This is a genomic window from Streptomyces sp. NPDC006335 (assembly GCF_040612795.1).
In the GTDB taxonomy this organism is placed as follows: domain Bacteria; phylum Actinomycetota; class Actinomycetes; order Streptomycetales; family Streptomycetaceae; genus Streptomyces.
Map to the genome: position 1 here is coordinate 1 of NZ_JBEXQX010000020.1, position 112,119 is coordinate 112,119.

98 protein-coding genes and 4 pseudogenes (1 of these 102 only partly in view) are annotated in these 112,119 nt (G+C 71.7%); 48 read left to right on the plus strand and 54 right to left on the minus strand.

Features of this window, described 5'->3' with window-relative positions:
• The first annotated feature begins 174 nt into the window (after window positions 1-174).
• Entirely contained in the window at window positions 175-1,908 is a 1,734-nt protein-coding gene (locus ABZ098_RS37240) for a trehalase family glycosidase (protein ID WP_356598180.1), read from the plus strand.
• Window positions 1,909-1,914: 6 nt separating this feature from the next.
• On the opposite strand, the gene ABZ098_RS37245 is transcribed toward ABZ098_RS37240, so the two are convergent.
• Together ABZ098_RS37245 and ABZ098_RS37250 are read right to left on the minus strand one after the other, a co-directional pair.
• Complete coding sequence (locus ABZ098_RS37245; protein ID WP_356598181.1) at window positions 1,915-3,192, minus strand: cytochrome P450; 1,278 nt, start codon at window positions 3,190-3,192, stop codon at window positions 1,915-1,917.
• An 11-nt stretch (window positions 3,193-3,203) separates the two neighbouring features.
• A complete protein-coding gene (locus ABZ098_RS37250) occupies window positions 3,204-4,559 on the minus strand; it encodes a glutamine synthetase family protein (protein WP_356598182.1) in 1,356 nt (451 codons plus the stop codon).
• Between the two features lie 272 nt (window positions 4,560-4,831).
• On the opposite strand from ABZ098_RS37250, the gene ABZ098_RS37255 reads away from it, so the two are divergent.
• From ABZ098_RS37255 to ABZ098_RS37280, 6 genes are read left to right on the plus strand one after another with little or no spacing between them, the layout of a single operon-like run.
• Window positions 4,832-5,020 (plus strand): ferredoxin, encoded by a 189-nt coding sequence (locus ABZ098_RS37255; protein ID WP_266524449.1) that lies wholly within the window; start codon window positions 4,832-4,834, stop codon window positions 5,018-5,020.
• 1 nt (window position 5,021) lies between these two features.
• Window positions 5,022-6,212 (plus strand): FAD-dependent oxidoreductase, encoded by a 1,191-nt coding sequence (locus ABZ098_RS37260; protein ID WP_356598183.1) that lies wholly within the window; start codon window positions 5,022-5,024, stop codon window positions 6,210-6,212.
• Between the two features lie 11 nt (window positions 6,213-6,223).
• Window positions 6,224-7,030 (plus strand): acetoacetate decarboxylase family protein, encoded by an 807-nt coding sequence (locus ABZ098_RS37265; protein WP_356598184.1) that lies wholly within the window; start codon window positions 6,224-6,226, stop codon window positions 7,028-7,030.
• 34 nt (window positions 7,031-7,064) lie between these two features.
• Complete coding sequence (locus ABZ098_RS37270; protein WP_356598185.1) at window positions 7,065-8,528, plus strand: aldehyde dehydrogenase; 1,464 nt, start codon at window positions 7,065-7,067, stop codon at window positions 8,526-8,528.
• A complete protein-coding gene (locus tag ABZ098_RS37275; protein ID WP_356598186.1) occupies window positions 8,521-9,450 on the plus strand; it encodes a 3,4-dihydroxyphenylacetate 2,3-dioxygenase in 930 nt (309 codons plus the stop codon). Before ABZ098_RS37270 ends, ABZ098_RS37275 begins: the two co-directional genes overlap by 8 nt.
• A 48-nt stretch (window positions 9,451-9,498) precedes the next feature.
• Complete coding sequence (locus ABZ098_RS37280; protein ID WP_356598187.1) at window positions 9,499-10,344, plus strand: fumarylacetoacetate hydrolase family protein; 846 nt, start codon at window positions 9,499-9,501, stop codon at window positions 10,342-10,344.
• Between the two features lie 4 nt (window positions 10,345-10,348).
• Here the strand turns inward: ABZ098_RS37280 and ABZ098_RS37285 are convergent.
• Window positions 10,349-10,642 (minus strand): annotated as a pseudogene (locus tag ABZ098_RS37285) (RidA family protein); the annotation flags it as partial.
• A gap of 119 nt (window positions 10,643-10,761) precedes the next feature.
• Between ABZ098_RS37285 and ABZ098_RS37290 the strand changes: the two are divergent.
• Together ABZ098_RS37290 and ABZ098_RS37295 are read left to right on the plus strand one after the other, a co-directional pair.
• Complete coding sequence (locus tag ABZ098_RS37290; RefSeq protein WP_356598188.1) at window positions 10,762-11,382, plus strand: TetR family transcriptional regulator; 621 nt, start codon at window positions 10,762-10,764, stop codon at window positions 11,380-11,382.
• Between the two features lie 208 nt (window positions 11,383-11,590).
• Entirely contained in the window at window positions 11,591-13,048 is a 1,458-nt protein-coding gene (locus ABZ098_RS37295) for an APC family permease (RefSeq protein WP_356598189.1), read from the plus strand.
• A 63-nt stretch (window positions 13,049-13,111) separates the two neighbouring features.
• Here ABZ098_RS37295 and ABZ098_RS37300 read toward each other — a convergent pair whose 3' ends face one another.
• The gene (locus tag ABZ098_RS37300) at window positions 13,112-13,261 is read right to left on the minus strand and encodes a hypothetical protein (protein WP_356598190.1); all 150 of its coding nucleotides are present in this window, start codon (window positions 13,259-13,261) and stop codon (window positions 13,112-13,114) included.
• Between the two features lie 21 nt (window positions 13,262-13,282).
• A complete protein-coding gene (locus tag ABZ098_RS37305; RefSeq protein WP_356598191.1) occupies window positions 13,283-13,993 on the minus strand; it encodes a type 1 glutamine amidotransferase in 711 nt (236 codons plus the stop codon).
• A gap of 92 nt (window positions 13,994-14,085) precedes the next feature.
• On the opposite strand from ABZ098_RS37305, the gene ABZ098_RS37310 reads away from it, so the two are divergent.
• The 6 genes from ABZ098_RS37310 to ABZ098_RS37335 all read left to right on the plus strand — a co-directional run bounded on the left by ABZ098_RS37310 (window position 14,086) and on the right by ABZ098_RS37335 (window position 23,345).
• Window positions 14,086-15,576 carry an aldehyde dehydrogenase gene (locus ABZ098_RS37310; protein ID WP_356598192.1) on the plus strand — a complete coding sequence of 497 codons (1,491 nt, stop codon included), beginning with the start codon at window positions 14,086-14,088 and terminating at the stop codon, window positions 15,574-15,576.
• Window positions 15,573-16,274 (plus strand): gamma-glutamyl-gamma-aminobutyrate hydrolase family protein, encoded by a 702-nt coding sequence (locus ABZ098_RS37315; protein WP_356598193.1) that lies wholly within the window; start codon window positions 15,573-15,575, stop codon window positions 16,272-16,274. The genes ABZ098_RS37310 and ABZ098_RS37315 overlap by 4 nt, the downstream gene beginning before the upstream one ends.
• 118 nt (window positions 16,275-16,392) lie before the next feature.
• Window positions 16,393-17,385 carry a hypothetical protein gene (locus tag ABZ098_RS37320; RefSeq protein WP_356598194.1) on the plus strand — a complete coding sequence of 331 codons (993 nt, stop codon included), beginning with the start codon at window positions 16,393-16,395 and terminating at the stop codon, window positions 17,383-17,385.
• Between the two features lie 191 nt (window positions 17,386-17,576).
• Complete coding sequence (locus ABZ098_RS37325; RefSeq protein WP_356598195.1) at window positions 17,577-19,445, plus strand: HSP90 family protein; 1,869 nt, start codon at window positions 17,577-17,579, stop codon at window positions 19,443-19,445.
• A 2-nt stretch (window positions 19,446-19,447) separates the two neighbouring features.
• Window positions 19,448-22,381: a hypothetical protein gene (locus ABZ098_RS37330; RefSeq protein WP_356598196.1), complete on the plus strand. Its 2,934-nt coding sequence runs from the start codon at window positions 19,448-19,450 to the stop codon at window positions 22,379-22,381.
• A gap of 106 nt (window positions 22,382-22,487) precedes the next feature.
• Window positions 22,488-23,345: an endonuclease/exonuclease/phosphatase family protein gene (locus ABZ098_RS37335; RefSeq protein WP_356598197.1), complete on the plus strand. Its 858-nt coding sequence runs from the start codon at window positions 22,488-22,490 to the stop codon at window positions 23,343-23,345.
• A 44-nt stretch (window positions 23,346-23,389) separates the two neighbouring features.
• On the opposite strand, the gene ABZ098_RS37340 is transcribed toward ABZ098_RS37335, so the two are convergent.
• The 3 genes from ABZ098_RS37340 to ABZ098_RS37350 form a co-directional block, all read right to left on the minus strand.
• On the minus strand, window positions 23,390-23,764 hold the full coding sequence (locus ABZ098_RS37340; protein ID WP_356598198.1) for an SH3 domain-containing protein: 375 nt from the start codon (window positions 23,762-23,764) through the stop codon (window positions 23,390-23,392).
• Between the two features lie 190 nt (window positions 23,765-23,954).
• Window positions 23,955-25,295: a hypothetical protein gene (locus ABZ098_RS37345; protein WP_356598199.1), complete on the minus strand. Its 1,341-nt coding sequence runs from the start codon at window positions 25,293-25,295 to the stop codon at window positions 23,955-23,957.
• Between the two features lie 468 nt (window positions 25,296-25,763).
• Window positions 25,764-27,236 carry a non-reducing end alpha-L-arabinofuranosidase family hydrolase gene (locus ABZ098_RS37350; RefSeq protein WP_356598200.1) on the minus strand — a complete coding sequence of 491 codons (1,473 nt, stop codon included), beginning with the start codon at window positions 27,234-27,236 and terminating at the stop codon, window positions 25,764-25,766.
• Window positions 27,237-27,677: 441 nt separating this feature from the next.
• Here ABZ098_RS37350 and ABZ098_RS37355 point away from each other — a divergent pair, with 441 nt between their 5' ends.
• The 3 genes from ABZ098_RS37355 to ABZ098_RS37365 all read left to right on the plus strand — a co-directional run bounded on the left by ABZ098_RS37355 (window position 27,678) and on the right by ABZ098_RS37365 (window position 31,890).
• On the plus strand, window positions 27,678-29,108 hold the full coding sequence (locus ABZ098_RS37355; protein ID WP_356598201.1) for an endo-1,4-beta-xylanase: 1,431 nt from the start codon (window positions 27,678-27,680) through the stop codon (window positions 29,106-29,108).
• Window positions 29,109-29,208: 100 nt separating this feature from the next.
• Window positions 29,209-30,516, plus strand: coding sequence for an RICIN domain-containing protein (locus ABZ098_RS37360; protein WP_356598349.1), 1,308 nt, complete (start codon window positions 29,209-29,211; stop codon window positions 30,514-30,516).
• Window positions 30,517-30,942: 426 nt separating this feature from the next.
• Entirely contained in the window at window positions 30,943-31,890 is a 948-nt protein-coding gene (locus tag ABZ098_RS37365) for a hypothetical protein (protein ID WP_356598202.1), read from the plus strand.
• A gap of 463 nt (window positions 31,891-32,353) precedes the next feature.
• Here the strand turns inward: ABZ098_RS37365 and adh are convergent, their stop codons facing one another.
• The 5 genes from adh to xylB all read right to left on the minus strand — a co-directional run bounded on the left by adh (window position 32,354) and on the right by xylB (window position 38,918).
• Window positions 32,354-33,877: an aldehyde dehydrogenase gene (gene adh / locus ABZ098_RS37370; RefSeq protein ID WP_356598203.1), complete on the minus strand. Its 1,524-nt coding sequence runs from the start codon at window positions 33,875-33,877 to the stop codon at window positions 32,354-32,356.
• Window positions 33,878-33,933: 56 nt separating this feature from the next.
• Entirely contained in the window at window positions 33,934-35,214 is a 1,281-nt protein-coding gene (locus ABZ098_RS37375; protein ID WP_356598204.1) for a GAF domain-containing protein, read from the minus strand.
• A 99-nt stretch (window positions 35,215-35,313) separates the two neighbouring features.
• The gene (locus tag ABZ098_RS37380; RefSeq protein WP_356598205.1) at window positions 35,314-35,913 is read right to left on the minus strand and encodes a peptidoglycan recognition family protein; all 600 of its coding nucleotides are present in this window, start codon (window positions 35,911-35,913) and stop codon (window positions 35,314-35,316) included.
• 343 nt (window positions 35,914-36,256) lie between these two features.
• A complete protein-coding gene (locus ABZ098_RS37385) occupies window positions 36,257-37,465 on the minus strand; it encodes an ROK family transcriptional regulator (RefSeq protein WP_356598206.1) in 1,209 nt (402 codons plus the stop codon).
• 7 nt (window positions 37,466-37,472) lie between these two features.
• Complete coding sequence (xylB, locus tag ABZ098_RS37390) at window positions 37,473-38,918, minus strand: xylulokinase (protein ID WP_356598207.1); 1,446 nt, start codon at window positions 38,916-38,918, stop codon at window positions 37,473-37,475.
• A gap of 159 nt (window positions 38,919-39,077) precedes the next feature.
• Here xylB and xylA point away from each other — a divergent pair, with 159 nt between their 5' ends.
• The gene (gene xylA / locus ABZ098_RS37395; RefSeq protein ID WP_037707810.1) at window positions 39,078-40,244 is read left to right on the plus strand and encodes a xylose isomerase; all 1,167 of its coding nucleotides are present in this window, start codon (window positions 39,078-39,080) and stop codon (window positions 40,242-40,244) included.
• A gap of 180 nt (window positions 40,245-40,424) precedes the next feature.
• On the plus strand, window positions 40,425-40,880 hold the full coding sequence (locus ABZ098_RS37400; protein WP_356598208.1) for a hypothetical protein: 456 nt from the start codon (window positions 40,425-40,427) through the stop codon (window positions 40,878-40,880).
• A gap of 35 nt (window positions 40,881-40,915) precedes the next feature.
• On the opposite strand, the pseudogene ABZ098_RS37405 reads toward ABZ098_RS37400, so the two are convergent.
• A pseudogene (locus ABZ098_RS37405) lies at window positions 40,916-41,182 on the minus strand (esterase-like activity of phytase family protein); the annotation flags it as partial.
• A 91-nt stretch (window positions 41,183-41,273) separates the two neighbouring features.
• On the opposite strand from ABZ098_RS37405, the pseudogene ABZ098_RS37410 reads away from it, so the two are divergent.
• Window positions 41,274-41,499: pseudogene (locus ABZ098_RS37410) on the plus strand (cytochrome P450); the annotation flags it as partial.
• Here ABZ098_RS37410 and ABZ098_RS37415 read toward each other — a convergent pair.
• Together ABZ098_RS37415 and ABZ098_RS37420 are read right to left on the minus strand one after the other, a co-directional pair.
• A complete protein-coding gene (locus ABZ098_RS37415) occupies window positions 41,479-42,747 on the minus strand; it encodes an SWF or SNF family helicase (RefSeq protein ID WP_356598209.1) in 1,269 nt (422 codons plus the stop codon). The pseudogene ABZ098_RS37410 and the gene ABZ098_RS37415 sit on opposite strands and share 21 nt — an antisense overlap.
• On the minus strand, window positions 42,744-45,671 hold the full coding sequence (locus ABZ098_RS37420; RefSeq protein ID WP_356598351.1) for a DEAD/DEAH box helicase: 2,928 nt from the start codon (window positions 45,669-45,671) through the stop codon (window positions 42,744-42,746). Before ABZ098_RS37420 ends, ABZ098_RS37415 begins: the two co-directional genes overlap by 4 nt.
• 231 nt (window positions 45,672-45,902) lie before the next feature.
• On the opposite strand from ABZ098_RS37420, the gene ABZ098_RS37425 reads away from it, so the two are divergent.
• Both ABZ098_RS37425 and ABZ098_RS37430 read left to right on the plus strand, forming a co-directional pair.
• A complete protein-coding gene (locus ABZ098_RS37425; RefSeq protein ID WP_356598210.1) occupies window positions 45,903-46,961 on the plus strand; it encodes an acyl-CoA desaturase in 1,059 nt (352 codons plus the stop codon).
• 144 nt (window positions 46,962-47,105) lie between these two features.
• Window positions 47,106-47,288, plus strand: coding sequence for a hypothetical protein (locus ABZ098_RS37430; protein WP_037707795.1), 183 nt, complete (start codon window positions 47,106-47,108; stop codon window positions 47,286-47,288).
• A 51-nt stretch (window positions 47,289-47,339) separates the two neighbouring features.
• On the opposite strand, the gene ABZ098_RS37435 is transcribed toward ABZ098_RS37430, so the two are convergent.
• Together ABZ098_RS37435 and ABZ098_RS37440 are read right to left on the minus strand one after the other, a co-directional pair.
• Window positions 47,340-48,407, minus strand: coding sequence for a hypothetical protein (locus tag ABZ098_RS37435; protein WP_356598211.1), 1,068 nt, complete (start codon window positions 48,405-48,407; stop codon window positions 47,340-47,342).
• Between the two features lie 133 nt (window positions 48,408-48,540).
• Window positions 48,541-48,837, minus strand: coding sequence for a hypothetical protein (locus tag ABZ098_RS37440; RefSeq protein WP_356598212.1), 297 nt, complete (start codon window positions 48,835-48,837; stop codon window positions 48,541-48,543).
• A 321-nt stretch (window positions 48,838-49,158) separates the two neighbouring features.
• On the opposite strand from ABZ098_RS37440, the gene ABZ098_RS37445 reads away from it, so the two are divergent.
• Window positions 49,159-50,520 (plus strand): FAD-dependent monooxygenase, encoded by a 1,362-nt coding sequence (locus tag ABZ098_RS37445; RefSeq protein WP_356598353.1) that lies wholly within the window; start codon window positions 49,159-49,161, stop codon window positions 50,518-50,520.
• A gap of 125 nt (window positions 50,521-50,645) precedes the next feature.
• Here the strand turns inward: ABZ098_RS37445 and ABZ098_RS37450 are convergent, their stop codons facing one another.
• On the minus strand, window positions 50,646-51,170 hold the full coding sequence (locus ABZ098_RS37450; protein ID WP_356598213.1) for a PadR family transcriptional regulator: 525 nt from the start codon (window positions 51,168-51,170) through the stop codon (window positions 50,646-50,648).
• 115 nt (window positions 51,171-51,285) lie between these two features.
• On the opposite strand from ABZ098_RS37450, the gene ABZ098_RS37455 reads away from it, so the two are divergent.
• On the plus strand, window positions 51,286-52,041 hold the full coding sequence (locus ABZ098_RS37455) for an alpha/beta hydrolase (protein WP_356598214.1): 756 nt from the start codon (window positions 51,286-51,288) through the stop codon (window positions 52,039-52,041).
• Between the two features lie 7 nt (window positions 52,042-52,048).
• Here ABZ098_RS37455 and ABZ098_RS37460 read toward each other — a convergent pair whose 3' ends face one another.
• Window positions 52,049-52,648: a methyltransferase domain-containing protein gene (locus ABZ098_RS37460; RefSeq protein ID WP_356598215.1), complete on the minus strand. Its 600-nt coding sequence runs from the start codon at window positions 52,646-52,648 to the stop codon at window positions 52,049-52,051.
• A 152-nt stretch (window positions 52,649-52,800) separates the two neighbouring features.
• On the opposite strand from ABZ098_RS37460, the gene ABZ098_RS37465 reads away from it, so the two are divergent.
• From ABZ098_RS37465 to ABZ098_RS37485, 5 genes are all read left to right on the plus strand, one after another.
• Window positions 52,801-53,574, plus strand: coding sequence for an MHYT domain-containing protein (locus tag ABZ098_RS37465; protein WP_356598216.1), 774 nt, complete (start codon window positions 52,801-52,803; stop codon window positions 53,572-53,574).
• A gap of 64 nt (window positions 53,575-53,638) precedes the next feature.
• A complete protein-coding gene (locus tag ABZ098_RS37470) occupies window positions 53,639-56,164 on the plus strand; it encodes a nitrate- and nitrite sensing domain-containing protein (RefSeq protein ID WP_356598217.1) in 2,526 nt (841 codons plus the stop codon).
• Window positions 56,165-56,190: 26 nt separating this feature from the next.
• The gene (locus tag ABZ098_RS37475) at window positions 56,191-56,634 is read left to right on the plus strand and encodes a roadblock/LC7 domain-containing protein (protein ID WP_356598355.1); all 444 of its coding nucleotides are present in this window, start codon (window positions 56,191-56,193) and stop codon (window positions 56,632-56,634) included.
• Window positions 56,635-56,656: 22 nt separating this feature from the next.
• Window positions 56,657-57,070: a DUF742 domain-containing protein gene (locus tag ABZ098_RS37480; RefSeq protein ID WP_356598218.1), complete on the plus strand. Its 414-nt coding sequence runs from the start codon at window positions 56,657-56,659 to the stop codon at window positions 57,068-57,070.
• A 129-nt stretch (window positions 57,071-57,199) separates the two neighbouring features.
• Complete coding sequence (locus ABZ098_RS37485; protein ID WP_326670907.1) at window positions 57,200-57,805, plus strand: ATP/GTP-binding protein; 606 nt, start codon at window positions 57,200-57,202, stop codon at window positions 57,803-57,805.
• 44 nt (window positions 57,806-57,849) lie between these two features.
• Here the strand turns inward: ABZ098_RS37485 and ABZ098_RS37490 are convergent, their stop codons facing one another.
• Window positions 57,850-58,278 carry a PPOX class F420-dependent oxidoreductase gene (locus tag ABZ098_RS37490; protein WP_356598219.1) on the minus strand — a complete coding sequence of 143 codons (429 nt, stop codon included), beginning with the start codon at window positions 58,276-58,278 and terminating at the stop codon, window positions 57,850-57,852.
• Between the two features lie 93 nt (window positions 58,279-58,371).
• Between ABZ098_RS37490 and ABZ098_RS37495 the strand changes: the two genes are divergently transcribed.
• Together ABZ098_RS37495 and ABZ098_RS37500 are read left to right on the plus strand one after the other, a co-directional pair.
• Window positions 58,372-58,785 (plus strand): roadblock/LC7 domain-containing protein, encoded by a 414-nt coding sequence (locus ABZ098_RS37495; RefSeq protein ID WP_356598220.1) that lies wholly within the window; start codon window positions 58,372-58,374, stop codon window positions 58,783-58,785.
• A 124-nt stretch (window positions 58,786-58,909) separates the two neighbouring features.
• The gene (locus ABZ098_RS37500) at window positions 58,910-59,791 is read left to right on the plus strand and encodes a DUF6397 family protein (protein ID WP_356598221.1); all 882 of its coding nucleotides are present in this window, start codon (window positions 58,910-58,912) and stop codon (window positions 59,789-59,791) included.
• A 1-nt stretch (window position 59,792) separates the two neighbouring features.
• On the opposite strand, the gene ABZ098_RS37505 is transcribed toward ABZ098_RS37500, so the two are convergent.
• A complete protein-coding gene (locus ABZ098_RS37505) occupies window positions 59,793-60,659 on the minus strand; it encodes an acyl-CoA thioesterase II (protein ID WP_356598222.1) in 867 nt (288 codons plus the stop codon).
• A gap of 73 nt (window positions 60,660-60,732) precedes the next feature.
• Window positions 60,733-63,246: a DUF3516 domain-containing protein gene (locus tag ABZ098_RS37510; RefSeq protein WP_356598223.1), complete on the minus strand. Its 2,514-nt coding sequence runs from the start codon at window positions 63,244-63,246 to the stop codon at window positions 60,733-60,735.
• A gap of 145 nt (window positions 63,247-63,391) precedes the next feature.
• Between ABZ098_RS37510 and ABZ098_RS37515 the strand changes: the two genes are divergently transcribed.
• A complete protein-coding gene (locus tag ABZ098_RS37515; protein WP_356598224.1) occupies window positions 63,392-64,186 on the plus strand; it encodes a metal-dependent hydrolase in 795 nt (264 codons plus the stop codon).
• Between the two features lie 47 nt (window positions 64,187-64,233).
• On the opposite strand, the gene ABZ098_RS37520 is transcribed toward ABZ098_RS37515, so the two are convergent.
• From ABZ098_RS37520 to ABZ098_RS37535, 4 genes are all read right to left on the minus strand, one after another.
• The gene (locus tag ABZ098_RS37520) at window positions 64,234-64,491 is read right to left on the minus strand and encodes a type B 50S ribosomal protein L31 (protein ID WP_356598225.1); all 258 of its coding nucleotides are present in this window, start codon (window positions 64,489-64,491) and stop codon (window positions 64,234-64,236) included.
• Between the two features lie 117 nt (window positions 64,492-64,608).
• On the minus strand, window positions 64,609-65,079 hold the full coding sequence (locus tag ABZ098_RS37525; RefSeq protein WP_356598226.1) for a DUF5709 domain-containing protein: 471 nt from the start codon (window positions 65,077-65,079) through the stop codon (window positions 64,609-64,611).
• Between the two features lie 922 nt (window positions 65,080-66,001).
• Window positions 66,002-67,783, minus strand: a complete 1,782-nt coding sequence (locus ABZ098_RS37530) for an ABC transporter ATP-binding protein (protein WP_356598227.1) — start codon at window positions 67,781-67,783, stop codon at window positions 66,002-66,004.
• Window positions 67,780-69,594 carry an ABC transporter ATP-binding protein gene (locus ABZ098_RS37535; protein WP_356598228.1) on the minus strand — a complete coding sequence of 605 codons (1,815 nt, stop codon included), beginning with the start codon at window positions 69,592-69,594 and terminating at the stop codon, window positions 67,780-67,782. The genes ABZ098_RS37530 and ABZ098_RS37535 overlap by 4 nt, the downstream gene beginning before the upstream one ends.
• A gap of 323 nt (window positions 69,595-69,917) precedes the next feature.
• Between ABZ098_RS37535 and ABZ098_RS37540 the strand changes: the two genes are divergently transcribed.
• From ABZ098_RS37540 to ABZ098_RS37550, 3 genes are all read left to right on the plus strand, one after another.
• Window positions 69,918-70,295: a hypothetical protein gene (locus tag ABZ098_RS37540; protein ID WP_356598229.1), complete on the plus strand. Its 378-nt coding sequence runs from the start codon at window positions 69,918-69,920 to the stop codon at window positions 70,293-70,295.
• 85 nt (window positions 70,296-70,380) lie between these two features.
• Window positions 70,381-72,018, plus strand: a complete 1,638-nt coding sequence (locus ABZ098_RS37545) for a peptide-N4-asparagine amidase (RefSeq protein WP_356598230.1) — start codon at window positions 70,381-70,383, stop codon at window positions 72,016-72,018.
• Window positions 72,019-72,186: 168 nt separating this feature from the next.
• Window positions 72,187-73,545, plus strand: coding sequence for a cation:dicarboxylase symporter family transporter (locus ABZ098_RS37550; protein ID WP_356598231.1), 1,359 nt, complete (start codon window positions 72,187-72,189; stop codon window positions 73,543-73,545).
• 63 nt (window positions 73,546-73,608) lie between these two features.
• On the opposite strand, the gene ABZ098_RS37555 is transcribed toward ABZ098_RS37550, so the two are convergent.
• The gene (locus ABZ098_RS37555; protein ID WP_356598232.1) at window positions 73,609-74,046 is read right to left on the minus strand and encodes a MarR family transcriptional regulator; all 438 of its coding nucleotides are present in this window, start codon (window positions 74,044-74,046) and stop codon (window positions 73,609-73,611) included.
• Window positions 74,047-74,140: 94 nt separating this feature from the next.
• Between ABZ098_RS37555 and ABZ098_RS37560 the strand changes: the two genes are divergently transcribed.
• Both ABZ098_RS37560 and mltG read left to right on the plus strand, forming a co-directional pair.
• On the plus strand, window positions 74,141-76,006 hold the full coding sequence (locus ABZ098_RS37560; protein ID WP_356598233.1) for an ABC transporter ATP-binding protein: 1,866 nt from the start codon (window positions 74,141-74,143) through the stop codon (window positions 76,004-76,006).
• 62 nt (window positions 76,007-76,068) lie between these two features.
• Window positions 76,069-76,917: an endolytic transglycosylase MltG gene (mltG, locus tag ABZ098_RS37565; RefSeq protein WP_356598234.1), complete on the plus strand. Its 849-nt coding sequence runs from the start codon at window positions 76,069-76,071 to the stop codon at window positions 76,915-76,917.
• 12 nt (window positions 76,918-76,929) lie between these two features.
• Here the strand turns inward: mltG and ABZ098_RS37570 are convergent, their stop codons facing one another.
• The 5 genes from ABZ098_RS37570 to ABZ098_RS37590 all read right to left on the minus strand — a co-directional run bounded on the left by ABZ098_RS37570 (window position 76,930) and on the right by ABZ098_RS37590 (window position 81,021).
• The gene (locus tag ABZ098_RS37570; RefSeq protein ID WP_356598235.1) at window positions 76,930-78,006 is read right to left on the minus strand and encodes an NAD(P)-binding domain-containing protein; all 1,077 of its coding nucleotides are present in this window, start codon (window positions 78,004-78,006) and stop codon (window positions 76,930-76,932) included.
• 39 nt (window positions 78,007-78,045) lie between these two features.
• Window positions 78,046-79,068: an ABC transporter substrate-binding protein gene (locus ABZ098_RS37575; RefSeq protein ID WP_356598236.1), complete on the minus strand. Its 1,023-nt coding sequence runs from the start codon at window positions 79,066-79,068 to the stop codon at window positions 78,046-78,048.
• 42 nt (window positions 79,069-79,110) lie between these two features.
• Complete coding sequence (locus ABZ098_RS37580; RefSeq protein WP_356598237.1) at window positions 79,111-79,956, minus strand: ABC transporter ATP-binding protein; 846 nt, start codon at window positions 79,954-79,956, stop codon at window positions 79,111-79,113.
• Window positions 79,929-80,813 carry an ABC transporter permease gene (locus ABZ098_RS37585; protein ID WP_356598238.1) on the minus strand — a complete coding sequence of 295 codons (885 nt, stop codon included), beginning with the start codon at window positions 80,811-80,813 and terminating at the stop codon, window positions 79,929-79,931. Before ABZ098_RS37585 ends, ABZ098_RS37580 begins: the two co-directional genes overlap by 28 nt.
• Window positions 80,814-80,937: 124 nt before the next feature.
• Window positions 80,938-81,021, minus strand: coding sequence for a putative leader peptide (locus ABZ098_RS37590; protein WP_349817350.1), 84 nt, complete (start codon window positions 81,019-81,021; stop codon window positions 80,938-80,940).
• Window positions 81,022-81,143: 122 nt separating this feature from the next.
• On the opposite strand from ABZ098_RS37590, the gene ABZ098_RS37595 reads away from it, so the two are divergent.
• Window positions 81,144-81,572, plus strand: a complete 429-nt coding sequence (locus ABZ098_RS37595; protein ID WP_356598239.1) for a secondary thiamine-phosphate synthase enzyme YjbQ — start codon at window positions 81,144-81,146, stop codon at window positions 81,570-81,572.
• Between the two features lie 12 nt (window positions 81,573-81,584).
• Here the strand turns inward: ABZ098_RS37595 and ABZ098_RS37600 are convergent, their stop codons facing one another.
• Entirely contained in the window at window positions 81,585-83,069 is a 1,485-nt protein-coding gene (locus ABZ098_RS37600) for a PHB depolymerase family esterase (RefSeq protein WP_356598240.1), read from the minus strand.
• Between the two features lie 291 nt (window positions 83,070-83,360).
• Here ABZ098_RS37600 and ABZ098_RS37605 point away from each other — a divergent pair, with 291 nt between their 5' ends.
• Window positions 83,361-84,782: a tannase/feruloyl esterase family alpha/beta hydrolase gene (locus tag ABZ098_RS37605; RefSeq protein ID WP_356598241.1), complete on the plus strand. Its 1,422-nt coding sequence runs from the start codon at window positions 83,361-83,363 to the stop codon at window positions 84,780-84,782.
• Between the two features lie 51 nt (window positions 84,783-84,833).
• Here ABZ098_RS37605 and ABZ098_RS37610 read toward each other — a convergent pair whose 3' ends face one another.
• Window positions 84,834-85,733, minus strand: coding sequence for a S1 family peptidase (locus ABZ098_RS37610; RefSeq protein WP_356598242.1), 900 nt, complete (start codon window positions 85,731-85,733; stop codon window positions 84,834-84,836).
• 301 nt (window positions 85,734-86,034) lie between these two features.
• Here ABZ098_RS37610 and ABZ098_RS37615 point away from each other — a divergent pair, with 301 nt between their 5' ends.
• Window positions 86,035-87,306 (plus strand): MFS transporter, encoded by a 1,272-nt coding sequence (locus tag ABZ098_RS37615; protein WP_356598243.1) that lies wholly within the window; start codon window positions 86,035-86,037, stop codon window positions 87,304-87,306.
• Between the two features lie 70 nt (window positions 87,307-87,376).
• Here ABZ098_RS37615 and ABZ098_RS37620 read toward each other — a convergent pair whose 3' ends face one another.
• Genes ABZ098_RS37620 through ABZ098_RS37630 form a run of 3 tightly spaced genes read right to left on the minus strand, consistent with a single transcriptional unit; the run spans window position 87,377 to window position 89,000 of the window.
• The gene (locus ABZ098_RS37620) at window positions 87,377-87,796 is read right to left on the minus strand and encodes an arsenate reductase ArsC (protein WP_356598244.1); all 420 of its coding nucleotides are present in this window, start codon (window positions 87,794-87,796) and stop codon (window positions 87,377-87,379) included.
• Window positions 87,793-88,626, minus strand: coding sequence for an aquaporin (locus ABZ098_RS37625; RefSeq protein ID WP_356598245.1), 834 nt, complete (start codon window positions 88,624-88,626; stop codon window positions 87,793-87,795). The genes ABZ098_RS37620 and ABZ098_RS37625 overlap by 4 nt, the downstream gene beginning before the upstream one ends.
• Window positions 88,623-89,000: a metalloregulator ArsR/SmtB family transcription factor gene (locus tag ABZ098_RS37630; RefSeq protein WP_356598246.1), complete on the minus strand. Its 378-nt coding sequence runs from the start codon at window positions 88,998-89,000 to the stop codon at window positions 88,623-88,625. The genes ABZ098_RS37625 and ABZ098_RS37630 overlap by 4 nt, the downstream gene beginning before the upstream one ends.
• A gap of 89 nt (window positions 89,001-89,089) precedes the next feature.
• Here ABZ098_RS37630 and ABZ098_RS37635 point away from each other — a divergent pair, with 89 nt between their 5' ends.
• On the plus strand, window positions 89,090-89,596 hold the full coding sequence (locus ABZ098_RS37635; protein ID WP_356598247.1) for an ArsI/CadI family heavy metal resistance metalloenzyme: 507 nt from the start codon (window positions 89,090-89,092) through the stop codon (window positions 89,594-89,596).
• Between the two features lie 73 nt (window positions 89,597-89,669).
• On the opposite strand, the gene ABZ098_RS37640 is transcribed toward ABZ098_RS37635, so the two are convergent.
• Together ABZ098_RS37640 and ABZ098_RS37645 are read right to left on the minus strand one after the other, a co-directional pair.
• A complete protein-coding gene (locus tag ABZ098_RS37640) occupies window positions 89,670-93,068 on the minus strand; it encodes a S8 family serine peptidase (RefSeq protein ID WP_356598248.1) in 3,399 nt (1,132 codons plus the stop codon).
• 31 nt (window positions 93,069-93,099) lie between these two features.
• Window positions 93,100-93,867 (minus strand): DUF3152 domain-containing protein, encoded by a 768-nt coding sequence (locus ABZ098_RS37645; protein ID WP_356598357.1) that lies wholly within the window; start codon window positions 93,865-93,867, stop codon window positions 93,100-93,102.
• Window positions 93,868-94,040: 173 nt separating this feature from the next.
• On the opposite strand from ABZ098_RS37645, the gene ABZ098_RS37650 reads away from it, so the two are divergent.
• The 3 genes from ABZ098_RS37650 to ABZ098_RS37660 are packed head-to-tail and all read left to right on the plus strand — an operon-like array spanning window position 94,041 to window position 96,732.
• The gene (locus ABZ098_RS37650) at window positions 94,041-94,736 is read left to right on the plus strand and encodes a response regulator transcription factor (protein ID WP_356598249.1); all 696 of its coding nucleotides are present in this window, start codon (window positions 94,041-94,043) and stop codon (window positions 94,734-94,736) included.
• Window positions 94,733-96,193, plus strand: a complete 1,461-nt coding sequence (locus ABZ098_RS37655; protein ID WP_356598250.1) for a HAMP domain-containing sensor histidine kinase — start codon at window positions 94,733-94,735, stop codon at window positions 96,191-96,193. The genes ABZ098_RS37650 and ABZ098_RS37655 overlap by 4 nt, the downstream gene beginning before the upstream one ends.
• On the plus strand, window positions 96,190-96,732 hold the full coding sequence (locus ABZ098_RS37660) for a hypothetical protein (RefSeq protein ID WP_356598251.1): 543 nt from the start codon (window positions 96,190-96,192) through the stop codon (window positions 96,730-96,732). Before ABZ098_RS37655 ends, ABZ098_RS37660 begins: the two co-directional genes overlap by 4 nt.
• Here ABZ098_RS37660 and ABZ098_RS37665 read toward each other — a convergent pair.
• The 5 genes from ABZ098_RS37665 to ABZ098_RS37685 all read right to left on the minus strand — a co-directional run bounded on the left by ABZ098_RS37665 (window position 96,698) and on the right by ABZ098_RS37685 (window position 101,112).
• The gene (locus tag ABZ098_RS37665; RefSeq protein ID WP_356598252.1) at window positions 96,698-97,117 is read right to left on the minus strand and encodes a metalloregulator ArsR/SmtB family transcription factor; all 420 of its coding nucleotides are present in this window, start codon (window positions 97,115-97,117) and stop codon (window positions 96,698-96,700) included. The genes ABZ098_RS37660 and ABZ098_RS37665 overlap by 35 nt on opposite strands.
• Before the next feature lie 149 nt (window positions 97,118-97,266).
• Entirely contained in the window at window positions 97,267-97,641 is a 375-nt protein-coding gene (locus ABZ098_RS37670) for a hypothetical protein (RefSeq protein WP_356598253.1), read from the minus strand.
• Window positions 97,642-98,158: 517 nt separating this feature from the next.
• Window positions 98,159-99,916: a SpoIIE family protein phosphatase gene (locus tag ABZ098_RS37675; protein WP_356598254.1), complete on the minus strand. Its 1,758-nt coding sequence runs from the start codon at window positions 99,914-99,916 to the stop codon at window positions 98,159-98,161.
• Between the two features lie 90 nt (window positions 99,917-100,006).
• The gene (locus ABZ098_RS37680; RefSeq protein ID WP_356598255.1) at window positions 100,007-100,288 is read right to left on the minus strand and encodes a hypothetical protein; all 282 of its coding nucleotides are present in this window, start codon (window positions 100,286-100,288) and stop codon (window positions 100,007-100,009) included.
• A gap of 2 nt (window positions 100,289-100,290) precedes the next feature.
• Window positions 100,291-101,112, minus strand: a complete 822-nt coding sequence (locus ABZ098_RS37685) for a phytanoyl-CoA dioxygenase family protein (RefSeq protein WP_356598256.1) — start codon at window positions 101,110-101,112, stop codon at window positions 100,291-100,293.
• Window positions 101,113-101,182: 70 nt separating this feature from the next.
• Here ABZ098_RS37685 and ABZ098_RS37690 point away from each other — a divergent pair.
• Window positions 101,183-101,956 (plus strand): annotated as a pseudogene (locus ABZ098_RS37690) (AraC family transcriptional regulator); the annotation flags it as partial.
• 33 nt (window positions 101,957-101,989) lie between these two features.
• Here ABZ098_RS37690 and ABZ098_RS37695 read toward each other — a convergent pair.
• The 4 genes from ABZ098_RS37695 to ABZ098_RS37710 all read right to left on the minus strand — a co-directional run bounded on the left by ABZ098_RS37695 (window position 101,990) and on the right by ABZ098_RS37710 (window position 105,250).
• Window positions 101,990-102,859, minus strand: coding sequence for a metal ABC transporter permease (locus ABZ098_RS37695; protein ID WP_356598257.1), 870 nt, complete (start codon window positions 102,857-102,859; stop codon window positions 101,990-101,992).
• Window positions 102,856-103,656 carry an ATP-binding cassette domain-containing protein gene (locus tag ABZ098_RS37700; protein ID WP_356598258.1) on the minus strand — a complete coding sequence of 267 codons (801 nt, stop codon included), beginning with the start codon at window positions 103,654-103,656 and terminating at the stop codon, window positions 102,856-102,858. The genes ABZ098_RS37695 and ABZ098_RS37700 overlap by 4 nt, the downstream gene beginning before the upstream one ends.
• On the minus strand, window positions 103,653-104,591 hold the full coding sequence (locus tag ABZ098_RS37705) for a zinc ABC transporter substrate-binding protein (protein WP_356598259.1): 939 nt from the start codon (window positions 104,589-104,591) through the stop codon (window positions 103,653-103,655). Before ABZ098_RS37705 ends, ABZ098_RS37700 begins: the two co-directional genes overlap by 4 nt.
• A gap of 131 nt (window positions 104,592-104,722) precedes the next feature.
• A complete protein-coding gene (locus ABZ098_RS37710; protein ID WP_356598260.1) occupies window positions 104,723-105,250 on the minus strand; it encodes a CGNR zinc finger domain-containing protein in 528 nt (175 codons plus the stop codon).
• Between the two features lie 26 nt (window positions 105,251-105,276).
• Between ABZ098_RS37710 and ABZ098_RS37715 the strand changes: the two genes are divergently transcribed.
• The gene (locus tag ABZ098_RS37715; RefSeq protein WP_356598262.1) at window positions 105,277-105,711 is read left to right on the plus strand and encodes a GNAT family N-acetyltransferase; all 435 of its coding nucleotides are present in this window, start codon (window positions 105,277-105,279) and stop codon (window positions 105,709-105,711) included.
• Here the strand turns inward: ABZ098_RS37715 and ABZ098_RS37720 are convergent.
• From ABZ098_RS37720 to ABZ098_RS37735, 4 genes are all read right to left on the minus strand, one after another.
• Complete coding sequence (locus tag ABZ098_RS37720) at window positions 105,695-106,594, minus strand: amidohydrolase (protein ID WP_356598264.1); 900 nt, start codon at window positions 106,592-106,594, stop codon at window positions 105,695-105,697. The genes ABZ098_RS37715 and ABZ098_RS37720 overlap by 17 nt on opposite strands.
• Window positions 106,595-106,722: 128 nt before the next feature.
• Window positions 106,723-107,985, minus strand: coding sequence for a VWA-like domain-containing protein (locus ABZ098_RS37725; protein ID WP_356598266.1), 1,263 nt, complete (start codon window positions 107,983-107,985; stop codon window positions 106,723-106,725).
• The gene (locus tag ABZ098_RS37730) at window positions 107,982-109,202 is read right to left on the minus strand and encodes an AAA family ATPase (protein WP_356598268.1); all 1,221 of its coding nucleotides are present in this window, start codon (window positions 109,200-109,202) and stop codon (window positions 107,982-107,984) included. Before ABZ098_RS37730 ends, ABZ098_RS37725 begins: the two co-directional genes overlap by 4 nt.
• Window positions 109,203-109,264: 62 nt before the next feature.
• Window positions 109,265-110,626 carry a hypothetical protein gene (locus ABZ098_RS37735; RefSeq protein ID WP_356598270.1) on the minus strand — a complete coding sequence of 454 codons (1,362 nt, stop codon included), beginning with the start codon at window positions 110,624-110,626 and terminating at the stop codon, window positions 109,265-109,267.
• Between the two features lie 122 nt (window positions 110,627-110,748).
• Between ABZ098_RS37735 and ABZ098_RS37740 the strand changes: the two genes are divergently transcribed.
• Complete coding sequence (locus tag ABZ098_RS37740; RefSeq protein ID WP_356598272.1) at window positions 110,749-111,906, plus strand: cytochrome P450; 1,158 nt, start codon at window positions 110,749-110,751, stop codon at window positions 111,904-111,906.
• A 27-nt stretch (window positions 111,907-111,933) separates the two neighbouring features.
• Here the strand turns inward: ABZ098_RS37740 and ABZ098_RS37745 are convergent, their stop codons facing one another.
• Window positions 111,934-112,119 carry the final stretch of a hypothetical protein gene (locus tag ABZ098_RS37745; protein ID WP_356598274.1) on the minus strand. It continues 588 nt past the right edge of the window, so only the last 186 of its 774 coding nucleotides appear in the window; the start codon falls outside the window, past its right edge; the stop codon is at window positions 111,934-111,936.

Below are 112,119 nucleotides of genomic sequence, written 5' to 3' on the forward strand. Positions count from 1 at the left end.
CCGCCGTCGTCGCCTCCCTGCCCGCCACGGTCATCCTCGTCCTCGCCCAGCGCTACGTCGCCGCAGGCGTCACCGCCGGCGCCGTCAAGGACTGAGGCCCGCAGCGCGCCCCTCCCCACGATCCCCTGCCCGACGATCACCGACGATCCCTGCTCGAGAAACGAGTGCCTCTCCATGACCGCCGACCGCTCCGGCCCGGCCTTCTCCGTCCAAGACATCCCGTTCAGCACGCACGGGTCCTGGTTCGGCATCTCCCCCGTGCTCGCGGAGAAGACGCGCTCCGAGGACCTCCACCTCGTCTCGCACCAGAACGGCATGCACGCCGTCCTGCGCCTGGTCCCCCTCGACCCCGCGACGGGCGAGCGGGCCGGGACCCGCGTCGAGGCGACACCGGGCCTGCTCACCTGGACCGGCGCGGACGGCCGCGTCGACCTCGCCTACGAGACGCCGGACACCGTACGACTGCGCGGTGCGGGTCTGCCGCTGCGGATCTCGGCGGCGGCGCGGACGCTGACCCCGTTCAGCGGCACCTACTTCTACCGCGAACCGGCCGCCGAGGCCTACGTGTTCACCTCGTACGAGACGGGCCGCCGCTACCGTGTCACGCTGCTCTCGGGCACGGCCGACGTGTTCGGCAGCCAGGCCCTGGGCAGTGCCGACCGCGGTGTCACCGTCGCCGCGGACGCGGACGGCGGATGGGAGATCGCGGTCGAGGAACTCGACACCGCCCGCCCTCCCTACGCCTCGACGGCTGCCTTCGGCAAGGTTGTCGAAGCCGAGCGGAACTCCTTCGCGGACTTCGTCGACACCGTGGCCCCCTGGCGTTCGGACGACACTCCGGCCGCCGAACTCGCCGCCTACGTCCTGTGGTCGGCGACCGTGCGCCCGGCCGGCCTGGTCACCCGGCCCGGCGTCCTGATGTCCAAGCACTGGATGGACAAGGTCTGGAGCTGGGACCACTGCTTCAACGCCCTCGCCCTGGCCCCCGGTTGCCCCGAACTGGCCTGGGACCAGTTCCACCTGCCCTTCGACCACCAGGACGACAGCGGGGCGCTGCCCGACTCCGTCACCCACTCCGAGGTGCTCCGCAACTTCGTCAAACCGCCCATCCACGGCTGGGCGTTCGGCCATCTGCACCGCCGGCTGCCCACCGCCCCGGACGGGGCGGAACTGACCGCGACGTACGACAGGCTGGAACGCTGGACGCAGTTCTGGCTCACCGCACGGCGCACGCCCGGCGCCGCCCTGCCGCACTACCAGCACGGCAACGACAGCGGCTGGGACAACGCCACCACCTTCGACCCCGAACGTGTGGTCGTCACCGCGGACCTGGCCGCCTTCCTCACCCTCCAACTGCGTGAACTCGCCGACCTGGCGACGCGGTTGGAGAGACCGGAGGACGCCCTGCGGTGGACGCGGGCCGCCGAGGAGACCCAGCGGGCGATGCTCGACCAGCTGTGGACGGGCGACCGGTTCGTCGCCCAGGGCGTCGACAGCGGCGACACCTGGGGCACGTCCAGCCTGCTGGACCTGATGCCGATCGTGCTGGGCGAGTATCTGCCGGACGACATCAGCGAGGTGCTGGCCGGCCGGATCGAGGCCCATCTGACCGCGTACGGCCTGGCCACCGAACTGCCGACCTCGCCGCACTACCTCTCCGACGGCTACTGGCGCGGCCCGATCTGGGCCCCGGCCACCGTCCTCGTCGAGGACGGCCTGCGCCGCGGCGGCCACCACCGGCTGGCGGACGAGGTCAGTGCCCGTTTCCGTGCCCTGTGCGAGCACCACGGCTTCGCGGAGAACTTCGACGCCCTGGCCGGAACGGGCCTGCGGGACCGCGCCTACACCTGGACGGCCGCCGCCTACCTCCTGCTCGCCGAGGCACACGCGCAGCGGGACGGCCGGTGACACCGCTCAGGCCAGGGTGACCTGGACCGGCAGCTTCTTGATGCCGTTGACGAAGTTCGAGCGCACCCGGGGGACGTCACCGACCAGGCGGATGTCGGCCAGGCGGGGGATCAGCTCCTCGAACATGATCCGGATCTCGGTGCGGGCGAGGAGGTTGCCCAGGCACAGGTGCGGGCTGCCCTTGCCGAAGGTGACGTGGTCGTTGTGCTGCCGGGCCACGTCGAAGTCGTAGGGGTTCCCGAAGACGTCTTCGTCGCGGTTGCCGGAGGCGTACCACATGACGACCTTGTCGCCCTCCCTGACCTGCTTTCCGCCGAGTTCGACGTCCCGGGTCGCGGTGCGCCGGAAGTGGTAGACGGGGGAGGCCCAGCGCAGGAACTCCTCGACCGCCGTGGGGATCAGCGAGGGGTCGTCCCTGAGGCGCGCGAGCTGCTCGGGGTGCTGGAGGAGGGCCAGCATGGAGTGGGTGATGGTGTGGCGGGTGGTCTCGTTGCCGGCCACCACCAGGAGCAGGAAGTAGTTGTCGAAGTCCTGCGGGGAGAGCGGGACGCCGTCGCGCGGGGTGGTGTTGACCAGCTTGGACACCAGGTCGGTGCCCTCGCCGCCGCGCCGCTGCCGGGCCAACTCCCTTCCGTACTCGAAGACTTCGAGGGAGGCGGGGGAGCGGAAGGGCAGGTCGCGGTACTGCTCGCTCTCCGCGCTGTGCAGCAGGACGTCCGCGTAGTCGGGGTCGGTGTTGCCGATGATGCGGTTGCCCCAGTCGATGAGCCGCTGGTTGTCCTCCGGGGGTACGTCGAGGAGGCGGGCCAGGACGTTGATGGGGAAGTCCGCCGAGACCTCCTTGACGAAGTCGAAGGTCCCCTTGGCCAGGGCCGCGTCCAGGGTCTTCGCGGTCAGACCGCGCAGGAAGTCGGTGTAGCTGTTGATGACCCCGGCGCCGAACTGGCGCTGGATCACGCTGCGCAGGGCGCGGTGGCGGACGCCGTCCAGCTCCAGGATCGAGGCGCGCTTCTTTATCTGGTCCTCGTCGACCTCCTCCAGGTTCACGAACCGCGTGGAGGTGAAGGTCTCCGCGTCCCGGTCCACGCGCGCGATGTCGGCGTGCCGGGTCACCGCCCAGAAACCGGAGTTGGGCGCCTCCTCGGGCTGCCAGTGCACCGGGTCCTCGTGGCGCAGCGTGTGGAACATCCGCCAGGGGGTGATCCCGTCGGTGAAGTGGTCGAGGTTCGCGAGGTCGACGTCCGCGAGGCGCATCGGCTCGACGGTGGTGGCTGCTGTCGTCATCCGGGAGTCCTTCACAGGTGGTAGGCGTACTCGGTGAACTCCCAGTCGGTGACGTGCCGTTGGAAGCGTTCGACCTCGTTGCGCTTGTAGGTGAGGTAGGAGGTGGTGAAGTCCTTGCCGAGCAGTTCGGTCAGCGCGGTGTCGGCCTCCAGGGCGTCCAGCGCGGCGGACAGGTCTTTGGGCAGGACGGCGGAGCGGGCGGTGTCGTAGCCGTAGCCCTCCAGTGGCGCCGGCGGCTCCTCGCCGGCCTGGACGCCCAGCAGGGCGGCGGCCACGGTGCCGGCGACGATCAGGTACGGGTTGGCGCTCGCGTCCCCGAGCCGAAGCTCCAGGCGGGCCCCGGACCCGCGCTCGGGCGGGACGCGCACCATGGCGCTGCGGTTGTCCAGCCCCCAGTCGATCAGCCAGGGGGCGAGCGTGTCGGGCCCGAAGCGCTTGTACGAGTTGACCGTCGGGTTGGTGAGCGCGGCGAGCGCGGGAGCGTGCGCCAGGATCCCGGCGACGGCGTGCCGGGCGGTCGCCGACAGGCCGTAGGGCCCCGCGGGGTCGTCGAAGGCGTTGGCCCCCTCCGCGTCCTGACAGGACAGGTGGAGGTGGAAGCCGGAGCCGCCCGCGTCACCGAAGGGCTTGGCCATGAAGGTGGCCAAGTTGCCCTCCCTGCGGGCCAGTTCCTTCACGGCGGCCTTGAAGCGGAAGGCCCGGTCGGCGGCGTCCAGGGCCTCGGAGTGGGTCAGGTTGATCTCGTACTGGCCGCCGTCGAACTCGTGGTTCCCGGTGACCACGCCCAGGCCGAGGTCGCGCAGGTGCCGCAGGGTGCGCAGCAGGTGGTTGCCGGGATCGGCGCGCAGCCCGGCGGTGTAGACGGCACCGGACACCTCCGGGGAGCGGCGCCAGCCGGTGGGGGTCCCGGGAGCGGGCTCCAGCAGGAAGTACTCCAGCTCGGGGCCCACGACGGGCCGCAGTCCCTGGACCGCGCACCGGGCCAGGACGGTACGCAGCAGGTCGCGCGGCGACTCGGCGGCCGGGCTCGACGTCGCCGGGTCGGTGACCTCGCCCAGACAGGTGGCCACGCCCGGTTCCCAGGGCAGCACGGACAGGGTCGACAGGTCGGGCCGTACGCACACGTCCGGCAGCCCCGCGTCCAGACCGCCCGCGACCGGGACCACGTCGCCCTGCGGGGTGGTGTGGTAGACGGCCCTGCAGAAGGCCAGGCCGTGCTCGCAGGCCGAGGGCAGGTGATCCACCAGGACGTCCCGGGCGCGGTCCGTGCCGATGAGGTCGGGATAGATCACCCGCACCACGTCGATGCCGTCGGCGGTGAGCCGCTCGACGTGACGGCGGATGTCTGGGGTGTCGTGAGCGCTCACCGATGCCTCCTTGGGCGGCTGGAGCAGCCTCGGGTATTCGTTTGAACCCGAACGTTATGGAGGAGGTCGTCCGCCCGCAAGGGGTGGACGCGAATAATTTATCCACCTGGATAGGTATTGACCAGGGGGTGCCGTCTGCCTACCTTGTTTGAAGCCAAACGAGTTGGGGGTGTGGACCTCAGTGGTTGTCCGCACCCCTTTGGCCGGGGCCCGGCCCAGCCGGCCGGGCCCCACTTCACCCCTTCGCTCCCGCTCCCTCAGGAGGACCGGCCATGAAGGTCGTCGTCGACATGAACAAGTGCCAGGACCACGGCCAGTGCGTCTTCGCGGCCCCCGACGTCTTCTCGATGGACGAGGACGGCCGTCTCCTGTACGTCCCCGACCCGGACGACGCGCTGCGCGACGAGGTCGAGGAAGCCGCGGACGTGTGCCCGCTCCAGGCGATCCGGATCGAGGACTGACGTGGCCGCCGGCATCGTCGTGGCGGGCGCCTCCCTGGGCGGCCTGCGCGCCGCCGAACAACTGCGCGCCGCCGGCTGGAGCGGCCGGATCACCGTCGTCGGCGACGAGCCGCACATGCCGTACAACCGGCCCCCGCTGTCCAAGGAGGTCCTCGCCGGCAAGGCACCCTTCGCCTCGCTCGCCTTCACCCCGAAGGCCGCCGCGGCCGACGTGCAGTGGCGGCTGGGCACGAGGATCGTCGCGTCCCGGCTCGCCGAACGGACCGTCTCGCTCGACGACGGCTCGGTCCTCCCGTACGACGGTCTCGTCGTCGCCACCGGCATGCGGCCCCGCCGGCTGCGCTGCCCGGGCCCGCTCACCGGCCGGCACACGGTCCGCACGATCGACGACGCCCAACGCCTGCGGGACGAGCTGACCCGGCCGGGCGCACGCGTGGTCGTCGTCGGCGCCGGGTTCATCGGCTGCGAGGTCGCCGCGACCGCCGTGGCCCTCGGAGTGGCCGAGGTGACGGTCGTCGATCCGCTGCCCCTGCCCATGGTCGGCCCCCTCGGTGAACTGCTGGGACGGGCGCTGCTCAAGAGGCACGAGGAACGCGGAGTGCGCTTCGTCCTGGGCACCGGCGTGTCCGGTTTCGTGGGCGAGAGCCGTGTCACCGGGGTCGTCCTGTCCGACGGGACGGTCCTGGAGGCGGACGTCGTCGTCGAGTCCGTCGGATCGGTCGCCAACACGGAGTGGCTGGACGGCAACGGGCTCGACCTCTCCGACGGTGTCCTCACCGACGACCGGCTGAGGGTCGGAGGCCGGCCGGAGGTCGTCGCGGTCGGTGACGTCGCCCGCTTCCCCAACGCCCGCTACGACGGCGTGGCCCGCCGTGTCGAGCACTGGTCCATCCCGGCCGACACCGCCAAGCACGCCGCCAGGACCCTCGTCGGCGCCGAGCCGGCGCCCTTCGCACCGCTGCCCACCTTCTGGAGCGACCAGCACGAGTTCCGGTTGCAGTCGTTCGGCGCGCCCGCGCTCGGCAAGGGCGACGTACGGATCCTGGACGGCGACCCGGAGGGTGACGTCCTGGTCGGCTACCACACCGGCGGCCGGCTCGTCGGTGTCGTGGCGCTCGGCGGGCACGCCGTCGCGACCGGTGCCGCCCGCCTCCGCGCCGAACTGCTGAAGCAGCCCGCCCTCACCGCGTAAGGAACCCCGTCATGTCTGCTGTCCGCGGCTTTTTCCACCCCAAGACGGCGAGCGGTGCCTCGTCGTTGATTCCCGCGCCCCCGTGGCGCTACTCCGGCGACCTGCTCACGATCGAGTACCGCACGGATCCCGCGCGGGTACGCGAACTGCTCCCCGCGCCCCTGGAGTTGGCCGACGAGGACCCGGGCGCCGTTGCCCTGATCTGGGCCGACTGGCAGTCCTGCTCGGCCTCGGCGGACGAACTGCTCGACCCCGTGCGGGCCCAGTACAAGGAGGCCTTCGCGGTCGTACGGTGCACGTACCGGGGTGAGACCTATTCGCGGTGCGTCCACATCTGGGTCGACAAGGACTTCGCGATCGCGCGGGGGCTGCACCAGGGCTATCCGAAGAAGCTCGGGTCGATCCACCAGACCCGCCCGCACCCGTACGGGCCCGCCCCGCGGATCGAGGCGGGAGCGCGGTTCGGGGCGACGCTCGCCGCCGCGGACCGGCGGCTCGCCCAGGCCGTGGTGACCCTGCGGGAACCCTCCGAGGGCAACGGGTTCGTCAACGCGCACCCCATGGCCCATCACCGGTGGCTGCCCTCGATCGAGAACGGCAAGGGGCTGGCGCTGGACGAGCTGATCGAGACCGGGGCGGCCTCCTTCGAGGGAGGCCAACCCTGGGTCGGCGACGCCGAGTTGGAGCTGTTCGAGGCGCCCACCGAGGAGCTGGCCCGACTGGAAATCCGCGAACCGATCGCCGCGTACTACCGCCAGGTCGGCGTCGTCTGGGACGGCGGCCGACTCCTGGAGTCCGGAACCTCCGGAGCCGAGTAACTCCCTCATACCGCGCAGCACTTGGAGACCGGACATGACCGAACACACCCTCACGGTGGCCGGGGTCGCCGTGGACACCCGGCACTGGATCGGCGGCGCCCGCGTCGCCTCCGCCGACACCTTCACCGACGTCTCACCCATCGACGGAGGCGTCCTCGGCGAGATCGCCCGCGGCGGTCCCGCGGAGGCGGCCGCCGCCGTCGCCGCCGCCAAGGCCGCCTTCCCCGCCTGGGCCGCCACCCCGCGCGCCGAGCGCGCCCGCATCCTGCACGCCGTCGCCGACGGAGTCGAGAAGCGGATCGAAGAGCTCGCCATCGTCGAGACCACCGACAACGGGGCGCTCCTGCGCTCGCACCGCCGGGGCGTGATGCCGCGCGTGGCGCACAACTTCCGTTTCTTCGCGGACTGGCTGCTGAAGCTGGAGCACGAGGACTTCACCACCCGCGGCCACACCAACCACGTCTCCTGGGACCCCGCGGGACCGTGCGTGCTGATCACCCCGTGGAACGCCCCGCTGATGCTGGCCACCTGGAAGGTCGCCCCGGCGCTCGCCGCCGGCAACACGGTGGTCCTCAAGCCCGCCGAGTGGTCGCCGCTCACCGCCTCCCTCCTCGCCGACATCACCGCCGAGGCCGGGCTGCCCGCCGGAGTCCTGAACGTCGTCCAGGGCTACGGCGCCGAGATCGGCGACACGCTGACCTCGCACCCTGACGTGCGCCGCATCAGCTTCACCGGGTCCGTGCCCACAGCCAAGCGGATCAGCGCGTCGGCCGCCGCCAACCTCACCCCCCTCAGTCTCGAACTCGGCGGCAAATCACCCCTGTTGGTGTTCGCCGACGCCGACCTGGACCTCGCGGTCGACCTCGCGGTGGAGCAGTACGACAACGCCGGGCAGGTGTGTCTGGCCGCGACGCGCATCCTCGTCGAGGAGCCGGTCGCCGAGGAGTTCACCCGACGATTTGTCGACAAGGCAACCCGTCTCCGCCAGGGCGACCCCCGCGACGAGGACACCGACATCGGCCCCACCATCCACCCGCGCCAACTGGAGAAGATCGACGGCTTCGTCCAGCGGGCCCTGGCGGCCGGAGCCCGGGCCGTCATCGGCGGACACCCCGGGGACGGCCAGTACTACGCGCCGACCCTCCTCGCCGACGTGGCCCAGGACTCCGAGATCGTCCAGGAGGAGGTCTTCGGGCCGGTCCTGACCCTCCAGACCTTCACCGACGAGGACGAGGCGGTCCGGCTCGCGAACGACACCCGCTTCGGGCTCGCCGCCACCGTGGCCACCGGCGACCCCGAGCGCGCCCGACGCGTCAGCGCCCGGCTCGTCGCCGGCACCGTCTGGATCAACTGCTTCTTCGTCCGCGACCTCCAGGCCCCCTTCGGCGGCTCCCGCCACTCCGGGGTCGGCCGCGAGGGCGGCACCTGGAGCTTCGACTTCTACTGCGACCTGAAGAACACCGTCACCGCACCGAACGGATGGCAGAACCATGGGTGAGATCGTCGGGGCGGGCCTCCTCGCCCACGTCCCCACCATCGTGCTCCCGCAGGAGGAGCGGCTGGAACTGAACGGCGGCAGGGAGATCACCCTCGTCACCGGCCTCCAGGAGCTGCGCCGGGAGGTGTTCGAGCGCGACGACTACGACACCGTCGTCGTCCTCGACTCGCACTGGGCGACCACCGTCGAGTTCGTGGTCACCGCCCAGCGGCGCCGGGCCGGCCTGTTCACCTCGGAGGAGCTGCCGCGCGGCATGTGCAGGATGCCGTACGACTTCCCCGGCGACCCCGAACTGGCCCTCAACATCGAGAGCTTCGCGGACAAGCACGGCACCTGGATCACCGCGATCGACGACGAGTACCTGCCGATCTACTACGCCACCATCAACCTCTGGAAGTACCTGGGGGAGGGGCTCCCGGACAAGCGGTGGGTGACGATCGGTGTCTGCCAGACCGGTGACATGGAGGACCACCTGCGCCTGGGACGGGCCCTGGCGGACGGTATCGCCGCCACCCCCGGCCGCCGTGTCCTGCTGATCGCGTCCGGCGCCCTCTCGCACACCTTCTGGCCGCTGCGCGAACTGCGCGACCACGAGGCCAGCGACCCCGTGCACATCCGCACCCCCGAGGCCCGCGCGGCGGACCACGAGCGCATCGCATGGTTCAAGGAGGGCCGCCACGACAAGGTCCTCGACACCATGGACGCGTTCTGGAAGGTCAAGCCCGAGGCGAAGTTCTTCCACTACCTGATGATGGCCGGCGCCCTCGGCGAGCAGGCCTGCACGGCCAGGGCCCGCCAGTACGGCGAGTACGAGAACTCCGTCGGCACAGGCCAGGTCCATCTGTGGTTCGACCGGCCTGCCGAGGGCTGGACCGGCACCGGCCTGGCGAACAGCCCAGGCACCCTGCACAGCCGTAACTAACCGTAACTAGCCGTGTCCAGCCGTACCCAGTTGCAGCCAGGAGCCCTCATGCCCGAGTACCGCCGCATCCTCCTTGACGGCGCCGCCGTCCAGGTCACCGTCGACGGCGACGAACTGGTCGCCGGGGACGGCCGCCGCGTCAAGTCCGGCGAGGCCCGGCACCTGCCGCCGGTGGTGCCGTCCAAGGTGATCGCCGTCCACCTCAACCACCGCAGCCGCGTGGACGAGTTCCGCATCGACCTGCCGGACACCCCCACCTACTTCCACAAGCCGACCTCCTCCCTCAACTCCCACCAGGGCGCGATCGTCCGCCCCGAGGGCTGCAAGTGGCTCAACTACGAGGGCGAAGTGGCCATCGTCATCGGACGGACCGCCCGGAACATCTCCGTTGCCGAGGCGGGGGAGTTCATCGCCGGCTACACGATCGCCAACGACTACGGGCTGCACGACTTCCGTGACACCGACGCGGGCTCCATGCTCCGTGTGAAGGGCTCCGACACCCTGTGCCCGCTGGGCCCCGGCCTGGTCACCGACTGGGACTTCCACGGCAAGAGCCTGCGCACGTACGTCAACGACGAGGTCGTACAGGACGGTTCCACCGACGAGATGCAGTGGGACATGCACTACCTCGTCGCCGACATCGCCCGCACGATCACCCTGTACCCCGGGGACGTACTGCTGTCGGGGACGCCCGCCAACTCCCGTCCCGTGCGGCCCGGTGACGTCGTCGAGGTGGAGGTGGAGGGTCTCGGCCGCCTCACCAACCACATCGTCACCGGCCCCACCGCCGTCCGCACCGACGTCGGCGCCCAGCCCACCGAGTCCGAGGAGGTGCTGTCCACCGCGCTCGGCGGCGACTGGGAGTTCCGCGGGATCCGTCCGCCCCGGCGCTGACTCGGTCGAGGACCGCGACGGCCTCGATCTCGACCAGGTGATCGGGGACGTCCAGCGCCGCGACGCCCAGCAGCGTGGCCGGCGGGACCGGGGTGACGCCCAGTCTCGCGGCCGCCCGGGAGATCCCCTCCAGGAGCCGGGGCATCTTGCCGGGTGTCCAGTCGACGACGTGGACGGTCAGTTTCGCCACGTCGTCGAAGGAACCGCCGGCCTCGGCCAGGGCTGTGCCGATGTTGAGGTAGCACTGCTCGACCTGCGCGGCGAGGTCCCCCGCGCCGACCGTGCGCCCCTCGGCGTCCGGTCCCGGGATCGGTGGCTCGGCGGCCCCGAACTCGGTTGTCCTGACCGGCCTGTTCGCTCCTCGCGGCGGTCTGCCGCAAAGCCTTCCCGTAGACGTGGCCGGGTAGGGTCGCCGACATGAGCGAATCCGCGGACGCCCCCAAGAGCCGACGGCCGCGCAAGCGAGTGCACTACGGGGAGGGACGCGAGGCCCTGCTGAACGCCGCGGTGCGGGTGGTGGCCCGGGGCGGGCTGCGCAGGCTCACCTACCGAGCGGTCGCGGAGGAGGCGGGGGTCACCCACGGCCTGGTGGTCCACCACTTCGGCTCGCGCGACACCCTGATCGAGGAGACGCTCGCCCACACCATCCGCACCTCGCTGAACACCAGCGCGCTCGAACCCGGCACGGGCAAGGTCGACGACTTCTCCTCGGGCGTGTCCGAGATGGTCACGGCGGACCCGGACAAGCAGGCGTTCCAGTACGAGCTGCTGCTCGAATCGCGCCGCAGGCCGGAGCTGCTGCCGCAGATCCGCGCCCTGTACGACGAGTACTTCGACGCGACCCGGCGCGAGCTGAACCGCATGCTCCCCGCGGGCGCCGACCGGGCGCTGGCCCGGCTGGTCTTCGCGGCCCTGGACGGCCTCGTCCTGCACCAGCTCGTCCTCGGCGAGCCCGACGTCACCGACGCCGCGATCGAGGAACTGCGCGGCCTGCTGCGGCTGCTCGACGCCGACGGCACGCAGGACCCCGGCGCATGACTCGCTGACCTGTGCGGACAGGGCCCCGGACACCAGGTCCGGGGCCCTGTCTCGTCGTGCCGCGGTCACAGCCCCGCAGGAAATCGCCCACCTGACCGGAAACACCCGCCGACCCCCTTGCCAAACGGATAGTTCCGACCCACCATGAGGCAACTCGTTTGGCTCGAAACAATTCCTCGCCCCTTCCCGCTCCCGGCAGGTGATTCGAGTGGACAGTCAGACAGCGGTCAGTACGCGGACCGCTTCCGATCCATCCACGGCAGGCAGGCTCAAGCCCAACTCGCTCGGCGTCCTGGGCATCCTGTTCTTCGTCCTTTCCGCCCAGGCCCCGTTGACCGGCATCGCCGGCGCCGTCCCCATCGCGGTCGGCATCGGCAACGGACCCGGCACCCCCGCCGCGTACCTCGTGGCGGGCGCCGTGGTCCTGCTGTTCTCCGTCGGATTCGTCGCCATGGGCCGCCACGTGGTGGACGCGGGCGCCTTCTACACGTACATCGGCAAGGGGCTCGGCCGCCCGGCCGGCTCCGGCAGCGCCGGTGTGGCCCTCTTCGCCTACTGCGCCATCCAGGCCGCCATGTACGGGCTGTACGGCGCCACGGTGAGCGGCCTGGTCGAGCACTACACCGGCACCCACGTGGCGTGGTGGGTCTGGACCCTGGTCACGATGGTGATCGTCCAGGTGCTCGGCGCCTCGGGCATCGAGATGGGCGCCAGGATCCTCGCCGTGTTCGTGCTGGCGGAGTTCAGCATCCTGATCGTCTTCGCCCTCGTCACCTTCTTCAAGGGCGGCGGTCCCGAGGGGCTCGGCTTCACCGACAGCTTCTCCCCGTCGGCCGCGCTCCAGGGCGCCCCGGGCGTGGCGCTGATGTTCGCCGTCGCGTCGATGTTCGGCTTCGAGGCCACCGCGATCTACGGCGAGGAGGCCCGCGAGCCCCGCAGGACGGTCCCCAGGGCCACCTATCTGTCCGTCGCGGTGGTCACCGGCTTCTTCGCCTTCACCTCGTGGATGCTGGTCTCGGCGCACGGCGCGTCCCACGTCACGGCCGAGGCGGGCAAGGCGCTGGAGAGCGGTGACGCCACCGGCTTCGTCTTCGCGCCGATCGCCGCACAGTTCGGCGGCTGGGTCGACGACGTCCTGCCGATCCTGCTGGCCACCTCCCTGTTCGCCGGCATCCTGGCCTTCCACAACTCGGCCAACCGCTACCTGTTCTCCCTGGGCCGCGAACGGCTCCTGCCGCACGCGCTGACCGCCCTCAACCGTCGGCACTCACCCCGGACGGCGGGCGTCGTGCAGACCGTGATCTCGGTACTGCTGGTGATGCCCTTCGCACTCCTGGGCAAGGACCCGGTGCTCACCCTCTTCTCCTGGTTCAGCGGCGTGGCGGTGCTGGCGATGATGCTGCTGTACTTCCTGACCTCGGTCTCCGTGGTCGTCTTCTTCCGTCGCTCACGCGCGGACACCCGCCCCTGGAACACGGTGATCGCCCCGGTCCTGGGCGCGCTCGGTATCGCCGGTGCCATCTGGCTCATCGTCGAGAACTTCACCACGCTCATCGGCGGCGACCTCACCACCGCGATCTGGCTCCAGCTCACCGTCCCCGCGGTCCTGGTCCTCGGTCTCGTGGCCGCCCGGGTGAGCAAGGGCGGGGCGACCGCCGACGGCTGACGCCCGCGACGAGGTGCGGCCCGGACCTCCCCACCGGGCCGCACCCACCACTCCCGTGAGTCGTCACACCGAGGTGTTCGCCACCCGGTCGAGGAAGGCGTCGGTCAGCTGTGTGGCGTTGTCCCGTGCCGGGGTTTCCATGGCGCGGCTGCGAGCGAGCAGGTGTTTCGGATCCAGACCGTGCCGTACCCACTGCTCCCCACCGGGCCGCACCCGCCGCTCCCCTGTGAGTCGTCACACCGAGGTGTTCGCCACCCGGTCGAGGAAGGCGTCGGTCAGCTGTGTGGCGTTGTCCCGTGCCGGGGTTTCCATGGCGCGGCTGCGAGCGAGCAGGTCCTCCGGATCCAGACCGTGCCGTACGCACTGCTCTCTGCCGCCGAGGTCGAGATACCGGTGCACGACCGTCGTGGTGATCTCCGGGTGGAACTGCACCCCCAGGCTGCGACCGGCCAGGAAGGCCTGCGCGCACACCTCGTTGCGGGCGACCTCCACCGCCCCCGGTGGCGGGACGCAGCGGTCGTAGTGCCACTGGAACCACGGACCGTCCGGTATCAGCGAGGGGTCGTCGCTGTCGACCCGGGTCCAGCCGATCTCGGGGTGCGGCGCCGGCCCGACCGAGCCGCCGAGCGCGGTGGCCAGGGCCTGGGCGCCGAAGCAGATGCCCAGCACCGGGACGCCGAGGTGGTGGGCCTTGCGGAGCAGGGCGAGTTCGCCGCCGATCCAGCTCCCGACCGCCGTCTCGTCGTACACCGACCAGGGCGCGCCGAGCGACACGATCAGGTCCCAGTCGTCGGGTGCGGGGAACGTGAAGGAGACGTCCGGCGAGTGGTGGCGCTCCGCGGGCACGACGGTCACGCTCGTGAGGTCGTACCCGCGCTCCTGGAGCCGCTCGCCGATGAGCCCGGGCTCGGTCGCGTGGTCGTGCATGAGGGCGAGTGCGCGCACGGCGGGCGCTCCTTTCCGTTGCCGAGGCCCTTGTGCCGGGCCGCTCACCGATCATATCGTTTGAATCCAAATAATATCCCTGGAGGTCTCCCATGCCGGATGTCACTCACGAGGAGTGGCTGCGCCGCGCCAAGTCCCTCGACCCGTCCGGCGCCCACCACGTCGACGGGGCCGACGAGCCCGGCGGGGGAGCGGCCTTCACTCTCGTCTCACCCCGCGACGGCCAGGCGCTGGCCCGGGTCGCGGACGCCGGGCAGGCCGAGGTCGACCTCGCCGTGACCGCCGCCCGCCGGGCCTTCGACACGGGCCCGTGGCCACGCCTGGCCCCCGCCGAGCGCGGCCGCATGCTGCTGCGCATCGCCGACCTGCTCGAAGAGCGGCGCGAGGAACTCGCGTTGACGGTCAGCCTGGAGATGGGCAAGCCCGTCACGGACGCGTACGGCATCGAACTGCGCGCCCTGATCAACACCTTCCGCTGGTACGGCCAGCTCGCCGACAAGCTCACCGACGAGTCCCCGCACACCGCGCCCGACGCCCTCGCCCTCGTCACCCGGGAACCGGCCGGTGTAGTCGGCGCCGTCGTGCCCTGGAACTTCCCGCTGACGCTGGCGGGTTGGAAGGTCGCCCCGGCGCTGGCGGCCGGCTGCACGGTCGTACTCAAACCGTCGGAGAACTCACCGCTGTCCGCACTGCTGCTGGGCCGCCTCGCCACCGAGGCGGGACTGCCACCCGGCGTCCTCAACGTGGTGAGCGGCAACGGGCCCGTGGCCGGACGGGCGCTGGGCCTGCACCCCGACGTCGACGTACTGGCGTTCACCGGATCCACCGCCGTCGGCCGGCACTTCCTGCGCTACTCCGCCGACTCCAACCTCAAGCGCGTCTGGCTGGAACTGGGCGGCAAGTCACCCAACATCATCCTCCCCGACGCCCCCGACCTGGAGCAGGCGGCGGCCACCGCCGCCTGGGGCATCTTCTTCAACCAGGGCGAGATGTGCACCGCCCCCTCCCGGCTCCTGGTGCACTCCTCGATCGCCGAACAGGTCACCGAGGCCGTCGTCACGCGGGCGCGGGAGCTACGGGTCGGAGACCCCCTCGACCCGGCCACCGAGATGGGCGCCCTGGTCACCGAGAACCACCTGGCACGCGTCGAGGACCACATCGCCACCGGCCTCGACGAAGGGGCCCGGCTGCGCGCCGGCGGCGGCCGCACACTGGCCGGCACGGGCGGCAGTTTCCTCCAGCCCACCGTCTTCGACCGGGTGGAGCCCGGCATGCGACTGGCCCGCGAGGAGATCTTCGGCCCGGTCCTGTCCGTGCTCACCTTCGACGACCTCGACGAGGCGGTACGGCTCGCCAACGCCACTGAGTACGGCCTCGCCGCCGCCGTGTGGACCTCCGACCTGTCCACCGCCCACAAGGTCTCCCGGGCCCTGAGGGCCGGCACGGTCTGGGTCAACTGCTACGAGGAGGGCGACCTCACCGTCCCCTTCGGCGGCATGAAGCAGTCGGGCAACGGCCGCGACAAGTCCGCGCACGCCCTGGAGAAGTACACCGAGCTCAAGACGACCTGGATCCAGCTGTGAACCGTACGAGCAGCTCCGCGCGGCCTCTGATCGCGATCCCCGCCCGTTTCTCCGCCACCACCTCCGCCCTGCGGTACGCCGCCGAGGTCAACGCCCGCGCCCTGATCGAGGCCGTGTGGCGGGCCGGCGGCGAACCGGCGAGCATCCACCCCGCCGCCGGAGACGTCCCGGCCCGCCTCGCCCGCTTCGACGGCGTCCTGCTCCCCGGCGGCGGCGACCTCGCCCCGCACCGCTACGGCGCCGGCGACACCCACGCGGCCGTCTATGACGTCGACGACCTCCAGGACACCTTCGACCTCCAAGTCGCCCGCGCCGCACTGGACTCGGGCCTGCCCCTGCTGGCGGTCTGCCGCGGCCTCCAGGTCGTGAACGTGGCCCTCGGCGGGACCCTGGAACAGCACATGGACAGCGACCACCGGCATCTCGTGCACCCGGTCACGATCCGGCGCGGCACCCTGCTGGAACGGGCCACCGGTGCCGAGAAGACCGACGTGTCCTGCTATCACCACCAGCGGGTGGACCGCCTCGGCGAAGGCCTCACGGCCACCGCACACGCCGCCGACGGCACGGTGGAGGCACTCGAACTCCCCGGCGCACAGGGCTGGTTCACCGCCGTCCAGTGGCACCCCGAGGACACCGCCCACGAGGACCGCGCCCAGCAGGGCCTTTTCGACGCCCTGGTCCGGGCCGCCCGCTGAGGCCGCCGGCCCGGCGGGGCCGAACCGTGCAGTCCTCGTGAAAACCCGGTGGAAGCGCTGTCAGTGGTGCCCTTTATGCTGCACCGGACGATCACGCGGGACCAGGGGAGGGCGCGGCATGTTCGGCAAGCTGTTCGGTGGGGGCCGGGAGAGACCGACGGCGGATTCGCACGCCCTACCCGCCCCGCGCAGGCAGAAGAACGGGACGTACGTCCTGCGCGCGCTCGGGGACACCCGGGTGCTCGCCCTCGTGGAAGCGGCCGACGCGGGTGACTGGGAGGCGGTCAAAGCGGCCCTCGCCCCCTTCGACCTCGGCCGCGAGCAGGAGGTCCTGGGGCAACTGACCGAAGTGGACGGTCTGGAGGAGTGGATCGTCCGGGCCGCCGAAGAGGACAGGAACGACACGGAGCTCCGGGCGACCGCGCTGCTGATCTCGGGCGCGCGCCACGTCTCCTGGGGCTGGGAGGCGCGCACGTCCGCCCGTGCCGTGGACGTCAGTCGCGAGCAGTGGCAGATCTTCTACGAGCGGCTGCGCATCGCCGAGGAACACCTGCTGGAGGCCGCCGAGTTGCGGCCCGACTGGGTCACGCCGTGGCGTCATCTGCTCACCTCGGGGCGCGGCATGTCCGTCGACGACAGCGTCAAAGAGGCCCGGCTCGCGGCCGGTCTGCGCCGTGACCCGCTGAACCTGGACCTCCACCTGGAGTGGGTGTCGCAGCTCCAGCCGCGCTGGGGCGGAGAGCCGGGCCAGGCCCTGGAGTTCGCCCAGAAGGCCTTCGCGGGCGCGCCCGACGGGCACCGGCTCGGCTGTGTCATCGCCATGGCGCATATCGAGGACTGGGTGGAGTCCGACGACCGCGACTGCCTGCAACAGCCGCGGATCCGGGCCGAGTTGAGGGAGGCCGCGGAGCGCAGCATCCTGCACCACGCGTACGAGCGCCGTCTGGGCTGGCAGGGCGACTACAACATGTTCGCCATGGCCCTCTCACTGGCGGGCAGCAGCACGGCCTCCAACGTCTTCCGCGAGCTGGAAGGTGCCTACACCGAGTGGCCGTGGACCTTCATGGCGGACCCGCAGAAAGCGTACGCGCGCTTCCGCAAGGCCTTCTGAGCCGCCGACTGCCCCGTCCCGACCGTCCTCGGCCGTATCCCAAGGACAACCGCGCGACTGACTTCGGCCGGTCCTGTGGACAGCCGCACGACCGTCCTAGGCCGTCCCGTGGACAACCGCACAACCGTCCTCAGCCGGTCCCGCAGACGACCGCCACCCCGCCGTTCCCTTCCCTCACCCCGGACTGCCCCATGCCCCTGCGTCACAACGCCGCCGACCACGCCCCCACGGACCGCACCTTCCAGGTCGACCTGCGTGGCCTCGTCGACCTCCTCTCCCACCACCTCTACTCCAGCCCCCGCGTCTACCTGCGCGAGCTCCTGCAGAACGCGGTGGACGCGCTGACCGCCCGGCACGGTCTCGAACCGGGCGCCCCCGCCGACGCGTTCGGCATCCGCCTGTACGCCGACGGCTCCGTGGTGCGCGTCGAGGACGACGGCGTCGGACTCACCGAGGCCGACGTGCACACCTTCCTCGCCACGATCGGCCGCAGCAGCAAGCGAGCTGAGCGGATCGCCGAGCAACGGGCCGACTTCATCGGCCAGTTCGGCATCGGCCTGCTCTCATGCTTCCTGGTCGCGGACGAGATCCACGTCGTGAGCCGCTCCGCCCGCACCCCCGACGCGCCGGCCGTGGAGTGGCGTGGCCGCGGTGACGGCAGCTACACCGTCCGCACCCTGCCCGCCTCCGCCCGCCCCCGGCCCGGCACCACCGTCACCCTCACGCCCCGCGCCGACGCGGGCGAGTGGACCCGCCCGGCCCAAGTGCACGCGCTGGCCCGCCACTTCGGCTCCCTGCTGCGCCACCCGGTGACCTTCGACGACGGCACAAGCGGTCCGGGCGGCTCAGGCGCGTCCGGGGGCGTACCCGTCAACCCCGAACCCGCGCCCTGGGCGCAGACCCACCCCACCCCCGGAGCCCGCGCCCGCGCCCTGGCCGCCTACGGCGAGGAGGTCTTCGGGTTCACACCGCTGGACACCATCGAACTGGACCTGCCCGCCGTGGGCCTGAAGGGCATCGCCTGCGTGCTGCCCGAGGCGGTCCCGGCCGGCCGTCGCCACGGCCACCGCGTGCACGTCAAAGGCATGCTGCTGTCCGAGCAGGCCGAGGAGATCCTGCCCGACTGGGCGTTCTTCGTCCGCTGCGTCGTCGACGCCGAGAGCCTGCGCCCGACGGCGTCCCGCGAGTCCCTGTATGAGGACGACACCCTCGCCGCCGTACGCGACGCCCTCGCCGAACACCTGCGCGCGTGGATCGCCAGGGCCGCCGCCAGCGACCCCGACCTGCTCGGCCGTTTCCTCCAGGTCCACCACCTGGCCGTGAAGTCGCTCGCGGTGCACGACGACGAGATCATGCGGATGTTGCTGCCCTGGCTGCCGTTCGAGACCACCGACGGACACGCCACCCTCGACGAGCTCGCCCGCACCCACCGCACCGTGCTCGTCACGTCGAGCGTGGAGGAGTTCCGCCAGGTCGCGGCGATCGCTTCGGCCGCCGGGCTCGGCGTCGTCAACGGCGGCTACACCTACGACCGCGCGCTGGTCCACCGGCTGCCCGAGGTCCGGCCCGAGGTCACCGTCGACGACCTCGACCCGGCGACCCTCACCGCCCACCTCGACCCCGTCGACCGGGAGACCGAACTGGCCGCCGCGGCCTATCTCGCCCAGGCCCGCGACGCCCTCGCCGTCTTCGACTGCGACGTCGCGCTGCGCACCTTCCAGCCCGCCTCCGCCCCCGCCCTCCTCCTCGACAGCCGCGAGGCCCGGCACGAACGCACCCGCTCCCAGCTCGCCCGCGAGCAGCACGGCGGCGTGTGGGGCGACATCCTCGGAGCCTTGCGCCAGGAGGCCCCGAAGGCCCAGCTGATCCTCAATCAGCTCAACCCGCTGGTGCGCACCGCCGTCACCATCGACGAGCCCGAGCTGGCCCGCACCAGCGCCGAAGCCCTCTACGGTCAGGCCGCGATGCTCTCCCGGCGCCCGCTCAGGCCCGCCGAGTCGAGCCTCATCAACCGCTCCTTCCTCGACCTCCTCGCCCGCGCCCTCCGCAAGGACAGCTGACGATGCCCACCGTGATCCAGACCACCGACGAGCTGTACCAGGCGCTCCAGGAGAACGACGAGCGCCCCTACGGCCGTGCCCGCACCGTCACCGCCGAGGAACTCGTCGACGCCGCCGAGCAGTTCGAGGAGCCCGTGCTCCTCGTCCACGCCCTCCTCGAACTCCAGGAGGCGTACACCTACGGCTCCGAACCCCGCAAGTCGCCCGTCGTCTTCGCCCGCCTGCTCACCCTCTTCGACGAGCAGCCCGACGTCTTCGACGAGCGCCTGCGCCACCAGCTGTTCTGGCGGTTCAAGTGGGTGGGCCACGCCCTGCGCCAACTGCCCGAGGTACCGCTGGCGAGTCTGCGCCAATGGCTCCAGGAGATGCGCGACCGCTACGAGAAGGCCGACCTCGGCCTCCAGCCCTACTACGGACAGGCGTACCAGCTCGCCGCCCACGTCGGCGGGGACACCGCCCTCGCCTACGAGCTGTGGGCGGCCCGCACCCGCACCCGCCTCAGCGACTGCGAGGCCTGCGAGATCTGCGAGCGCGCCCTGTTCCACCTCGCGGCGGGCGACGACGAACGCGCCCTGGGCACCTGGGAGCCCGTCCTGAACGGGAAGGAGTCCTGCCGGGAGGAGCCGGCCCGCTCCGTCTCGTACGCGCTGCTGCCCCTGCTGCGCACCGGGGCCGCCGACCGGGCCCGCGAACTGCACCTCGCCGGCTACCGCGGCTGCCGCCGCAACCCCTCGATGTCCGGCGAGGTCGGCCGGCACCTGGAGTTCTGCGCGCTGACCGGCAACGAGGCCCGCGGTCTGGAACTGCTCGCCGAGAACCGGAACCTGTTCGACGAGGTCGACTCGCCCTTGGACCAGCTCGACTTCCTCACCGGCGTCGAGGTCCTGCTCCAGCGTGTCGAGCACCTCGGCCACGGCGAACTGCCCGCCGCCGGATACCCCGGCCGCACCTGGACCGTGGCCGGGCTGCGCGCCGAGGTGCGGGGCCGCGCGGACGACCTCGCCGCCCGCTTCGACGCCCGCAACGGCACCTCGAACCACACCGACCGCCGCAGGACCCGCCTCGACCGGGCTCCCCTCCTCGACGCGCTGGAACTCACCCTGCGCACCCGCAGCCTCGACGACGTCGCCCCGGTCGCCCCGGTCACCGTGCCGCCCTCCCGCACCGCTGCCGCCGTGCCCGACGCCCTGCCCGAACTCATCCTCCAGGCAAGGCAGTTGGAGGAGCAGGGTCACCCGGACGCCCGGACCTGCTTCGCGCGGCTGCGCACACTCGTCACCGCCCGCGACTACACCCACCCCGACGACCCCGCCGTGGGCCCGCTGGTCCGGTTGCGCGCGGACCTGCTGGCCGACGAGGCGAACCAGGCGGGCAACAACGACGAGTTCGCCGAGGCCGCAGCCCTCCACGAGGAGGCCGCGGCCCTCTACGACGACGCCGCGGAGCCCGGTCACGCGGCGGTCGCCCGCGCCTGCGCCCTGCTCGCCACCGCCCAGATCCCCGGGGAGGAAGAGGACGACGCCGAGGCGAAGGCGGCCGCGCTGACCGCCGTCCACGCGTCCGTGGCCCGCCTGCACGAGGAGTCGGCCGACCTCGCCCCCTACCAGGAGGCCCGTCTGCTGCGGCTGCGGGCGACCGCGCTCGGCCTGCGCCTCCAGACCACGGGAAGCAAGGAGCACGTCGCGCCGGTGTTCGCCGAGGCGGACCTGCTGCACGCCTTCGCGGCCCGGCACGACCTGGCCGGGCAGATCTCCGGCGCCCTGCTGCTGCGGGCCAGCACGCACGCCATCTCCGGCGACCTGCCCGCCGCGGTCACCGAGATCGACGCCCTCCTCGACCGGCTGAAGGCGTACGGCCCCGCCTGGCACCTGCCCCGCACCCTCGGACTGCGCGGCCGGTTCCAGCTCGTCCTCCAGGACCCGCAGGCAGCGCACTCGGACCTCACCGAAGGTCTGCGACAGGCTGCCGACTGGCCCGCCGACACGGTCGACACCGCCCGCCTCCACGGCGACCTCGCCGAGGCGTGCATGCACCTGGGCCGCCCCGACGAGGCCCTGCGGCACCTGACGCGCTCGGCCGAGGCGAACCTCCGGAGCGGCAACCGGATCGACGCGTTCTGCACCTACAGCAACGCCGCCCAGCTCAGCCTCGACCTGGACCGCGTCGAGGACTGCATCGCGTTGCTGGACTCCCTGCTGGCCGAACCGGACGTCGTCTCCGGAGAGCTGGACGACCGGCTCGCCGCCCAGCTCCGTCTGACCCGCGCCCGCGCACTGCGCGCGGGGGAGGACATCAAGGCCGCCACCGTCGAGTTCGCCGCGCTCGCGGCCGAGTCGGCCGGCTGGGACGACGACCCCGGCAGCCACGCCATGATCGCCGCCGAGACGGCCGTACTCCTCGGCGAGTCCGGCGAGTTCGGCCCGGCCCGCGAGGCCGCGGACCAGGCGATCGCCGCCCACGCCCGGGACCCCCGCTACGAACTGCTCAGCAACTGCCTGCGCGAACTCGCCCGCCTCCAGGCCCAGCAGCAGGGCGCCGAGGGCCTGACCGACGCCCGCGCCTTCCTCGCCGACGCCGGCCGGATCGCCGACGAGGCCCGCGCCGCCGGATACGAGGCCCGCGGCCGTTCCCTGGACTCCGCCCTGGCGTACGAGCACGGGCGGGTCAACGCCTACGCCGGCGCGTACGAGGACGCGCTGGCCGCCCTGGAGAAGGCCCTGGCCCTGCTCGGCGAACCGGGACCGGGAGACGACCGGGCCGGTGAGTGGGCCGAGTGCGTCCGTCTCGCGGGCGCCGTGGAGGGCCTCTACCTGGAACGCCCCGCGCCCGCCCTGGCCCGCCTCGACGCGGCGGTCTCCCACCTGACCGCCGCGGGCCACACCGAGGAGACCGAGCCGCTGACCTCCCTGGCGGCCCGGCTGCGCGACGAGGAGTGACGCGCCGGCCGGCCCGCGGACACCCGTTCCCCGGGCCGGCCCCGGTGTCATAACCTCGTGAAGCAGACGTCGGTCGGCCGGTGCAGACATCCACGCTGAGGAGGCGATGGTGCTCGGAAAGGGCACGTGGTTGCTGGTGGGTGCCCTGGTCGTGGCCTGGATGGTGCTGTCCGGCCCCAGCGCCCCGAGCGGAGCCCTCGACGCCGGGTCGCTGCCCCCGAAACCGGTCAAGGACGTCGTCCCGAACCGGGTCATGACGTGGAACCTCTGCAACCCCTGCGAGACGGGCAACGACGACCGGGCGGCCGAGATCGCCACGTACGCGCCCCAGGTCATCGGCCTGCAGGAAGCGTGCGTGGGCGACGTCGAGAAGATCCGCGACTATCTGGAGAACCTCCACGGGCTCCTCTACCACGTCGAGTACGGGCCGGTTCTCCAGAGCTGGGGCCGTTGCGGGGGAGCGCCCTGGAACCCGGGCGGCTACGGCGAGGCCATCCTCTCGGCGGCACCGATGACCGACGTCGTCACCGAGGAATACCCCGACGGCGGCTCCGAGGACCGCGGGTACATGGCGGTGACCACCACGGTGGGCGGCCAACCGGTACGCGTCTTCAACACCCACCTCGCCGAACGACGCCAGGAGGCGGTCCGGGCGGACCAGGTCGGCGTCCTCGCCAAGGAGGTCGCCCGGCACGCCCGCACGATCGTCATCGGCGACTTCAACGCCGTACCGGACTCCTACGAACTCACCCCGATGTGGAAACTGGCCGCGGACGCCGACCCGCGGTGCCGGCCCGGGGCCGCCGGCGCCTGCGAGCCGACCACCGACTGGCAGAGCAAGTTCGACTACGTCTTCCTGCGCGGCTACGTCCCCGCCGGCCACCGTGTGCACCCGAACCCGGTGTCGGACCACCATGTGCTGTACGCGGACGTGGCCCCGGCGCCGAAGCCGAACCGCAGCTGATCACGGCGCGACGACCCGGCCGGGCGTTGAGGCGGCTGCCGCGTTCAGCAGTGCGGCACCGTCTTGTGACGGGCGACGAGCGAGGCGTGTACGTAGCCGACCCAGTTGTCGGTCCCGTTGGACTGCACCGTGGAGTAGAACCACCGGTTGGTCCAGTAGTCGCCCTTCGCCCGATCCCCGTGCTTCCAGCACATCACGTCGACCGTACGGCCGTTGGGTGCCGTGCCCAGGATCGCGGAGTCCGTCGTCGCCGCCTCGCGAACGTAGGCGAAGCCCGCGTTCGAGGAGACGTAGCCGCCCGTCCACGCCGAGACGGGGGAGGCGGCCAGCCCGGGCAGGGCGGCGGCGGTGGCGACGACTTGGCCCGCCAGCCGTATGCGCCGGGCGAGCGTCCCGCAGGTATGAGTGGGGCTGGTCATCGGGTCCTCCTGATCGCGTGTGACGAGGCAGCGTGCGGAGCTGCTGTCGGCGGCGCCGGGTTCCCTTTGTAAGCGAGTGCGGCCCGGCCGACCGGGGGCGTTGCATCGGCGTGGCCCGGGTGCAACGTGCCGGCCGAGGGCATCGCCACGTGGTACGGCGGACATCCGGGCTTCCCCTCGGCAGGGGGAATCAGCTCAGGGCGCCTGCACGGACGTGCTGAGGCAACGTGGTCCACCACGCTGACATGGCCCGGGCGGGAGCCTCGACCGCCTCCTCGTGCAACAGACGGGCCAGCAGAGGGAGTTCGCCGGCCATGCCGAACGCGTAGACCAGCCGCTTGAGTTCCGTCCTTCCGCCGGAGCCACTCGTGAGGGGGTGCCGGTCCGTGTGGCGACGCAGGACGGCACGCCAGTAGTGCTCCGGGCTGCGCCCTGGAATGTGGCCCAGCGCGTGCAGCGCCGCCCGTACGACGGTCGAGGGCATGCCCTCGGCGATCGTCAACCGGGCTATCGCCGGGCGTTGCGAGGGGCCGCCGAGCACACGCAGCGCGTGCAGGACCGGTCCGGCCCGTTCCGACCGCAGGACAGAGGGCGCCGTCAGCTCGGCGGCGAGCGCGGCGGCCAGCGACGCCCGGTAAGGGCTGGCGCGCAACAGCATCGCGTTGTAGAGCCGCACATCCGAGACAGGGTGGTGCAGGATGTCGTCAACGACCTCACGCAATACCGCGACCACCGTCGGTGGGTCACCGGTCACGGGCATGCGGCTGAGGAGACGGGCGACAGCGACGCGTGCCGTGCCGGGGTCGGTCAGCAGTCCGTGGGCGGCGATGTGCCGGGTCTCGGCGCGGGCTCGTGCGGCCCGCGAGAGTGCGGCGGCATAGCGGGGCGGGGCGGGTAATCGAGGGAGCAGGACCGCGGCCAGTTCGGCCGTCTCGGGCTGGACGCGGGGGTCACGGAGCACATCGCCGATGACGTGCAGGAGCTCCGCCGACTGGTCCGGACCGAAATGGTGCCGTTGCACCTTGCGTACGCAGGCCATCAGCGCGCCGTGGAAGCTGTCGTCGTCCGTCGGGTCCCGCAGGTGTCGCAGAACGTGCCGGGCCGCGTCCGGGTGCCCGCTGCCGTCCAGCGCGCACAGGGCCTCGATCAGTCCCGCGTGGTGTGCCTGGGAACCGACGTCCGCGCACACGGACACGGTGTCCGGTGCCCAGGCGGGATCGGCGAGCAGTCGGCTCAGACTCTCGAAACGGCGCATCCAGGGAAGTCCCCCCGACACCAGCGTCTCCTCCAGGAGGCGCTCGGTGACCGCACGACGGATGCGCGCCGGTGAGAGGGGCACCGGACTGCTGACCAGCCGTGCGGTCAGCTCGTCCCATTCCCCACCCGTCAGCCGTTCGCCGTCGAGAGCCTTGTCGAGCAGCAGATCCACGCGCCGGGTGTGCAGGCCGTCCGCGCCGACCCGCCGCACGGCGCTCGCCGTGAAGGTGTCCGCGGCGGGACCGCCCTGGTACCGGGCAAGGGTCTCGAGCACCGCCACCAGGGCATACGGGCTGAGCCCGAGGACCTCCTCGTATCCCCGAACCGCCGCGAACGGAACGGGAACCTTTCCGCTCTCCCACCGCGATACCGTGCTCGCGCTGACCGAACCCAGCGCACCTCCGCGGGCCCCGAGCAGGGCCGTGAACGATGCTCCCGTACGTACCGCCGGGTTCTGATGGTGGCAGCGGTGTGCGCGCAGCAGCCACCCTGCCCGCACACTCCACGCCGTCGTCCGTGCCGTTCCGCCGACGCTCGCGTCCGCTTCGCCCGCCTGGCGCTGATCCACGGCCGGCCCCCGCTCCCACGCCGCTGTCTCCCCGCCCAGGATGGCCAGCGCCGGCGTGCTGCCGGGAGCCGGGTTCCAGCCACTTGGGGCACGCCTCAGAAGGACCGCGGGCTCGGCCTGCCGCCGAGCCCGCCACGCCGGCTCGGTAGCAGAGCCGGACCTCGTGTCGCGCCGTCAGCGTTGCAGGGTCAGCAGACCCGGCCGGTAGGGCAGGAGGCCGTAGTCGACGCCGTCGGAGTTGGGGCTGCGTCCCTGGTAGAGGAACTGCAGGTTGCAGGGATCGACGGTCATGGTCTGATCGGGGCTGGTGCGGATCAGTTCGCCATGGCTGATGTCGTTGGTCCAGGTGGCGCCACTGTTGGCCTTGCCGGCGAAGGGATTGCTCTCCGTCGCGGCCTGGGGTGTCCACGAGCCGTTCAGGCTGGTGGCCGTGAACGAGCGGAAGTAGCGGTGGCCCTGCGAGCCGATCGCCTCGACGATCATGAGGTAGCGGTTCTGGCCCTGCAGCTTGTAGACCTGCGGCGCCTCGAACAGGTTGTTCGTCGAATCGCTCATGATCACTGTCGAGGTCGAGCCGAAGCTGCCCGGGAAGTTCCCGATCGGCATACTGGCCCGGTAGATCTTGCCGTTGTCACCGGCGAAGAACAGGTACATGTTCGTCCCGTCACCGATGAGCGTCTGGTCGATGGGTCCGGTGCCGGAGCCGGCGATGCTTCCGGAGAAGAGCACCTGCGGGGATGACCAGCCGTTCGGGTTGGTGGGGTCGCTCGACGTCCGGTAGGAGAAGGCGGTTCCGCCCCACTGGTAGGTGAGCACCCAGATGTTCTTCGGCGCGAAGTAGAAGAGCGTGGGCGCGACGGTGGAGGCCGACATCGCGTTCTGGCCGGCCGAGGCCATCTCCGACCAGTTGGTGAACAGGCCGAAGTTCATCGACCCCCACTTCGTCCCCGTGTCGTGCGTCGTGGCGTAGACGAGTTGCCTGCCGTTGTAGGGGACGACGGTGAAGTCCTTGAGCGAGACCCACCCCTGCTTGGGCTGCGCCAGGGCGCCGGTCGACGTCCAGCGGTACGTCGACGGAAGAGCGCACGTGCCGGGGGTGTCGGCGCCGACCTTGACGAGTTGCCACTGCTGGTTGGTGCCGCCCCAGTCGTCGTACTGGACGATGTTCGCGTTGTCGGCGGTGGAGGCGCCTTGTACCTCAAGGGCCTTGTTGCTGTGGCGCGAGACGAGCCGTACGTAGCCGTCGGAGCTGTCGGCCAGCCGCCACTGCTGGTTGGTGGCGTTCTGGTCGGCCCACTGGACGATCGAGCCGCCGTTCGCGGTGGACCAGTTGTGGACGTCCAGCACCTTGCCCGAGTGGCGGGACTTGATCCGGTAGTAGCCGCCTCCGGAGTCGACGAACTGCCACTGCTGCTGGTTCTGATCGTTCCTGGTCCACTGGGTGATGCGGGCGCCGTCGTTGGTCGCCAGGTTGTAGACGTCCAGGGCCTTGTCGCTGTTGCGGTTGACCAGCACGTACGAGGCGTTGGGGTCGACGGTCGCCGCTGCGGCCGGCTGGGCGCCGAGGAAGGTGGCCACGAGCAGCAAGGGCGCGAGGACGGCGAGTAAGCGTCTTTGACGGACCGGGGACGGGCGGCGAAACCACATCAGAGGGCCTCCTTTGGGGGCGGGGGTGGGGGTGCCCCCGAATGTTTCGAAGAATTCTCCGGATGCTTCGCCGCCACAAGCTAGAAACGCGGGACCCTCTGGTCAAGCCCTGTCACCGATCTGTCCATAAACAGCGCGCCGACGGCGACGTCGAGGACTCCTCCGGCTCGCCGGAGATTCGAAATGTTTCGGGCGAGGAGCCGAAACTTTTTCTGCGAGGAGTATTGACGGGTCATCGTCAATACCTCAATCATCCCTGTCTGAGAAACGGACCATCGTTCGAGTTTTCGAACCACGTCAGCACTGAGCAAGCTGCGCTGCACGACAGATCCGCGGTCCCCCGGCTGAGCCGCGATGGAGTACCCGCATGCGTTCGTGTCCCTCTGCCGAGTGGGAGCGGACGACGTATTCCCCTTTGATTTCTACCTTGGAGGCACAGTCATGGGCTCATACGCCCTTCCCAGATCCGTTGTCCGCCGGAAGATCCGCGGCCTGTTGTGGGCGCTGGTCGTCGGCGTCCTCGGTGTGGCCGCCGCACTGGTCGCGCCGCCGACCGCACAAGCCGCCGAGAGCACGCTTGGCGCCGCGGCGGCGCAGAGCGGCCGCTACTTCGGCACCGCCATCGCCTCGGGCCGACTGGGCGACTCGGCGTACACGACCATCGCGGGCCGTGAGTTCAACTCGGTGACGGCCGAGAACGAGATGAAGATCGACGCCACCGAACCGCAGCGGGGCCAGTTCAACTTCGCCGCCGGTGACCGCGTCTACAACTGGGCGGTGCAGAACGGCAAGCAGGTGCGCGGTCACACCCTGGCCTGGCACTCCCAGCAGCCCGGCTGGATGCAGAGCCTCAGCGGCGGCTCGCTGCGCCAGGCGATGATCGACCACATCAACGGCGTGATGGCCCACTACAAGGGCAAGATCGCCCAGTGGGACGTCGTGAACGAGGCCTTCGCCGACGGTAATTCGGGAGGCCGGCGCGACTCCAACCTGCAACGCACCGGCAACGACTGGATCGAGGTCGCCTTCCGCACCGCGCGCGCCGCCGACCCGGCCGCCAAGCTCTGCTACAACGACTACAACATCGAGAACTGGACCTGGGCCAAGACCCAGGGCGTGTACGCCATGGTCCGGGACTTCAAGCAGCGCGGCGTGCCGATCGACTGCGTCGGTTTCCAGTCGCACTTCAACAGCGGCAGCCCCTACAACAGCAACTTCCGCACCACCCTGCAGAACTTCGCCGCCCTCGGCGTCGACGTGGCCATCACCGAACTCGACATCCAGGGTGCCTCGGCCACGACCTACGCCAACGTGACCAACGACTGCCTGGCCGTCCCGCGTTGTCTCGGCATCACCGTCTGGGGTGTGCGCGACACCGACTCCTGGCGAGCGCAGGACACGCCGCTGCTGTTCAACGGCGACGGCAGCAAGAAGCCCGCCTACACCGCCGTCCTCAACGCACTCAACGGCGGCACCACCACGCCCCCTTCGGGTTCCGGACAGGTCAAGGGCGTCGGGTCGGGCCGCTGCCTGGACGTGCCCAGCAGCAGCACCACCGACGGCACCCAGCTCCAGCTGTGGGACTGCAACAACGGCACCAACCAGCAGTGGACCTACACCGCCGCCGGTGAACTCAGGGTCTACGGCAACAAGTGCCTGGACGCCGCCGGCACCGGCAACGGCACCAAGGTCCAGATCTACAGCTGCTGGGGCGGCGACAACCAGAAGTGGCGCCTCAACTCCGACGGATCCATCGTCGGCGTCCAGTCCGGCCTCTGCCTCGACGCCGTCGCGGCCGGCACCGCCAACGGCACCCTAATCCAGCTCTACGCCTGCTCGAACGGCAGCAACCAACGCTGGACCCGCACCTGAGGGGACCTGCCACAAACGAAAGGGTGAATCGATGAAGACCCACGGTGAGGTTTCTTCCGCCCCTCCACGATTACACCGCTGGTGGTCCCGGGTCGCCGCCCTGGTGGCGCTGACCCTCGCGATCGGCATGCTCGCCGCGGTGAATCCGGCGCCCGCCGAAGCGGCGACGGTGGACACCAACGCCTGGTACGTCCTGGTCAATCGCAACAGCGGCAAGGCGCTGGACGTCTCCGGCGCCTCCACCGCCGACGGCGCGCGGGTCAGCCAGTGGACACGCGGCGACGGAGCCAACCAGCAGTGGCAGTTCGTGGACTCCGGCGACGGCTTCTACCGCCTCAAGGCCCGCCATTCGGGCAAGGTCCTCGACGTGGCCGGCTCCTCGACCACGGACGGTGCCGCGATCCAGCAGTGGGCCGACCACAACGGGGCCAACCAGCAGTTCCGCCTGGCCGACTCCGACGCGGGCCACGTCCGGCTGATCAACCGCACCAGCGGCAAGGCGGTCGAGGTGCAGGGAGCCTCCACCGCCGACGGTGGCAACGTCGTCCAGTACTCCGACTGGGGCGGCGCCAACCAGCAATGGCAGATGATCAAGCTGTCGTCCGGTGGTGGTGGCGGGGGTGGATGCGGCAGCGCCCCGACCCTGGCGAGCGGGACGTACACGATTCAGAGCGGCGGCAAGAGCCGCAGCTTCATCCTCAGGGTTCCCGCCAACTACGACAACAGCCACCGCTACCGGCTGATCTTCGCGTTCCACTGGCGGGGCGGAACGGCCGGCGAGATCTCCTCGGGCGGCACGAGCGGGACCGCCTGGTCCTACTACGGCCAGCAGGAACAGTCCAACAACAGCGCCATCCTCGTCGCTCCCCAGGGCCTGGGCAACGGCTGGGCCAACTCTGGCGGTGAGGACGTCACGTTCGTCGACGACATGATCCGGCGCATCGAGGGCGGCCTCTGTGTCAACCCGGCACAGCGCTTCGCCACGGGCTTCAGCTGGGGCGGCGGTATGAGCTACGCACTCGCATGCAGCCGGGCCAACGTCTTCAGGGCCGTCGCGGTCATGTCCGGCGCCCAGATCAGCGGATGCAGCGGCGGCACCCAGCCCATCGCCTACTTCGGGATCCACGGCATCAGCGACAACGTCCTCGACATCGGGCAAGGACGGTCCCTGCGCGACACATTCGTCCGCAACAACGGCTGCGCCTCCCAGAGCCCGCGCGAGCCCGCCCCGGGCAGCCGAACACACATCACCACCACCTACTCGGGCTGCCGTGCCGGATACCCGGTCCAATGGGCCGCGTTCGACGGAGGCCACATACCCGGTCCGGTCGACGGCTCCACCGGCGAAAGCGGCGTCACCACCTGGACCAAAGCAGAGATCTGGAGGTTCTTCGCACAGTTCCAGTGACACGCCAAGCCCGCACCACGGAGTGGAGCCCGGATCGATCCCTGGCTCCACTCCGACTCGCAGCTCTAGAAGAACCCGAGTTTCTTCGGACTGTAGGAAACAAGGAGGTTCTTCGTCTTCCGGTGGTACAGCGTTGCCAGGCTGCTGACCTGCAGAAAGCCGTTCGAAGGGGACAGTGAGCGGCTTCCTGGTCCGCGAATGGTCCGGATCTTGGATCCTTGGTCGCATCGGAACGGGGGCTCCCCGCGACAGGGCGGAGACACGGCATGCCCCGGTTGCTCGGTCTTGGCATAGGTGCGAGAGGTTTACCGGTGGTACGACGCTGAACCTGTCGCGGTTGGCGGGGCACGTCTGAGTTATCGTCAACTTCCGCGTCTACTGTGTCAGTGCCTTTGCGCGCATCTGACCTACAAGGAGCTCTAGGCCGTGAACGTCGAGATTCCTCCGCACGTCCGCGAGACCGCCTCCCAGCTCGGGGACGGCGTGCCGTACGCGCTGAAGGTCCTGGCCGGCCAGCTGGCGGATGAACCGGATATGGGTGAGCCCTCGAGTCTGCCCGGCATCCTCACCGTGATGATCGACGGCGACCTCTTCGAACACTGCCCTGCCCTGGCCGTTGGCTACATTCGTGAGCCGGACCGGATCGAGATCCGATTCGTGACCCCTGCCTCCTTCGCGCAGCCCGCGACAGTCGGCCCCGAAGAACCTGAACAGCAAGAGCAGGAGCAGGCTGTTGAATCCGGTGCCGAGGCGGTCACCGTCCGGGAGGTGGCGGATGCCTGGCGCCGCATCACCGATTGGCTCCAGACCCACGCCCCCGACTCCTACGCGGCTCTGCGGGCCGGCGCGAGTTCCGCAGCCGTCGCCGCTGTGGAAAGCGATCTCGGGGCGCAGATTCCCGTCGAGCTGCGCACCCTGTGGCTGCTGACCGCAGGGGATGACGGGGCGCAGGGCTGGGGATGCCTGCCGGGCAACCAAGCCCTGATGACCTTGGATGCTGTGCGGGCCCTTTACCGGATGAAGAGGGACGCGCAGGTCTCGGAGGACGCCCTCAACTCCGGTCGCCCGGAAGAGGAACGGATCACGGTGTGGAAGGCGACCTGGATTCCTGTCGTCGCACTGGGCCCGTCCGATGACTCGTCAGGTCTGTATCTGGACGCCTCGACCGGCTATCTGGGCCGCTGGTCCCGTTACTACGAAGCCCCTGATGAGGAACGCGACTCGCTGGTCACGTATCTGGAAGAGATGGCCGACATGCTGGAATCCCCGGCTCTGGCCGCGCGGGACAAGCCGGGGCTGATCGGCGGGACTTTGGTATGGCTGAGCAGCATCGATCCCGCACTGGAGGACCGGTGGCAGTCCTTGACCGATTGATCCAGTCGAAATGCGGGGGACCCGCCCGGTGAGCGGGCCCCGCGCTCTCCTTCGTGTGATGGCGCTCGCGCTAGCGACGAGGGGCTTCGCCACGTCACCACCACGCTGACCAGCCTGTTTCACTCTTCAGACCACAGGATGAAAGACGTTCACTGACAACGGTCCTGTTCACGCCGGGAGCTTGGGGGGGGGGCGGGCTTACGTTGCGGCGGGCCCGGCCATTTCTGCTGCCTTCTGTTGGCGGTTCGGGCGCTGCCTGCGGGCATTCGACGGGTCACCGCGCTCATGAGCGAGCGGCTCGCGGGGGGTGACGTTCTCGAGCACAATTTGGTCCGCGACTGGTCCGAGTGGAACTCCACTGGCCACCGAGAGTAGTGAGAAGGACCCGACTGATTGCATTGGGTAGCAATTGTGTCGGGTTGCCTGGAGTGGAACGGAGTCTCCAGACAACCGACTTCAGGCTCTAGAAGAACCCGAGTTTCTTCGGACTGTAGGAAACAAGAAGGTTCTTCGTCTGCTGGTAGTGCTCCAGCATCATCTTGTGCGTCTCCCGCCCGATCCCCGACTGCTTGTACCCGCCGAACGCGGCGTGCGCCGGGTACGCGTGGTAGCAGTTGGTCCAGACGCGGCCCGCCTGGATTCCCCGCCCTGCCCGGTACGCGGTGTTCATGTCCCGGGTCCACACGCCCGCCCCGAGGCCGTACAGCGTGTCGTTGGCGATCTTCAGGGCGTCGTCGAAGTCGTCGAAGGATGTCACCGAGACGACCGGGCCGAAGATCTCCTCCTGGAAGATCCGCATGCGGTTGTCGCCCTCGAAGATCGTCGGCTGGACGTAGTAGCCGCCCTTCAACTCGCCGTCGCACTCGATGCGTTCACCACCGGTGAGGACCTTCGCGCCCTCCTGGCGGCCGACGTCCAGGTAGGAGAGGATCTTCTCCAGCTGGTCGTTGGAGGCCTGGGCGCCGATCATCGTGTCGGTGTCGAGAGGGTGGCCCGGCCTGATGAGCTCGGTGCGGGCGACGGCCGCCTGGAGGAACTCGGCGTAGTTGCCGCGCTGGATCAGCGCCCGGGACGGGCAGGTGCAGACCTCGCCCTGGTTCAGGGCGAACATCGTGAACCCTTCGAGAGCCTTGTCCCGGAAGTCGTCGTCCCGCGCCCAGACGTCGTCGAAGAAGATGTTCGGCGACTTGCCGCCGAGTTCCAGGGTGACCGGCTTGATGTTCTCCGAGGCGTACTGCATGATCAGCCGCCCCGTGGTGGTCTCGCCGGTGAACGCCACCTTGGCCACCCGCGGGCTCGACGCGAGCGGCTTGCCCGCCTCCACGCCGAAGCCGTTGACGATGTTCACCACGCCCGGCGGCAGCAGGTCCGCGATCAGGCTCATCCAGTAGTGGATGGACGCCGGGGTCTGCTCGGCGGGCTTGATGACGACCGCGTTGCCCGCCGCGAGGGCCGGGGCCAGCTTCCACACCGCCATCAGGATCGGGAAGTTCCACGGGATGATCTGCGCGACGACGCCGAGCGGCTCGTGGAAGTGGTACGCCACCGTGTCGTCGTCGAGCTCGCCCAGCGAACCCTCCTGCGCGCGGATCGCCCCCGCGAAGTACCGGAAGTGGTCGATGGCCAGGGGGATGTCGGCCGCCAGCGTCTCGCGCACCGGCTTGCCGTTCTCCCAGCTCTCCGCGACGGCCAGCTTCTCCAGGTTCGCCTCCATGCGGTCGGCGATCTTGAGGAGGATGTCCGAGCGTTCGGTCACCGAGGTCCGGCCCCAGCCCGGGGCGGCGGCGTGCGCGGCGTCCAGCGCCCGTTCCACGTCCTCCGCGGTGCCCCGCGCGACCTCGGTGAACGGCTGCCCGTTCACCGGCGACGGGTTCTCGAAGTACTGCCCGCGCGCCGGCGGCACGTACTCGCCACCGATGAAGTGGTCGTAGCGCGCCTGGTAGGAGACGATCGCGCCCTCGGTGCCGGGTGCCGCGTAACGGGTCATGCTGGCCAGCCTCCTTCAGCAGCGCCGCCCGCCGTTGGACGGCTCTGCGGGTGAGGCTAGGAGCGCGGACGTTGCAACCACGTTGCCGTCGGCGCGGCCAGCTCCGACTCCAGCGCGGCCAGCCGGGCCCGCACGCTCGGCGTGGGCCGTACGACCGCGAGCGCCCGCCACACCTCGACGTCGTCCTCGCCCCAGGGCGCGTGTGCCCAGTCCGCCAGCAGGTCGGGGTCCCGGCGGGCGACCAACGCCGTCCGCAGCCCGTCCGCGACCCGCCGCCTGAGCCGCACCACCGCCGGGGCCTGCGAAGCCGGCAGCAGCGGACCGCTGTACCCGCGCGCCGCCGCCGTCACGGCCCCGCTCTCCAGCCGCCGTTCCACGACGGCCACGTCCGACTCGACGGGCACCGTCAGCCGGTACGGCCGTGACGCCAGCAACCCGGGCCCCAGAACCCGGCGCAGCCTGGCGAGTTCGGCCCGCAGCGTCACCGGCGTCACCGACTCGTCCTCGTACAGCGCGCACGACAACTCGTCGCCGGTCAGACCCTCCGGGTGCCTCGACAGCAGCACCAGGATCTCGCTGTGCCTGCGGCTGAGCCTGACCCTGCGGGCGCCCCCGGCCAGCAGCGCCTCGTCCCGGCCCAGTGCGCTCAGCTCGAGCCCGGCCGTGACCGGCTGCTGCGGGAGGAGCAGCGTGAGCTGCGACTCGGCGGCCCGCGCGACCGCCTGGACGAAGCCCAGGCTGTGCGGATGCGCGAGCCCGTCCCCGCCGGTGATGTCCACGGCCCCCAGCACCCGCCCGGTCCGCGGATCGTGCACCGGCGCCGCCGCGCACGTCCACGGCTGCACCCGGCGGATGAAGTGCTCCGCCGCGAACACCTGCACCGGCCGGTCCACCGCGACCGCCGTACCCGGAGCGTTGGTCCCGACGGCGGTCTCCGCCCACCGCGCACCCGGCACGAAGTTCATCCATTCGGCCCTACGGCGGGTCCTCGTGTGGCCCTCCACCCAGAGCAGCCTGCCGTGTTCGTCGCACACCGCGAGCAGGTGCTCCCCGTCGGAGGCGAAGGTCCCCATCAGCTCACGGAACAGCGGCATGACCTTGGCCAGCGGATGTTCGGCCCGGTACGCACCGAGGTCCCCGTCGCTTAGTTCGACGTCCGCCGTCCCGTCGGGCCCGACGCCGGCCCGCGCGGAACGCAGCCACGAGTCGGCCACCACCGGACGGACCGGCCGCTGCACCGTGCCCGCCTCGGTGAACGTCTCGTGCGCGCGTCGCAGCAGCCGGACACGCTCGGCAGGGTCCGCCCCCGGCTCCAGAGCCACCCATGGATCCGTCAACTCGGCCTCCCGGTGCGCGATGCGGCTGGGGACATCGTCACTCCCGGTCCGCGCGCGAACAACCTCTTCGACCGGCGTCACTCCGACGGTACGCGCGTCTCACACGGCTTCGACCATGCGCAGGTAACGGTCCCAGTCCCAGTACGGCCCCGGGTCGGTGTGGTCCGTGCCCGGCACCTCGTAGTGCCCGATGATGTGCGCGCGGTCCCTGGGGATGCCGTACCTCCCGCAGATCCCCGCGGTGAGCCTCGCGGACTCCTGGTAGAGGGCCTCGGTGAAGTAGGCGGGCTTGTCCACCCATCCCTCGTGCTCGATGCCGACGCTGCGGGTGTTGTAGTCCCAGTTCCCAGCGTGCCAGGCGACGTCCGCCTCCCGCACGCACTGCGCGACATGACCGTCGGCCGAGCGCACGACGTAGTGGGCGGACACCTGCTTCGCCGGGTCGCGGAAGATGTCCAGGGCGTCGGCGTAGGAGGTCTGGGTGACGTGGATGACCACCCGGTCCACCCGGTAGGACCAGGGGCGGTCCGAGGCCGTGAGGTTGGACGACGTGGCAGGCTGCCACTCGGCGAGCGGGTGGTCGACGGGCTGCGGGGCGGCCCCGGCCCGCGTCTCGGGAAGCAGCGCGTATGGTACGGCGGCCAGGACGGCCCCCTTCAGCAGCCGCCGTCGGTCGAGTGGCGGTCTGGCGCGTTCCATGGTCAAGTGCCTTTCGTCTCAGCGGCGTTCAGGCATGCGGGATCACCGCGGTCTCACGGAGCCGGTCGGGTGCTCCGCGGTGAGTCTCGCGCGCCGGCAGCCGTTCCCGGCGGATCTCCGTGGCGTGGGTGTGGTTGGTGTCGCGAACGGACAGGGGACGTTGGTGCGGTCGGCGTCACGGACGGACCGGGCCTCGCGAAGACCGTTCGTCCGTGGCAGCGGCGTGCCTCGTGTGCATCACGCTACGGCCCGAGCCGGTCCGGCGGGGTGACGCCGGCGTTCCGGTGGACAACGGCGGGAATGTGGACAACCCGCTCACTCGACCGGGTGAGTTGACGGACCTTCAGGCGCGTGCGCCGACAGCCGCCGGGTCGTCCAGCACGGCCCGCACCACGGAGTGCGCGGCACCGAGCAGCGGTCCCTCGGAACCCAGGTCGGACACGGACACCGGGCAGGCCGGACCGGCCGTGCGCCGGGCCAGCTCGTCCCGCAGGGAGGGCAGCAGCCAGGGCGCGAGCCCGGCCAGCGCACCGCCGAGCACCACGGCTTCGGGGTCCAGCAGGTTGACCGCCCCGGTCAGCGCGATGCCGAGCGCCTGCCCGGCCTCGCACAGGGCACCTCGTACGGCCTCGTCGCCGTCCGCCGCGTGCTGGGCGAGGAGTCCGACCCGGTCCTCGCCCGGCTCCAGGCCGGCCGCCCGCAGCACCGCTTCCTCGCCGGCGTACTGCTCCAGACAGCCGCGTCCGCCGCACGGGCACGCCGGTCCGTCCGGGCGGACCGGGACATGACCGAGCTCGCCCGCGAAACCGCGGGTGCCGCGCAGCAGTTGCCCGTCCACGACCAGTGCCGCGCCGATGCCGATCTCCGCCGAGACGTGCAGGAAGTCGTGGGGGGTGCCGTCGCCGAGCCAGAGTTCGGCCAGTGCGCCGAAGTTGGCCTCGTTGCCCACGGTCAGCGGGAAGTCCTCGGGCAGCAGGGTGCCCAGATCCGTGTCCTGCCAGTCGAGGTTCGGGGCGCGGACGACGGTCCTGGCGTCACGGGCGACCAGCCCGGGCACCGCCACCGCGAGGCCGGCGGGCCACAGGCCCTCGCCCTCCGCCTCGGCCACCACCCGGTGTACCAGCGAGGTGAGTTCGGCGATCACCGGCTCGGGGGAGCGGCCCCGGTTGGCGGCGTATCGCACCACTCGCGAGCGAACCTGTCCGCGCAGGTCCACCGCGCAGACCGCGAGGTGGTCCACGCCGATCTCGGCGCCTATTCCGGCGGGCCCGCGCCCGCTGACAGCGAGCGCGGAACCCGGCCTTCCGACCCGGCCGGGACGCTCGGGACCCAGCTCCTCGATCAGCCCCGAGCGTATGAGCTCGTCGACGAGGGTCGACACCGCGGCCCGGGTCAGGCCGATGCGCGAGGCGACCGCGGCACGCGACAGCGGTCCCTCGGCGCTCACGGTGTGCATCACGCGGGCCAGGTTGCGGCGGCGCATGCCCTGCTGGGTGTCGGGCAGGCCGCGCCCGGGCCCCGCCGGGTGGGCGTCGTGCAGCGGTGCGGTCATGCCTCCCTCACTCCCCAGAGGTCCCCCGCTCCAGCAGCGGCACCGCGTCGGAGAGTACCCCGGCGATCCGGGCCAGCGTCTCGTCGTCCCGCTCCACGGCCTCCAGCACCGGCCCCGCGGCGGTGTTCCAGCGCCGGGCGACCGCACCCGGGTCCTCGCCGGTGAGCAGCCCCGCGGCCTGGGCGGCGGCGCCGAGGGCGACCAGTTCCTTGGCCTCGGGCACCTGGACGGGACGCCCTGAGAGCCGTCGTACGGTCTGCTGCCAGGCGGTGCCCTGGGCGCCGCCGCCGATCAGCAGCAGCGGCGTCGAACGGTCTGCGTCCTCGTCGAGCACCAGGTCCAGGGCCCCGAGCAACGCCTGTACGGCACCGTCGTAGGCGGCCTGGAGGAGCTGGCCGCCGGTGGTGTCGTGGCGCAGGCCGTGCAGCAGCCCGGAGGCGTTCGGCAGGTTCGGGGTGCGCTCGCCGTCCAGGTAGGGCAGCAGTGTGACCCCGGAGACCGGCTCGACGGCCTCGCGGTCCAGACCCAGCAGGGCCGCGACCCGGTCGACGGCGAGCGTGCAGTTCAGGGTGCAGGCCAGCGGCAGCCAGTCGCCGTGGGCGTCGGCGAAGCCCGCGACGGTGCCGGTCGGGTCTGCGGGGCGGTGCTTGGACACGGCGTAGACCGTGCCGGAGGTGCCCAGGCTCATCACCGGCGTCCCGGGACGCAGCCCGAGACCAAGGGCGGCGGCCGCGTTGTCGCCGGTGCCGGGGGCGACCAGGGTGCCCTTGGAGAACGGCAGGTCATGGCCGTCGCGCACGGTGCCGGCCACTTCGCCGGGCCGCACCACGCGGGGGAGCAGCGCGGGGTCGAGGCCCACGTGCGCCAGGATCTCGCTGTCGTACGACTCCGTCGCGGACGCCCACCAGCCGGTGCCGGAGGCGTCGCCGCGGTCCGTGGTGCCCTCCCCGGTGAGCCGCTCGGTGAGGTAGTCGTGGGGCAGGCGGACGGCCTTGGTCGCGCGCAGGGCCTCCGGCTCGTGCTCGGCGAGCCAGGCCCACTTCGTCACCGTGAAGGAGGCGCCCGGCACGCTTCCGGTCCGCTCCGCCCAGGCCTTCGGGCCGCCCAGCTCCTCGATGAGGCGCCGGGCCTGCGGCGCGGAGCGCACGTCGTTCCAGAGCATGGCCGGGCGCACCGGCTCGCCTCGCTCGTCCAGCGTGACCAGGCCGTGCTGCTGGCCGCCGATCGACACCGCGGCGGCCTCCCGTGCGGCGTCCCCGCACTGGCGCAGGGCCTCGGACAGCGCGTCCCACCACTGGCGCGGGTCGCTCTCCCGGCCGGCCCCGGAGGACACGGTGTGCGGCGCCTGGCCCCGCGCGACGACCCGGCCGGTGGCCGCGTCGACCACCAGCGCCTTGGTGGACTGGGTCGACGTGTCCACGCCGACGACGAGCGGACCCTCGGCTGCTGACATCGGGCTCTCCCTTTTCGCGCGGCCTGTGTGCGCGGCTCATGATCTTGATGCGGCCGATGTCTCCACCCGGAGACACCTTGTCTCTTCCCGGAGACGTGTGTGCATACTAATTTGTAAACCGCCATGACGAAATAGTCCGGAGCAGCAAGGAGCCGCGTCATGAACTACCAGCCCACCCCCGAGGACAGGTTCACCTTCGGCCTGTGGACCGTCGGCTGGCAGGGAAGGGACCCGTTCGGCGACGCCACCCGACGTGCCCTCGACCCGGTCGAGACGGTGCAGCGCCTGGCCGAGCTCGGCGCCCACGGCGTGACCTTCCACGACGACGACCTCATCCCGTTCGGGGCGTCGGACAGTGCGCGCGAAGGTCACATCAAGCGCTTCCGCGAGGCCCTGGACGCGACCGGCATGAAGGTGCCGATGGCGACCACCAACCTCTTCACGCACCCCGTCTTCAAGGACGGCGCGTTCACCGCCAACGACCGCGACGTGCGCCGCTACGCCCTGCGCAAGACCATCCGCAACATCGACCTGGCGGTCGAGCTCGGCGCCGAGACCTACGTCGCCTGGGGCGGCCGCGAGGGCGCCGAGTCCGGCGGGGCCAAGGACGTGCGCGTCGCCCTGGACCGCATGAAGGAGGCCTTCGACCTCCTCGGCGAGTACGTCACCGAGCAGGGCTACGACCTGAAGTTCGCGATCGAGCCCAAGCCGAACGAGCCGCGCGGCGACATCCTCCTGCCCACCGTCGGCCACGCGCTCGCGTTCATCGAGCGCCTGGAGCGCCCCGAGCTGTACGGCGTGAACCCCGAGGTCGGCCACGAGCAGATGGCCGGGCTGAACTTCCCGCACGGCATCGCGCAGGCCCTGTGGGCGGGCAAGCTCTTCCACATCGACCTCAACGGCCAGTCCGGCATCAAGTACGACCAGGACCTCCGCTTCGGCGCCGGCGACCTGCGTGCCGCCTTCTGGCTCGTCGACCTCCTGGAGAGCGCCGGTTACGCCGGTCCCAAGCACTTCGACTTCAAGCCGCCGCGGACCGAGGACCTCGACGGTGTGTGGGCGTCGGCCGCGGGCTGCATGCGCAACTACCTCATCCTCAAGGAGCGCGCGGCCGCCTTCCGCGCCGACCCGCAGGTCCAGGAGGCGCTGCGTGCCTCGCGTCTGGACGAGCTGGCGCAGCAGACGGCGGCGGACGGCCTGAAGTCGCTGCTCGCGGACCGCAGTGCCTTCGAGGACTTCGACGTGGAGGCGGCCGCCGCCCGCGGCATGGCCTTCGAGCAGCTCGACCAGCTCGCCATGGACCACCTGCTGGGCGCGCGCGGCTGAACGAAGCCCACACGCGTGTGCCGTCGGCCGTGAGTGGCCTGCGCCGACGGCACGCGTGCGTGCGTATGTGCCGCGACCCCCGGGTGGAATGTTCCGGAATCGTGTGATCCACGGCATGAGGCCGTATCAACGTCCGCGCGGGGGTCGCCTCATGACCGCTTCGAGGCGACTCTGGACGGTATGGCCATGCCGCCGGTACCGCCCCAGCCGCCCGGACCGCCGGGTGACACACCGCCTCCGGGCGGTGGCTTCGGACCACCTCCTGACGACTTCGGGCGCAACAGCCCGAACCCCTACGGCGGGATGTCGTCGACCCAGCCGATGGGCCCGGTCGACGACCACGGCACCGGCGGTCCGAGAAGGCGCCGGAGCCCGCTGTTCGCCCTGCTCGCCGTGATCGCGGCCGCCGTGGCCGTCGCCCTCGTCGTGGTCTTCATGGCCTCGGGCAGCGACGACTCGCCGGACAAGAGCCTGGCGCCGACGACCAGCACGAGTGGTTCCCCCGAGCCGTCGTTCAGCCTGCCCACGCAGCTTCCCAGTGAGTTGCCGAGCGAGCTCCCGTCTCAGTTCCCGAGCGACATCCCCAGCGAGTTCCCGAGCGACCTGGAGTCGTTGCTGCCGTCTTTGATCGGGTGAGGTCGCCGTCCCTGACCGGATGAGTCAGAGCGGCGCGGCAACCGGACGTACGGCACCGTCGTCTCCACCCCGCGGTCGACCAGCCGGCCGTCGGCGTCGAACGCCCCGGTTCCGTCCGTCATCCCGAAGTCGTTGTCGTTGATCAGGGCGAGCGTGTCGTCGTCCACGCGCGCGACACCCTCGACCTTCCCGGGCACCCCGGCGACCGTGCCCACGTCGACGACCAGCTTCTTGGCGAGCACCGGCACTCGGGAGGCCGCCGGATCGTCGAGCTGCTCCAGCGAGGGGGACGTGGTGTCGTTGCAGCAGCACGGACGGTGGCGCCTCCACCACCGGGTGGTCGGCGCCGGTGAGGTTCAGCCCCTCGGGCACACAGCGGGTGAGGACCTTACCGACCCCGACCGCTTCGACCTACGGCGCTCCGCCCCCGCGCGCGCCTGGGATTCGGCCACGACCCCTGCCTGGGCGTTCCGCTGACCCGCGTGGAGGCGGCCGTGGCCCTGCGCGTGCTGCTGCGCCACCGGCCGGCTCTCGACTTCGCGACCGACCCGGCCACACTGCCCTGGCGCGGCAGCACGCTCCTGAGGGGCCGGCCGAACTACCGCTGCGGTTCGGCTGAGGACAGCTCCGCCGAGGCCAGGGCCGTCGCCGGATCCAGGGCCGCGGGACCCGCGAGCGCCCAGCCTTCACGGTCCTTCCGGAACGGCCACCACCGGCCGTCCCGCCCCAGGCGTACCTGGACCGGCGCGCCGTCGACCGTCCACCGGTTGCCGTCCGCCGTGAGCGCCGGCCGCTCGTCCTCGTCCCAGGCCGAGTCCACAGCGGCACGCGCGCGTGCGAGTGTTCCGCCCGAAGGCTCCCATTCCTCCTCCAGCACGGACAGCGCGTCCGCACCGCCGAGCCCCCACGCGTCCGTGGCGTCCGCAAGTGCCTGCGGATCGCGCCCCGATCCGGTGGCGAGCCGCTCCGCCAGTGCCTGGCCGGGCGCGGCGACGGCAAGGCGTACGGCGTCCTGAGCGACCGTCAGTTCGGGCTCGGCCGCCTCGCGTCCGGCCGGTCGCCGGAGAGCCTCCGCCAGCAGCCGATGTGCCTCTACGGCGGTCCGCGCGGCCAGATGGCGGACGGCGACCGGGTCGACTCCCGGTCCCGGCGGGGCCTCGGTGTCCAGCGAGGGCGGCAGGCCGGGTTCCTCGGGCAGGTCCGGGGGCGCGGGCAGGGGCGGCAGGATGTCGCCCGCCGCGTACGCCTCGGCGGCATCCACTCCCTCCGGTTCGGGAGCTTCCACCGCGGGAGCGGCGCTGCGGGCCTGGAGGTCGTCCAGGAGAGCGTGTTCACCCCGACCGCGCATCAGCAGCAGCACGAAGGGATCCTGGTCCAGCAGGCGGGCCACCTGGTAACAGAGCGCCGCTGTGTGCCCGCAGTGGTCCCATGCGCCGCACTCGCACTCCGGTTCCAGATCACCCAGCCCCGGCAGGAGTTCGATGCCCTCGGACGCGGCGTCCTCCACCAGGTGCGGCGGCATCTCGCGGTCCAGCAGCGCCGCGACGTGCCCGGCCCGTTCGACGGCCAGGTCGAGGAGGCGGTCCCACTGCTCGGCCGACAGTTCGGCCAGCAGGACGTCGGCGCGGTGCGTGGTGCGGTCACTGTCCTGCACGACGGCCGTGATGCGTCCGGGACGTATCGACACCGCGCCCACCGCGCCCGCGCGGGCGAGCCGGCGGCCCGTCTTCACCTGCCCCGAGTCCAGCGCGGCGTCCTCCAGCGCCCGCAGCCAGGCCTGGCCCCACCACGTCTGTGCGAAACCCCGCCCGTGCGCGGGCGGCAGCGCCGCGAACGTGCGCTCCGTGTCACCCTCGTGTCCCGTCATCGGGCACCCCCTCGCAGTTCCACCAGATCGGCCAGCTCGACGTCCGTCAGTTCGGTCAGTGCCGCCTCGCCGGAGCCGAGCACCGCGTCCGCCAACTCCCGTTTGCGGCGCAACATGTCGGCGATGCGGTCCTCGACCGTCCCCTCGGCGATCAGCCGGTGCACCTGGACAGGGCGCGTCTGGCCGATGCGGTAGGCGCGGTCGGTGGCCTGCGCCTCGACCGCCGGGTTCCACCAGCGGTCGTAGTGCACGACGTGCTCAGCCCGGGTGAGGTTCAGACCGGTGCCCGCCGCCTTCAACGACAGCAGGAACACGGGCACTTCACCCTCCTGGAAGCGCGCCACCATCTCCTCACGCCGGGCGACGGGTGTCCCGCCGTGCAGGAACTGCGACGGCAGGCCACGGGCCGCGAGATGCCGCTCGATCAGCCGGGCCATGCGCACGTACTGCGTGAACACCAGGACGCCCGCTCCTTCGGCGACGATGGTGTCGAGGAGCTCGTCCAGCAGCTCCAGCTTCCCCGAACGGCCGGCGATGACCGGCCGCTCCTCCTTGAGGAACTGCGCGGGGTGGTTGCAGATCTGCTTGAGCCCCGTCAGCAGCTTCACGATCAGCCCGCGCCGCGCCATGCTGTCCGCCCCGGAGATCTCCGCCAGGGTCTCGCGCACGACGGCCTCGTACAGGCCGGTCTGTTCCGGGGTGAGCGACACGGCACGGTCGGTCTCCGTCTTCGGCGGCAGCTCCGGGGCGATGCCCGGGTCCGACTTGCGGCGCCGCAGCAGGAAGGGGCGCACGAGCCGGTTCAGGCGTTCCGCGGCAGCCGGGTCCTGACCGCTCTCCACGGCCTGCGCGTACCGGGCGCGGAAGGTTCCGAGCCGGCCCAGCAGACCCGGAGTCGTCCAGTCGAGGATCGCCCACAGCTCCGACAGGTTGTTCTCCACCGGGGTTCCGGTGAGCGCCACGCGTGCGCGTCCCCCGATCGAGCGCAGCTCCCGGGCGGTCGCCGAGTACGGGTTCTTCACGTGCTGCGCCTCGTCCGCCACGACCATCCCCCACGCGGCTCCGGCGAGCCGGGGCGCGTCCAGGCGCATCGTGCCGTACGTGGTGAGCACGAACTCCCCGTCTGCCAGGCCGTCGAGCTCGCGCCGCGGACCGTGGAAGCGGCGCACGGGCGTACCCGGTGCGAACTTCTCGATCTCGCGCTGCCAGTTGCCCATCAGGGACGTCGGGCACACCACGAGGGTGGGGCCGGCGGTGGCAGGGGCGGTCTGCCGGTGCAGATGCAGCGCGATCAGGGTGATCGTCTTGCCGAGTCCCATGTCATCGGCCAGACAGCAGCCGAGGCCCGAGGACGTCATACGGGCCAGCCAGTTCAGGCCACGGCGCTGGTAGTCCCGCAGGGTCGCGGCGAGCGCGGCGGGCTGCGGGACCGGCTCCTGGCCCTCCGGATCCGCCAGCCGGTCCCGCAGGGCCGCCAGCCACCCGGTGGGCTGCACGTCGACCCGGAGGCCCTCGACCTCGGCGGAGCCCGTCAGGGCGGCACTGAGGGCGTCCACGGGCGTCACCTTGCGGTCCTGCCGGGCACGGGCCCGGCTGACCTCCTGCGGGTCCACCAGCACCCATTGGTCACGCAGCCGCACCACGGGGCGGTTGGCCTCGGCCAGCCGGTCCAGCTCCTCGCGCGTGAGCTGCCGGCCCCCCAGCGCGAACGACCAGTCGAAAGCGAGCAGGGCGTCGGCGGACAGGAACGACGGAGTGTCCGACGCCGCCCGGTCGTGGTCGTCCGGCGGACCGACCATCGCGCGCGTGGTGAGCCTTCTGGCCATGTCCTTCGGCCAGTGCACCTCGACGCCCAGGTCGGCGAGAGCCCGCGCACCCGCGGAGAGCAGATCGGTGAGCTCCTCGTCGGCGAGTTCGACCGCGTCCGGGACGCCGGCCGAGAGCAGCGGGGCGAGCGGGGGCCACGCGCGTGCGGCCCTGCGGAGCGCGAGCAGGCCGTCCATGCGCGCGTGCGGGCCGAAGGCGGTGGCGCCGCCCCACACGTCGGCGGCGTCCGCCACCATCGTCGGATCGCTCACGCTGTGCATCTGGAGAACGGCTCGGAAGGCGGGCGCCTCGCCACTGTCCAGGCCGCGCACCTCGATCCGCAACGAGACGCGTACGCCCGCGTCGTGGCCCGCCGCGACATCCGCCGCCCACGCGCGCTGCTCGGGCACCTGCCGCGGTTCCTGGGCGGCGTAGGCGGGTCCGCCCGTCACGAGGGGCGCCGCGGGGGAGCGGGGCAGGGCGTCGGCGACCGCGTCCAGGAAGGCGCGCAGCAACCGTTCGGGGTCGGGCAGCCGCAGCGGCTCGGCGGTGCTCAGCGGTACGGCGTGCGCCTCGGCGGTGCTCAGCGGTACGGCGTGCGCCTCGGCGGTGCTCAGCGGTACGGCGTGCGGCTCGGCGGTGCTCAGCGGTACGGCGTGCGCCTCGGGCGGCATCGCCGCGGCGAGCCGGCGGACCCGCTCGACGTCCGCGGCGCCCAGGGGGCCCACCCGCCAGGCGTCGTGATCGGTGGGGGAGAGGCCGGGGAGCAGCAACCCCCGTGCCACGCACTGCAGTGCCAGCACGCCTGCGGCACCCCAGAAGACCGTCGCCCGGTGCCCCTGCGGAGAGGTACGCGCACGCGTGAGGACCGGCAGGGCGACACGGACCGGGAGCAACACCACCGGCAGACTCACCAGCTCGACACCGCCGTCGCCAGGTCGCACGATCGCCACGTCCTCGACCGTCCCCGCCGCGACTGCGGGAGGAGGAGCGCCGTTGGGCCGCCAGAAGGCGACACTGCCGGTGCGGGCCGGGTCGCCCGGCACGAACACAGCGCAGCACGAGGCCAGTTCGGAGATCTCGGACGGTGATGCCGCGGGGAACCTCTGAACAGAGATCGCGGGACTCCTCAAACTTGACTACGTCGTCAGGGTGGTCGAGGGTACATCACCTCCCGGGCCCGTAGGTGGTGGTCTGCATCACATGTGGACGGGGGTGTTGTCAACCCCCCTGTGTGCCCGGTGCTGACCCCCGCACGAACACGGGGGGTTGCCGCATGGTCGCGACAGGTCACCAGTCCGTACGTTTCCTCAGGTCAGCGCGTTTCCTGAGAGAGCCGGAGTCCGGACATGCCCCAGAGTGCCGCAACCGTCGCACCCCACCCGCGCGGTACGTCCGGCTCCCCGCCCGGCGGAAGCGAGTTCGCACCCCTCCTGCGCGCGGTGAGGGGGCAGGGACTCCTGGACCGCCGCCACGGCTGGTACGCCCGGGCCGTCGCCGTCAACGCGCTCGCCCTCGCCGGTCTCGTCACGGCCGTCGTCCTGTCCGGCGACTCATGGCGCACCCTGCTGCTGGCCCCGCTCCTCGCCGTGTTCTGCGCCCGCACCGCCTTCATAGGGCACGACGCCGGCCACGCGCAGATCACCGGTGACAAGGCGACCGGCCGCCTCATCGGACTCGTCCACGGCAACCTGCTGCTCGGGATGAGCTACTCCTGGTGGAACCACAAGCACAACCGCCACCACGCCAACCCCAACCACATCGACAAGGACCCCGACGTCGCCGCCGACGTCCTCGTCTTCACCGGTGAACAGGCCGCGGAACGCACCGGCTTCAGGCGCTGGCTCACCCGCCACCAGGCCTGGCTGTTCTTCCCGCTCACCCTCCTCGAAGGCATCGCCCTGAAGATCCAGGGCTTCCGGGACCTGAGCCGACAGTCGCCCGGGGAGCGTGCGGTGGAGGGAGCGCTCCTGGTGACCCACATCGCCGCCTACGCCACGCTGCTGCTGACCACCATGTCCCCCGGAAAGGCGCTCGCCTTCGCCGCGCTTCACCAGGCGCTGTTCGGCCTGCACCTGGGGATGGCCTTCGCCCCCAACCACAAGGGCATGGAGATGCCGGACCCGAACGGCGAGTCCTGGGGCCACCTGCGCCGCCAGGTGCTCACCTCCCGCAACATCCGCGGGGGCACCCTCACCGACTGGTTCCTCGGCGGCCTCAACTACCAGGTCGAACACCACCTCTTCCCCAGCATGCCCCGGCCCCATCTGCGCCTCGCCCAGCCGCTGGTACGCGCCCACTGCCGGGAACTGGGTATCCCCTACACGGAGACCGGACTCGTCGACTCCTACCGACAGGCCCTGAGCCACATGCACGAGGTGGGCGAGCCGCTGCGGGCGGACCGTTAGGACGCGCGCATCCTGGGCGGCTCAGGGCGAGGTCTCGGGGATGTCTTCTCAGGGATGTCTCAGGGTCGCGATGCGGAACCGCAGGAAGCGCGGACCCGTTCTCCTGGACAGAGAGCGGCAACCGCCGCGAAGGAGGCGACGCACATGTCGAAGAACGCGAAGATCGCCGCGGGGGGAGTGGCGGTCGGACTGCTCCTGCTGTTCTGGCTGCCCTGGTGGGCCGCATTCCTGATCATTCTGGGAGTCCCGGCCGCCGCGTACCTCACCCTGGACCCCTCACAGCGGCGCAGGCTGCGCCGGGTCACCCGCAAGGAACTCGGCCGCTGACGCACCCGCACCGGCCGGGGGACGACAGCCCGGACGGTGCGGAGCGGCCGTTCAGCCAGGACGTACGGCCAACTTGTCCAGCGCTTCCAGCAGCCCGGGCAGCTCCGGGCCCCGGCCCACCGGGAGGACCTCCCCGGGTTTGTCGTCGAGCAGCACGAACGCGATGTCGTCGGTCCTGGCCACCAGTGACCAGCCGGGACCGTCGGCGCGCAGCGTCCGCGCCTCGCCCGACGCGAAGGACGACCGGACGCGCCCCAGGGGCGGCGGCGAATCCACGTAGGCGCGGGCCTCCGCGAGGACACGCCGGATGCCGCTGTGGCCCTTGGAGGCCCGTTTCCCGGCCTCACCGGGGGCAGTGGATCCCGCGGTCGCGACACCGGCTGCCCCGTCTCCCGCAGTCCTGTAGCCCGCCGTGCTGTTCCCTACGACCCCGGCGCTCACACTCTCGTCCTGCGAGGCATCACGGGGCGAGGCGTCAAGGGCCGAGGAGCCGCGGTCCGGAGCGTCGCCGACCGCAGGCACGCCTTCTGCGGTCATGTCGGCGCCGGTCCCACCGCCCGCCGCCTCGCCGTTCACAGCCTTGTCACCCACCGCGGACCCGCCGTTCGGGCTCGAGAAGGCAGAGTCGTCGATCTGTTCCCGCCACATCGCCCACTGGAGCGCGATCTCGTCGGCCCCCAGACGCCGCTGGGCGGATCCCCACCTGGAGGTGTCCGGCGGCGTCAGCGGCGGGCCGTCGGCCACTTCGGGATCGGGGTCGTGCGGCGCCGGCACACCGGGCGCGGCGACGGCGATCGCGAGCGGCCAGCCGGGCAGGGCGGCCACGACCGTGCGCTCGTCGGGCGACAGGTCGTACTCCATGCCGCAGTCCCAGGACGCGATGGCGACGGCCACCAGCGAGACGTCGTCGACGACGACGGTCCACCTGGCACCGCTCCCGTCCTGGCCGATCACCAGGCCGTACCCGTCGGCCAGCGGCGCCAGACCGAGCGCCGCGCAGGCCTCCGGATAGTCGTCGCCCAGCACGCTCGGGAACTGCGCCGGCGTCAGCAACACCGCCGTCAGCACATAAAGCGCGTCGTCCTCGGCGGCGACGGCGTCCTCATGCGTCCCGGCCATCACAGCCTCCCCATCGGTTCGTCCAACGGCGCGCACCCTAGTGTGCGAGGAAGGTGCTTGTCACGACTCCCCAGAACACCCGGAGCTGCAGTTTTCCGGCTGGACGGGGCGAATCGACCCCCTGGTCGGCCGCTCAGACCACCGGCAGCCCGAGGAGCGCCCGCGCCACCGTACGCGGAGACTCGTCGCGCTCCCGGGCGAGGGCGATGACCGCCCGGCACGCGAGCTCGTTGACCCCGAACGACAGCGCCTCCGGCGAGACCCAGGTCGAGGCCTCGTCGATCCTGTCCTGGTCGTCCTCCGCGCAGGCCGAGACGTAGGCGGCCGCGGCCTCGAACAGGTTGTGCGTGCGGGCCTGCCGGCCGGGGGGCTCCTCGGTGCGCAACGCATTGACGAATCTGGTGCTGGACCTGCGGATCCTGCTCCACATGCCGACCACCTTCCCCCAGAGTGACGTGCTTCTGCCGAACGTTCTCCTCTGCTACTCAACGTAAGGTCGGAGCCCCGCCCGCAGAAGAGGGCCGGAGCGTCACGGCGCACCCGTCACCGCGCGAAGATCGGGTCAGCCGGCCCCGGGGCGGACGTCGGCGGGGCCATGAGAAGGGCCGGAAAACGGTCAACCTGGTTGGCCGGACGGGATACTTGTGTCTTCTCGCGACACGGCGACCAGGGGAGTGGATCGGTGAACTCTGCCGCAGAGAATGGCCGTTGGGGAGATGGAGGCGGCCGGGGCGGACGGCACGCCGTCGTCGTGGGCGGGAGCCTCGCGGGGCTTCTGGCGGCCCACGTCCTGGCCGGGCACGCCGACCGGGTGACCGTCGTCGAGCGCGACCGCTTCCCGGAGGGCGCGAAGCCGCGCCCCGGAGTACCGCAGGGTCGTCACCCGCACGTTCTGCTCCAGGGCGGACAGAAGGCCCTGGAGTCGCTGCTGCCGGGGTTCCTGACGGAGCTGCGGGAGGCGGGGGCGCCTCGGGTGGGCATGCCGGCCGACATGGTGATGTGGCAGAGCGGCCGCTGGTTCCGGAGGGTGTCCGCGACGACCCACATCTACACCGGCTCCCGCGCGCAGCTCGAGGAACTGGTGCGGCGGCGGGTCCTCGCCGACCCGGTGGTCAGCGTGCTGGAGGGGACCGACGTCGTCGGCTTCCTCGGGGACGCCACGCGCGTGCGTGGCGTGCTGGTGCGCGACCGCTCCGGAGACGCCCGCGCGGAATCCCGCCCCCTGGAGGCCGATCTGGTCGTCGACGCCTCCGGCAGCGGCACGAAGGCCCCGCAGTGGCTCGCGGAGATCGGCGCCGAGCGCCCGCAGGAGGAGACCATCGACACCGGCCTCGCCTACGCCTCACGCGTCTACCGCGGCACGAACGGCGCCCTCGACGGCGAGACCCGCGGCTACTACGCCTATCCGGACCCCGAGCAGGTGCACGCCGGCGGCGCGCTGCCCCTGGAGGACGGCAGCCATCTGGTGATCGTCTCGGGCCTGCGCGGCGACGAACCGCCCACCGACGACGACGAGTTTGTGACGTACGCCAAGAGGTTGCCGCATCCGCTCCTGCACCGGTGGCTGGACGAGGCCGAACCGCTCTCCCCGGCGTTCGGCTACCGGCGGACCGCGAACATCCGCCGACGCTACGACCTCCCGGGCCGACCGGCGGGCTTCCTCGCCACCGGCGACGCCCTGTGCACCTTCAACCCGATCTACGGGCAGGGCATGGCCGTCGCCGCGATGAGCGCGGTCGCCCTGCGTGACGCGCTGGCCGACCGGCGCCGGACGCCCACGACCCGACGCGTGCAGCAGGCGCTCCTCGCGGCGTCCCGGCTCGCGTGGGACATCTCCGCCGGGGCGGACCGCAAGATGCCGGGCGCGGTCGGCACCGCCACCGACGGCGGCCGCGCGGACCGGTTCGCCGGGTGGTACCTGAGCCGCGTGCAGGAGCGTGCCCCCGGCGACCCCGTCGTGGGACGGGCCTTCCGTGCCGTCCTGACCCTCTCCGAGCCCGTGACCGCCCTGTTCGCTCCTCCCGTGGCCAGGGCCGTCCTCTTCGGTCCGCCCGCGCCGACGCCGACCGAGCCGCCCGCGACACCGGAGGAGCCCGCGTCCCCGGCAAGCTGATCGGCTCACTCGGAGAGTGACGTGATCGTCTCCCGCAGCGGGCCGAGCGTCACGTGGTCGTCTCTCGCAGCGGGCCGAGCGTCACGCGGAGAGTCGCTTGGTCGTCCTCCGCAGCCGGACGAGCGTCACTGGGACAGTGACGTGATCGTCTCCCGCAGCCAGCCGACCTCGGCCCGGGACGTGGCGCGGGCGATGGTCAGCACACCGCGCCGGAAGGGATCGTCCAACTCCTCGGCGCGCAACGGGCGGTCACCCTCGTAGAAGAAGCTCGCGGGCTCCTCCAGGAAGGCGAGCCGGCGACGCAGCACGGCCGCCTGCGCGCCGGCGTCGTCCAGGTGCCGGAGGAAGGCGAGAACCGTGAACCACCGGTTCTCGTCGGTGATGTCGCGCGCCGCCGGTTCGGCCAGTCGGCGGCGCAACTCCTGGCGGCCCTCTTCGGTGAGCGTGAGGACATGGCGGGGCGCGGCCACGGCACCGGGTTCCGTCGCCCGCGCCAGCCATCCCGCCTTCTCCAGCCGCTTGATGGCCGGGTAGAGCGTGCTCTCGGCCACGGGGCGCACGTGACCCGCCAGTGCCGTGATGCGTTTGCGCAGCTCATAGCCGTGCAGCGGGGTGTCGTAGAGGAATCCGAGGATGGCGAGCTCCAGCATGCACGCATTCTGCCGCATCGACGCTGTACATCCCTGACGTGTTACCCCGACCACGCAATACATCGGCAACGATGTATTGTCCTGGACGACGAGGCGGCGAACAGAGGGAGGGCACATGAGGCAGGCCGAGTTCGACGGCAAGGGAAGCCGTATCCGCTGGACCGAGACGCCCGGCGAGGAGCCGGCACGCGTGTACGTGCACGGCCTGGGAGCGGTCTCGGCCGTCTATCACGCGCACATCGCGGCGCGGCCCGAACTCGCGGGCCGGCGCAGCCTGTTCGTCGATCTGCCCGGGCACGGCAGCAGTGACCGCCCCGAGCACTTCGGATACACGCTGGAGGACCACGCGGACGCCCTGGCCGCGGCTCTGGACGCTGCCCGCGTGACCGGTGCCGAACTGATCGCGCACAGCATGGGCGGATCGGTAGCGCTCGTGCTCGCCCACCGGAGGCCGGAGCTCGTCTCCCGACTGGTCCTCACGGAGGCCAACCTCGACGCCGCACCCCCGGCCACGGCGGGCAGCACCTGGATCGACGCCTACGAGGAGGACGATTTCGTGGCCGGAGGCCACGCGCGCGTGCTCGAGAAGGTCGGCCCCCTGTGGGCGGCGACCATGCGGTTGGCCGACCCCCGCGCCCTGCATCGCAGCGCGGCCGCGCTCAGACGGGGATCGGCGCCCATGATGCGCGCGATCCTCGGAGGTCTGCCGATCGACCGCGTGTACCTCCAAGGTGAGCTCAGTGGCGAGTTGGAGGGGCGAGAGGCGCTGGAGGCGGCAGGCGTGCGCGTGGTGACCGTCCCGGGCGCAGGGCACAACGTCATGTTCGACAACCCCGACGCCTTCGCCGCGGCGGTCGCAGGGAAGGTGTGAGCCGCGTTCAGTCCTCGCGGACGGCCAGGGCCAGGAAGCGGTCGTCCTCGTCGACGTACGACGTCATGCGCCAGCCCGAACCGGCCAGCAGAGGACGGAGGTTGGGCTCGGCCCGCAGGTCGTCCGGGGTGATCCGCCGTCCCCGGCGCGCGGCGAGCGCCGCCCTGCCGATCGGATGGAACAGGGCCAGGACGCCTCCGGATCGCACCACCCGGGCCAACTCGCGCAGGTTCTCGGCCGGGTCGGGCAGATGGGAGATCAGACCCGCTCCGAAGACGGCGTCGAGCGAGCGGGAGCGGAGCGGCAGGGCGGCCACGTCGGCGAGCAGCAGTCGTCCGTCCCGGCCTCTGCCTGCCCGTACGGCGGCCTCCAACATGGCAGGGGTCAGATCCGCGCCCACGACCACTCCGGAGGGCCCCACGGCCGCCCGCAGCGGCGGCAGGGCCCGTCCGGTGCCGCAGCCCGCGTCGAGCACTCGATCGCCCTCGCGCACCCCGAGCTCCGCGACCGCGGCGGCATAGGCCGGACCGTCGTCCGGGAACCGGCTGTCCCAGTCGGCGGCGCGGGCCGAGAAGAACTCCTGAACGTGTGTGTGGTCGTCGCTCATGTTCCGCATGATCCCTCACCGACACGGATGAAGCCCCGGCGCACATGTTTGAGCGTGATGCGATCGTTCCGACGCAACTCTGCGCCATATTGCAACACCTTTCGAAATGCGCCCTCTTTGTGCGCCCCTGCCCCGACTAGCGTCCCTTGGCCATGGGACACCTGGACCACGCAGCCCTGGGCTGGCTGACGCCCACACTGTCGTACGTCATGGCCTGCATCGGCGCCGCGCTCGGCCTGCGCTGCACCGTGCGCGCCCTCGGAGCCACCGGACGTTCGCGCCGCAACTGGCTGATCACCGCGGCCTCGGCCATCGGGACGGGCATCTGGACCATGCACTTCGTGGCCATGCTCGGCTTCAGCGTCAGCGGCACCGACATCCGCTACGACGTACCCCTGACCATCGCGAGCCTCCTCGTCGCCATGGTCGTCGTCTCCGCCGGCGTCTTCGCGGTCGGCTACAGCCGCGACCGGGTCCGCGCGCTCTTCCTGGGCGGGCTCACCACCGGCCTGGGCGTGGCGAGCATGCACTACCTGGGCATGGCGGCCGTACGGCTGCACGGCGGCGTCCACTACGACCCGGTGCTCGTCGGACTCTCCGTCCTCATCGCCGTGGTCGCGGCGACGGCGGCGCTGTGGGCGGCGCTCAACATCAAGTCGCCCGTCGCCGTCACCATCGCCTCCCTGATCATGGGCGCCGCGGTCAGCAGCATGCACTACACCGGGATGTTCGCGGTGAGCGTGCGGGTCTCACCCTCCGGTGACGTGCTGCCCGGGGCCACGGCGATGCAGTTCATCTTCCCGCTCGCCGTCGGACTCGGCTCCTACCTGTTCCTGACCTCGGCCTTCGTCGCGCTGTCACCCACTTCAGGCGAGCGCGAGGCATCCGCCTCCGCGCAGCGCACGGTCGAGAGCGTCCCCTCCTAGCGGCGGATCCGGGCCCCGGCGGGCTCGACGACACGCCCCCGAACCACTCCCGAGCGAGGAGGCCATGCGTACACCGCGTAGGACCCCCATAGCCGGCGCCGAGACGCCGCACCGGACACCCGCGCGCGGGCGCCGGGCACATGCCGGACCACCGGCCGACGAAATCCCGGACGACCCCGTGGGTCCGCTGGCCGAGGACATACCCGCGCGCGCGGGACACTGGCGGATACGCCCCCGCACGGTCCGCGCCAAGATCGTCTGCCTGCTCATGGTGCCCGTGGTCTCACTGCTCGCGCTGTGGGCGTACGCCACCGTCAGCACCGCCCAGGACGTGTCCCGGCTGCGGCAGTTGCAGCGCGTGGACGACGCCGTCCGCTCTCCCGTCGCCGCCGCCGTGACCGCCCTCCAGGCGGAGCGTGCCGCCGCCGTCCGCTACGCCACCGACCCGTCCGCCGAGCAGAGCGACGACCTGCGCAAGCTCGCCGGGCGCACCGACCGGGCGGTGGCACGACTGCGGCTCGGCGACGACAACACCGTCGCCGACGGCGAGGAACTGCCCGCCGGAGTCGCCCGGCGGCTCGAAGCCTTCGTGACCGGCGCGGAACAACTGCGCTCCGTGCGCGCCGCCGTGCTGGACCGCAGCGCCGGATGGGACGAGACGTACGGCCGCTACACCAGGACCATCGCCGGCGCCTTCGCGGTGGGCGGTGCCCTCACCGGCATCCAGGACGCGGAACTCGGCTCCGACGCGCGCGTGCTGCTGGAGTTCTCCCGCGCGGGCGAGTCGCTGGCCCAGGAGGACGTCGTACTGTCCAGCGCACGCCTTGCGGGCGTCCTGGCCGGAGAGCGGCTGCGGCTGTTCACCGGTGCCGTCGACACCCGCCGGGCCCTCACCGAGGGCGCCGTGACAGACCTGCGCGGATCCGACCGGGCCGCCTGGCAGAAGGTCGCCGGCAGCGGCGCCTACGCCACCGTGACCGCCGCAGAGGACCGGGTACTTGCCACCGCCCCCGGCGTGCGCGCCGTGCAGTCGACGCCGGAGGCCACCTGGCAGACGGCGCACACGCGTGTGCGGGACGGCATGCGGGCCGTCGAACAGACCGCGGGAAGCGGCGTCGCCCACCGCGCCGACCCGTTCACCAGGGGACTGCTCACCCCGGCCGGGGCCGCCGTCCTGCTCGGCCTGATCGCCGTCGCCGCGTCGCTCGTCATCTCCGTGCGCATCGGACGCGGCCTCGTCGTCGAGCTGGTGAGCCTGCGCAACAGCGCCCTGGAGATCGCCCGCCGCAAACTCCCGGAGGCCATGGGCAGGTTGCGCGCCGGCGACGAGATCGACATCCGCTCCGAGGCCCCGCCCGGACCGCCCGCGGAGGACGAGGCAGGCCAGGTCGCCGAGGCCCTGGCCACCGTGCACCGCGCCGCGCTGCGGGCCGCGGTGGAGCGCGCCGAACTCGCCAGCGGCATCTCCGGTGTCTTCGTCAACCTGGCCCGGCGCAGCCAGATCCTCGTCCACCGCCAGCTCAGCCTGCTCGACAGCATGGAACGCCGCTCCGACGACCCGAACGAGCTGAGCGACCTCTTCCGGCTCGACCACCTCACCACCCGCATGCGCCGCCACGCGGAGAGCCTGATCATCCTCTCCGGAGCGGCACCCGGCCGCGCCTGGCGCATGCCGGTCTCGCTGACCAACGTGGTCAGGGCGGCCGTCTCCGAGGTGGAGGACTACGCGCGCGTGGAGGTGCGTCAACTGCCCGACGCGTCCGTCGTCGGCGCGGCGGTCGCCGACCTCACCCACCTGCTGGCCGAGATCATCGAGAACGCCGCCCAGTTCTCACCGCCCCACACGCGCGTGCGCGTCACCGGCGAACCCGTCGGCAACGGTTACGCCGTCGAGGTCGAGGACCGCGGTCTGGGCATGGGCAAGGAGACCCTCGCGGAGGCCAACCGCCGCATCGAGCAGTCCGAGGCACTCGACCTGTTCGACAGCGACCGGCTCGGCCTGTTCGTGGTCAGCAGGCTCGCGGCCCGGCACGGCATCAAGGTGCACCTGCGCACCTCGCCCTACGGCGGCACCACCGCGGTCGTCCTGCTGCCCACGGCGCTGCTGCACATCAAGGCGGCGGAACGTTCCCCCGCCACGGCCGCCGACCGGGGACGGCCCACCGAACGCGAGTACGCGCGCGTGGCGGCCTCCGAACGCGACCAGGAGTCCGTCCCCGCCCCGGCCGAGCGGCCGGCCCTGGTGTCCCCCCTGATGGCCGCGGCAGACCGGGGAACGTCCGACACACCGCCCTCCGGAGTCACCGCCCTGCGTCTGCACCGGCCCCCCGAGGAACCGGAGGAGTCCGAGGACCTTCCGCGCCGGGTACGGCAGGCCAGCCTCGCTCCCCAGTTGCGCGAGCAGCGCTCCGAGGGGCCGGCCCCGGCAGCCGCCCGCCGGGACGACGACGGCCGTACACCCGAAGTCGTCCGGGACCGTATGGCGGCGTACCGGGACGGCTGGGCGCGCGGCGGCGGCCGGCAGCCCGGCCGCGGTGCCACCCCAGATTCCCCAGCGGGCAGAGACAGCAGCGAAGGAGACCGAGGATGATCCAGGACCCGAGCATGAGGGCCGACATGGGGGTCCCCCCGCGCGAGGGAAGCCGGGAGTGGGGGCGGTCCGGCGAACTCGACTGGCTGCTGGACGACCTGGTGCTGCGCGTGAGCGAGGTACGCCATGCCGTGGTCCTCTCCAACGACGGCCTCGCCGTGGGCGCCTCGACGGATCTGCGCCGTGAGGACGCGGAACACCTCGCCGCGGTCTCCTCCGGATTCCACAGTCTGGCCAAGGGCGCGGGCCGGCACTTCGGCGCCGGGGGAGTGCGCCAGACCATGGTCGAGATGGACGACGGCTTCCTGTTCGTGGCCGCCGCGGGAGACGGCTCCTGTCTCGCCGTCCTCACCGCGGTGACCGCGGACATAGGCCTGGTCGCCTACGAGATGGCACGGCTGGTCAAGCGGGTCGGCGAGCACCTCTACACGCCGCCGCGCGTGGGCGCGCGACCACCCGCCGCCGGATGAGACAGAAGGGCGGTCGGATCGGATGACCGAGGACATGGCGGGCGTCCCCTACGAACAGGGAAGCCAGTGGTACGACGGCGAGGCCGGACCCCTCGTCCGCCCCTACGCGATGACGGGCGGCCGCACCAAACCCGGCCCCACCGGAGTGCGGTTCGACCTGATCGCCCTCGTCACCCTCGACGCCTGCGCCCCCGGGGCCGGAGACGACACGGCGCTCGGGCCCGAACACCGGACCCTGGTCGACCTGTGCCGCACGGAGACCCAGTCGGTGGCCGAACTGTCCGCGGGCGCCGACCTGCCCGTGGGCGTGGTCAGGGTGCTCCTGGGGGACCTCCTGGAACTCGGCTGCGTCACCGTCAGCCGCCCGGTACCGCCGGCGCAGCTGCCCGACGAACGGATTCTGCGCGAGGTGATCGAAGGGCTGCGGGCGCTGTAGATGAACGTTCAGAACCGGGCAATAAGCGGTCCAACTCCCCGAAGGGGAACTCCAGTTGTCATGATGCTGCCTTCGCGACCCCGTACCGATGTCGCCGCCCGTCGCCGGCCCTCCCGAGAGAAGTGATCGATGGTCTCCGAGAACTCCGACGCCCAGGGCGGCGAGACGACCGCCCTCGCGCTGAAGATACTGGTCGCCGGCGGGTTCGGCGTGGGAAAGACCACCCTGGTGGGCGCGGTCAGCGAGATCAGGCCGCTGCGCACGGAGGAACTGCTCAGCGAGGCGGGCCAGTTGGTGGACGACACCGACGGTGTGGACCAGAAGGTGACCACCACGGTCGCCATGGACTTCGGGCGGATCACCATCCGCTCCGGCCTGTCCCTCTACCTCTTCGGCACTCCGGGCCAGGACCGCTTCTGGTTCCTGTGGGACGAGTTGTCACAAGGGGCGCTGGGTGCCGTCGTCCTCGCGGACACCCGGCGCCTGGAGGACTGCTTCCCGGCCGTGGACTACTTCGAGCACCGGCACATCCCGTTCGTGGTGGCCGTCAACTGCTTCGCCGGGGCCCGGACCTACGGCGCCCACGACGTCTCGCGCGCCCTCGACCTCGACCAGGGCACACCCGTGGTGCTGTGCGACGCACGGGACCGCGACTCGGGCAAGGAGGTGCTGATCCGGCTGGTCGAGTACGCCGGGCGGATGCACACCGCCCGGCTGCTCGACTCGGTGGGCTGACCACGGGCGGGGGCGGCCCACCGGCACGTCACTCCGCGACGGTCTCAGTCCGCGAGCCCTTTCTCCGCCAGCACCTTGTCGATCTTCACGCGGACGAGGAGTTCCCCCGGCACGCCGTTGCGGGCGCCGAATTCCTCGGCCCGTTCCTCGCCCATGTACCGCGCCCCGATCCGCCCGGCCCAGTGCCGGACCTCGTCGAGATCCTCCGATATCCGCGCCCGGCCCTGCAGCACCACATAGGCGAAGGGCGGCCGGTCGTCGTCCACACACAGGGCGACCCGTCCGTCCCGCGCCAGGTTGCGCCCCTTCACGGTCGCCTTGCCGGTGTTGAACACCAGGTCGTCACCGTCGAGCACGAACCAGATCGGGGCCACATGCGGACTGCCGTCGGCCCTGACGGTCGACAACTTGCCGGTGCGGGTGCCGTGCGAGACGAACGCCCGCCATTGCTCATCGGTCATCTTCTGTGCCATGTCCCCATTCTCCTTGCCCCGTTGACGGTCGTGGGGAAGGCTTGCGGGAGATCCTCCGGGCAGGGGGAGACGTCACACGGGGAGACGGGACACATGCCGCAGAAGCAGGGGCTCGGCTGGCTGCTGGACGATCTGACCGAGCGCGTCGACCATGTGCGGCACGCGCTGGTGCTGTCCAACGACGGACTGGTGACGGGCGCCAGCACGGGACTGCGCCGCGAGGACGCGGACCATCTCGCGGCCGTCTCGTCCGGACTGCACAGCCTGGCCAAGGGCTCGGGGCGCCACTTCGGCGCGGGCCAGGTACGGCAGACGATGATCGAGTTCGACGACGCGGTGCTGTTCGTCACCGCGGCGGGCACCGGTAGCTGTCTGTGCGTGCTCAGCGGCTCCGACGCCGACATCGGCCGGATCGCCTACGAGATGACGCTGCTCGTCAACCGGGTCGGCGAGCACCTCGACGTGGACGCCCGCCGACCCGAGCGGAGCCCGGCGACGGACCTCTGACCTGCGCGTTCTTCAGCCCGTTGGAGTTATCCACAGGCTCGCCACGCATCTCGCCCCACCGGCTACGGTTTCTGTCACGGCGAGCGCACACAGCGTGAGCGACAGACTCCACGGGGGACCGATCATGGCGAGCAGTACCCTCACCCAACTCCAGCGACACGGCTACACCTCCAGCCGCGCCGCCCGGGAACTGGGCCTCAAGCGAAGCGAGTTCGACCTCGCGGTCCATCTCGGCCAGATCCGGACGGTACCCGACGAAGGGGGCGGGGGCCGACGCGTCACACATTCCGAGGTCGACCGGCTGCGGGCCACGGACGGCTTTCCCGACTCACTGCGCCAACGCGTACGGCTCGTAGGCACCACCGAGGGCGCCAAGGTCATGGACATCCCCGTCGGCAGGTTCACCCGCCTGGCGCGCCTCGGCCTCTTCTCACCGGTGCGCTTCTACCTGAACCGGTACCGGGCCGTCGTCTGGCTGTATCTGGCCGACGAACTCGAGGAGTTCACGGCGGTCGAGGAGAACACCCCGCTGCTGACCGCACGGCGTATGCCCGAGGGCTTGCGGGACATGCTGGACGAGGGCGTGGACCTGCGCGCACGCAACTGGCGCGGACGCCACCGCGGGTTCCTCCTGCGTCTGGCCGAAGACCCCTGGGAGAGCGCCGGAGCCCTCGCCGCGTTCCTCGACCCCGTCCAGATCGCACAGCTCGTCCCCGACCCCTACGAGCGGTCCCACCTGGGCCGCTTCCGGCCGGGACCACCCGCGCACAGCGCGCAGGGCTCACCCGCCGCCCACCTCATCGGGAAGATCATGACGGCGGACGATCCGGCCGAGATCGCATGGCTGAGGGCCGAACTGGCCCGTGTCCTCGAGGACGCGCGACGGTTCCGGCCCGCGCCACGCCCCGCGATCCGGCAGACACCTTCCGCCCTGCCGGCGGCGGAGCCGGCACCCCGGGAACCGTCCCGCGGGCTGCTGGGCTGGCTCCGCCGTAGAAGCGCCTGACCTACAGCGGCCGGAACAGCCCCTCCTGGACGACCGACACCAGCAGCCGCCCTTCCCGGTCGTAGATCCGGCCACGGGCGAGCCCGCGTCCACCCGTCGCGATCGGCGACTCCTGGTCGTACAGGAACCACTCGTCCGTGCGGAACGGCCGGTGGAACCACATGGCGTGGTCCAACGACGCGATGTCGAAGCTCCGCGGGCCCCACAGGGGCTGGACCGGGAGGCGGACGGCGTCCAGGAGAGTCATGTCGCTCGCGTAGGTCAGCGCGCAGGTGTGCACGACCGGGTCGTCCCCGAGCGGCCCGACCGCGCGCATCCACACCGCGCTGCGCGGCTCGGCGTCCTTGACCTCCTCGGCGCTCCAGCGCAGCCGGTCCACGTACCGGATGTCGAAGGGCTGGCGGCGCGCCATCCGCTCCAACTGCTCCGGCAGTTCGCCCAGATGCTCCCGGATCTCGTCGCCGACCGTCGGCAGGGACTCCGGGTCCGGGACCTTGCGGGCGGGAGGCAGCTGGTGCTCGAAGGGACCTTCCTCAGGCTTGTGAAAGGAGGCGGTGAGATTGAAGATCGTGCGGCCCTGCTGCACGGCGGTGACCCGGCGCGTCGTGAACGACCGTCCGTCCCGCACCCGCTCGACCTGGTACACGATCGGTACGCCGGGCCGGCCGGGGCGCAGGAAGTACGCGTGCAACGAGTGCACCGGGCGCTCGCCGTCCGTGGTCCGGGCGGCGGCGACCAGCGCCTGGCCCGCCACCTGGCCGCCGAAGACCCGCTGGAGGGACTCGTGCGGGCTTCGGCCACGGAAGATGTTGACCTCGATCTGCTCCAGGTCGAGCAGGTCGACGAGCCTCTCGGCCGGGTTCGTCATGGGTGGGATTCTCCTTGGCTCACAACTGACCCGGGGCTCACAACAGGCCTGTGGGTCTCAACCGGCCTGTCCTTCACAGTTGCCCGACATCGGTGACGCGGACGACCGCGCGGCCCTCCGCGTCGGAGGCGGTGAGGTCGATCTCGGCGCTGATGCCCCAGTCGTGGTCGCCGTTCGGGTCGGCGAAGGTCTGCCGGACGCGCCACAACCGGTTCTGCGGCTCCTCCTCGATCCGCAGCAGCTTGGGACCGCGGGCGTCGGGACCGGTGCCGAGGTCCTCGTACTCGTCCCAGTACTTGTCCATCGCCTCGCCCCACGCGTCGGCGTCCCAGCCGGCCTCGCCGTCCATCTCGCCGAGTTCCTCGACCTGGTCCAGGGCGGCGAGCTCGACGCGGCGGAACATGGCGTTGCGGACCAGGACCCGGAAGGCGCGCGCGTTGGCGGTGACGGGCTTGACCTCGTCGGCCTTCTCCTGGGCCTCCTCGGCGGTCATCTCCTCCGGGTTGGCGAGCTGCTCCCACTCGTCCAGCAGGCTGGAGTCGACCTGGCGGACCGTCTCGCCGAGCCACTCGATCAGATCCTGGAGATCCTCGGACTTGAGGTCGTCGGGGATGTTGTGGTCGAGCGCCTTGTAGGCACTCGCGAGGTAGCGCAGGACGATGCCCTCGGTGCGGGCGAGGTCGTAGAGGGAGACCAACTCGGTGAAGGTCAGCGCCCGCTCGTACATGTCGCGGATGACGGACTTCGGGGAGAGCGGGTGGTCGCCGACCCAGGGGTGGCTCTTGCGGTAGGTGTCGTACGCGTGGAAGAGCAGCTCCTCCAGGGGCTTCGGGTACGTGATGTCCTGCAGGCGCTCCATGCGCTCCTCGTACTCGACGCCGTCCGCCTTCATCGCGGCCACGGCCTCGCCCTTGGCCTTGTTGAGCTGGGCGACGAGGATCTGCCGGGGGTCGTCCAGGGTGGACTCCACGACGGACACCATGTCCAGCGCGTAGGACGGCGATTCGGGGTCGAGCAGCTCGAACGCGGCGAGCGCGAACGTGGACAGCGGCTGGTTGAGCGCGAAGTCCTGCTGGAGGTCCACGGTGAGCCGGACGATGCGTCCGGCGGCGTCGGGCTCGTCGAGCTTCTCGACGATGCCGCCGTCCAGCAGCGAGCGGTAGATGGCGATCGCCCGCCGGATGTGCTTGAGCTGCTGCTTGCGCGGCTCGTGGTTGTCCTCCAGGAGGTGCCGCATCGCCGCGAACGCGTTGCCGGGACGGGCGATCACCGACAGCAGCATCGTGTGCGTGACCCGGAAGCGGGACGTCAGCGGCTCCGGCTCGGAGGCGATCAGCTTCTCGAAGGTGTTCTCCGACCAGGCGACGAACCCCTCGGGCGCCTTCTTGCGGACGACCTTGCGGCGCTTCTTCGGGTCGTCGCCCGCCTTGGCGAGCGCCTTCTCGTTCTCGATGACGTGCTCGGGAGCCTGGGCGACGACGAAGCCCGCCGTGTCGTAGCCGGCCCGGCCCGCGCGACCGGCGATCTGGTGGAACTCGCGGGCGCGCAGGGTACGGACGCGGTTGCCGTCGTACTTGGTGAGCGCCGTGAACAGCACCGTGCGAATGGGCACGTTGACACCGACGCCGAGGGTGTCGGTGCCGCAGATGACCTTCAGCAGACCGGCCTGCGCGAGTTTCTCCACCAGCCGCCGGTACTTGGGCAGCATGCCGGCGTGATGGACGCCGATGCCGTGCCGGACGTAACGGGAGAGGTTGCGGCCGAACTTGGTGGTGAAGCGGAAGTTGCCGATCAGGTCGGCGATCTGGTCCTTCTCCTCGCGCGTGCACATGTTGATGCTCATCAGCGCCTGCGCCCGCTCCACGGCCTGCGCCTGCGTGAAGTGCACGATGTACACCGGCGCCTGCTTGGTCTCCAGGAGCTCCGTCAGCGTCTCGGTGAGCGGGGTGAACTTGTACTCGTAGGAGAGGGGGACGGGGCGGGTCGCCGAGCGGACCACCGACGTCGGCCGGCCGGTGCGCCGGGTCAGGTCCTTCTCGAACATCGCGACATCGCCGAGCGTGGCCGACATCAGGACGAACTGCGCCTGCGGCAGCTCCAGGATCGGGATCTGCCAGGCCCAGCCGCGGTCTGCCTCGGCGTAGAAGTGGAACTCGTCCATGACGACCTGGCCGACGTCCGCGTTCCTGCCGTCGCGCAGCGCGATCGACGCCAGCACCTCGGCGGTGCAGCAGATGACGGGGGCGTCGGCGTTGACGGAGGCGTCGCCGGTCAGCATGCCGACGTTCTCCGTGCCGAACATCTTGCACAGCTCGAAGAACTTCTCCGACACGAGCGCCTTGATGGGGGCGGTGTAGAAGGTGACCTCGTCACGGGCGAGGGCGGCGAAGTGCGCGCCCGCCGCGATCATGCTCTTGCCGGAGCCGGTGGGCGTCGACACGATCACGTTCGCGCCGGACACCACCTCGATCAGCGCCTCCTCCTGATGGGGGTAGAGCGTCAGGCCCCGCTCCTCGGCCCACGACTCGAAGGCTTCGTAGAGGGCGTCGGGGTCGGCGGTCGGCGGGAGCTGATCGATGAGGGTCACCCACCCATCTTGCCTGCCCGGATGCCCGAGGGGGGAATCGGATGGGAGTCCGAAGATCACGACCAGTACGCTGTGTCGCCGACGGAGCGTCAGCGCAGCCGGTCAACTGGACGGTGGCACACGAGGAATGGGGCGGGCAACGCCGATGATGGGACCAGCACACTCACTGTCGGGCGCCGCGGCCTGGCTGGGCGTAGGAGCGGCGGCCGCCGCCACGGGGCACACCATGCCGTGGCCCGTGCTGCTGGCGGGGGCCCTGATCTGCGCGGGGGCCGCACTCGCTCCCGACCTCGACCACAAGGCGGCCACGATCTCACGGGCCTTCGGGCCGATCTCGTGGGCCCTGTGCGAGATCGTCGACAAGCTCTCGTACGCCGTCTACAAGGCCACCAGGAAGCAGGGGGACCCGCGTCGCTCCGGTGGGCACCGCACGCTCACGCACACCTGGCTGTGGGCGGTGCTGATCGGCGCTGGCTGCTCGGTCGCGGCGATCACCGGTGGCCGCTGGGCGGTGCTGGCGATCCTGTTCGTGCACATGGTGCTGGCCATCGAGGGCCTGCTGTGGCGGGCGACCCGGGGCTCCAGCGCGGACGTCCTGGTCTGGCTGCTCGCCGCGACCAGCGCGTGGATCATCGCGGGCGTCCTGGACAAGCCGGGCAACGGTTCCAACTGGCTGTTCACGCAGCCGGGCCAGGAGTACCTGTGGCTGGGGCTGCCGGTCGTGCTGGGCGCGCTCGTGCACGACATCGGGGACGCGCTGACGGTCTCCGGCTGCCCGATCCTGTGGCCGATCCCGGTGGGCCGCAAGCGCTGGTACCCGATCGGCCCGCCGAAGGTCATGCGCTTCCGGGCCGGGAGCTGGGTCGAGCTGAAGGTGCTCATGCCGGCGTTCATGCTGCTCGGGGGAGTGGGCTGCGCGGCGGCCCTCAACTTCATCTGATTCGTCCGGGGCCGGGGCGCAGGGGTCCCCCGTCAGCCCTGACCCCGTCAGCCCTGTCCGGTCCCGCCTCCGTAGCGCCGTTCGAAGGCGGCCACGCGTCCTTCCGAGTCCACCGTCCGCGCCTTGCCGGTGTAGAAGGGATGGCTCTCGGAGGAGATCTCCACGTCCACCACCGGGTACGTCTCGCCGTCGTCCCACTCGATGGTCTGGTCGCTGGTGGCGGTCGACCGGGTCAGGAAGGCGTAGCCGGCGGAGCGGTCGCGGAAGACGACCTCGTGGTAGTCGGGGTGCTTGTCCTGCTGCATGGATGCTCCTCGGGGGACGGGGACGGGGACGGGGACGGGGACGGGGACGGGGGACGGGGGGTACGGCACGGGCTCTGCGGTGGTGGGCGGTCCGCAACGGCCGGGCGGTCGCGGGGGTCAGCCGGGCAGGGACTCCTCGTCGACGATGTGCATCGCGGCCTCCTCCGCGGACGCGGCGGCACCGTCGATGCCCACGTCCATGGCGACCAGCGCGCTCTCCTCGTCCTCGTGAGCCCCTTCGTCGGGGGCCACGAGACGGCCGGAACGCATCGCGCCGACCTCGTTGTCCAGGAGCTCGCCGTCAGTGCCGTCGCAGTCACCGATGCCGTCGCCGTCGTCCGGTGCGAGGTCGGGCGTCTCCTCGGCGAGCCGCTGGTCCAGCGTCTCGCCCTGTCGGCGCTCCTCGGCCGTCACACCGCTGTGCTCCACCGCCCACGGCCTCTCCGGCGGGGACCAGCCCCGGTCGAGGGGATCGCTGACTCCGTCGTTCTCCAGGGTGTCCTCCGCGTCGAGCAGACCCGCGTCGTCCTGGATCTCGGATCCGTCGGGCTGGTAGACGTCGTCTCCCCATCCGTCGGAGCTGTCCACGGGTACCTCCAGGTGAAGGGGACGGACCCGGTCCTGCCGCGGTCCGGGGCGGACCACGGCCTCACGGGGCACTCGCCGCGCCCACCGTAGGACCCTGCCGTCCGCGGGCGCTCCCTGAGCCGGTGCTGCTGTCCAGCCTTCCACCCCCTTTCGGGACTGCGCAACGCCACGTGGTCGCTGCGCTGGCTGGAGCGGGGGGATCGGTGGGCCGGGGTGGGCTGCATCAGGTTTGTGGGCCGGGGCGGGGCGAGGCGGGCCGGGGCGGGGTGGGGGTGCGTCGGTATGCGGAGGGGGCAGGTTCTGCGGGTGTCGGGGTGTCGGGGTGTCGGGGTGCCGGAGGGGACGGGGTGCCGGGGTGGCGGGGTGCCCGGAGGGGACGGGCGGGCTGTGCTGTGCGGCTGCTGGAGGGCGCGGGCACGGGGTCGAGTGAGCGCCCCCAGCGTCGCGTCGCGTGGCACCCCAGAACGCTCAGGCCCCGCACCCAGGCACGTCCGGCGTCAGCGGGCCTCGGAGACCCCGGCGCCCGGCACCCGAGCCTCTCGGGACCGCGGACACCGCTGGCCCCTGGCTCCCGGCGCGAGGTACCCCGAGCGCCTCCTCAACCGGCGAGAGGCGCTGGAAGGCCCTCGACGCCCGGACATTCCCGAGACCCCGGGCGCCCCTGGCAGCCTGCGCATCCCCGGACCCCGAGCCTCCCGGCACCCGGCAACAGGCACTCCGAGCGACCCCGGCTCCTTGCCCCCTGCAGCCCGGCCTCCAGTACCGGGCGCCAGGACATCCGAGTGTCCGCGGCACCCGCGCATCGCCGCCGCCCGCACATCGCCGGCACCTGTACATCGCCGGCACCGGGCGCCCCGAGCGCCCCGGCACTCGGCATCCGGCCCCAGCGGCAAGGGCCCCGCCCCCGGCCCACCCCTACCCGTCACCCGTGCCAAGACCTCCACAAAGCCGCATACGCCCCGTCCGCCGCGACCAGCTCCTCGTGGCTGCCCAGTTCGCTGATGCGGCCGTTCTCGACGACCGCGATGACGTCCGCGTCGTGGGCGGTGTGGAGGCGGTGGGCGATGGCGACCACCGTGCGGCCGTCGAGGACGCGGGCCAGGGAGCGTTCGAGGTGACGGGCCGCCCGGGGATCCAGCAGCGACGTCGCCTCGTCCAGGACCAGCGTGTGCGGGTCGGCCAGCACCAGCCGGGCCAGCGCGACCTGCTGGGCCTGGGCCGGGGTGACGGTCAGTCCGCCGGACCCGACCTCGGTGTCGAGGCCGTCGTCGAGCGCGCGTGCCCACCCGTCCGCGTCGACCGCGCCGAGGGCCGCCCAGAGCTCGGCGTCCGTGGCGTCCGTCCGGGCGAGCAGGAGGTTGTCGCGCAGGGAGCCCACGAAGACGTGGTGCTCCTGGTTGACGAGGGCCACGTGCTCACGGACCCGTTCGGCGGGCATCCGGGACAGTTCGGCCCCGCCGAGGGTGATCCGGCCGTCACGGGGCGCGTAGATGCCGGCCAGCAGCCTGCCCAGGGTTGACTTGCCGGCGCCCGAGGGGCCCACCAGCGCCAGCCTGGTGCCGGGCGCGACCTCCAGGGACACCTTGCGCAGGACGTCCACGCCCTCGAGATAGCCGAAGTGCACCCGGTCGGCGTGGACGTCCCGCCCCTCGGGAGCGAGTTCGGCGTCTCCGCCGGCCGGCTCGATGTCCCGGACCCCGACCAGCCGGGCCAGGGACACCTGGGCCACCTGCAGCTCGTCGTACCAGCGCAGGATCAGCCCGACCGGGTCGACCAGCATCTGCGCGATCAGGGCGCCCGTCGTCAACTGGCCGACCCCGATCCAGCCCTGGAGCACGAACACCCCGCCGACCATCAGCACCGACGAAAGGATCATCACGTGGCTGACGTTGATGCACGGGAAGAGCACCGACCGCAGCCACAGCGTGTACCGCTCCCAGGCCGTCCACTCCTTGATCCGCCGCTCCGACAGCTCGATGCGACGCGCGCTCAGCCGGTGCGCCTCGACGGTGCGTCCTGCGTCCACGGTCTCCGCGAGCGCGGCGGCCACGGCGGCGTATCCGGCGGCTTCCGAGCGGTAGGCCGAGGGCGCCCGCTTGAAGTACCAGCGGCAGCCGATCACCAGCAGGGGCAGGGCGAGCAGCACGGCGGCGGCCAGGGGCGGCGCGGTGATCACCAGTCCGCCGAGGAGCAGGGCCGCCCACACCACGCCGATCGCGAGCTGTGGCACGGCCTCGCGCATCGCGTTGCCGAGCCGGTCGATGTCCGTCGTGATCCGGGACAGCAGGTCACCGGTCCCGGCCCGCTCCAGGACGCCCGGCGGCAGGCCGACGGCCCGTACGAGGAAGTCCTCGCGCAGGTCGGCCAGCATGCGCTCGCCGAGCATCGAGCCGCGCAGCCGCACCTGCCGTACGAACACGGCCTGGACGACCAGAGCGATCACGAACAGCCCGGCCGTCAGCTCCAGATGGAGTTCCCGGGCCCCGTCCGACACCCGCTCGACGAGGTCGCCGAGGAGCCACGGCCCGACCATGGAGGCCACCACGGCGACGGTGTTGACGCCGACGAGGAGCGCGAAGGCGCGGCGGTGCCGCTGGAACAGTTCGGCCACGTAGGCGCGTACGGTCGCGGTGGCCCCGACGGGCAGGGTGGTAGCCGTCGTCGGTGCCGCCGGGTCGTACGCCGGTGGCGCCACGCCGATCATGCGCTCTCCTCGATCTCTTCCAGTGCGTGCAGTACGTCTTGCTCCTCGAGCGCGTCCGGTTCCGGCAGCGCGGCCTCCTCGTCGGTCTCGCGGGTGACGACCGCCCGGTACCGCGGCTCCTTGCGCACCAGTTCGCGGTGCACGCCGACCGCCGCGACCTCGCCCTCGTGCACGAGCACCACGCGGTCGGCGTGGTCCAGGAGCAGCGGCGAGGAGGTGAACACCACGGTCGTGCGCCCGGCCCGCAGGTCCCGCACGCCCTGCGCGATCCGTGCCTCGGTGTGCGAGTCGACGGCGGAGGTGGGTTCGTCCAGGACGAGTACCTCCGGGTCGGTGAACAGGGACCGGGCCAGGGCGAGCCGCTGGCGCTGGCCGCCCGACAGGGACCGGCCGCGTTCGGTGATGCGCGCGTCCATCGGGTCCTCGACGCCCAAGGACCCCTGGACCAGGGCCGCCAGCACATCCGCGCACTGCGCGGCGGCGAGCGCCTCCTCGGCGCCGACGTCGCCCGACGCGGGCACGTCGAGCAGCTCGCGCAGGGTTCCGGAGAGCAGGACCGGGTCCTTGTCCTGGACCAGGACCGCCGTGCGCGCCGAGCCGAGGGGCAGTTCGTCCAGCGGCACCCCGCCCAGCCGCACCGACGTCCCCGCTTCCGAGGGGTGCCCGCCGAGGCGCTCGGCCAGCAGCCCCGCCGCGTCCGGGTCGCCGCACACCACCGCGGTGAGCCGGCCGGAGGGGGCGAGCAGCCCGGTGGCCGGGTCGTACAGGTCTCCGGACGGCACCTCCTCCATGTCGCGCGAACCCTCGGCGGACGTGGCGCGCTCCAGCGACAGCACCCGGGCGGCCCGCGTGGCGGAGGGCCGGGAGAAGGAGTACGCCATGGCGATCTCCTCGAAGTGCCGCAGCGGATAGCTCAGGATCATCACCGAGCTGTAGACGGCGACCAGTTCGCCGATCTCGACGCGGCCCTGCCGGGCCAGATGGACGCCGTACCAGACGACCGCGATCAGCAGCAGCCCCGGCAGCAGCACCTGGATCGCGGCGATCAGGGACCACATCCGGGCGCTGCGCACGGCCGCGTGGCGGACCTCCTGGGAGGCCTCGCGGTAGCGGTCGAGGAAGAGGTCCTCGCCGCCGATGCCGCGCAGCACCCGCAGGCCGGCGACCGTGTCGGAGGCCAGTTCGGTGGCGCGGCCGGCCTTCTCGCGCTGGACGTCGGCGCGCCGGGTCGCGCGGGGCAGCAGCGGCAGTGCCGCGAGGGCCACGAAGGGCAGGCCCACGGCGACCACCCAGCCGAGCGCCGGCTGGTAGACGACCAGTCCGGCGCAGACCACGACGATGGTGACGGCCGCGGCGGTGAACCGTGACCAGGCCTCCACGAACCAGCCGATCTTCTCGACGTCACCGGTGGAGACGGCCACGACCTCGCCGGCCGCGACCCGCCGGGTCAGTGCCGAGCCCAGGTTGGCGGCCTTGTGCGCCAGCAGCTGCTGGACGCGCGCGGCGGCCGTGATCCAGTTGGTGACGGCGGTGCGGTGCAGGAAGGTGTCGCCGAGCGCGCTGCCGAGGCAGCACAGCGCCAGCAGGCCGCCCGCGAGGGCGAGTCGGCCGCCGGAGCGGTCGACGACCGCCTGAACGGCCACGCCGACGCAGAGGGGCAGCGCGGAGATGGAGAGGAAGTGCAGCAGTCCCCAGGCCAGTGACTTGAGCTGTCCGCCCAACTGGTTCCTGAAGAGCCACCACAGGAACCGGGAGCCCGAGCGGGCGTCCGGCACTCCCGGGTCGGGATACGGAAGGTCTTGGATCTGCATGACGTGTGACGTCCCAGTGGCTCGTGTCAGGGGGGTGGGAGGGAGCCGCACACGGCGGCTGCAAACCGTGAAAGGTTCGCGGCAGAGCGTGGTCGGAGGCAACAGGTTTTCCGCCGCGCCGCACAGATCCGGCTACGTCCGCGCAACCGCGGCACAGGTCCGGGGACGGCGACGGCCCTGGTGGCGCTGCCGATCACCCTGGGAAGGCCGCGCCGACCGCGTCCCCGGCGTCGGCGACCGCCTTTCAGCGTCGTGTCCCCGCCGCCTCCCGCCAGGTCGTCGCGGTCTACGGCGGCGCCAGGCACTGCGCGGACGCCACCGTCGTGCTCCGCGCCAAGCGTGGCTCCGGCTGGGAACGCGTCCGCGACTGGCCCGCGCACGACGGCAAGAAGGGCTGGACCACCGAGCACCACGAGGGCGACAGTCGCAGCCCCGTCGACGTGTCCACGCTCAGCGACGCCAGGGAGTGCTGCCCGACCCCGGAACCCGGCTGCCGTACACCCGATCCGCCGCCATGGCGGCCCCGCCGGCAGCCCAGGTCCTACTGGCACGACTTCGATCACGTCATCGCCATCGACCACAACCGGGTCGAGGGCACTGCGCCGAACGACCGGACGCGCCCCCGGGGTCATGGCGAGGGCGGTGGCATCTGGCTGCACATGGACCACGGCAGTGGCACGACCCGCGTCCCGTGGTGGTGAGGGGAGACAGGGCGGACCTGAGGGACTGAGGTCGCCGGGGGAGGCGTCATTGCGGGAGGCGCCCGACTCGCCGTAGAACACGGCCATGAAGAGACGGATCGTCATGTCCATGCTTGCCGGAGCGACCCTCCTGGCGAGCACGCTGCTCGGAGCGGCACCCGCCCAGTCCGCACAGGCCCCCTCCCCACCAGCCCGACCGACCGGCGTCCCCGCCGAGTTCGGCACCGACTGGCACGACCCGATCACCGCGGCCCCACCCGTCACCAGGCCCTCAGGCCCGTCCTGCCAAGTCACCGTCGCCGAGGCGCAGTTCCGGGACTTCACGCCGTACTCGGGCGGTTACACCCCGCCCAAGGGCTGCGGCGACCGCTGGAGCAAGGTCGTGCTGCGCATGGACGGCAAGGTCAAGGGGCGGCAGTTCGACCGGCTCGGGTATCTGCACATCGGCGGGGTCGAGATCTTCCGTACGTCCACACCGCAGCCCTCGCCCGACGGCATCGAGTGGTCCGTGGAGAAGGACGTCACGCGCTACAGCGACACCTTCCGCGGTGACCACGCCGTCGAGATGCTCATCGGGAACGTCGTCGACGACACGTACACCGGGGTCATCGACGTGAAGGTGACGCTCACCTTCTACCCGGCACGCGAGGGAGGTGAGGCTCGCGAGGCCCCCGCACCGGACCGGGTGCTGACGCTCGACCAGGGCACCCTCACCACCCCGCGCAACAGCGAACGCATCGTCGCCGAGGTGTACGCCACCGGCTCGGGCGGCGGCTGCGAGGAGTACTGGTACCTGGCGGTGCCGTCGAACGCGCCGTACTCCTGTCAGGCCGACGGCGGTCCGTACCGCGAGGTGCAGATCACCGTGGACGGCCGACTGGCGGGTGTCGCCGCCCCGTTCCCGACCGTGTGGACCGGTGGCTGGTCCAACCCCTTCCTCTGGTACGTCGTGCCGGGCCCCCGCGCCTTCGACGTCAAGCCGATCGAATACGACCTGACCCCCTTCGCCGGGATCCTCAACGACGGGCGCCCGCACCGCGTGGAGGTCTCGGTCGTCGGTGTCCCCGAGGGGCAGGCAGGCTGGAGCACCCCCGTGAACGTCCTCGTCTGGCAGGACGCCAAGCGTGCGCACGTCACCGGGAAGCTCACCGCGCACTCGAGCGGCGACCTCACCAACTCCTCGACGTACACGCCCGGTTCGGAGCACCGTGTGGACACCGAGGGTGACCACCGGCTCACCGTCGCCGGGTACGTCGACACCTCGCACGGCCGCGTCACGACCACCGTCCGCCGCTCGCTGGCGAACACCTCCACCCACCGCTGGGCCGACGGCGAGAACCCCGACGCGCTCAAGGCGACCTGGACGGACGACGAATCGGTCACCGTCGACGGCCGCGGCCCGGCCAGGACCGCCCGCACCCACCGCACGTACACGATGGACGGCGCGACCACCATCGGTGCGGGCGACCGGCTGCGCACCGTGCTGACCCTCGGTGACCGCGCGGACGTCACGGTGACCCGGGCGGGCCACCGCACCGGCTGGTACCGGCTCGACGACACCTACACGGGCGACGCCACGTACACGATCAACGTGCCGCGCGACCAGCGGCACGCGGTCGGTACGAGCAGCGAGCGTTTCCGGATCCGCGGTTCGGCCGGCTGCTACGACCGCTCCCTCGCCACCGTCCAGGGGGTGCTGACCGAAGAACGCGAGGGCTGCTGAGGCAGGTTGTGTGCGATGCGTCACAGGCAGCGTGATTTACGCGGCTGAAACCCGACGGTTTCGCGCGTGATCAACGGGCCCTCCAAAGTGATCGTCACGGAAGCCGCTTTCCGTATCGCAGAAGTCTTCCCCCGGCTTCTGCGCGTCCCCGTCGCTCAAGGAGTGCCCGTGCCGCCGTCCGTCCCGTCCCTGCCGCGACGCGTCGCACGCATACTGCGTACCTCTCTCTTCGCGCAGGTCGCCTGCGCGCTCGTGCTCGGCATCCTCGTCGGAAAGCTGTGGCCCGGCTTCGCCTCGGACCTCCAGCCGCTCGGCGACGGGTTCACCCGGCTCATCAAGACGATCATCTCGCCGCTCGTGTTCTGCGTGGTCGTCGTCGGCATCGCCAAGGCCGGTGACCTGAAGGCGTTCGGCCGGATCGGGCTCAAGGCGTTGATCTGGTTCGAGGTCGCCAGCACCCTCGCGCTGATCATCGGCCTGCTCGCCGCCAACCTCGTCCAGCCCGGCTCGGGGATGCATGTCGACCCGGCCACGCTCAACTCCGCGGCCGTCGACGCCAAGACCGGCGGCGGGCACCTGCCCTCGACGACCGAGTTCGTCGTCAACGCGCTGCCCACCAGTTTCATCGGCGCCTTCGCCGAGAACTCCCTGCTCCAGGTACTCATCCTGGCCTGTCTGGTGGGCGCCGCGCTGCTGCACCTCGGCCACACCAAGGTCCCGCAGGTGCTGCCCGCCATCGAGCAGGCGCAGGAGATCATCTTCGCGGTCGTCGGCTTCGTGATGCGTCTCGCGCCGATCGCGGTGTTCGGCGCGATGGCCGTCCTGATCGGCCAGTACGGCCTCGGTGTCATCGAGACCTACGCCAAGCTGATCGTCCTGTGCTACGCGGCCGCCGCGCTCTTCATCGTGCTGCTCGCCGTCGCGCTCAAGGCGCTCACCGGGCTGAGCCTGTGGAAGTTCCTGCGCTACATCCGCGAGGAGACGCTGCTCGCGCTCGGCACCGCGTCCACCGAGTCCGTCATGCCGCGCGTGATGCAGAAGCTGCGCAAGGCCGGTGCCCGCGACGACGCGGTCGGCCTGGTGCTGCCGACCGGTTACTCCTTCAACCTCGACGGCGCCTCGCTGTACCTCTCCATCGGGACGCTGTTCATCGCCCAGGCGGTGGGCGTCGACCTCAGCCTGGGCCAGCAGATCACCGTGGTCCTGGTGCTGATGCTGACCAGCAAGGGCATGGCGGGCATCCCCGGCTCGGCCTTCCTCGCCCTGTCCGCGACGGCGTCCTCGCTGGGAGCCATCCCCGCCGGAGCCGTCGCCCTGCTCCTCGGCGTGGACCGCATCATGGACTCGATGCGCGTCGTGACCAACCTGCTCGGCAACTGCGTCGCGGTCTTCGCGGTCTCCCGCTGGGAGGGGGCGCTGGACATCGACAAGGCGAAGAAGGTGCTCGGCGGCGAAGACGTGCCCGCTGTGGAGGAAGTGCCCGTACCGGTGGAGCCTCCCAAGGAGCCGGTCTCCGAGGTCGGCTGACGCCGGTCCTGGAACGGGGTGTGGCCCACCACTTCATCACCGAAGTGGTGGGCCACACCCCGTTCAGCACTGTCCGTCCGCCAACGTGTCCAGCAACCGGCCGAGCACCTCACGCTGTTCGCCCGACAAGGGGGCGAGGATCTCCTCCGCGGCGGCCCTGCGTACCGCGTGCAGTTCCTGAAGAGCCTTCACGCCGTCCTCGGTGAGCTCGATGCGGATCACCCGCCGGTTGGCCGGATCGGGCACCCGGCGGACCTTGCCGCCGGCCTCCAGTCCGTCGACCAGGCTCGTCACCGCGCGCGGCACCACCTCCAGCCGCTCCGCGAGATCGGCCATGCGGGGCGGTGTCTCCCAGTGGGCGAGGGTGCGCAGCAGCCGGGACTGGGCCGGCGTCACGCCGAGACCGCGCTCATGGAACTGGCGCTTCTGGATGCGGTGCACCCGGCGCGTGAGCCTGAGCAACTGCTCGGCGAGCAGGCTGTCGGAATCGGACGTGGTCATGAGGGAACAATATCAGGACCTGGTTCATTGTGAGTATAGGTAACAATGAGCTAGGCTCCGTCAGTCCTCTTCACCTCACCCTCCGTAGGAGACCATGCCCCGCGATCACATCGACTGGACACCCACACCGGGCACCTCGACCGACCAGCCCCGTCAGGTGCGCCGCATCCTCCGGCTCTTCAAGCCCTACCGTGCGAAGCTCGCCGTCGTCGGTCTGCTGGTCGGCGCCTCCTCACTCGTCACCGTGGCCACCCCGTTCCTGCTGAAGGAAACGCTGGACGTGGCCATCCCCCAGGGCCGTACCGGACTGCTCAGCCTGCTCGCGCTGGGCATGATCCTGAGCGCCGTCCTCACCGGCGTCTTCGGCGTCGGCCAGACCCTCATCTCCACCACGGTCGGCCAGCGCGTCATGCACGACCTGCGCACCGCGGTCTACGGCCGCCTCCAGCGCATGTCACTCGCCTTCTTCACCCGCACCCGCACCGGCGAGGTGCAGTCCCGCATCGCCAACGACATCGGCGGCATGCAGGCCACCGTCACCTCGACGGCCACCTCCCTAGTGTCCAACCTGACCAGCGTAGTCGCCACGATCGTCGCGATGATCGCCCTCGACTGGCGCCTGACCGTCGTCTCGCTGCTGCTGCTCCCGGTGTTCGTGTGGATCAGCCGCCGGGTCGGCAACGAACGCAAGAAGATCACCACCCAGCGGCAGAAGCAGATGGCCGCGATGGCCGCGACCGTCACCGAGTCGCTCTCCGTCAGCGGCATCCTGCTCGGCCGCACCATGGGCCGTTCCGACTCGCTGACCCGGTCCTTCGCCGACGAGTCCGAGAGCCTGGTCGACCTCGAAGTGCGGTCGAACATGGCAGGCCGCTGGCGCATGGCCGTCATCGGGATCGTCATGTCCGCGATGCCCGCCTTCATCTACTGGACCGCGGGCATCGCCCTCCAGACCGGCGGCCCGGACATCTCGATCGGCACCATCGTCGCGTTCGTCTCGCTCCAGCAGGGCCTGTTCCGCCCGGCCGTGAGCCTGCTGTCGACCGGCGTCCAGATCCAGACCTCGCTCGCGCTCTTCCAGCGCATCTTCGAGTACCTCGACCTGCCGATCGACATCACCGAGCGGGAGGACCCGGTCCACCTCGACCGCGTCAAGGGCGAGGTCCGCCTGGAGAACGTGGAGTTCCGCTACGACGGCGAGAACGATGAGCGGGGCCCCGTCCTCGACGGCATCGACATCGACGTCCCCGCGGGCAGCAGTCTCGCGGTCGTCGGCCCGACCGGCGCCGGCAAGTCCACGCTCGGCTATCTGGTCCCGCGGCTCTACGACGTGACGGGCGGCCGGGTCACCCTCGACGGGGTCGACGTCCGCGACCTGGACTTCGACACCCTCGCGCGAGCCATCGGGGTCGTCTCGCAGGAGACGTACCTCTTCCACGCCTCGGTCGCCGACAACCTGCGCTTCGCCAAGCCGGACGCCACCGACGAGGAGCTCGAACAGGCGGCGCGGGCGGCCCAGATCCACGACCACATCGCCTCGCTGCCGGACGGGTACGACACCGTCGTCGGTGAGCGAGGCCACCGTTTCTCCGGTGGTGAGAAGCAGCGCCTGGCCATCGCGCGGACCATTCTGCGGGACCCGCCCGTCCTCATCCTGGACGAGGCGACCAGCGCGCTGGACACCCGTACCGAGCACGCCGTGCAGGAGGCCATCGACGCGCTGTCGGCCAACCGCACCACGCTCACCATCGCGCACCGGCTGTCCACCATTCGCGGCGCCGACCAGATCGTCGTCCTGGACTCGGGCCGGGTGGCCGAGCGCGGTACGCACGAGGAGCTGCTGGAGCAGGAGGGGCGGTACGCGGAGCTCGTACGGCGGGACGCCCGCCTGGACCCTGCCCGCGGGGACGCCCGAACCGACCCCGCGCACCGGGACGCGCAGCTGGAACCGACAAGCTGAACCGAATCCGACAAGCCGAAGATATGCCTGGTTTGTGACGATATGCGGGTTACCGTGCCCGCATGCACAGGAACACTCCGCCACGGAGCACGATTCGACTGACGCGCCGGGGCCGACTCGTCCTCATCGCGACCGGGGCCGTCGTGGCCGGCACCGCCGTGGCGGTGCCGCTCCTCAGCCTGCGGGGCGACAGGGAGCGGGAGTCCGCCACGCTGGTGATCCCGGAGGGCTGGCGGGCCGGCCAGATCTACGACGCCGTCGACAAGGCCCTCGCCCAGCCGCCGGGCACCGCCAAGAAGTCCCTGGTCAAGGCCAACCTCAGACTGCCCAACGACGCCGAGGGCAACCCGGAGGGCTACCTCTTCCCGGCGACCTATCCCCTGGAGCGGAACGGGAAGAAGACGACGCCCGAGGCGCTGCTCTCGTTCATGGTCGACACCGCCAACAAGAAGTTCAACGGCGCTCCCATCGCGGCCGGCGCCCAGCGCAACGCGATGAACGTCTACCAGGCCGTCACCATCGCGAGCATCGTCCAGGCGGAGGCGGCGACCAAGGAGGACATGGGGAAGGTGGCCCGGGTCGTCTTCAACCGCCTGGAGCGCGGGATGCCGTTGCAGATGGACTCCACCATCAACTACGCGCTGAACCGCTCCACCCTGCGGACGACCGGCGCCGACCTCAAGATCGACAGCCCGTACAACTCGTACCAGCGCATGGGGCTGCCGCCGACCCCGATCGACAACCCGGGCGAGGACGCGATGCGCGCGGCGATCAATCCCACCCCGGGGGACTGGCTCTACTTCGTGACGGTGAAGCCGGGAGACACCCGCTTCACCAACAGTTTCGACGAACACCGGCGCAACGTGGCCGAGTTCAACAAGAACCAGCGGAACCCGTCCGGGGCGGGATGACGCGCGGGGCCGTCAGGCGGCGGCGGGCTCCGCCGTCAGCAGTCGCCTGATGTCCCGCACGGCCGCACGGCCCGCGCGGTTGGCGCCGATGGTGCTCGCCGACGGGCCGTATCCGACGAGATGGACCCGCGGGTCGGCGACCGCGCGCGTGCCCTCGACCCGGATCCCGCCGCCCGGCTCGCGCAGCTTCAGCGGGGCCAGATGATCGATGGCGGCCCGGAACCCGGTCGCCCACAGGATCACATCGGCGTCCAGGCGCCGCCCGTCGTTCCACTCCACGCCCTCGGGCGTGATCCGGTCGAACATGGGCTGCCGGTCGAGGACCCCGTCCGCGAGGGCCTGCCGGACCGCGTCGTTCAGCGGCAGTCCGGTCACCGACACCACGCTCTTGGGTGGCAGCCCCTGCCGTACCCGCTCCTCGACGAGCGCCACGGCCTCCCGGCCGAGGTCCTCCGTGAAGGGGCCCTCGCGGAACACGGGCTCGCGCCGGGTCACCCAGGTGGTGGCGGCCGCGTAGGGGGCGAGTTCCATGAGGTGCTGGGTGCCGGACGCGCCCCCGCCCACCACGACCACCCGCAGCCCGGCGAACGCCTCGGGCCCGGGGTACTGCGCGGTGTGCAACTGCCGCCCCCGGAAGGTCTCCTGGCCGGGATAGCGCGGCCAGAACGGCCGGTCCCAGGTACCGGTGGCGTTGATCAGCGCCCGCGTCGACCAGTTTCCGTCCGAGGTCTCCACGAGCAGCCTCCCGTTGTCGCCCTCCCGCACCGCACGGACGTCGACAGGGCGTCGTACGCGCAGGTCGAAGGCTCGCTCGTACTCCGTGAAGTACTCGGCGATCACCTCGGACGAGGGCCGCTCGGGATCGGCGCCCGTGAGTTCCATGCCCGGCAGCGCGTGCATGCCGTGCACCTTGCCGTACGTCAGTGACGGCCACCGGAACTGCCAGGCGCCGCCGGGGGCGGGGGAGTGGTCCAGAACCACGAAGTCGCGCTCCGGCTCGAAACCGGTGCGGCGCAGGTGATAGGCGCTGGACAGACCCGCCTGACCAGCGCCTGTGACGACCACCTCGACCTCACGTGTGTTGTTCACATTTCTACTAACCCTGGCGAGGTCGTGGATCTTCCCGTGTCAGTCCTCGGAGGGCCGGGGCGCGGAGGTCGACGCGGGCAGATCGCCGTTGAACCGCGTGTCCACGAACTTCCCGAAGTCGACCTTCCCCGGGATCAGCTTCAGCGAGGTGAACGTGTCGGCGATCTCCTGCTCCGAAGCGATCAGCTGCTGGTCCACGGCGACCGCGACCCGGGTGGTGTACGTCCGCTTCACCGCGGCCAGCGCCACGTCCTCGGGCAGCCCCGTCTCCTTCGCCCAGACCTTCGCCCACTCCGACTCATGGGAGTAGACCCACTTGTAGGCGCGCCGGAGCCGCTCCAGGTAGTCCTTGATCGCGGCGACCTTCTTCTTGTCCTTCAGCGCGCTCGGCGCCGCCACCTGGAAGGTCAGACCGTTGGTGACGCCCTCCCCGGTCGTCAGCACACGCCCCTGCTTCGACCGGAGGATCTGCGAGGTGTACGGGTCCCACACCGCCCACGCGTCCACCTTGCCGGAGGTGAACGCGGCGAGGGCGTCGGCCGGTTGGAGGTACTTGACCTTCACGTCGCCCAGGCCGAGCCCGGCCTTCTTGAGGGACGCGACGAGTTGGTAGTGGGCGGAGGAGCCCTGCGCCACGGCGATGGACCTGCCCTTGAGCTGCGCGGGACCGGTCAGCTTCGAGTCGTTCGGCACGAGGACGGCGTCGCCCTTGGAGGTGCCGTGCCAGGCCGCCACCACCGTGATCTTCGAGTCGGCGCCGGCCGCGAACACGGGCGGGGTGTTGCCGACGCCGCCGATGTCGACGGCCTTGGCGTTGACGGCCTCCAGGAGGGGCGGGCCGGAGGTGAAGGTCGACCACCTGATCTTGTAGTCGAGGTTGTCGAGCTCTCCGGCGGCACGCAGGATCGCCTCCGAACCCCCCTTCTGGTCACCGACGTCGAGCGTGAGGGAGCCCTTGCCGTCGGTGTCGCCGCCCGTGCCGGCGGACGCGTTCCCACCGCAGGCGGTGAGCAGGAGGGCGAGGGGGAGGAGCAGGGCGGCAGGGGCGAGACGACGTCGCATGGTGGATCCGTTCTGTGGAACTCTGCTTGTGGGTGGGGGAGTTCAGGCGGCCTCAGCCGCGGTGTCGACGCCCAGGCGCTCCAGGAGCTGCCCGCGGATCTCCGCGAACCGGGGGTCGGTGATGTCGCGTGGCCGGGCGAGGTCGATCTCCTGCTCGTGCGCGATGACACCGTCGTCCATGACGAGGACCCGGTCGGCGAGCAGGACGGCCTCCTCGACGTCGTGCGTCACCAGCAGCACCGCGCAGCCGCGGCGCTGCCACAACTCGCCCACCAGGCGCTGGGCCTTGATCCGGGTGAGCGCGTCGAGCGCGCCGAACGGCTCGTCCAGCAGCAGGAGATCGGGCTCACGGACCAACGCCCGGGCCAGCGAGGCACGTTGGGCCTCGCCGCCGGAGAGCGTCTTGGGCCAGGCGTCCGTACGGTGACTCAGTCCGACCTCCTCCAGGGCCCGGTCGGCGACCGCGCGCGCCGGTTTGCCGGGCAGGCCGAGCAGGACGTTGCGCCAGACCTTCTTCCACGGCATCAGCCGGGGGGCCTGGAAGGCGACCGCCTTGCGGCGCGGGACCAGGACGGTGCCCTCGATGTCCCGGTCGAGCCCGGCGAGGATGCGCAGCAGGGTGGACTTGCCGCAGCCGCTGCGGCCGAGCAGGGCCACGAACTCGCCCGGCCGGACGTCGAGTCGGAGGTCGTCGATGACGGCCCGGCCGTCGAAGGACCGGGTCAGCCCTTCGACGCGCACGGCCTGCCCGGGGCGGGGCGCTTCGGGTCCGTCGGACGGCTCGGATGTCCTGGAGGCGTGGGAGGCGTGGGAGGCGTGGGAGGTGTCGGAGGTGTCGGACGAGGTGGACACCCGGGGGCTCACCGGCCGGTGAACGTCGGTCGCCATTGCAGCAGCAGCCTTTCGAGGGAGCGGACGATGAAGTCGGCCAGCAGGCCGAGGAAGGCGTAGACGATCAGGCAGACCACGATGACGTCGGTGCGCAGGAAGTCCCGCGCCTGCACCATCAGGAAGCCGATGCCGGAGTCCGCGTTGACCTGCTCGGCGAAGACGAGCGCGAGCCAGGCGATGCCGAGCGAGTAGCGCAGACCGGTCATGGCGCCGGGCAGGGCTCCGGGCAGGATCACATGCCGGACGAGTCCCCAGCGGGAGAGCCCGAGGGACTCCCCGGCCTCGATCAACTGCGCGTCCACGCCACGGATGCCCGCGTAGACGTTGAGGTAGAGCGGGAAGGTCACGCCGAGGGTGATGATGGCGATCTTCGGGGCCTCGCCGATGCCGAACCAGATGATGAACAGCGGGATCAGACCGACGAACGGCACGGTCCGCAGCATCTGCACCGGCGCGTCCACGATGTCCTCGCCCACCCGGAACAGGCCCGAGACCAGGGCGAGTCCGGTGCCGATGAGCGCGCCGAGGACCAGGCCGCCCGCGACCCGCTGGAGCGAGGTCGTCATTGCCGAGGTCAGCGAACCGTCGGCGATCAGATCTCCGGCGACCTGGGCGATACGGCCGGGTGAGGCGAGCACGTCGGCGGTCAACACCCCTGTGCTGCTGAGGAGTTGCCACAACACCAGCAACAGGAACGGACCGGTGGTGCGGCGCAGCCAGCGGGGGACGCGGGCGCGGCGGGAGGAGGCGGGGACGATGGGTTCGAGGTGGGGAACGGGCGGGGGGACCTCACGGCGGGGCGTTTCCGAAATATCGGGTACGGCAGAGCCGGGCGGGGCATGGCTGATGCTCATGATGCTCCACGGAGGGGGAGAGCGACCGGTGAAGGACACGCCTCGACGCCACCGCACAGGACGGCACGGCTCAGTGCACGCGTGGGTCAGCGGAGCGAGGGTGGTGAAGAGGGGGAAAGGGGCGTCAGCAGCCGCGGCGACACGCGGCGGAGGCCACCCGCAGCAGGTCGATGTGACCGCGCGTGGTGAGCAGGGCTGAACGCAACATGCGGCCGAAACTAGCCAGTCGGCGTGTCCACGGTCAATGGCGTCTCGCGGACTGGACCCGCCGTATCACGGGACGAGCGCCGCATGACGAGTGAATCCGGCGGGAGGGGTGAGGATGGGAGCATGTCAGACGCTTTCACCACCCGAGTCCTGAACGTCGCCTCCGGCTCGTCGGAGCGGATCGTCGACCTCACCGGCGACTGCGAGGCCTTCCTGAGGGAGGCCGCCGAAGGTCGCGACGGCCTCCTCAACATCTTCGTCCCGCACGCGACAGCAGGCGTCGCGATCATCGAGACCGGCGCCGGCAGTGACGACGACCTCCTGGCCGCCCTCCACACCCTCCTCCCCGCCGACGACCGCTGGCAGCACCGCCACGGCAGCCCCGGCCACGGGCGCGATCACGTCCTCCCGGCGATCGTGCCTCCGCACGCCACGCTGCCGGTGGTGAACGGGCAGCTTGAGCTGGGGACTTGGCAGTCGGTGTGCCTGGTCGACACGAACAAGGACAACCCGCGGCGAAAGGTCCGCCTCACCTTCCTCGCCGGTTCCTGATCGGCCCAGGAGTCAGGCCGGGCAGCCCGAGTCCGCCACGACGTAGTGGCCGGGCGCGGTCTGCTCCAAGGTGTGCACGGTGAACGTGTTCCACAGGCCCATGGGCTCCTCGGAGCCGTTGGCGTAGGTGCGGCCGGCGCTCTGGTGGGCGCGTCCGGCGGTGGTGTGGTCGTAGTTGCTCGCCGTGTGGCAGGTGGGTGTGAACCCGCTCGTGGCCGCGGTCACCGCGGCGGAGACCGCACCCGCCACCCCCGCCGGGTCGACGGCCGCCACCGTGTAGGTGTGGGTGGTCCCGGTGGCCAGGCCGGTGTCGGTGTACGCGGTGGACGTGGTGGTGCCCACCTTCGCGCCGCCCCGGTGGACGGTGTACGAGGCCGCGCCGGGTACGGCGTTCCAGCTCAGCGCCACGGTGGTGTCGGTGGTCCCCGTGACCGTCAGTCCCGTGGGAGCGGGCAGGGCGCCGGTGTCCGGGGTGTCACCGTCGAGCCCCCAGAAGCGGGCGGTGTGGTAGCTGGAGCAGATGGTGTCGAGGTAGTACGTGCCGGCGGTGCCGCACTGGTCGGGACCGCTGCCCGGGTCGACCGCGAGGCCGTGCGCCATGCCGGAGACGGAGTAGACCTCGACGGCCGGCCGGCCGGAGGCGTCGTCGTACACGCTCAGCGTGGTGCCCCCGCTCAGGTTCTCGGTGCGCGAGGGGGTCTGGCCGAGGCCCCACACGTCCGTCCACTGGTCGCGGAGCTCGGTGGCGTTGGCGGGCCGGACCGTGGTGTCGGCCGTACCCTGCCAGATCGCGACGCGCGGCCAGGAGGTGGTGCCGGCGGGCGCCGCGGCGCGCACCAGGTCACCCCACTGGCCGGGGGTCCGGTCCGGCGGGCTGTACATGCAGGTGTAGGCCGCGGACACGCTGCTCGCGCAGGACGCGGGCAGGCCGGAGTCGACGGACCCGCCCGCGAACACATCGGGGTACGCGGCGAGCAGGTTCGCGGTCATACCGCCGCCGGCGGACAGGCCGGTGACGTAGATCCGCCGGGTGTCGCTGCCGTAGCGCGAGACGGCCTGGTCGACCATCTGCCTGATCGACAACGCCTCGCCCCGGCCACGCGAACTGTCCGCCGGATCGAACCAGTTGAAGCACGAGTTGGCGTTGTTGGCGCTGCTCGTCTGGGGGAGGACCAGCGCGAAGCCGTAGCGGTCGGCGAACTTCGGCCAACCGGAGTGGGCGTAGTAGTCGCTCGCGCTCTGCGTGCAGCCGTGCAGGGCGACCACGAGCGGGGCGCCGGGCGGCAGGGTGTCCGGCGCGTAGGTGTACATGGAGAGGTTGCCGGGATTGGTGCCGAAGCCGGTGACCTGGGTCAGGCCCGCGGCGGACGCCGGGGGGCCCGCGGCGATCAGGCCGGCCGTGAGCGCCAGGGCGCCCACGGCGGCGGTCACCCAGCGGCGGATGCCCCCGATGAGGCGGCCCTTCGTGCGGTGGTGCGGGGGGTGCGACTGTCCCATGACGACTGCCTCCCGATGCGCGGGCGGGGCCCGTTGACTGGTGTGGCGTGCATCATCGAGGCGCCCCCGTGGGCCCCGGCATGGGCTGAGCAGCCAGGACTGGAGGAGGCGCTGTGTGACGGCCGCCCATAGTCGCGCTCGCGCTGGGCCGGCCGGTACGTGCCTGGTGACCCGGGATGGTGTCCCGCCCCATGGCCGACGGGCTGACGGTGGTCTGCCGACCCATGTGGTCAGGCGGGGAGGCGCCCTAGTCTCCGGCGCATCCTCGTACGCGTCCTCGGAGGCACACCGATGCGTCTGTCCCCCCGCTTTCCGTCCGGCTCACGGCCCCACCGCGTTCCCACGGCCCTCGCCGTGGCGGCTCTCGTGCTCACACCCCTGCCCGCTTCCGCCGCGGCGGAGCGCCCCGGCGCTCACTGCGCGCACCGCACGCAGCTGCGCGTGCCGGGTGCCGAGCACCAACAAGCGTCGTGTCTGGGTGAGTTGACCACCGCGGGCACGGTCGGCACGGGCCACACCGACCCCGCCGACTGGGCCGGACTGACAGCGAAGGACCTGACCGTCCCCAGCGGCGTGCCCGGCATCCAAATCGACGGCTACTTCCCCGACACCTCCACCACCAATACCAACCACGGATGGGGACACGACTCCCAGTTCGTCATCCGCCTGCCCGACCGGTGGAACGGCGGCCTGGTGGTCGCCGGCACCCCCGGCAACCGTGAGCAGTACGCCAACGACCGGGCCATCGCCGACGCGGTGCTCTCCCGCGGCTACGCCTACGCCGCCACGGACAAGGGCAACACCGGGGTCGCCTTCCACCGGGACGGGAAGACACCCGGTGACGCCGTCGCCGAATGGAACCACCGGCTCACCCAGCTCACCCGGGCCGCCCGCGCCACGGTCGCCCAGCGCTACCACCGTCCCCCGTCGCGCACCCTGGTGACCGGCATGTCCAACGGCGGATACCTGGTCCGCTGGCAACTGGAGAACCATCCGGAGCTCTACGACGGGGGAGTCGACTGGGAGGGCACCCTGTGGCGCCCCGACGGACCCACCCTCCTGGACTTCCTGCCCCAGGCGCTGCGCCACTACCCGGTGTACGCCGCCGGCGGCGCCGGCGCCCGGCAGGCGCAGGAGGCCCTGCACGCCGCCGGGTTCCCGGCCGGCTCGGAGTTCCTGTGGCCCTACCACCACCAGGTCTACTGGGACCTGACCCAGCGCGTCTACCGCGAGGAACTCGACCCCGGTTTCGACGGGGCGACGGAGGCCGGGACGCCGTACTGCACGACCGGCACCCCCGCCTGTGACGCCGACTACGACTACACCGCGCGCCCGGAGGAGGTCATGCGGGCCGTGGCGAAGATCGCCCTGACCGGTCGGATCGGCAAGCCGCTGATCACCCTGCACGGCACCCTCGACGTCCTGCTGCCGATCAGTCAGGACTCCGACGTCTACGCCCGTATGGTGAGGGACACCGGACGAGGCGGGCTGCACCGCTACTACCGCGTCGAAGGCGGCACCCACACCGACGCCCTGGTCGACCTGTTCCCGGACCGGCTGCGCCCCCTCGCCCCCTGCTACCGCACGGCGTTCACGGCCCTGGAACGCTGGCTCGGCACGGGCGTGCGGCCGCCCGCCTCCCGGACCGTGGCCCTGCCCGCCGGGGCGGACACCACCGCGTCGGCCGACGACTGCTCCCTGGACGGACGGTAGAGGAGACCACAAGAGCACGAGAGCACAAGAGCACGAGACCACCGCGTCCCGTCAGTAGACGGACAGCCCGTAAGCGCTCAGCACCTCCTGGATCGGCTGGTAGTAGGTGGTCCCACCCGTGGCGCAGTTCCCGGAGCCGCCGGAGAGGATGCCGATGACCTTGTCCCCGGCGTACAGCGGACCCCCGCTGTCGCCCGGCTCGGCGCAGATGTTGGTCCGGATCAGCCCGGAGACCGTGCTTCCGTCGCCGTAGTTGACGGTCGCGTTCAGCCCGGTGACCACACCGCAACGGACACCGGTGGTCGCTCCCCGGCGGCAGACGCTCTGGCCGACGGAGGCGGTCGCCGTCCCGGTGACGTCGACGGCTCCGACGGTGCCGGGGTGCGGTACGTCCGGGTTGGAGTAACGGACCACGCCGAAGTCGTTGCCGGGGAAGCTGGTGCCGATGGTGGGGCCGATGGTCGTCGTCCTGGCGGAGCTGGTGTACCAGGTGGGCATGCCGTCAGTGCAATGACCGGCCGTGACGAAGTAGTACGCGGAGCCGCCGCGCACGTTGACCCCCGCCGAGCAGCGCCAACTGGACGCGTAGATGCCGTCGCCGCCGGACACGAGCGTGCGCAGTCGGCCGTCGAGCCGTTCGACGGTCACGGCCCCCGGGAAGCGTCCGGTGGCCCGGCGGATCCTCGACAGGTCCGGCCCCGCGACCGTGGAGTCCGCGGACACCCGCAGCTTTCCGGTGCGCTCGTCGACCGTCCAGGTCGTCCCGGCGATCCCCAGGGACTCGACGGCCGAGGTCGCGCCGGACACCGAGGCGGCGGAGGGTGCGGAGCCGGCCGTGGGCGCCGCGGCCGCACCTGCGTCGGACACGGCGAGCGCGGTCACCACCAGGAGGCTCACCACCGAGGCGATCAACCGAGGACGTCTGATGCCGGTACGGCGTGTTCTGATCACTGGAGCCCCCCGGAGCGGTAGGTCGGTGCGGGGCACGCCCAAGCGGTCGCCGGGCGTGCGGTGCTTCCGTGTTGTGCCGTGCGGTGCTGCGCTGTGCGGGTGCGAAGGGTGAGTCGAGCTGCGCGCCGCGACCGCCGACGCTTCAGTCTGCCCGGCCGCGCCCGCTGTGGACAGACGGCCTTCGGCCGATGAACCGGTGTGCGCCTTGGGGCAATTGTGGCTCTTGCTTTGCCAGTGCATGCGTTGTTTTCTCTTGCCGCCCGGACCTAGCCTCACCAGCGGAACCGTGGGAAGGACGGGCATGCTGACGACCGTTCGGGAACAGGCGAAGGGACTCACCAAGGACCAGCGCAACGCGTTCGTCGCCGCCTATCTGGGCTGGGCGATGGACGCGTTCGACTACTTCCTGGTGGTCCTCGTCTACAGCGAGATAGCCGACGACTTCCATGTCTCCCTCACCGACATGGCCTTCCTCACCACAGCCACCCTCGTGATGCGGCCGGTCGGAGCCTTCGTCTTCGGCATGTGGGCCGACCGCCGGGGCCGCAGGATCCCCCTCATGGTCGACGTGGTCTTCTACTCGATCGTCGGATTCGCCTGCGCCTTCGCCCCCAACTACACCGTCCTGCTGGTGCTTCGTCTGCTGTACGGCATCGGCATGGGCGGCGAGTGGGGCCTGGGCGCGGCCCTCGCCATGGAGAAGATCCCCGCCGAGCGGCGCGGGTTCTGGTCGGGGCTGCTCCAGAGCGGCTACTCGCTGGGGTACCTGCTCTCCGCTGTGGCGTTCTTCGTCATCGAACCCGCCTTCGGCTGGCGCGGGTTGTTCGCCTTCAGCCTGGTGCCCGCCCTGGTCGCGCTGTGGGTGCGGAGCCGGGTCGAGGAGAGCGAGGTGTGGGAGAGGAGTGTCAAGCTCAACCGCACCCCCGCGCACCAGGTGTTCAGGAACCCGGCGGTGCTGAAGCGCTTCGTGTACCTCGTGGCGTTGATGACCGCCTTCAACTGGATGTCGCACGGCACCCAGGACATCTACCCGACCTTCGTCAAGAAGGGCCTGGGCCTGTCCCCGGACACGTCCATCGCGATCGCCGTCGTCTACAACATCGGCGCCATCATCGGCGGCGCGCTGCTCGGCGCCTTCTCCGAGGAGCTGGGGCGCCGCCGCACGATCATGATCGCGGCGGCCGGCGGCCTGGTCGTGGTGCCCTTCTTCGTGCTGTCCACGACCACGGGCTGGCTGATGCTCTCCTCCTTCCTCATGCAGATGTGCGTGCAGGGAGCCTGGGGCGTCATCCCGGCGCACCTGACCGAGATGAGCCCGGACGCGATCCGCGGCTTCTACCCGGGCGTCACCTACCAGCTCGGCAACCTGATCGCCGCCCTCAACCTCCCGATCCAGGAAGCCCTCGCCGAACGGCACGGCTATCCGGCGGCGATGACGTGGACCGTGGTGCCCGCCCTGGCCGTGGTGATCGTGCTGAGCGCCGTCGGCAAGGAGGCCAAGGGCGTCCGCTTCGGCGGCTCAGCCACCCCGGGCGACCGGACCACGAGCACGGCGGCGGCCGACGGCGCGTAGGCGTTCACGGGAGCGGTAGGCCTCCACAGAACCCCGTAGGCCGACTACCTCCGCGCCCCCGGTGCCCTGCTCACGCCGTCACCTCGACGCCGAGCTCGTCGAGCAGGCCGCGCACCCGCCGCTCGATCTCGTCGCGGATCGGCCGGACGGCCTGGACGCCCTGTCCGGCGGGGTCGTCCAGCGTCCAGTCCAGGTACCGCTTGCCGGGGAAGTACGGACAGGCGTCCCCGCAGCCCATGGTGATGACCACGTCGGAGGCCTGGACCGCGTCGGCGGTGAGGACCTTCGGGGTCTCGGCGGAGATGTCGATGCCGGCCTCCTTCATGGCCTCCACCACCGCGGGGTTCACCGCGTCGGCCGGGGCGGAACCGGCGGAGCGGACCCGGACCCCGTCCCCGCCGAGACGGGTGAGGAAGGCGGCGGCCATCTGGGACCGGCCGGCGTTGTGCACGCACACGAACAGCACGGACGGGGCGGCGGGAGAGCTCATGAGGACACGGCGCTTTCTTCTGCTGGTCGGGCGAGGGGAGGGGCGGGAGGGGGGAGCTGCTGCTCGCCGTGCGGGACGACGACCTCGTCACCGGAAACGGGCGTGCCGGTAACGGGAGTGCCGGTCACGGAGGTGCCGGTCACGGGCGTCGCGCGGCCGAAGGTGACGGCGACCAGGACGAGACCGAGGCCCGCGCCGACGAACTGCGCGGCGAGGAACGGTGCCACGGAGGCGGGAGCGATCCCGGCGAAGGTGTCGGTGAAGGCCCGGCCGATCGTCACGGCCGGATTGGCGAAGCTGGTGGAGGAGGTGAACCAGTAGGCGGCGCCGATGTAGGAGGCGACCCCCACCGGTGCCAGGTGCGCCCGGCCGGCCCGCGCCAGGCCGAAGACCAGCCAGACCAGTCCCGCGGTGGCGACCGCCTCGGCCAGCAACAGATGTCCGGCGGACCGGTCGTGCGTCGACCACCGCACCAGGGGCCGGGCGAACATGGCGTCCGCGAGAACCGCGCCGGCGATGGCCCCGGCGATCTGTGCGGGCACGTACGCCGCCACCTCCCGGGTGCTGAGCCCGTCGGCCGTACGGCCGCCGGTGAACCAGGCGGCGAGGGTCACGACGGGGTTGAAGTGCGCCCCGGAGACCGGACCGAGCAGGGCGATGAGCACGCCCAGGCCGAACACGGTCGCGAGGGAGTTGGCCAGCAGTTGCACGCCGATGTCGCGGGTCAGCTCGCTCGCCTGGATCCCGGAGCCGACCACGACCGCCACCAGCGCCGCGGTGCCGACGGCCTCGGCCGCCGCCCGTCGCGCGAGGGGAGCGGAGGCGCTCACGCGGAGGCCTGCGCGGGGACGGCCGGTGTCTCCAGGAGGGCGGACAGCCTGCCCAGGGCCTCGGGGAGCACCCAGTAGTACACCCAGGTCCCCCGCCGCTCGGAGCCGACGAGACCGGCCTCGCGCAGCACCTTCAGATGGTGGGAGATGGTCGGCTGGGAGACGTCGAACGGGCCGGTCAGGTCGCACACGCAGGCCTCGCCGCCCTCGTGGGAGGCGATCAGGGACAGCAGTCGCAGCCGGATCGGGTCCGACAGCGCTTTGAACATCCGCGACAGCTCGGCCGCGTCCACCTCGCCCAGCGGCTCACGGACCATCGGGGCGCAGCAGACCGCGTCCTGGCCGAGCACCGGCAGATCAGCTTGTTTCGACATGCCTCTATGTTGACGCCTGTCGATCCAGGTGGCAACCTCCCCTGTATCGACATTCATCGATACAGTCTCGTCCCTGATGGGAGACCGCCATGTCCCGAGTCCAGCTCGCCCTGCGCGTCGCCGACCTGGAAGGCTCGATCGCCTTCTACTCCAAGCTCTTCGGCACCGAGCCCGCCAAGCGGCGCGAGGGCTACGCCAACTTCGCCGTCACCGAACCCCCGCTGAAGCTGGTCCTCATCGAGGGCGAGCGCGGCGAGGAGACCCGCCTGGACCACCTCGGTGTCGAGGTCGCCGGCACCGAGGACGTCCACGCCGCCACGACCCGGCTGAAGGAGGCGGGCCTGGCCACCTTCGAGGAGAACGACACCTCCTGCTGCTACGCCGTCCAGGACAAGGTGTGGGTGCACGGCCCGGGCAAGGAGCCGTGGGAGGTGTACGTCGTCAAGGCCGACGCCGACACCCTGGAGAAGGCCGACACCTCCCCGGACGCCTGCTGCGGAGCCACCGCCTGCTGCACTCCCCAGGAGCGGGCCCTCGACCCCGAGAAGAGCCCGGCCGAGGCGAAGGCCGCCGCGGGGTGCGCCTGCGGAAGCTGACCGGCCGCCACCGGTGCACCTCTGTCCGGGACGGCGACGAAGCCGTCCCGGACAGAGGTGCGGACAGAGGCAGTTACGGGGTGGTCAGATAGGCCCTTTCGATCGTCTGGATCAGGGTGTTGCCCGCCCGGTCGGTGAGCTCCGCGCGCAGGGAGACGGAACCCGCCGTCGCCGGGTGCTTCAGCGACAGGTGCGTACCGCCGACGGACTTGGCCGGCTGCCAGGTCCCACCGTCGTCGTACGACACCTGGAAGGCGAGCTCGGCCGGGCGCTGCCCCGCCGCCGCGCCCTCGACGGTGTAGGGCACCTCGAAGCGCCTGCCCGCCTTCGCGGTGCTGGCCAGGGTCAGCTCGGGGCTGAAACGGACCGTCGACAGGGGCAGTGCGGCGAACTCGCCTCCGGGGGTCTTCGCCGAGCGGAAGGTCCACTCCGCCCGGACGCGGGTGCTGACCGGATACACGGCCGGGTCACGGGAGCTGTCCACGGTCAGCCGGTACGCGGTGTCCTCGGCGGGCAGCGTGTACTCCGTGGGTTCGAGGCTCGGCGGGATGCCGTAGTCGTCGGCGATCTCCTTGCCGTTCGCCTCCAGCTTCGCCGTCGCCGTCGTGGCCTCGGCGAGGCCCCAGTGCCCGGAGCCGTCGCCGAACAGCGGCAGGAAGGCCCGCAGGGTGTTCCCGTCGCGGCCGACGCCGGGGTAGCCCCTGGCCGGTCCGGCGTCGGCGGGGCCGTTCAGTACCGGGCCGAAGACGCCCACGCCGAAGCGCTCCTGGTAGGTGTGGCCGGCCTGCCAGGTCCTCGGCATGCGCATCAGGAAGCCCTCGAAGGGCGCGTCCGGGCCCTCGCCCCAGCGCTGCCAGGTGCGCACCGACCACTTCACACCGTTGTCGAGGATGTACTCGGTGCTCCGGTACGGCAGGTCCCCGCGCATGTCGGTGTAGCCGTTCAATAGCCGTCCGTCGGGCAGGTGCGCGGTCACCTGGGCCTGGACGCGCCGGCCCTCGACCGCCGCACCGACCCGGAGGTCAACCTTGGCCAGCTGCTTTCGTCGGACGTGCGCGGTGAAGCCGTCCAGGCTGCCCTCCCGGTACCAGCCCAGGTGGTAGTTGACCGGCCTGCCCTGCTGGTCCTTGCCGGTCCAGCCGCCGGAGTACAGGGAGTTGAGCCCCTCCACGGGCTCGTCGGAGCCGAGCCGCCCGAACCGGGAGCCCTCGAAGGTGGGCAGCAGGAACTGGAGGGAGGCGTCGTCCCGGCCCTCGCCGCGGTCGTAGCCGATCGCGACCGCGGCGTCGTTGTTCACGGCCGCCGCATCCGGCACGGTGATGTCGACCGGCTTCGCCTGCCGGGCGTCCACGGTGACCGTCGTGTCCTTGTCCAGCCGCAGCCTGGGCCGGATCAGCACGGCGTGCCCGGGTGCGGACAGCGCCGGGTGGATCACCCCGGTCAGGAGGTAGTCGGCCTTCGGCAGCCGTACCGTCAGCTCGCCGTCCCGCTCGTCGGCGTAGTCGGCGTAGAAGCTGCCGACGAGACCCGCCACGGAGGTCACGGCGTCGCCCGTCGCCGCGCCCTGCTCGTCGATGTGCTTGAGCGTCAGGTCGTACGACTCCACCTCGCGGACCACACCGACGGCGGACCGCACCCGCACCTCGCCGTCGGCGGAGGTGGCCGTGACCGAGCCGCCGAAGCTGCCGTCCACGGTGCCGACGCGGGTGTCCGCGGTGACCTCGGCGCTCGCCTCGCCGCCCGCCGGGACGGTGACACGCTGCGGGGAGACGGTGAACATGCCCTCGGCGGCGGGCTTTCCGTCCACCGTGTAGGCGTCGACCGACAGGTCGAGGGTGACCGGCGCGGTGCCGAGGTTGCGGTAGGTGAGCTGCTCGGTCCGCGTCTTGTCGTCGTCGTGCGGCCACTGCTGGACGCCGAAGTCGACCGGCCCCTGCTCGGTGACGACGCTCTCCTCCAGCGCCCGGACCACGTCGACCCGTCCGGTGCCCTGCTGGTAGGAGCTGTAGGCGCCCGGTTTCGTGGAACCGGTCAGCACCGCTTTGAGGCGCTCACCGCTCCATTCGGGGTGCTGCTGGGCGAGGAGCGCGGCCGCGCCCGCGACATGCGGGGTGGCCATGGAGGTGCCCTCGATCGTGAGGTACCCGGGGATGTCGGAGGGGTACCACTCCGACAGGACGCTGCCGGCGGCGGACGCGGCCGTGATGGCGACGCCCGGCGCGGTCAGGTCGGGCTTGACCCCGCCGTCGCCGACCCGCGGGCCGCGGCTGGAGAAGGCGGCGAGCGCGTCGGACTCGTCGACCGCGCCGACGGTGAGCGCGGCCGCGGCGCTGCCGGGCGAGCCGACGGTCCCCTCGCCGGATTCGCCGGACTCGCCGTCGTTGCCGGCCGCGATGACGAAGAGGGCGCCTGACTCGGCGGAGAGCCGGTCGACGGCCTCCTCCATCGGGTCGACGCCGGGGGAGTCGGGGCCGCCGAGGCTGAGGTTGACGACGTCCGCGCCCTGGGCCACCGCCCACTCCATGCCGGCGATGATCCCGGAGTCGGTGCCGCCGCCCTGGTCGTCCAGCACCTTGCCGTTGAGGAGCCGCGCGCCCGGAGCGACGCCCTTGTACTTCCCCTCCGACCTCGCGCCGCTGCCGGCCACGGTGGACGCCACGTGGGTGCCGTGCCCGAACCTGTCGGTCGTGGCGCCGGTGCCGCTGAAGTCCTGCTCGGCCACCACCTTGCCCGCAAGGTCGGGGTGTCCGGTGTCGATGCCGGTGTCCAGGACGGCGACCTTGGTGCCGGTGCCGTCGAATCCCGCGGCCCAGGCGGTCGGTGCGCCGATCTGCGGGACACTCCTGTCGAGGGACGTCCGGCGCTTCCCGTCGAGCCACAGCTTCTCCACACCGGCCGCGGCGGTGAACTTGACCTTCCCCGCTGCGGAGTTGTGCGTGACCGCCTCCCAGAACCCGGCGCCGCGCTTCTTCGCGGAACGCATCGCCCGGCCGTTGACGACCGGCAACGGGCGTCCCATCCGTGCCCCGGCCTCGGTGAACGGGCTCGTCGAGGGGGCTTTCTCGCCGCGGAACGTGGCGATCAGCGGGAGGTCGGAGCGGCCCGCGTCGTCGTAGCCGTCCTTGACGAGCTGGGTGACGTCGAACAGGCGCGGATCCAACTTGCCCTGCGCCAGCAGCACTTCGGCGTCACCGGGGACGACCCGGGTGTGCCCGGCGACGACCCGGACCGAGAACCGCATGTTCTCGCGGCCCTTCGCCCGCTCCACACCCGAGACCTGGCCGGTGCCGTCCACCAGGACCCGGTCGCCGGTGACGAGCGTGACCGTCTTCACCGCGGAGGCCGTCCGGGCGCTCCTGGCGGAGACGTCGTCGACGGCTCCCGCGCCGGACGGCAGCCCGGCGAGGACCAGGGTCGCGGAAGCCGCTCCCGCGGCCATGGCCGCATGTCTGCGGCGTACGCGTAACTCCATGTGCACTCCTGAGAGTTGGGGGATCAGTGCGTCACGGGACGGAGGGGCCCGTGAGGAGACGGCCGTCGCTGTCGTACGGCCAGACATTGGGGACGCAGCCGAGCAGGCCTTTGATCTGCTGCATCATGGCGGGGGCCGGCCGCCCCTTCCCGGGGCAGGTGACATGGCCGTGGCCGAGGAAGTGGCCCACCTCGTGGTTGACGATCAGCGAGCGGTACCCGACGACGTCCTCGCGGTAGTACTCGGTGGCCAGGACCCAGCGCCTGAGGTTGACCATCACGTCGCGGTTCACGCTGCAGTTGACCTCGCCGCCGGTGTCGAGGCCGCCCTGGGCGCAGATCCGGTCGACGGTCGCCGGGGTGGCGAGGCGGACCCGGAAGTCGGTGGGGCCGCCGGACACCCGCTGGAACGCCGAGTGGCCGTCGGCCGTCCAGCCGCGCCGGTCGGCCAGGGTCCGCTCCACCTGGGCGGCGACGTCCTCGGGGGAGATCGTGATGCCCTTCTCCACCTCGACCCGGTAGCGCAGGGGCGTCCCCTTGCCGACCCGCTCGCTCCCGCCGGGCGCGGTGACGAAAGCCCCCGGACCGCTGCGGGGGAGGTGGGTCGTGGAGGGGCTGGGCGGGGCGCTGGACTTCTCCGGTTCCGGTGACCCGGTGGTCCGTTGCGGCTCGGGGCTCTCAACGGGCCGACTCTCGACGGGGGTTGGCGCCGCGGACGTTCGTCCCGCGTCGGACGGCAGCCACGCCACCACCGCGCCACCGACGGCCGCAAAGACCGCCAACGCGGCCAGTCCGCCCATCAGTTGGCTCTTCACGCTCCGCCCGGCGCGCTTGCGGCGACGACGGCCGGCAGGGTTCTGTTTGTGCGCTGTCACGGTCGTTCACGATGTGATCGCCATGTGATCGGGCCTGGCCCGGAGGATAACGAACCGATAACCCTCCTCGTGCTCATGGTCGTGTGGATACTGTGCGCATGTCACGTGTACTGCTGATCGAGGACGACCCCGCCGTGCGGGAGGGCGTCGCCCTGGCCCTGCGCCGCCAGAACCACGACGTCACCGCCACCGCGACCGGCGAGGAGGGAATGGACCGGCTGCGGGCCTTCCGGCCGGACATCGTCGTCCTCGATCTGATGCTGCCCGGCATGACCGGCCTGGACGTGTGCCGCGGCATACGCGCCGTCGACCAGACCCTGCCGATCATCATGGCGACGGCCCGGGGCGACGAGGTGGACATCGTCGTCGGCCTGGAGGCGGGCGCCGACGACTACGTCGTCAAACCCGTACTGGCCCGGGTGCTCGACGCGCGCATACGCGCCGTCCTGCGCCGGGCGGCCGGGGCCGCGCCCGGCGCCGGAAGCCTGCCGAAGATCGACACCTACGGCGACCTCGCCGTCGACCGGGCCGGCCTGACCGTGGCGCTGAACGGCGAGCCGATCGCCCTCGCCCCCTCCGAACTGCGGCTCCTGCTCACCCTCTCCGCCTCGCCCGGCCAGGTGTTCAGCCGTCAGCAACTCCTGGAGGCGGTCTGGGAGCACGACTACCACGGCGACGCCCGCCTGGTGGACGCCTGCGTCAAACGACTGCGCACCAAGATGTCCGAGCCGCCCCGAGCCCCCCGCTACATCCACACCGTGCGCGGTTTCGGCTACCGTTTCGCGGCGCCGTGAGGAAACGCCGGCTGCGGGGCCTGCGGGCCCGGCTGGTGGTGGCCTTCGGGCTCGTCGCCGCCGTCGCGGCCATCACGACCGGGGCCCTGACCTTCCGGGAGGCGCGCACCGGAGTGCTCCAGCAGAGCCAGGACGCCACCATCAGACAACTGCGGGCCCAGCTCAACCAGCACTCCGCCGAACTCGCCGTACCCGCCGACGAATCGGCGCTGCGGGAGTTCGCGCACGACATGGCGGCCACCGAGTCGCAGGGCGGTTGGCGGGTCCTGGTGACGTACGGGATCCTCACCGGCTCCTCCGCCCCCGGAGACCCCTTCACCGAGGTGACGCCCGCCCTGCGCGAGGCCGTCGGATCCAGCCGGGCCACCGTCTTCCAGCGGGTGCGCGGCGAGGGACGCACCTCCCTGGTCGTCGGCATGTCGATCCTCTTCGGCGGCCGGGACACCGTCGCCACGGCCACCGGGGTCCAGGTGTTCCTCGTCGTCCCGCAGACCACGGAACAGGCGTACGTCGACGCCCTGGTCACCGCCGTGGAACGGGCCATGGTGGCCGCCCTGGTGCTCGCCGTCGTGCTCGCGCTCCTCGCCGCCCGCGGGGTGCTGGTGCCGGTGCGCAAGCTGCGGCTCGCCACCCGCAGGATCGCCGAAGGACGCCTGGACACCCGACTCGCGGTCAACGGCTCCGACGAACTCGCGGACCTGTCCCACACGTTCAACGAGACGGCCGCCGCGCTGGAGTCGTCGGTCGCCGAGCTGCGCGAGATGGAGGCCCGGGCCCGGCGCTTCGCCGCCGACGTCTCGCACGAACTGCGCACCCCGCTCGCCGCCATGTCCGCGGTCACCGACGTCCTCGACGAGGACGCCGCCCGACTGGACCCGGACACGGCCACCGCGGTCCGGCTCATCAGCGAGGAGACCGTCAAACTCGCCCGTCTCGTCGACGACTTGATGGAGATCTCCCGCTTCGACGCGGGCGCCGCGGTGCTGCACCTGGACGAGATCGACCTCGCCGAGTCGGTCCGCCGCACCCTCGCCTCCCGCGGCTGGACGGACACGGTGGTGACCGATCTGCCCCCGTCGGACGCCGTCCGCGGACGTGTCGACCCGCGCCGCCTCGACGTGGTCGTCGCCAACCTGGTAGGCAACGCGCTCAAGCACGGTGCCCGTCCGGTGCGGGTGCGCCTGAGCGCCGGTGACGCGATGGCCGTCATCGAGGTGCGGGACAGCGGCCCCGGCATCCCGGCCCACGTCCTGCCCCATGTCTTCGAGCGGTTCTACAAGTCGGACACCGCCCGGATCCGCTCCGAGGGCAGTGGCCTCGGCCTGTCCATCGCCGCCGAGAACGTCCGTATCCACGGCGGCACCGTCCGCGCGGCCAACCACCCGGCCGGCGGCGCCGTCTTCACCGTAGAACTTCCGCTCCGGCGGGAGGAGTCGCCCGAGGAGAACCCGTCATGAAGCCCCTGCGCCGCGTCCCGCTGCTGGCGCTGCTCGCCGTCACCTCCTGCGGGATCCCCGCGACCGGCGTGGTGGAGGCAGGCGGCCCCGCGAGCGGGTCCCTCCCGCTGACGCAGGTCTACTTCGTCGAGAACGGCGCGCTCGTCGCGACGCCCCGCAACACCGAGCGGCCCGGTGAGCCCGAGGCGGCGCTTGTGCTGCTGATGGCGGGTCCACTGACCGGGGAGGGACGCGTGGGCGGCCTCTCCACCGAGGTGCCGGGCGTCCCGACGGCCGCGGCCCTCCCGACGGCCACCGCCGAGGCACCCGGCACGCCCTCCTCGGACGCCCCGACGGTGACGGTGAAGGGGGACAGGATGACCATTCGACTCCCGCCCGGCATGGGGAAGTTGTCCGACATCGGAGTGCGCCAGGTGATCTGTACGGCTGCCGCCGCCTACCGCCTCACCCGGCCGTCGGTCGGCGCGCTCACCGCCGAGGTGGCCTACGGCGCGGGACAGCGGGTCACAGGGTCGGACGAGGGCTGCCCCGATCGGTGAGGAGTCCTTGCGCCGCGGGAGTTTCCGACGGACCCGAAGGCGCCGCCGGTTCGGTGGTGTCGGCCTGTCGAAGCTGGCTCAGGAGCTGGTTCTGGCCCGCCAGGAGCTCCGTGAGGATGCGGCGGGCGGCGCGCAGGAGTTCGGCGACGTCACCGCCGGCGAGGGCGTAACTGACCGTGGAGCCCTCGCGGATGGACACGACGATGCCGGACCGCCGCAGCACGGCGAGCTGCTGGGAGAGGCTGGAGGGCTCGATGTCGATGTCGGCGAGCAGGTCGCGGACCGGCACGGGCCCGTTCTGGAGCAGTTCCAGGACACGGATGCGCACGGGGTGGCCGAGCATGCGGAAGAAGTCCGCCTTGGCCTGGTAGAGGGGGACGTGCACGGTTGCTCGCTCCCTGCCGGACGGTACGGGGTCGGTGCCGATCCTGCTGGTCGGGGACGCCGGGCGGCCACGGATTGGACTGATGTGGATGTGGCGACTTGAAGAAGTCTTCACATCGTGGGCGCACGGCGTCCCGACCCGGAGCAGATCTAGATCTCCAACTGCGCCTCCACCCGCTTGAGTTGGTGCCGGGCCATCGCCAGGTTCGAGCGGGCCTTGTCGAGGACCAGGTAAAGGAAGAGGCCGTTGCCGGTGCGGCCGGTCACCAGGCGGATGAGGTGGTACTGGTGCTCGAGCGTGATCAGGATGTCCTCGATCTCGCTCTTGAGCCCCAGTTGCTCCATGGTGCGCACCTTGGCCCGGATGACGTCGGTGTTGCCGGCCGCCGCGACCGTCGTGTCCAGGTCCTTGCCGCCGCCCAGGGTGCCCAGCGCCATTCCGCTGGTGTAGTCGACCACCGCGGCCGCCATCGCCCCTTCCGTCCCGGCCATCATCTCCTTCAGCGACACTTCCACACTCGCCACGGAGCCTCCCTTTGTGCCTGTGGATCGCGGCGGGCCCGTGGTCGGGTCCGTCCGCCGGATGAGGGGAACGTATGCGCGGAGCGGGGGCCGGACGCGGGGTCTTCGGGACTGCCCGGCGTTGACTGAACGCCATACCGAAGCGACCGCCTGCTGGGCTACAACTGGCCTTCCGGAGACGGAAGATGACGTCGGAACCGGACTCCTGGGGTCCGTCCGGGAGCCATGCGCCGCGCCGGCTCCCTTGTCTACGGCGGCTGTGTCGGCCGCGTCGGCTACGGCGGCTGCGTCGACCGCGGCTTCGTCGACAGCGGCGGCTGCATCGGCCGAAAGGCCCACCCCGTGCCGCCGACCCCCGACCGGTCTTTGGCCGAACGGCCGAGGCGACCGCCCTCGCTCTTCCGCGAAGGTTGATCCATGCCCGGCAGGGTCCATGCCCGGCATCGGACCGTCGCCCCCGGAGGGAGCCCCCATGCGTCATCAGCGACGACTCAGGATGGTCACCCGGATCCGCGCCGCCCTACAGCGTGCGGGCCGCCAGCAGCGTCACGTCGTCCTCCGACTGCGCCGGTGCCAGCCGGTCGAGTACCGCGGTGAGGATGTCGGGCAGGGCCTGCTCGGCGGCGACCGGCGTGGCGGCGAGGGCGGCGAGCCCCGTGTCGATGTCCTCGCCGCGCCGCTCCACGAGCCCGTCCGTGTAGGCCAGCAGCAGGCTGCCCGGCGGCATGGGGCAGCGCCGGCTCTCGTATCCGCCCGACCCCGTGCCCAGCGGAGGTCCGACCGGCAGGTCCGCGAGTTCGGGGACGGCACCGGGCCGGACCAGCAGGGGCGGGACATGACCGGCCGTGGCCAGGACCACGTCCTGGGCGGCGGGGTCCAGGAGGGCCAGCACACAGGTGGCGACGCGGTCCAGGTCGAGCGCGTGGGCGGTGCGGTCCGCCTCGGTGAGCAGTCGGTCGGGTGCGAGACCCTGCAGGGCCAGCGCGCGCAGCAGCGAGCGGTACTCGCTCATGGCCGCGGCGGCCCGCACGCCGTGCCCCATGACGTCCCCGACCACGAGCAGGGTGCGTCCGGAGGGCAGTCCGACCGCGTCGAACCAGTCGCCGCCCACCTCGGCCCCCCGCCCGGCGGGCAGGTAGCGGCTGGCGATCTCCACGTCCGGCCCCGGTATGTGAGGGGTGGCGAGGAAGGCGCGCTGCATCTCCAGCGCGGTCTCGTGCTCGTGGGTGTAGCGCAGGGCGTGCCCGATGCCCGTCGCGGCCCGCGTGGTCAGCAGTTCCAGAAGCTCGACGTCGTCCGGTGTGAACTCGGGGGAGTGCGCCCTGCGGCCGAGCATGACCGCCCCGACGGCCTCGCCGCCGACCATGAGGGGCAGATAGGCCGCGGAGTGCAGCTCCAGGGCGCGGTAGCGTTCGAGGCGCTGCGGTGTGGGGGCGAGCAGACGCACGGTGTCGTCGTCGGGCCGGTTGAGCACCATCGGCCTGTGCCCGGTCAGCACCTGGGACATCGACGAACTGGCCTGGTGGAAGATCACCTCACCGCTTCTGGTCACGGGGGTGAGCGGGTCGGGCACGCCGGGCGCGGCGGCCACCGCCATGCGCCGCAGCCGCACCGGGACGGGGGTGGCCGGGGCCCGGCGCGTGCCCTCGGGGTCGAGCACGTCCACGGCGGCGTAGTCGGCGAACCGCGGTACCAGCAGATCGGTGAGTGCCCGGCACGCCTCGGCCGCGTCGAGCGTGCCGCCGACCCGGGCGGCTATCTCCTCCAGCAGCTCCAGACGCTCCTGGGCCCGCCGGAGCGACTCGCGCTGCCGGATGCCCTCGGTGACCTCCATGACGACGGCGGCGACCCCGAGGATCCCGCCGTCCTCCGCCTCCAGCCGGTGGAAGGCGCCGAGCCACCAGCGGGGCACGTCCACCGTGTCGTCGGGCACCCGGCCGTCGAACACGACCGTCTGCGGCCGTCCCGTGCGCAGCACCTCGCGGGCCACCTCGGCCGAGGGCCCGGAGCCGGGGATCACCTCGGGCATCGGACGGCCGAGGTGATCCTCGACGGGCAGCCCGTTGAACTCGGCCAGCGTGTCGTTGAGGTACAGATAGCGCAGGTCCGCGTCCAGGACCGCGACGGCCGCCGGCGTCCCGTCCAGGAACCGGCGGGCCGTCCAGAGCTCGTCCAGCACCTCCCCCGTCCCCGCCGCCCGGGCCGCCTCCGACAGCTCCCGCAGCGTCCCCGAGGACAGGAAGGGGGCGGACGGGGCGGACAGACGGGGGTGCGTCATGGGGTGTGATTCCTCGAAGGGCGGAGTCCGATTCGTCATACTTATGGCGTATTGGACCACATTCGAGACGCTGAGGCTATGAGCTGGGTCTCATTCGCCGCTGACCAGCTTCTCGAAGAAGAACTCGTGCTTGAGGAACGACGTATCGTGCTCCGTCCCCGGATACGGCGGGACGAGCTGCGAGGCCTGGAAGAGCCGCCAGCCGTCGTGCAGGGCGGCGACGCCCGTCTCGTACGGCGGCTCGTCGCTGTCCCCGGTGGTGGGGCGGTCGGCGCCGGTACCGTCGTAGCGGGCCCAGCCGACGACGCGCGAGTCGAGCGCCGAGGTGTCCAGGTACAGGACGAGAACCTGCTGGCGCACGGTGGTGGACATGATCACGCCTGGCTCCTCTGTGCGGCGGGCCGGTTGGCGATGCGGGTGGCCCAGTACTCGATGTCGAACGCGGGCTCGCCCGACAGGACGCGCCACAGCCTGATCCGGTTGAGGATCTCCAGCCGGCCCGTGGCCTGCTCGTACCAGGGGAAGCCGCGCTCCAGCTCCTCCCGGACGGCGGGAGCGTCCAGGTCCGCCGTGTCCCACAGCCGCACCTGCGGCACGGTCGGGTTGAAGCGGATCTTGTACATGTGGCGGACGGTGTCGCTGTCGTTGCGCCGCCCGCCGTGCCAGATCCCGTGGTGCAGCAGCACGACCGTGCCGGCCGGGCAGGTCAGCCGGGTCTGGCCGCGCAGGTTCTGGTAGCGGCCGGTGTCGGACTCGTTGGTACGGCGCAGATGGCTGCCGGGCACGATGAGCGTGCCGCCCATCTGCGCGGTGACCTCCTGCGGGTAGTACATGAGCTGGACGTCGAAGGCGTCGGGCCGCAGATCGACGATGGCGTCGGCGTGCAGCGGCTGCGCGCTGCCCTCGCGCGGCTCACGGGTGTGCACGAAGTGGTGGTCGACGGTCGGATCCGGACCCACCAGGCTCTCCAACGCCCCCGCGACAGCGGGTAGTTCGACGAGTCGCCGGGCGAAGGAACCTTCGGGGAAGGCTTTCGGCACGGGGGTGCCGTACGGCACGGAGGGCAGCCCGGCGGCGAAGACCGCGGGCGCCTCCTCGTTCATCTCCCGGGGCACGATGCCGTCCAGGCGCAGGAAACCGTGGGCCACGAACCGCGCCACCTGGACGGAGTTCAGTAGCTGTCGTGTGGTTGACATACGGCAACCGTAGGAACATCCGTCCCCGCGGTCGTGGGCTGTAATCGACGACCACTGGTAATTTTCCACCATGACCCGCCATGTCGACCTGGCCCTCGACCTGCCGCCCCACGTGGAGAACGCGGGTGTCGGCGTGCACGGCTCCGCGGGCCCGCACGACGTGTTCCGCCTCCCGCGCCTGTGGCAGCTCCATCTCTACGGCTACTCGGGCGCCCTGGAGTTCGGCGGCTCCCGGCACCCGATCCGCCCCGGACACGTGAGCCTCGTCCCGCCCGACACCGAGGTGCACTTCCACTACGACGCCACGCGCTGCGAGCACCTCTACGCCCACTTCCGGCTGCCGGGCGACGGCGAGCGGCACCGGGTCCCGGTGATGCAGGACGCCGGTGCGGACGCGGCGGAGCTGACCGGGCTGCTGCGGGAAACGGTCGCGGCGAGCGCGCAGTCCCCGGCCCGGGCCTCCGCCGAACTGTGGACGGTGCTGTGGCGCACGACCGGCCTGGCCGGAGCAGGCGAGGACCGGGCCCGGCACCCCGCGCTGCGGACGGCGATCGCCCATATCGAGGAGCACCTGGCCGGCCCCCTGACCGTCCCCGGCATCGCCCGTGCCGCCGGGGTCTCGCACACCCATCTGACCCGGCTGTTCCGCGAGGACACCGGACATACCGTCGTCGCCTACATCAGGCGCCGCCGCATGGAACGCGCCCGGCACCTGCTCATCGCCTCGACGCTGGCCATCCCGGCGATCGCCGCGACCGTCGGCATCCCCGACCTCCAGGCCTTCAACAAGACCTGCCGCAAGGAGTTGGGGGTCTCGCCGCGGGCTGTACGAGAGCGGCGGGGACAGGGCGGGGAGAGGCCGGAGACAGGGCGGGGCTCAGGCAGGCACCGCGACCGTCCGTCGGGCGCCCCGGTGCCGGGTCCGGTACCGGCCGACCACCGCGCAGCCGGCGTAGAGGACGAAGGAGATCGTCGTGACGTACGGGCTGATCGGGATGCTGCTGCCCAGGGCCAGCAGGATGCCGCCCTCGATCGACGCCATGGCGAAGACCACGCTGAGCAGCGGCAGCAGGACCGGTGACGCGGTGACGCGGGCGGCGGCCGCGGCCGGGGTGATCAGCAGGGAGAGCACCAGCAGGGCGCCCACGACCTGCACGGACAGGGCGACCGCCAGACCCAGCACGATCATGAAGGCGAAGGAGAGCCCCCGCACCGGGACCCCGCGGGCCTCGGCGACGTCCGGGTCGGCGCTGGCGAAGGCGAGCGGCCGCCACATCACCGCGAGGGCGATCAGCACCACCGCGGAGGTGGCGAGCAGCCAGGTCGTCTGCGGGGTGTCCACGGCGACTATCTGACCGGTGAGCAGGCCGAACTTGTTCGCCGCCCGTCCCTTGTAGAGGGCGAGGAAGAGCACCCCGAGGCCCAGTCCGAAGGGCATCAGGATGCCGATCACCGAGTTGCGGTCACGCGCGCGCGTGCCGAGCACGCCGATCGCCCCGGCGGCGAGCAGCGAACCGGTGATCGAGCCCGCCACGATGTTCGTGCCCAGGAGCAGTGCCCCGGAGGCGCCCGCGAAGGACAACTCGCTGATGCCGTGCACCGCGAACGGCAGGTCGCGCATCGCGACGAAGACCCCGGCGAGGCCGCCGACCAGGCCGAGGGCCGCGCCGGCGATGAGCGAGTTGCGGACCAGGACGAGGAGTTCGCCGTAGTTCTCGAAGTTGAACAGCTCGTGCCAGACGCTCATGGCCGGACCTCCTCGGGCAGCTGGTGCGCGTGGTCGTCGTGGGCGCCGACCACCACGACCCGGCCGTGCACCCGGACGACGTCGACCCGGGTGCCGTACAGGTGGGACAGGGACTCGGAGGTGAGGACCTCGTCGGGGGTGCCGACGCGATGGCCGCCCGGGGCCAGGTACAGCACCCGGTCCACCAGGTCGAGCACCGGGTTGATCTCGTGGGTCACGAACACCACCGCCGTGCCGTGGGACCGGCGGCGGGCGTCCACCAACTCGGTGACCGCGCGCTGGTGGTGGAGGTCGAGGGAGAGGAGCGGCTCGTCGCACAGCAGGACGCGGGGGTCGGTCGCGAGGGCCTGCCCGATGCGGACGCGTTGGCGCTCGCCGCCGGACAACTGCCCGAGCGGCACGTCGGCGTACGCGGAGGCGCCCACGGAGGCGAGGATCTCGTCGACGCGCCTGCGCACGGCGGCCGTGCGCGGGCGCGGTCCGAAGCGGTGGCCGTCGATGCCGAAGCGCACGAGGTCCCGGGCGCGGAGCATCGCCTGCGCGGACAGGGCCGCCTGCTGGGGGACGTAGCCGATGTGCCGGGCCGCTTCCCGGGGCGAGCGGCCCAGCACCGTCAACTCTCCTGCCGACAGCGGCTGTCGGCCGAGCAGGGCCCGCACGAAGCTGGTCTTGCCGGCGCCGTTCGGGCCCAGCACGGCGAGGAACTCCCCTGCCCGCACGTCGAGTTCGAGGTCACGCCAGACCGGGCGCGGGCCGTAGGAGAGAGCGGCCCCGCGCAGGCTGATGACCGTGCTCACTTGGCCAGGGCGTTCGCGAGCGCGTCGACGTTGCCGGTCATCCAGGTGAGGTAGTCCTTGCCGCTGGGCAGGGTCTCCGTCACCGGGACCACGGGGATGCCGGCCGCCTTGGCCGCCTGCTCGGACTTCTCGGTCTGCGGGCCGGAGGTCTGCGCGTTGTAGACCAACGCCTTGACCTGCTTGTCGGTGAACAGGGCGAGAGTCTCCTGGAGGACCTTGGGGGAGACGTCGTCGCCCTCCTCGATGGCCTCGCTGAACTCCTCGGGCGTCTTGTCGACCAGGCCGCTCGCCCCGGTCATGTACAGCGGCACGGGCTCGGTGATGGCGATCGCCTCACCGCCGTGCTCCTTCTTGATCTCGGCCTCCTTGGCCTCCAGCGGCTTGAGGTCCGCCTTGAACGCGTCGGCGTTCTTCGTGTAGGCGGCGGCGTTCGCGGGGTCGGCCTTGCCGAGGGCGGCGGCTATGCGGTCGGCGATCTTCGCGACCGAGGGGAAGTCGTACCAGACGTGCTCGTTGAGCTCGCCGCCCTTGGGGGCGGCCTTGCCGGACACCTTCACCGCGTTGATCACCTCCGCGGAGGAGTTGCCGCCGCTCTTGAGCATCCGGTCCACGAAGTCGTCGTAGCCGCCGCCGTTCTCGACGACCACCTTCGCCTTCGACAGGGCCAGCTGGTTCTGGGTGCTGGCCTCGTAGGAGTGCGGGTCCTGGTCGGGGTCGCTGATGACCGAGGTGACGGAGACCTTGTCGCCGCCTATGCGCGAGACGATGTCGCCGTAGACGTTGGTGGAGGCGACGACGGCGACCTTGGACGAAGCGGCCGGGGTCGCGGAAGCGTTCCCGTCGCTCCCGGAGTCCGAAGAGCTGCCGCATCCTGCCAGCAGGGCGACGGAGGCGCCGACGAGCAGGGCCAGACGGCGGGACGGGGACGTGGACATGGATCCTCCAAGCGCGGTTCTGATTGCCCCGTCACGCTAGATGGAAATGATTGTCGTAAACAGTCCTGGTGACCGGTATGTGAAAACCGTTGCCAATAATTGACCCGCCCCTGGTCCGGGCCTCGCCCGCGCTAGCCCGAGGGTGCGGTGCGGGCCCGATGGCGGCGGACCGCGTCGCGGTTGGCGCAGCGGTGGGAGCAGTACCGCCGGCGGCCGGTGCGGGTGGTGTCGGCGAAGATCACGGCGCATTCCGTCACTTCGCAGCGCCGCAGCCGGTGCATGCCGCGTCCCGCGAGGTGCAGGGCGGTGCCCACGGCGATCAGGGAGTACAGCACCTCGCCGAGCGGCTGTCCCTCGTCGCGGTAGTGCAGATGCCAGCCGGTGCCCACGTGGTTGGTCATCCGCGGGTACGCGGCCGCCGTCGCCAGCATCCGATTGAGCAGCGCGGCGCGTTCCTCCTCGTCCGGGGCGTCGACGACCTTCTCCCACGCGTCCAGCAGTTCACCGGTGCGGGCCAGGTCCCGCGGGGTGACCGGGCCGTCCAGCACCACCCCGGCGGCGCGGCAGCGGTCCGCGAGCTCCGTGACGTCGGCCGGACGCCGGTTGGCCAGATCCGCCGCCAGATTCACCGGGTCCTCGCCGTAAGGGTTGAGATGCACAAGGGCATTACACCAACCTGGTCGGCATGCGACAAGGCAGCGAAAGCTCAAGGACGGTACGGCAGGCGGTCGCGTACGACCTCGTGGAACTGGTGCGTCTGCGGGCTCTGCGGTCCGGGGAACTCGACGGCGACGAGCTCGACGCCCTGGCCGTGGCGCTGTGGGAACAGCTCGCCGCGGACGACGTGCGCGTCCTGGTCGTGGACGCCGAGGGCGAGGGACTCGCCGCCTGCGGCATCGGCACCGTCGACCGACGCCCGCCCCGGCCCGGCTCGCGCGGGGGGCGGGCCGGGCACGTCGTCGCAGTGGTCACCGATCCGGACCACCGGCGGCACGACCACGGCGGCGCCGTCGTCAGGGGCCTGCTCGCCTGGTTCCGGGACCACGGCGTCTCCCGGGTGGAACTGCGCGCCCCCGTCGAGCACGCGCCCCCGCGCCGCGCCGTCAGCCCTTCCCGGTGAGCAGCCGCCGGGGGTTGGCGATACGGAAGGCGTAGGCCGCCGCTCCGCCGAGCCCGTGGCCGGGGTGCTGCGGCGGCTCCGCGTACGGCCGGTCCGAGCCCTGGACCACGGCGTCCACGCCCAGGGCCCGCACGACGGACTCGACCGCACGCGGCCCGTACGAGGACGTCTCGACGAAGACCGACGGGTCCGGGCTGGTCCCGCCGCCCCCGCGCGCGGCGAACCGCTCCCCGTGCAGCGGGGCGAGCCCCGCCAGCAGCGCGAAGCACACCCGCAGCCGTGGGTGACGGGGACGGCCGTGGGCGTGGAACGCGAACCAGGCGGCGTGCATCTGCTGGACGTAGGGGACCATCGCGGGCCACCAGCCGGGCCCCTCGCAGCCACCGGCCGCCGGCCCCGGATGGACGAACAGCGGGAGGTCGCGCTCCTCGAGCAGGTCGAGCAGCGGGGCGCAGCGGGCGTAACCGGCCGCGTCCACGAGGGCGTCGGCGGGCAACTGGAGGCCGACGAACCCCTGGTCGAGGTAGCCGGCCGTCGCCCCGGCGTCGATGTCCCGCACACAGGCGGCGGCCCACGCCCCGAAGGGCCGGGGCAGCGCGGCCGCGCCCTCGTGATAGGCGTCGAGGAGCGGCCTTGCCTCGGCCGCGGGAAGCCACTCCACGCCGATCGGCGCCGAGAGGGAGACGAGCGCGAGGCCGAGCCCGTCGGTCGCGGCGAGTTCCGCCCGCCGGTCCACGTCGTGGTCGGCGGGCGGGAGGTCGTAGGGCGGCTCACCGTCCAGATACAGCGTCCAGCCGTCCAGGTACGGCGGCTCGCGGCGCGCCCGCAAGGCCGTCACCAGCGACGGGCTCCACAGATGCTGGTGCACGTCGACATTGGTCATGGCGCTCCTCCCACCCGGGCCCGCGATGGGCTCCGGACTCCGCCTGCCCCATGATCTCGTGGCCCACCACCTCCACGTCCACCCCACGGCAGCACCGAGGTCGGCCGCCCCGCTCACGACTCCCGGGTTCACCCGCCTCCGGACGCCGAGCCGATCTCCACCACGCGGGCCCAGGCGGGCGGAGCGTCGGGCACGTACTCGGGACTGTTCTCCCTTCGCGCCTGGCTTCTGTCGGGTCGCGGGAACAGACCGATGACCGTACGGCACGAGGGCCGCGCGCTCGGCCAGGGCGTCTGACCGTCCGTCAACGCCACGACGACATCGGGGCGCGAGCGCAGCGCCTTCTCGAAGCCCGTGCGCAGGTCGGTGCCTCCGCCGCCGACCAGCGGAAGGCCCTCGGCCCGGCACAGCGGACGCACGACCCCGGCCGCCGCGTCGCACGAGAGCACGCTGATCAGGTCGCGGCGGCCGCCCACGGCCCGGGAGATCGCGGCCACCTCCAGGAGGGCGCTGCCCAGTTCGCCGTCGCTGACCGAGCCGGAGGTGTCGATGATCACGCAGACCCTGGGCGGCCGGCGCCGCAGACTCGGCAGCACCACGCCGGGGACGCCCGCCGCGCGCCGCGAGGGACGGCCGTAGCTGTAGTCGTCGCCCGCCCCGGAACCGGAGACCGCGGAACGAAGCGCCGCGCCCAGCAGGTCCCGCCACGGCTGCGGCGGATGGAACGCCTCCTCGGCCCACCGCCGCCACCCCTGCGGCGTGCTCCCGGGGCGCGCCTTGATGCCCTGCGCCACCCGGAAGCGGACCGCGTCCCGCTCCTGCTCGCTCAGTCCGTCCGCCCCCTCGGGACCCAGGTCCCAGTCGCGCTCCAGACCGTCGGCACCGCTGCCGCAGTCCAGCCAGGTCAGGTCGAGGGTGAGCGGCCCGAGGCTGATCCCGTCCAGGTACTCCTCCATGAGCTGCCCCTCGGGCAGCCGCAACCGCCAGGGCCACACGGCGCCTTCGGGTGGGACCAGTCCGTCGCCGTACACGTCGTCGTTGATCTCGCAGTCCGCGGCGATGTTCATCCGCAGCCGGTCCCCGACACCGGTCAGCCCGCGCTCCCGGGCCACCCGGTCACCGCGCCCGTGGTGGTCACGCAGCAGATGGGACACCTCGTGCACCCACACGCCCGCCAGCTCCTCCACCGGCATCCGGTCCACGAACGCCGGGGAGACATAGCACCGCCAGTGCCGGTCGACGGCCATCGTCGGCACCCGCCTCGACTCGACGGTGTGCAGGGCGAACAGCGCGGTGGCCAGGTACGGGCGGGCCCGGGCGGCGTGCAGACGGGCGGCGAAGAGCTTGTCGCGGTCCAGACGGCCCCGCTCCTCGGGGGTGTCCTGGCTCATCGGCGGGCCTTGGCGGCGGCCGCCGCCCGGTCCGCCCGCCGCGACAGCGCCACCGTCCCGGCGAGCCTCTCGACGGTCTCCGGCACGTCCCAGTCCTGCTGCCGCAGCGAGGCGAGCGTCGTCGCGGGCACGACCACCAGGTCCGGCGCCCCCGTCTCCAGCGCCCGGACCAGCACCGCCCACGCCGAGTCCCAGCGGGCCCGGTCCGGACGGGCACGCACGGCCGCCACCACACCGTCGAGCACGGCCTGCCGCAGGTCTCCCCGCTCGGGCAGGACGGCCCCCGCCGGATCGGCGAGCACGTCCTCAGGGTCCGGGAGGTCCAGCCGGTCCAGGCTGGCCAGCAGCTCAAGGCCCGGACCGTCGCCCACCGTGCCCCGGACCAGCAGGGAGAGCACGTCCCGGGCGGAACCGGCCGCGGTCGCGAAGGCGACCAGGGACAACGTCATGTCCCAGCTCCGCGGCGACGGCCAGGGGCCGCCGCGCCGGGTCTCGTTGGTGGGCAGCCGGTGCACGAGGGTGGGCCGCGCGGCGAGCAACCCGCACACCGCGCGGCGGGCGAACGCCACGGCCTCCGTCAGCTTGCCCGGATCGAGCCGCGGCAGGGTGGCCCGCGGCCAGGTCCCGCCGAGCCCCCGCACGACGACCTCGTGGTCGTGGGTCCACTTGAGATGGACGAACCGGTTGGCCAGCGGCGGACTCAGTTCCCAGCCGTCGGCCGCCGAGGAGCGTGGGTTGGCGGCGGCCACGATCCGCACACCGGGCGGCAGTTGGAGCGCGCCGATCCGCCGCTCCAGGACGAGCCTGAGCAGCGCGGCCTGGACGGCGGGCGGCGCGGTGGACAACTCGTCCAGGAACAGCAGCCCCCGCCCGGCCCGCACCAGCCGTACGGCCCAGTCGGGCGGGGCCATCGGCACGCCCTGGTTGGCGGGATCGTCCCCGACCACGGGCAGTCCGGAGAAGTCGGACGGCTCGTGCACGCTGGCGATCACCGTGGTCAGCGGCAGGTCCAGGGCAGCGGCGAGCTGGGTCAGGGCAGCCGTCTTGCCGATGCCCGGCTCACCCCACAGAAGAACCGGCAGATCGGCGGCCACGGCCAGGGTGAGGGCCTCCAGTTGGGAGTCGGGGCGCGGCTCGGTGGTGGAGTCGCGCAGCAGGGTCACCAATTCGGCGGCGATGTCGAGTTGGGAGGCGGGCGCAGGGGCGGTCATGGGCATGAGTGATCACCTGTGGTCTAGGAGGGGGACAGCAGGAGGGGACGGTGTCCCCGGTGGCGGAATCAGGTCGCGCGGCGCGGACGGGAGCGCCGGTTCCGGGAGCCGCGACCGGTCGGAGGCGGGCGGAACCGGGCGGGCCCGGGTCCCGTCAGACCCGCCCTGAACAGGCCGTAGGTGACGCGCCGCAGCGCGGCCGCCTCCAGCTCGTCCCGGAGGGGGCCGGTGCGCAGCAGCGCCTCGGGACCGAGCAGTGCTTCCACGACGGCCAGCGCGCCTGCGGTGTCGCCGTGCACGAGTCGTTCGCGGACGCCGTCCAGGCAGTGCGGACGGCGGTGTGCCTCGTCGATCTCCTGGAGGCAGGGGAGCGGAGTGCCGGTCAGCTCGACCAGCAGTTCCTCCCGCCTGATCTCGTCCGGGTCGTGGTCCAGCGGGGCCAGTACCCCCTCGACCAGGCCGATCCGGTGGACGGCTCCCCGGCACTCCACGAGACGTGGCTGTCCGGGCCCGTCGGGGGCGCGGGGCGGCCCGGTGATGGCGCGGTCCGGTACCAACGCGGCGGCGACCAGAGGGTGCAGCCGGTCCGCCTCGATCGCACCGGCGCGCAGCAGTCGGAGGTCGGGCAGCACCCAGGTCGCCGCGTCGGGCAGTACCGGCAGTGAGGCGACGACACCGGCCGACGGCGTCGGTACGGGACGTATCAGGTCTTCGTCCGCGGCGAGCTCCAGCACCAGCCGGTGCCGTCCGCCCCACCGCACCAACAGGCGGCCACCGGAACGCCCTTCGGCGCCGAGCAGTATCCGCGCCTCGGCCGCCCAACGGTCGACGGCACAGGCGCCCGGTATGGCCAAGTGTGGTGCACCTAGGGGGCGTTGCTGGACGGCCGGAGGCTCACTGGCCCCCGACCGCCCCCGCAACTCCCCGGCCCGGCCCGCGTCCCACAGATGCCGGTGCAGATCCAGTCGGAACCGCCGGTTCGGGCGCGGGTGCGGATGCCGTACGGCGTCAAGCGTGGACCGGGACCACAGCGCGAGGCTGATGCGCTGGCCGGCGTCCGCCCAGGCGGGCGCGGTCCGGGCCACGAGGTGCACAGGGCCCTCGACGGTCTCGTACCGTGCCAGCGTCAGGGTCAGACCGGGCCGCAGCAGCCCGTCCGGGGCGATCCTCGGCATGTGCCAGCGCAGCAGGTCGGGAGCGAGGACGCGGAGATCGGAGCGGAGCCGCGAGGCCAGGTCCCGACCGTGATCGCAGGTCACGGCACGGAGGTCGAGATCGACGTCGAAACCCGCCGCCGCACACGCCCCCGCCCAGTCCCCGGCACGGCGACGGGCGGTCGCGGTCTCGATCATGGAGGCCGGCACGGCGAACTCGCGCACGCGCGGCCAGAAGGACGTACGGATGTCCTCGTTCGCGGTCGAAGTGAGCATCAGCGCTCACCTTGCGCGGACGGGACCCCCAATCGTTCAGGAGTGTGAGTCGTCATCGTGGAGCAGCGTAAGCCGCCCCCAGGCGTATCTGCCACGTGTTTTCCGCCGGGTTAGCCTGGGGCGTGATCGGATTCCCGCTCGGCGCCGCCACCACGCTCGCCGGACTCGCCGGCGATCCACATCCGCGCCTGGCCGAACTCCGCGCCCACGAACCCGTCTCCTGGCTGCCCGAACTGAACGGCTGGCTGGTGACCCGCCGCGATCTCGCCCTCGACGTGATGCGGGACGCCGAGACCTTCACCGTCGACGACCCCCGCTTCTCGACCGCCCGGATCGTCGGCCCGAGCATGCTCTCCCTGGACGGGGCCGAACACACCCGCCACCGCGAGCCGTTCACCGCGCCCTTCCGCCCGCGTGAAGTGCGGGACGGGTACGCCGGGTTCATCGAGTCGGAGACCCACCGTCTCGTCACCGCGCTCGAACCTGCGGGCGCCGCCGAACTGCGCCGCGCCTTCGCCGGCCCGCTCGCCGTCGCCGTCGTCACCGAGGCGCTCGGACTGGTGGGCACCGGCACGGACACGGTCCTCTCCTGGTACGACGCCATCGTGCGGTCGGTCTCGGACCTCACCGAGGGCCGTGCGGCAGGGACCGCGGGCCCGCAGGCGTACGCGCGGCTGCGGCAGGCGGTCGAGGCCACGGTCGCCGAAGGGGCCGAGTCCTCGCTCCTGGCCTGCGCCGCCGACCGGCTGGCGCCGGCGGAAGTGGCCTCCAACGCCGCGGTGCTGATGTTCGGCGGCATCGAGACCACCGAGGCGATGATCACCAACGCGCTGCTGCACCTCCTCCGCCACCCCGACCAACGCGCCCTCGTCCAGGCCGACTTCGCACTGCTCGACGGAGCGATCGAGGAGTCGCTGCGCCTCGAACCCGGCGCGGCCGTCGTGGACCGTTACGCCACCCGCGACACCACGCTCGGCCAGGCCACGATCTACCGGGGCGACCTCGTCACCGTCTCCTTGACGGGCGCCAACCGGGACCCCGCGCTCTTCCCCGACCCCGACCGCTTCGACGTCCGCCGCGCGAACGCCCGCCTCCACCTGGCCTTCGCGCACGGCCCCCACTACTGCCTCGCCGCCCATCTGGCCCGCCTGGAGACCCGCGTCGCCCTGCGGCACCTGCTCGATCGGCTCCCCGCCCTCCGTCTCGACCCGGACCACCCGACCGCCCCGCGCGGGCTGGTCTTCCGCAAGCCGTCCACGCTCCACGTGCTCTGGGGCTGACCGCGCGGAAGTCCGCCCGGGACGCACTCAGCCGGACCGTTTCACCTCCAGGGACAGGTCGTTGTCGACCGTGTAGTACGGCCGCACGACGGCTTTCCCGGCCGTGGCGCCGGGGTAGACGAAGACGTGCTTGCGGTCCGCCACGTCGTCCAGGAGACGGGCGAGCCGGATCAGCCCGGCTCCGGGCGCGGGCCGTACGAACATGTCCCAGAT

Excerpts from the sequence above, each read along its gene's own strand:
- ABZ098_RS37720 (WP_356598264.1), bottom strand. The coding sequence starts at position 106,594 with ATGACCAATGTCGACGTGCACCAGCATCTGTGGAGCCCGTCGCTGGTG.
- ABZ098_RS37470 (WP_356598217.1), top strand. The coding sequence starts at position 53,639 with ATGCGTACACCGCGTAGGACCCCCATAGCCGGCGCCGAGACGCCGCAC.
- ABZ098_RS37545 (WP_356598230.1), top strand. The coding sequence starts at position 70,381 with ATGAAGAGACGGATCGTCATGTCCATGCTTGCCGGAGCGACCCTCCTG.
- ABZ098_RS37290 (WP_356598188.1), top strand. The coding sequence starts at position 10,762 with ATGAGCGAATCCGCGGACGCCCCCAAGAGCCGACGGCCGCGCAAGCGA.
- ABZ098_RS37320 (WP_356598194.1), top strand. The coding sequence starts at position 16,393 with ATGTTCGGCAAGCTGTTCGGTGGGGGCCGGGAGAGACCGACGGCGGAT.
- ABZ098_RS37730 (WP_356598268.1), bottom strand. The coding sequence starts at position 109,202 with ATGCCCATGACCGCCCCTGCGCCCGCCTCCCAACTCGACATCGCCGCC.
- ABZ098_RS37585 (WP_356598238.1), bottom strand. The coding sequence starts at position 80,813 with ATGAGCATCAGCCATGCCCCGCCCGGCTCTGCCGTACCCGATATTTCG.
- ABZ098_RS37450 (WP_356598213.1), bottom strand. The coding sequence starts at position 51,170 with ATGCTGGAGCTCGCCATCCTCGGATTCCTCTACGACACCCCGCTGCAC.
- ABZ098_RS37600 (WP_356598240.1), bottom strand. The coding sequence starts at position 83,069 with ATGGGACAGTCGCACCCCCCGCACCACCGCACGAAGGGCCGCCTCATC.
- ABZ098_RS37385 (WP_356598206.1), bottom strand. The coding sequence starts at position 37,465 with ATGACCGCACCGCTGCACGACGCCCACCCGGCGGGGCCCGGGCGCGGC.
- ABZ098_RS37725 (WP_356598266.1), bottom strand. The coding sequence starts at position 107,985 with ATGAGCCAGGACACCCCCGAGGAGCGGGGCCGTCTGGACCGCGACAAG.
- ABZ098_RS37465 (WP_356598216.1), top strand. The coding sequence starts at position 52,801 with ATGGGACACCTGGACCACGCAGCCCTGGGCTGGCTGACGCCCACACTG.
- ABZ098_RS37480 (WP_356598218.1), top strand. The coding sequence starts at position 56,657 with ATGACCGAGGACATGGCGGGCGTCCCCTACGAACAGGGAAGCCAGTGG.
- ABZ098_RS37735 (WP_356598270.1), bottom strand. The coding sequence starts at position 110,626 with ATGCTCACTTCGACCGCGAACGAGGACATCCGTACGTCCTTCTGGCCG.
- ABZ098_RS37640 (WP_356598248.1), bottom strand. The coding sequence starts at position 93,068 with ATGGAGTTACGCGTACGCCGCAGACATGCGGCCATGGCCGCGGGAGCG.
- ABZ098_RS37240 (WP_356598180.1), top strand. The coding sequence starts at position 175 with ATGACCGCCGACCGCTCCGGCCCGGCCTTCTCCGTCCAAGACATCCCG.
- ABZ098_RS37435 (WP_356598211.1), bottom strand. The coding sequence starts at position 48,407 with ATGGCCGGGACGCATGAGGACGCCGTCGCCGCCGAGGACGACGCGCTT.
- ABZ098_RS37535 (WP_356598228.1), bottom strand. The coding sequence starts at position 69,594 with ATGCAGATCCAAGACCTTCCGTATCCCGACCCGGGAGTGCCGGACGCC.
- ABZ098_RS37255 (WP_266524449.1), top strand. The coding sequence starts at position 4,832 with ATGAAGGTCGTCGTCGACATGAACAAGTGCCAGGACCACGGCCAGTGC.
- ABZ098_RS37695 (WP_356598257.1), bottom strand. The coding sequence starts at position 102,859 with ATGAGCGTCTGGCACGAGCTGTTCAACTTCGAGAACTACGGCGAACTC.
- ABZ098_RS37275 (WP_356598186.1), top strand. The coding sequence starts at position 8,521 with ATGGGTGAGATCGTCGGGGCGGGCCTCCTCGCCCACGTCCCCACCATC.
- ABZ098_RS37265 (WP_356598184.1), top strand. The coding sequence starts at position 6,224 with ATGTCTGCTGTCCGCGGCTTTTTCCACCCCAAGACGGCGAGCGGTGCC.
- ABZ098_RS37400 (WP_356598208.1), top strand. The coding sequence starts at position 40,425 with ATGGCCATGCCGCCGGTACCGCCCCAGCCGCCCGGACCGCCGGGTGAC.
- ABZ098_RS37620 (WP_356598244.1), bottom strand. The coding sequence starts at position 87,796 with ATGAGCTCTCCCGCCGCCCCGTCCGTGCTGTTCGTGTGCGTGCACAAC.
- ABZ098_RS37270 (WP_356598185.1), top strand. The coding sequence starts at position 7,065 with ATGACCGAACACACCCTCACGGTGGCCGGGGTCGCCGTGGACACCCGG.
- ABZ098_RS37455 (WP_356598214.1), top strand. The coding sequence starts at position 51,286 with ATGAGGCAGGCCGAGTTCGACGGCAAGGGAAGCCGTATCCGCTGGACC.
- ABZ098_RS37330 (WP_356598196.1), top strand. The coding sequence starts at position 19,448 with ATGCCCACCGTGATCCAGACCACCGACGAGCTGTACCAGGCGCTCCAG.
- ABZ098_RS37335 (WP_356598197.1), top strand. The coding sequence starts at position 22,488 with ATGGTGCTCGGAAAGGGCACGTGGTTGCTGGTGGGTGCCCTGGTCGTG.
- ABZ098_RS37605 (WP_356598241.1), top strand. The coding sequence starts at position 83,361 with ATGCGTCTGTCCCCCCGCTTTCCGTCCGGCTCACGGCCCCACCGCGTT.
- ABZ098_RS37430 (WP_037707795.1), top strand. The coding sequence starts at position 47,106 with ATGTCGAAGAACGCGAAGATCGCCGCGGGGGGAGTGGCGGTCGGACTG.
- ABZ098_RS37615 (WP_356598243.1), top strand. The coding sequence starts at position 86,035 with ATGCTGACGACCGTTCGGGAACAGGCGAAGGGACTCACCAAGGACCAG.
- ABZ098_RS37595 (WP_356598239.1), top strand. The coding sequence starts at position 81,144 with ATGTCAGACGCTTTCACCACCCGAGTCCTGAACGTCGCCTCCGGCTCG.
- ABZ098_RS37650 (WP_356598249.1), top strand. The coding sequence starts at position 94,041 with ATGTCACGTGTACTGCTGATCGAGGACGACCCCGCCGTGCGGGAGGGC.
- ABZ098_RS37675 (WP_356598254.1), bottom strand. The coding sequence starts at position 99,916 with ATGACGCACCCCCGTCTGTCCGCCCCGTCCGCCCCCTTCCTGTCCTCG.
- ABZ098_RS37495 (WP_356598220.1), top strand. The coding sequence starts at position 58,372 with ATGCCGCAGAAGCAGGGGCTCGGCTGGCTGCTGGACGATCTGACCGAG.
- ABZ098_RS37505 (WP_356598222.1), bottom strand. The coding sequence starts at position 60,659 with ATGACGAACCCGGCCGAGAGGCTCGTCGACCTGCTCGACCTGGAGCAG.
- ABZ098_RS37580 (WP_356598237.1), bottom strand. The coding sequence starts at position 79,956 with ATGGCGACCGACGTTCACCGGCCGGTGAGCCCCCGGGTGTCCACCTCG.
- xylA (WP_037707810.1), top strand. The coding sequence starts at position 39,078 with ATGAACTACCAGCCCACCCCCGAGGACAGGTTCACCTTCGGCCTGTGG.
- ABZ098_RS37355 (WP_356598201.1), top strand. The coding sequence starts at position 27,678 with ATGGGCTCATACGCCCTTCCCAGATCCGTTGTCCGCCGGAAGATCCGC.
- ABZ098_RS37555 (WP_356598232.1), bottom strand. The coding sequence starts at position 74,046 with ATGACCACGTCCGATTCCGACAGCCTGCTCGCCGAGCAGTTGCTCAGG.
- ABZ098_RS37475 (WP_356598355.1), top strand. The coding sequence starts at position 56,191 with ATGGGGGTCCCCCCGCGCGAGGGAAGCCGGGAGTGGGGGCGGTCCGGC.
- ABZ098_RS37415 (WP_356598209.1), bottom strand. The coding sequence starts at position 42,747 with ATGACGGGACACGAGGGTGACACGGAGCGCACGTTCGCGGCGCTGCCG.
- ABZ098_RS37440 (WP_356598212.1), bottom strand. The coding sequence starts at position 48,837 with ATGTGGAGCAGGATCCGCAGGTCCAGCACCAGATTCGTCAATGCGTTG.
- ABZ098_RS37380 (WP_356598205.1), bottom strand. The coding sequence starts at position 35,913 with ATGGAACGCGCCAGACCGCCACTCGACCGACGGCGGCTGCTGAAGGGG.
- xylB (WP_356598207.1), bottom strand. The coding sequence starts at position 38,918 with ATGTCAGCAGCCGAGGGTCCGCTCGTCGTCGGCGTGGACACGTCGACC.
- ABZ098_RS37645 (WP_356598357.1), bottom strand. The coding sequence starts at position 93,867 with ATGGGCGGACTGGCCGCGTTGGCGGTCTTTGCGGCCGTCGGTGGCGCG.
- ABZ098_RS37340 (WP_356598198.1), bottom strand. The coding sequence starts at position 23,764 with ATGACCAGCCCCACTCATACCTGCGGGACGCTCGCCCGGCGCATACGG.
- ABZ098_RS37500 (WP_356598221.1), top strand. The coding sequence starts at position 58,910 with ATGGCGAGCAGTACCCTCACCCAACTCCAGCGACACGGCTACACCTCC.
- ABZ098_RS37560 (WP_356598233.1), top strand. The coding sequence starts at position 74,141 with ATGCCCCGCGATCACATCGACTGGACACCCACACCGGGCACCTCGACC.
- ABZ098_RS37350 (WP_356598200.1), bottom strand. The coding sequence starts at position 27,236 with ATGTGGTTTCGCCGCCCGTCCCCGGTCCGTCAAAGACGCTTACTCGCC.
- mltG (WP_356598234.1), top strand. The coding sequence starts at position 76,069 with ATGCACAGGAACACTCCGCCACGGAGCACGATTCGACTGACGCGCCGG.
- ABZ098_RS37685 (WP_356598256.1), bottom strand. The coding sequence starts at position 101,112 with ATGTCAACCACACGACAGCTACTGAACTCCGTCCAGGTGGCGCGGTTC.
- ABZ098_RS37310 (WP_356598192.1), top strand. The coding sequence starts at position 14,086 with ATGCCGGATGTCACTCACGAGGAGTGGCTGCGCCGCGCCAAGTCCCTC.
- ABZ098_RS37575 (WP_356598236.1), bottom strand. The coding sequence starts at position 79,068 with ATGCGACGTCGTCTCGCCCCTGCCGCCCTGCTCCTCCCCCTCGCCCTC.
- ABZ098_RS37280 (WP_356598187.1), top strand. The coding sequence starts at position 9,499 with ATGCCCGAGTACCGCCGCATCCTCCTTGACGGCGCCGCCGTCCAGGTC.
- ABZ098_RS37520 (WP_356598225.1), bottom strand. The coding sequence starts at position 64,491 with ATGCAGCAGGACAAGCACCCCGACTACCACGAGGTCGTCTTCCGCGAC.
- ABZ098_RS37635 (WP_356598247.1), top strand. The coding sequence starts at position 89,090 with ATGTCCCGAGTCCAGCTCGCCCTGCGCGTCGCCGACCTGGAAGGCTCG.
- ABZ098_RS37660 (WP_356598251.1), top strand. The coding sequence starts at position 96,190 with ATGAAGCCCCTGCGCCGCGTCCCGCTGCTGGCGCTGCTCGCCGTCACC.
- ABZ098_RS37425 (WP_356598210.1), top strand. The coding sequence starts at position 45,903 with ATGCCCCAGAGTGCCGCAACCGTCGCACCCCACCCGCGCGGTACGTCC.
- ABZ098_RS37590 (WP_349817350.1), bottom strand. The coding sequence starts at position 81,021 with ATGTTGCGTTCAGCCCTGCTCACCACGCGCGGTCACATCGACCTGCTG.
- ABZ098_RS37485 (WP_326670907.1), top strand. The coding sequence starts at position 57,200 with ATGGTCTCCGAGAACTCCGACGCCCAGGGCGGCGAGACGACCGCCCTC.
- ABZ098_RS37680 (WP_356598255.1), bottom strand. The coding sequence starts at position 100,288 with ATGTCCACCACCGTGCGCCAGCAGGTTCTCGTCCTGTACCTGGACACC.
- ABZ098_RS37515 (WP_356598224.1), top strand. The coding sequence starts at position 63,392 with ATGATGGGACCAGCACACTCACTGTCGGGCGCCGCGGCCTGGCTGGGC.
- ABZ098_RS37630 (WP_356598246.1), bottom strand. The coding sequence starts at position 89,000 with ATGTCGAAACAAGCTGATCTGCCGGTGCTCGGCCAGGACGCGGTCTGC.
- ABZ098_RS37530 (WP_356598227.1), bottom strand. The coding sequence starts at position 67,783 with ATGATCGGCGTGGCGCCACCGGCGTACGACCCGGCGGCACCGACGACG.
- ABZ098_RS37490 (WP_356598219.1), bottom strand. The coding sequence starts at position 58,278 with ATGGCACAGAAGATGACCGATGAGCAATGGCGGGCGTTCGTCTCGCAC.
- adh (WP_356598203.1), bottom strand. The coding sequence starts at position 33,877 with ATGACCCGTTACGCGGCACCCGGCACCGAGGGCGCGATCGTCTCCTAC.
- ABZ098_RS37705 (WP_356598259.1), bottom strand. The coding sequence starts at position 104,591 with ATGTCCACGTCCCCGTCCCGCCGTCTGGCCCTGCTCGTCGGCGCCTCC.
- ABZ098_RS37715 (WP_356598262.1), top strand. The coding sequence starts at position 105,277 with ATGCGACAAGGCAGCGAAAGCTCAAGGACGGTACGGCAGGCGGTCGCG.
- ABZ098_RS37460 (WP_356598215.1), bottom strand. The coding sequence starts at position 52,648 with ATGAGCGACGACCACACACACGTTCAGGAGTTCTTCTCGGCCCGCGCC.
- ABZ098_RS37325 (WP_356598195.1), top strand. The coding sequence starts at position 17,577 with ATGCCCCTGCGTCACAACGCCGCCGACCACGCCCCCACGGACCGCACC.
- ABZ098_RS37245 (WP_356598181.1), bottom strand. The coding sequence starts at position 3,192 with ATGACGACAGCAGCCACCACCGTCGAGCCGATGCGCCTCGCGGACGTC.